The organism is Alistipes shahii WAL 8301, assembly GCF_025145845.1.
GTDB lineage: Bacteria > Bacteroidota > Bacteroidia > Bacteroidales > Rikenellaceae > Alistipes > Alistipes shahii.
This window is the reverse complement of the sequence record NZ_CP102253.1, coordinates 2,184,798-2,300,140: the sequence shown is the minus strand read 5'-3', so window position 1 is coordinate 2,300,140 and position 115,343 is coordinate 2,184,798. Positions and strand designations below refer to the sequence as shown.

Genomic DNA, 115,343 nt, shown 5'->3' with positions numbered 1-115,343 from the left:
CCCGCCGAGAGGGAGAGCTGGCGCGTGTGATACCCCCGCTGGAAATAGAGCGGCAGCGTGGCCGACAGCCCCACGGAGTAATATTTGTCGGGAGCAGGACGGCTTTGGTAGACCGGATTGCCCTGCCCGTCGCGGCCGGCCAGCGAGTAGAAGAGCTGGTTGCCGCCGTAGGAGGCGTCCAGGTCGAAACGCACGCCCAGTCCGAAATAGCGCACGCCCAGATTCACGAGCGAGCCTTCGTGCCGGTTCCAGCCGTAGGAGGCGTAGGCCTCGGCGCTCGAAAGCAGGTTCTGCGAGATCAGCGTAAGGCCCACATTGAGGTCGATCACGTGTTCGTCGACCGCCGCAAAGGGGTTGAACGCCACGGGCATCCAGCTGTGGGCGTTCACCAGATTGGGCACCTTGCGATACCGCTTCGCGCGGAACTCGCCGGACTGTCCGACCGAATCGGCGCGCGTATAGCGCACCGTGTCGAGGTTCACCACGTCCCAGCGTTTGCGGGGCGGGTTCACCAGGTTGACGGGCAGCCGCGAAGGCGTGACGGGAATCAGCAGGCTGTCATCGGCGGCGACCCGCTGCTCCGCGACGCGGTAGCCGAGGCGGTCGTAGGTCGTCAGCAGCACCCCTCCGTCCGCCGGGGCGGGCGCGAAGGAGCCGTAGGCCGAGGTGGTGATGCGGTATTCGCGGCGGGCCATCAGGTCGTAACAGTGGGCCTCGTCGCGGCCCGAGGCGATCGAGCCGTAATAGAGCTTGCCGCCCCCGGCCCGCAGGTTCGAAAGGGTGATGTAAGCCCCCTCGGTAATCGGGTGCAGGCCGTCGGAGTCGATGCGGCCGATCCACATGCCGCTGTCGTCCGTGACGAGGACGTACCACGCCACCGTACGATCGTCCCACGCCAATCCGTGAATCTCCGACCGGACGGGCGTTTCGAACCGCCGTTCGGGACCCTCGCCGTGCCGCACCACGACCGTATAACGGCCGTCGGGATTGTACTCGACCCATCCGAACTCCTCGCCCGAAGCCGTGGGATAGAGCGTATTTCGCTGCCGTTCCGCCGTGCGGGGCACACCGTCGGCGAGGTCCATGTAACACAGTTGCGAGTTGACGCGCTGTTCGAAAAGCGTGGAACGGCGGTACTCGGTCCACCAGACGCGGCCGTCGGCCATCGACGGACGGGTCGAGACCAGCCCCGTATGACAGACCGTCCGTTCCCCGCCCGTACGGCGGTCGATCACGACGAAACGCGAAACGCGGTCGAGGTCGGTTTTCAGCGCCACGACGGCCGTGTCGCCCAGCGGCAGGGGCCACTGGTAGGTCGTGTGGTTCTTTTCGGGCAGCGCGGTGAGCGGCACGGCGCTGTCCCCGGTTTCCGGCAGCGAATCCCAGTAGCGTTCCAGCTCGTCGAAGGTTTCGCGGAAGAGCTTCATGACGTTGGTCTTGTAGAATTTGCCCAGCGCCACGCGCGTGGTGGCCAGCACGTAGGGGTTGCGCGACCCGTACCACGCGACCTTGTCCCAGATGTTCTCGCCGTAGCGTTCCCAGGCGTAGGAGCAGATCTGATAGCCCAGCTCGTAGTGGTCGGGAATGTAGTCGCGGTAGGAGCCGCAGAACCAGCGGTCGATGTTGCGGCGGTCGCGGCCGACGCTGCCCATGGCGCGGTAGGCCATCGAAAACGAAGGCTGGAGACCGCGGCCGAACGACGAGTGCATCGTTTCGGACATCACGGCGTCGCCCTCCATGGCCCAGATCGGCATGCACAGCAGACCGATGGTCGACCCCTGCTGTCCGAGCACGTAACTCAAGGCGCGGATGACGCCCCGGTCGAGGTTGTTGTACTGCACGGCGTGGCGGTACTCGTGGGCCACGAGCTGCTTGTACCACGGCATCGAATAGCTGTCGACGGCGGGCGAGGTGAGGAATTCCACGCGCTTGGGAAGGTACATCACCAGTCCGTTCGACTGGAAATTCTCGGGATGCATGACGAAGGGAATGCGCATCGGGCCGTGGCGGAACCCGTAACCGATGTCGGGCCGGACCGAGCGGATGTAGAACAGCGTGCGCCGGGCGATGCCGGCGACCGTATCGGGATAGATCATCCGCACGTCGGGCGTGCGGATCGCCGACCACTTCTGCGGAGGGTCCGAACCCCAGGTGTAATACTGGGCCGCGGCGCGTTCGGCACCGCACAGCGCGCACAGCAACGCCAAGAGGAGAAGCTGCCGGCGCACGCTACGAACCGGCTTTTTTGCAGCGGTAGCCGCTGCGGATGAGCAGTTCGGCCACACGGTCGCGGTGGTCGCCCTGGATGATGATTTCGCCCGCCTTCGCCGAACCGCCGACGCCGCACCTGGATTTCAGCATGCGCGCCAGCTCCTGAAGGTCGGCATCTCGGCCCACGAAACCTTTGACGAGGGTCACGACCTTGCCCGCCCGCTGTTTGCGGTCGAGCCACACGCGCAGGTCCTGCTGCCCCGCAGGCAGCGTCTCGGCTTCGGGTTCGTCGTCCGTTTCGTAGTTGAAACCCGGGTCGGTCGAATAGACCATCCCGAGCCGTGATTTCCAGTCGTTGTCGGCCATAGTTGTTCGAATGGTTGAAATTAAACGCCGAAAGCGGCGTCATTTATTGCGCAAAATTAGCAAAATATTTATCTTTGTTAACGCATGGCAAAGAAGTTCCGCGAAAAACTGCGCAAGTTCAACCCCTTCACGCGTCCGATGACGCTCGACGAACTGCCCAAACCGCTGCCGGCCAACCCCGACCAGCGGCTGGTGAAGGTCTATGTCGAAGGCTACGAAGACGTGGCCTTCTGGCGCGGCATCTTCGACCATTTCCAGAATCCCTACCTGCGTTTCGAAATCTCGGTCCCCGACCGCGGCGACCTGCCCAAGGGCAAGAAGGTCCTCATGGGCATGATCCCCCGTTCGTCGGAGGAACTGCTCCTCTGCGTCGACTCCGACTTCGACTACCTCTTCGCCGGGCGAACGCCCCAGTCGAAGGAGGTCACCGAGGCCAAATTCATGTTCCACACCTACGCCTACGCCACCGAGAACTACCTCTGCTACGCCCCCTCGCTGCACAACGTCTGCGTCAAGGCCACCAAGAACGACACGCGCATCTTCGACTTCGTGAAGTTCATGCACGAATATTCGTGCACGATCTACCCGCTGTTCCTCTGGTACGCCTACTCGGCGCAGCTGGCCACGGAAAACGTCTTTCCGCTGATCGACTTCAAGCAGTCGGTGCGCATCGGCTACCTCGACATCGAGGACAACGGCTCGAAGACGATCGAGTGGCTGCGGCGCAACGTCTCGAAGCGCGAGAACCTGCTCCGCCAGCGCAACCCGCGGATGATCGAACCCATGAAGGAGTTCGAGGTGCAGCTCCGCGGACGCGGCCTGACGCCCGAAAACGCCTACCTGTTCATGCACGGCCACACGCTGATGGACAACGTGGTGCTGATCATGCTCAACACCGTGTGCGAGAAGCTGCGGGCCATGTCGATCGCCAAGATCACCGCCTCGAAGAAGCAGGGCGTGGCGCTCAAGAACGAGATGTCGAACTACACCAACTCGCTGCGCTCGATCCGCGACGTGCTGCTCGACAACGAAAACTACACCAAAAGCCCGCTTTACAAACGGTTGGAACGCGACATCGAGCGGTATATCGCCCGCACGATCTGGAACATGAAGCGCAACGGCGAAATCCGCGACACGTCGATGATCGGCATTATCCACAAACTCCGCACCGGACAGCAATAACGGAAAAAAGAGGGGCGGGAACGCGGACACGCTCGAAACGCATCCGGCGACTCCCGCCCATGAATCCGGCCCTTGGGACCGGTTATTCCCGTTTGCGGACCACGCGCACGGTGGACTGCGTGGCCTGCCGCACGAAGACCTGCGGACCGCGGGCGTAACGCCGCCACAGCTCGTCGGTATAGCCGCGCACCGTGAGCAGCTCCATGTTCTCGGCTTTCATCACGTCGAAACCCGCCTCGCGCAGCGCCTCGATGGCCTCGTCGATATGCCACGAGTTGTCGACGCACAGGCTCAGGTTCACGGCCGAATTGTGGATCAGGTTGGCCTTGATGCGGAAACGCTCCAGCAACGAGAAGATCGTGGCGAACTTCTCTTCCAGCACGAAGGAGAAATCCCGCGACCGGATGGTCAGCAGCACCTGGTCCTTCTTGAGGATCAGGATCGGAACGTCGACCGGGGCCGACATGCCTCGGATCACCGTGCCGGGTTTGCGCTTGTCGCCGAAGGGCCGCACGTAAAGCGGAATATTCTTGTTCTGAAGCGGCTTGATCGTCTTCGGATGGATGATCTGCGCGCCGCTGTAAGCCAGTTCGATGGTGTCGAGGTAGTTCAGTTCGGCGATCTGCACGGCATCGGGGAATGCTTTCGGATCGGCGTTCATCACGCCGTCCACATCCTTCCACACCGACATCGACTCGGCGTCGAGAATGTTGGCCACCACGGCCGCCGAGTAGTCCGAGCCTTCGCGCCCCAGGGTCGTGGTCGTGCCGTCGGGCGCGCCGCCGATGAAGCCCTGTCCGATGAAGATGTTCTCGACGCATTTGCCCAGCGCGTTTTTCAGCAGCGAAGCCGAAGCCTCGATGTTCACCCCGGCGTCCTTGTGGCGCTGCTCGGTGAGAAAACAGCGGCGCATGTCGATCCAGCGGTTCGACACCCCGGCGTAGTTCAGGTACTCGGAGATAATCGTCGTCGAGACCAGCTCGCCGTAGGCCACGATCGTGTCGTACCACAGTTCGGCGTCGCCGGGTTTGTAGACGGTCTCCGTCGCGACCTTTTCCAGTTCGCCGAACAGCGCGTCGACCGCCGGCAGCCGCTTCGGCTCGTGCCACAGCTCGTCGATGATCTCCGCATGGTACTTCCGCAACGATTCGACATGCTCCAGCGAGAGCTGTTTATCGCCTTTCTGAAGCCCCTCGAACACCTTTTCCAAGGCATTGGTCGTTTTGCCCATCGCCGAAACGATGATGAACAGGTTCTGCTCGTCGTCGATGATCTTGCGCAGATTCCTCACTCCGTCGGCATTCCGCACCGACGCACCTCCGAATTTATAGACTTTCATGTTATTTCGCTTATTAACCTAACGTACCTTCCTTTACCTTTTGCACAGTTGACCGCTGTACTCTCGCGGCCGATGGCCGCGTTTACAAATCTACCCCACCCCAAACCCCTCCCGTGGGAGGGGCTTGTCGCGACGCAACCGGGATTTCGACCGGGATTTCGACCGGATTTACAACCGGATATCCCGAAATGAAAAACCAATTTTTAATTCTCAATTTCCCGATACGGAACGCCGATGTTCTGGAACAGGAACGCGTACATGTCGGCCGCCTCGTCGATACGCTTCGAAGTGGGTTTGCCGGCGCCGTGGCCCGCTTTCGACTCGATGCGGATCAGAATCGGGGCGTCGCCCGCCTGGGCATGCTGCATCGCAGCGGCGAACTTGAACGAGTGGGCCGGGACGACGCGGTCGTCGTGGTCCGCGGTAGTCACCAGCGTCGCGGGGTATTTCACGTCCTCCTTTATATTGTGCAGCGGAGAGTACTTGTAAATATAGGAAAACTGCTCCTCGTTCTCCGACGAACCGTACTCCACGGCCCAGCCCCAGCCGATGGTGAACTTGTGGTAGCGGAGCATGTCCATCACGCCCACGGCCGGAAGGCACACGGCATAGAGGTCCGGGCGCTGCACCTCGCAGGCGCCGACCAGCAGTCCGCCGTTTGATCCGCCGTGGATGGCCAGCTTGTCCGTCGACGTGTATTTTCCGGCGATCAGGTACTCGGCGGCGGCGATGAAGTCGTCGAAGACGTTCTGCTTGTTCTCGAGCATGCCGGCCTTGTGCCACTCCTCGCCGTACTCCGAGCCGCCGCGCAGGTTGGCGACGCAGTAGATGCCGCCCTGCTCGACGAACATCAGTTCCGAAGGCTTGAACTTCGGCGTCTGGTTGATCTGAAAACCGCCGTAAGCGTAAAGCAGGCAGGGATTCTTGCCGTCGCGCTTCATGTCCTTGCGGCGGGTGATGAACATCGGAACCTTCGTGCCGTCCTTCGAGGTGTAGAACACCTGCTCGGTCGTGAACAGTTCGGGATCGAAATTCACCTCCGGAGCCTTGTAGAGCGTCGATTCGCCCGAAGCGATGTCGTATTTGTAGATCGTGGCCGGAGCCGTGTAGTTGACCAGCGTATAGTAAAGTTCCGAGTCCTCCTCCCGGCCGTCGAATCCGTCGACCGAGCCGATGGCCGGAAGCACCACTTCGCGCACCTGCTTGCCGGCGTAGTCGTACTGGTAAATCCGGCTCTGCGCATCCTGCAGGTAGTAGGCGAACAGGCTGCCGCCCGCCGTGCCCACGCCTTCGAGCAGGTTCCTTTCACTCTCGGGAATCACCGTTTCGATCCTCCCGGGACGGTTCAGATCGACCTTCATCAGCGCGTAGTTCGACGCATCCCTGTTGGTCACGTAATAAAGCCGGTCGTCCTTGCAGTCGACGGGCGAATAATCGGCATCGAAGCCCGGCAGCAGGACGCGGAATTTCGGGTCCGACACCCTTTTATAGAGGACCTCCGTTCCCGACGTGCCCTCCGAAGCTATGACGAAGAGCCATTTGCCGTCCTCCGAAGGCCATGCCGAGAAGTAACGCAGCGGATGTTCCCGGTCCTCGTAAATGAGCCTGTCGGCCGACTGGGGCGTACCCAGCGCATGGTAATAAACCTTCTGAAACTCGTTCTTGGAAGAGTAGGCGTTTTGCTTCGGGGCGTCGTAGGCGCTGTAATAGAACCCCTTGGAATCGGGCGCCCACCGTGCGCCCGAGAATTTCACCCACTCGATCTTGTCGGCAGCGAGCGACTTGTCGGCGGTGTCCATCACGCGGATCTCCACCCAGTCCGAACCCGACGCGGCGGCCGAATAGGCAAACCAGCGGCCGTCCTTCGAGAAGGACATGTCGGTCAGGGCCACCGTCCCGTCGTCGGAGAGCTTATTGGGGTCGAGGAACACCTCGCCGGCCTCGCCCGGCTCCTTCGTGCGGTAGATCACCGACTGGTTCTGCAAACCGTCGTTATAAGTGTAGTACCACCAGTCGCCGTGCTTGCGCGGGGCGCTCTCCTTGGCGTAGTTCCACACTTCGGTCAGCCGCTCGCGGATGGCCCCGCGGAACGGAATTTGCGAGAGGTAGTCCTGCGTCACGGCGTTCTCGGCGGCGACCCACGCGGCCGTGGCCTCCGAGTTGTCGTCCTCGAGCCAGCGGTAGGGATCGGGAACCTCCGTGCCGAAATAGTTGTCCACCACGTCGCCGCGCACGGTCTCGGGGTAAGGCTGGTGTTTTATCTGTTTCATATTGCCGCAACCTGCCGCCGCCGCTGCGCCGAGCAGAAGGGCGGCCTTGATGGATAAATGCTTCATAATTGAACCGTTTGGGTAATGATCGGGACAAAGTTATGAAAAATTCAATATTTTCAGTAATTTTGCCTATTGAAAACAACAGACTATGCACAACGAACTCAAAACGATAATCGAGCAGGCGTGGGAAAACCGCGCGCTGCTTCAGGCCCCCGCCGTGCAGCAAGCCGTACGACAGGTCGTCGAACTGGTGGACAAGGGCGAACTCCGCACGGCAGAACCCGTCGACCCGGCCAAAAGCGAATGGAAGGTCAACGAGTGGGTCAAGAAGGCCGTGATCCTCTACTTCCCGATCCAGCCCATGCGCAAGATGGAGGCCGGCGAACTGGAGTGGTACGACAAGATGGAGCTCAAGCACGGCTACGGGGAGCTGGGCGTGCGGGTCGTGCCCCAGGCCGTGGCTCGCTACGGCGCCTACATCGCCCCCGGAGCCATTCTGATGCCTTCGTACGTGAACATCGGCGCCTACGTCGACACCGGCACGATGGTCGACACGTGGGCCACGGTGGGTTCCTGCGCCCAGATCGGCAAACACGTCCACCTCTCGGGCGGCGTGGGCATCGGCGGCGTGCTCGAACCCGTGCAGGCCGCGCCCGTGATCATCGAGGACAGCTGTTTCATCGGCTCGCGCTGCATCGTGGTCGAGGGTGCGCACGTCTGCCGCGAAGCGGTGCTCGGCTCGAACACCGTGATCACCGGCTCGACGCACATCATCGACGTCACGGGGCCTGAACCCGTCACCTACAAGGGCTACGTGCCGCCCCGCTCGGTGGTCGTCCCGGGCAGCTACCGCAAACAGTTCCCGGCGGGAGAATACAGCGTCACGTGCGCGCTGATCATCGGCCGGCGCAAGGAATCCACCGACAAGAAAACCTCGCTGAACGACGCCCTGCGCGACTTCGGCGTATCGGTATAGGCATGATTCACCGCATCGAAGAGACCACCTCGACCAACGACGACGCCCGCGACGCGAAATACCGCCACGGCGACATCGTCTGGGCCGAACGCCAGACCGCCGGCCGCGGCCAGCGGGGCCATAAATGGTCGAGCGCCGAGGGTCTGAACCTCACCTTCTCGCTGGTGCTCGAACCCCGGTTCCTGCCCGCCGGCGAACAGTTCCTGCTCAACGAGGCCGTAGCCCTCGCTCTCACCGACACCTTTGCGCAGTTCGGCATCGCGGCGCGCATCAAGTGGACCAACGACATCTATGCCGGGGACAAAAAGCTGGTCGGCATCCTGATCGAACACAGCTACTCCGGGCAGACGCTCGCCCGCACGATCGTCGGAATCGGCATCAACGTCAACCAGACGGAGTTCGACCCCGCGCTTCCGAACCCCGTGTCGATGGCCATGGTCGCGGGACGCACGTTCGACCGCGGCGAGGTGCTCGAAGCCTTCCGCCGCCACATCGGCATCCGCTACGCCCAGCTCGAGCTGGACGAACGGGAAACCCTCCAGCGCGACTACCGCGAACGGATGTACCGACTGGGCGAACGGCATACGTTCCGCTACCCCGACGGCACGCCGACCGAGGCCTCGATCGAGGGCGTGCGCCCCACGGGCGAATTGCTGCTGCGGCACGCCGACGGCACGCTCCGGGAATATCTGTTCAAGGAGATCGAATTCGTGATTGCCGGGAAATAGCCCGTCAGGGGTCCGGCAGCAGGTAGACGACGTGCACGAAAGGCCGCGTCCCGCCCGCTTTCAATTCAACGGAGACTTCGGTCAGCAACCGAACATACCGGCGGCGCATATCCGATCCCAGAAGAGGGTCCTCCTTTCCCCCGACGAGACTCCGGACCACAGGCAGCCGGTAGGCGGAATCGCCTGCGGCATACGATTCCCAGGGATACCTCTGATTTTCAATCACGACTCCCTGCAACTCCGCAAAATCCGGATCGTCCGGAAAATCGTTGTCGGCCGCGCCCATTCGTCCGCCCGTCATCCTGCGCGTCCGGGAAACGACGCGCGCCACGTTCCTGCCGTAAAACCGGCAGACAGGGTCCCCGAGCGCCGTATCCGCGACTCCGGCAACGGAGATGAACGTTATCAGCGTATCGCCGGCGACAAACACGACCCGGGGATCGCGGCAGGAGGAGGCTCCCCCGCCCCGGGGTATCGCCGCGTCAAGCCCATCCATTCCGAAGCATACGCCGCCGCCCAGCCGGCACGGCAGCGTGTCCGGCCGGAAGAGCTCCGGCATCTCTCCGTACGGAGTCTGCGCCGCAACAACCTTCCAGATGCACAATGCAACCAGCAGAGCAACCCGTTTTTTCATCGCAAACACACCTTTGGACAACACAAGATAACGGATATTCTCCGCCGCACCAAATCCGGGGCGCAAAATCAGACGAAAAGTACAGAAATAATAACCGAAACCTCTTGCTGTTACAGAAATAACAGTTATATTTGCATCGTAAAACAGCCTAATTCAAATCAAATTTTAAGGATATTATGAACGTACCTGCAAATCTGAAATACTCCAGCGACCACGAGTGGTGCCGCATCGAGGGTGACACGGCCGTTATCGGCATCACCGACTTTGCCCAGAGCCAGTTGGGCGACATCGTTTTCGTCGATGTTCCGACCGTGGGCGAGACGCTCGCCGCAGGCGAGGTTTTCGGCTCGATCGAGGCCGTGAAGACCGTGAGCGACGCGTTCCTTCCGGTGGGCGGCGAGATCGTGGAATTCAACGAGGCCGTGGACGCCGATCCCGCCGTCGTCAACCGCGACGCCTACGGCGAAGGCTGGCTCGTGAAGGTCAAAATGTCGAACCCGGCCGAATACGACGCCCTGCTCGGCGCCGCCGACTACGAGAAACTGATCGGATAGTCCGAAGGAGAATTAAAAATGAAAAATTAAGAATTAAAAATTAGTTTTTCATTTCGGTTTATCCGTCCGTTTTCCGGTCGAAAATCCGGCCGCAGGCGAAAATAACCAAGGAAGCCTTCGGATAAAGTCACCGCCAAGGCGGGGATTTAGGGGTGGGTACAATTTGCAAACGCGGCGGAACGCCGCGAATGGAACCATCCAAGAGAAGCAAAACGAACAATTAACACAAAATACTTACTGTTATGTCAAAAGTTACTGTCGTAGGTGCAGGCGCCGTAGGTGCAACCTGTGCAAACGTGATGGCTTGCCGCGAGGTGGCGAGCGAAGTGGTCCTCATCGACATCAAGGAGGGTCTCTCGGAAGGCAAGATGCTGGACATGTACCAGTGCTCGACGCTGATGGATTTCGACACGAAGGTCGTAGGCGCAACCAACGACTACAAGACGACGGCCAATTCGGACGTGGTGGTCATCACCTCGGGCATTCCCCGCAAGCCGGGCATGACCCGCGAGGAGCTGATCGGCACGAACGCCGGCATTATGAAGGGCGTGATCGAGAACGTCATCAAGTACTCGCCCCGCGCCATCATCATCGTGGTTGCCAACCCGATGGACACGCTGACCTATCTGGCCCTGAAGGCTTCGGGACTTCCGAAGAACCGCATCATCGGCATGGGCGGCGCATTGGACTCGGCCCGCTTCAAGTGCTACCTGGCCAAGGCCACGGGCGCTAACATCAACAACGTCGACGGCATGGTCATCGGCGGCCACGGCGACACGACGATGATTCCGCTCGTATCGAAAGCCACGGTCAACGGCGTTCCCGTTTCGCAGTTCGCTTCGAAGAAGAAACTCGAAGAGGCTGTCGCCAACACGATGGTCGGCGGAGCCACGCTGACCAAACTCATCGGCACTTCGGCATGGTACGCTCCCGGCGCAGGCGCAGCGATGATGGTCGAGGCTATCCTCAACGACCAGAAGAAGATGGTTCCCTGCTGCTGCTACCTCGACGGCGAGTACGGCCAGAAGGACATCTGCATCGGCGTTCCCGCGATCATCGGCCGCAAGGGCATCGAGAAGATCGTGAAGATCGACCTCACGAAGGAAGAGGCCGAGAAGTTCGCCGCTTCGGCCGAGGCCGTCCGCAAGACGAACAACATCCTGCACGAGATCAAGGCGCTCTAAACCGGGGGTGGGTGGCGGACCGGAATACGGAAAGCCTGTCCCGCAAAACCCAGGGAACTCCTTTACAAAAGCCGCTCCGGGACAACGGAGCGGCTTTTTCGTATCCGGAAAGGAGCGTCTATCAGAAGCTGACCTTCGCGCCGATGAACCAGCTGCGGGGCAACGAAGGTCCGTAAATGTAGCCCGAATCGCGGTCCACGCCCTTGTCGAAATCCTTCTGGTAAGCGTTGAACAGATTCTGCACGCCGCCGTAAAGCTGGAGGGTGATCTCCTTGTAGACCCGCAGGTCGTAGGCCAGACGCAGGTTCACGTCGCAGAACGCAGGCGTCGTGACGGCCACATCCCGCTCCACGCCCGATCCGGCCATGTGCTGCACGAGCATCTCGCCCGTGCAGGTTCCCGTCACGTCGGCCGTGAAATTGCGCAAGAGCTTCAGCGACGCCGTGAAATAACCGTACAGATCGGGCGTGCGAAACATCCGGCGCACGGGAGGCACCGTTTTGTCCTCGCTCCAGTATTCAGGCTCGACATAGCGGCTCCGCTGCCACGTCACGCCCGCCTGCAACTCGAACCAGCGGGTGAAAACCGCCCGGCCTTCGGCGTTCAGGCCCCTCACCGTGGCGCCCGAACCGTTGTAACGCTCCTTGATTTTGCCGCCGTCGGCCGTGTCCTCGATGTCGCGCAGGGCGAACACGTCGTCGAGACGGGTGTAGAATCCCTCGACGAGCAGGTTGGTCTGCACCCGGCCGAAAGTGTGGTAGAGGTCGGCCGAGAGGCTCACGCTGTGCGAGCGTTCCTCCTTCAGATCGTCGGCAAGCCGGATGCGGACCCGCTTGCCGCCCACGATGGCGATGTGCATGTCCTCGTCGAAGGCCTGCGGGGCGCGGTAGCCCCCGGCATAGCTCACACGCAGGTTCACCGACTCCGAAGGATTGAAGCGGACATTGGCCCGGGGGCTGAAGATCGCATGGTCCACGAGGCTGTGCTTGTCGAGGCGGCCGCCGATGAGCAGCGACCATTTCCGGGTCTTCCATTCGTTCTGGAGATAGGCCCCGACGATGTGCACCGTCTGGTCAGTGCGGATGTCATAGCCGATCGAACGGTCCGAAAGGTCGTCGTAGCTGTACTCCGTGCCGAGCGTCAGCTCCGAGGGCATGAAGAGCAGTTTGCGGAAGGCATGGACATACTGCATGCCCGCGGCGAGGGTCAGATCGTGCGTCGTGCCGTAGGCGTCGAGGTCCTGCTTGCTGCCGTAATAACTCTTGCGGGCCGTGTTCTGGAACGAGGCGTAGGCATTGAAGTGGTTGCTGCGGTCGGCCGACGAGATGTCGAACGAAAGGCTTCCGCCGTCGATGGCATGGTCGGTCTGCTCGGCGACGAAGGCTTCGTGGGGCGGCTGCTTCAGCAGGTCGCCGCCCCGGCGGTACTCGTCGATGTGGTGGTACTGCGCCGTGATGCGCGAATAGGCCCCCGTGCGGAAGAACGAGCGCATGCCCACGGACTGGCTGCTGATGACGGGCAGTTCGGTGAATCCGTCGCCGTCGTGGTCGTAGCCCGAACGGTGGCGGCTCTGGCCGAAGACGCTGATGCCCGCACGGCCGCTTTCGGAGACGATCGAAGCGTTGAGCATCGTGTTGTTGTCGTAGGAGTTGCTGCCTCCGAGCGAGGTCAGCGTATGCGACAGCTGAGCCGAACTGCGCGTCGGCTCACGGGTGATGATGTTGATCGTGCCGCCGATGGCCGACGAGCCGTAGAGCGCCGACCCGCCGCCGCGCAGCACCTCGACCCGCTCGATCATATTGGCCGGAATCTGCTCCAGCCCGTAGACACCCGTCAGGGAGGAGAAAACCGGATGCGAGTCGACCAGAATCTGCGAATAGTGGCCGTCGAGACCGTTGATGCGGACCTGCGTGAAGCCGCAGTTCTGGCAGTCGTCCTCGACGCGCACCCCGGGCTGGAACGAAAGGCCCTGGGCCAGGCACGAGGCGTTGGCCCGTTCGAACAGGCCGGCGTTCAGCACGCTCACCAGCGCCGGAGCTTCGCGCCGCAGCGTCTCCGAACGGCTGGCCGAGACGACCACTTCGTCCATCGAAATGCCGCTCTGCGCCACCTCGAAGTTGAGTTCCCGGGTCTCGCCCCGTTCGAGAGCGACGGTCATCCGACCGGAGGCATAGCCCAGCGCACGGACTTCGAGCGTCAGTTCGCCGACAGGAAGGTTTTTCAGGAAATAGTGGCCCGAAGCGTCGGTCGTCGTACCGAAAGCCGTGCCGACGACGGCCACCGAGGCGTAGGCGATGTGTTCATGGGTATCCCGGTCCACGACGTGGCCGAAAAGATTCGCGTCCGTGCTTTTGCGCGGCGCTTCGGCCGCGAGCACGACAAGGCTCTGGCACACGGACAGCGCCAACAAAATATATCGTTTCATACGAAAGTATTGAATAATGGTGAAAGTAAGTCCGCTCCGGCATGCGGACGATTGCGGCTTTCGGCCGCGTTTACAAATCCGGTCCACCCCTGAATCCCCTCCTCGGAAGGGACTTACGGCGTAAAAACACACGCCGCTTCCGCTTTGACGGCTCGGCAAACGATAAATCGTCGGCCCTCGCCTGTCGCCGCAGTTGTCGCGATGCAGCCAGACATGCCGATATTACGAAACGCAATTACGCCGCCGGAGGCGCCCGCAGGGAGAAACGCCGGACCTCGACCGCACATTTGCAGCGCGTGGCTTCGGGTTGCAGCACGGCCAGCACCTCGGCGTAGAATTCATACGGAGGCTGGGTCTCGGCCAGGTAGGGGAAGAAATAGAAATCGTCGACGACACAGAATTCGACGACCTGTTCGGCAGCGCCGTTGTCGGGAACCAGATCGCCGCTGAAAGCCGCGAAATGGGCATGGTCCTCCAAATAGATATGCACCTTCTGACCCGCATGGGCTGCGAGCAGAACGGCCAGCATAAAGGCCGCGAGGCATTGTTTGAGGCGGAGGTGCATTGTCTTCACGGTGGCGAAGATACGAAAAAAAGGGACCGCGACAAGCGGCCCCTGCAAAAATACCTACAAATGAGGGTGTATGTCCTGTCCGGCACTCCCCGGGGGAAGCGGACACCCCCGGAAAAAGCCGGGCGGTTCAAATGCTGATGTCGAGGATCTCGAAATGGATCGTGCCGGCCGGAACCTCCACGTCCACACGGTCGCCCTTCTTGCGGCCCAGCAGCGCCTTCGCGATAGGCGTGCCGATCGCCAGTTTGCCTTCGCGCAGATTCGCCTCGTGCTCGGCGACGATCGTGTAGGTCATCTGCTTCTGATTGTTGTGGTTCAGAAGCGTCACCTTGCTCAAAATCTGCACTTTGCTCTTGTCGATCTTCGACTCGTCGATCACGCGGGCGTTGGCCATCGTATCCTCCAGTTTGGCGATACGCATCTCCAGCAGCCCCTGTGCCTCACGGGCGGCATCGTACTCCGCATTCTCCGAAAGGTCGCCCTTGTCGCGCGCTTCGGCGATCGCCGCCGAAATCGCCGGACGCTCGACGGAACGCATGTGCTCGAGTTCGTCCTTGATTTTCTTGTAGCCCTCCGCTGTCAGATAAATAATCTCTTGTGCCATAATCCAATAACTCTCCGGAATCTCCCGCCGGAAGCCGGAAATTCCAAAAACCGAATAAAACGTAAAAAATAAGAATCCTGACCCGAAAAGGCCAGAACCCCATTGCTATTGCATAGACAAAGATAGGAAGTAAAATCCATATTTCCAAATCTTTTTTCGCGCCCCGTGGCACGGATCGTGCCCGCCGTGCGGGGTATGTACATCGCCCTTACGCTTCATCTGCTGTGGACGCTCGGCGCGGCCGCCGTCATCACGCGCCGCCAACGGATACCGGCCTCGGCGGCCGCCTGGCTGGCGCTGGTCTTCCTGCTTCCCGTCGCCGGCACGCTGCTTTACGTGCTGGCCGGATACCGCCGCGCGGTCCCGGCGGCAGAGTCCTGCGACTGCCGGGGCGACGCCGTGGAGCAGATCGTCGCCCGCGGCTGCGGAACCCGCCCCGCGCCCCGCAACAGCGTCAGCCTGCTGCACAACGGCAGCAACGCCTTCACGGCGCTGATCGCCGCCCTGCAACACGCCGTCCGCTCGATCCACATGGAGTACTACATCATCCGCGACGACCGCATCGGGCGCACCATCGCCGAAATCCTGATCCGCAAAGCCCGCGCCGGACTCGAAGTGCGCGTCATCTACGACGCCGTAGGCTCGTGGCGGCTGAGCCGCACGACATTGCGCCGCATGCACGACGCCGGGGTACGCACGGCCGCCTTCGAGCCGGTGCGCTTCCCGTGGTTCACCACGCGCGTCTCGCGCCGCAACCACCGCAAAATAGTCGTCACGGACGGCCGTGTCGCCTTTCTGGGTGGCATAAATATTGCGAAATACTACCTCGACGGAGATTACATGGGCAAGTGGCGCGACGAGCACCTCCGCATCGAGGGCGACGCCGTGAAGGACTTGCAGCGGCTCTTCATCGCCGACTGGGCGCGGGTCACGGACGAATGTCTCGACCTGCGCCGTTACGTCGCCCCGCACGGCATCCGGCAGCGCCTGCCGATCCAGCTGGCCTGGTCCGAAGAGGGCCCCTCGCGGCTGACCATCGCCGAGGCTTTCGCAGCGGCCGTCGTCCGGGCCAGACAGCGGGTGCGCATCTGCTCACCCTACTTCCTGCCCCCGACGCTGATCCTCGACGCGCTGCGCCTTGCGGCGCGGGGCGGCATCCGGGTCGAAGTGATGATCCCGACGTGCAGCGACTCGCCGTTCTCGGACCTCGTGTCCGACTCCTACGTCGCGGACCTGCTCGACGCCGGAGTCGAACTCTACCGCTACGACAACGGATTCCTGCACGCCAAACTGGTGATCGTCGACGACACGCTGGCGTCGGTCGGAACCGCGAACATGGACTACCGCAGTCTGACGGACAACCTCGAAGTCACGGCCTTCATCCGCGACCGCGAGACGGTCCGGCAGCTGGCGGCGACCTTCGACGACGACCTCGCCTCGTGCCGCCGCATCACGCGCGCCGAATGGAGGCCGCCGCTGTGGCGCCGGACGCTGGGCGACGTGCTCCGGCTCGTGTCACCCCTGATGTGATCCCGTCCTAAACATCAACGTCTTATGAAACACCTGGTCTTCACCCTCCTCGCCGCGCTCGTCTTCTCCGGCGCGGCCTCCGCCCAACGCCTGATGGTCGGCGTACGCGGCGGCGTCAACTTCGCCGACTACTCGTTCGTCCCGACCCGCATCGGCGACACCCGCTTCACGCCCGGCGCCGTCCGGGCCGGTTACGACGTGGGCTTCGTCCTGCGGCTCAACCTTTCGAAACACCTCCACCTGCAATCGGAACTGAACTACGCCTTCGTCAATTACAACGTGCTGGCCGAGAACTCCGGGAGCCGCCGCATCGCGCTGCGCACCGAGCGGTTCGAAATCCCCGTCCAGCTGGGCTTCCAGTTCGGCGTGCTGCGCCTGTTCGGCGGCGCGCTGTTCCGCGTCACGGAATCCGAGCGGAGCAGCGTCCCGCAGCTGCTCAAGGTCCGCTTCAACAACGGCGACGTGGGCGTCATGGGCGGACTGGGCTTCAACATCCGCAAATTCTTCATCGACTTCCGCATCTCGGGCTACCCGCGTTCGCGCGTCTGGCACGATTTCACCTCCGAAGGAATCGCCCGGCGCGTCAAAGTGCCCCACGACATCGTCTACGGCGGGTCCCTGGGATTTTTCTTCTGACACCGTCGCCGAAAACGTCCCGGCACGGCGCGCCCCACCGCAACAAGCTGCAAATCGGGCATTTATCCACACCCCGAAACATCGTTCCGGCACCTTCGCCCCGCCCTCAAGCCCCCGCCCCGGCAGGGGCTTTTTCACGCGCCGCCGGAAAAAACGCCCCGCACGGCATCTTCGCAGCCTCCGCGAGCAATATTTTTTTTTGCAAATCGTTAATTTATGCGTAACTTTGCGCGATAAAGCGCCGTAAAAGATTCATAAATGAAGCAGACTTTTTTATACGCCCTTTGCGGAGTGGCGGCAGCGATCATCCTCGGAGGATGCTCCGGGATGAACGCCCTTCTGAAAAGCGGGCAGCCCGAACTGATTTACAGCAAGGCGCTGGAGTACTACCAGAAGGAGAAATGGCAGCGCGCCTCGACCCTTTTCGAAGGCGTGCAGCACTACTACACGGGCTCGTCGCGCGAAGACAGCATCTCGTTCTTCAACGCCCGCTGCAAGTACAAGAACCGCGATTTCGACACGGCTTCGACCCTGCTGGACGACTTCCGCCGCAAATTCGGCCGCAGCGCCTTCATCGAAGACGCCGAGGGCATGTACGCGCTCTGCTTCTACTACCTCTCGCCGGGTCCCTCGCGCGACCAGACGATGACCGGGCACGCGCTGATCGCCATCAACGAATTCATGTCGCGCTATCCGCAGAGCGACCGCGTCGAGAACTTCCGCAAGATCAACACCGAGCTGACCGAACGGCTCCACGAGAAAGCTTACCTGAACGCCTACACCTATTATAAGACGGGCAAATACAAATCGGCGATCGTGGCGTTCAAGAACGCGCTGAAACAATACCCCGAGAGCAAGCGCCGCGAAGAGATCATGTACCTGATCGTCGATTCGGGCTACCGCCTGGCCAGCAACTCGATCTCCGAAAAGCAGACCGACCGCTACCTGTCGATGCTCGACTCCTACCTCTCGTTCAAGGAGGAGTTCCCCGAATCGACGCACATCAAGAGCCTCGACCGCATGGCCCAGCAGGCACGCGACTACCTCGACCGCAATAACAAAGACAACAACATATAAGATGGAAATCAAGAAGAACATTCCCAACAACACCATCACGCGCAAGCTGGTGGATCTGGACCGGGAGACGGGCAACGTCTACAAAAGCATCAACATCATCGCCCGCCGCGCCAACCAGATCTCGACCGAACTCAAGACGGAGCTTAACCGCAAGCTCGCCGATTTCTCGTCGCCCACCGACACCATGGAGGAGACCTTCGAGAACCGCGAGCAGATCGAGATTTCGCGTTACTACGAACGCCTGCCCAAACCGGTGATCATCGCCACCGAGGAGTTCCTCGACCACGAGCTGGTCTACAAGGAGGGCAAGGACGGCGTGATGAAGGAGATTTAAAATCCGCACGCAATGGCATCCCCGGGCACGTGTCCCCCGCTGGCGGGACGCCACATACTGCTGGGTATCACGGGTAGCATAGCGGCCTACAAGGCTGCCGTGCTTTGTCGTTTATTGAAGACGGCCGGCGCCGACGTGCGCGTGGTGATGACTCCGCTGGCGAAGCAGTTCATCACGCCCCTGACGATGGCCACGCTCTCGAAGAACCCGATTCTGGTGGAGTTCTTCGACCCCGAAAACGGCGCGTGGAACTCCCACGTGTCGTTGGGCGAATGGGCCGACTGCTACCTGATCGCCCCCGCCACGGCCAACACCCTGGCCAAAATGGCCTCCGGCATCGCCGACAACCTGCTGCTGACCACCTACCTCTCGGCCCGCTGCCCGGTCGCCGTGGCTCCCGCCATGGACCTGGACATGTACGCCCACGAGGCCACGCAGCAGAACCTCCGGACACTCGCCCGGCGCGGCGTGCACATCGTCGAGCCGGGCGAAGGCGAACTGGCCAGCGGTCTTCAGGGCAAGGGCCGCATGGCCGAACCCGATGCGATCGCCGCATTCGTCGGCGGTCTTCTCCGTGAAAAAAAAAAGAGCCTGCAAGGTAAACGGCTGATCGTCACGGCAGGAGCCACGATCGAAGCCATCGACCCCGTGCGGTTCATCTCGAACCACTCCTCGGGCAAGATGGGCTATGCCATTGCCGGGGAGCTGGCCGACAGAGGGGCCTGCGTGACGCTTGTCACGGGCCGCACGGAGCTGCCGACGCCCGCGGGCGTGGAGCGCGTGGACGTGCTCTCGGCCGCCGAGATGTACGACGCCGCGGTCCGGGCTTTCGAAGGGTCCGACGGGGCCGTGATGTGCGCCGCCGTGGCCGACTACACCCCCGACCGGGTTTCGGACACCAAAATCAAGAAATGCGACGGCGACATGTGCATCACCCTGCGCCGCACGCGCGACATCGCCGCCGAGCTTGGAGCGCACAAGGGCGGCCGCCTGCTGGTGGGATTCGCCCTGGAAACCCACGACGAACAGGCGCACGCCGAAGCCAAACTCGAGAAGAAGAATTTCGACTTCATCGTCCTCAACTCGCTGCGCGACGCCGGAGCCGGCTTCCGCGGCGACACGAACAAGGTGACCTTCATCGACCGCACGGGCCGCGAAGAGCTTCCCCTGCTGTCGAAGCGCGAAGTCGCCGAACGCATCGCCGAACGTATCGAAGAGTTTTTCGCCGAATAGCGCGCAATCGCACCCGGTTTTCGTTTTTTCATTTTTAATTCTTAATTTTGAATTCTTAATTCCGAATTGGTATGCTACGCCGTCTGTCGGTCGAAAACTACGCGCTCATCGACAAGCTCGAAATGGAGCTGGACCCCCACCTGAACATCATCACGGGTGAGACCGGGGCCGGAAAATCCATTCTGCTCGGCGCGCTGGGCCTGCTGCTCGGAGCCAAGAACGACGGGCAGGCGATGAAGGACGCAACGCGCAACTGCACGGTGGAGGGGACCTTCGACCTCGCGGGAAGCAGCCTGGAAGCGTTTTTCGCCGAGAACGACCTCGACTACGCCCCCGAAACGACCCTGACGCGCATGATCACCCCTGCGGGCAAGAGCCGCGCCTTCGTCAACGACGTACCCGTGCAGCTGGCGCAACTGCGCGAACTGGGCGCACGCCTGCTGGACATCCACTCGCAGCACCAGAACCTGATCCTCTCGTCGGAGGAGTTCAGGACTTCGGCGCTCGACACCGTGGCTGCGAACGGGGAACTGCTGACGCAGTACGCCGCGCAGTATGCCCGGCTTACGGAGCTGCGCCGCCGTCTCGCGGCCCTGCGCGAAGAGGCCGCCAACGGCCGCCGCGACGAAGAGTGGCTCCGGTTCCAGACCGAGGAACTCACCTCGGCCAACCTGCGCCCCGGTGAGCAGGCAGAGCTGGAGGAGGAGCTGGCGGTGCTCGAAAACGCCGACCGCATCGGCGAGGCGCTGACCTCCCTGCGCAACGCCCTCGACGCCGACGAGACCGGGGTGCTGGCGCAGCTCAAGAATTCGGAGAACGAACTCAACCATATCCGCAGCCACTACCCCGCCGCCGGGGAATATGCCGGACGGCTGCGCTCGGTACTGGAGGAACTGAAGGACATCAACGGTTCGGCCGCCGCCGCATGCGAACGGCTCGATGCCGACCCCGAGCGGCTGGCGAAGTGCTCGGCGCGGCTCGACACGCTGATCGCCCTGCAACAGAAACACCGCGCGGCGGACGAAGCGGAGCTGATCGCCCTGCGCGACCGCTGCGCCGCACAACTCGCAGCCATCGTCCACAGCGACGAGGAGATCGCCCAGGCGGAAGCAGCCCTCTCGGAAGCAGCCGAAAAGACCGCGACGCTGGCCGACCGTCTGCACAAGACGCGCGAGAAGGCCGCTGCGGGATTCGAGAAACACATCCTCTCGACCCTCGCCCGGCTGGGCATGCCCGAGACGGTTTTCCGCATCGCCCTGACACCCCTCGCAGAGCCGGGACGCACGGGCCGCGACAGCGTGCAATTCCTCTTCACGGCCAATCCGCGAATGACGCCGCAGCCCGTCGAGCGCATCGCCTCGGGCGGCGAGCTTTCGCGCGTGATGCTGGCCCTGAAAGCCCTGCTGGCCGAACGGATGCAGCTGCCGACGATCATCTTCGACGAGATCGACACGGGCGTTTCGGGCCGCATCGCCGACGCCATGGGCGAAATCATCGCCTCGCTCTCGGCCTCGATGCAGGTGGTGGACATCACCCACCTGCCGCAGGTCGCTTCGAAGGGCACGGCGCACTTCGTGGTCTACAAGCGCGGCGGACGCACCGACATCACGCGCCTGGGCGACGAGGAGCGCGTGACCGAGATCGCCAAGATGCTCTCCGGCTCGGAAATCACCGACGCCGCCGTGGCCCAGGCCCGCATCCTGCTCGGCAAATAGCCGTACAAAACCGATTTCACACGTGACGGAGCGGCCGGACCGCTCCGCCCGCCATTATAACCCCTAAAAAACACGACATGAACGACATCCTCGAAATTGCGGCCGCCAACCAGCAGCGCGCCCGCGAGGTCATCCGCGACACCGATCTGGAGGCCATCTGGCGCTCGGTGGGCGCCGAAGCGAACCTCGTAGGCTCGCTCCGCACGGGTCTGCTGATGAAGCACCGCGACATCGACTTTCACATCTACTCCTCACCGCTCCGCGTGGCCGACAGCTTCGCCGCCATGGCCCGGCTGGCCGAAAATCCCCGCATCCGTCGCATCGAGTACGGAAACCTGCTCGACGCGCAGGACCAGTGTCTCGAATGGCATGCGTGGTATGCCGACGCCGACGAACGGCTCTGGCAGATCGACATGATCCACATGCCCCGCGGCTCGGCCTGGGACGGCTATTTCGAACGCGTGGCCGACCGAATCAGCGCCGTACTGACCGACGAGACGCGCCGCGCCGTCCTGCAAATCAAGTACGACACGCCCGACGAGGTGAAGATCATGGGCATCGAATACTACCAGGCGGTCCTTCGCGACGGCGTGCGCACCTATGCCGAGTTCGAAGCATGGCGTGCGGCGAACCCCGTCGAGGGCATTCTGGAATGGATGCCGTAAGCCCGCCGGAAACACCGCTCCCCTGCACGGCCCTGCCGGCCGGCATATGGAAAGCATTGAACCGCAAATGCGGCAAGGAGAAATAACCGCCGCAGCCTCAAAGAAAACGGACCGTTCCTTTCGGGGGACGGTCCGTTTTGCGTCAATGCCGGCGCAGCCGCCACCGTTGCACGATCGTCTCGCCCCGGAAGTAGATGACCAGCGAACTGACGATGACCGCCATGCCCGCCACGGTGCTGAAATCGGGGTATTCGCCGGGCAGCATGATCCAGCTCAGCACGGCCCCCAGGACAGGATTGATCAAACGGCACATATTGATGTCGCTGACCTTCGTGCCCTCGGTGCGCAGGGCCATGAACCAGAAACTGAAGGCGAAGACCGAGATGAAGACCAGCACGCCGAGACTCGCATAAAACCCGACGGGCTTGGCCCAGAAGGGGTGGAAACCCTCCGCCGCGATGCCCACGCCGTAAATCAGCAGGCCGCCGAAAAACATCTGCACGGCATTCAGGAAAATCGGGTCGACCTTGCCCTTGTCCTCCGAAACCGAAATCGCGGAATAGCCCTGGAACAGGATGCAGGCCAGCAGCAGGACGATACCCCCGATGCCGCGCCAGTCGAGCGGCGAACCGTCGCTGCCCGTGCCGACGATCAGCAGCAGTCCCGCGAGGCTCACCGCAAGACTCACGACCTTGTAACGGTTCAGGCGGTCGTTGCTGGCCACGAGGTGCGCCAGCAGCACGTTGATCAGCGGCGTGAGGCCCATGACGATCGAGCTGATGGCCCCGCTGACGAAATCGACACCGAAATAAAAGGCCGTATAGCCCATGAACATATTGATCAGGATCAGGTTGCCGAAAAGCCGCCGGTGCTGCATGATCTCGCGCCACATGCCGCGATGCCAGGTGTAGGCGAAGAGAATGATTCCGACAACGGTGAAGCGCAGGCCCGCGAAATTCATCGGCGAGAAATCGTAGCTCAACCCCTGCTTGATGAACGGATTGACAATCGCCCACAATACCGAGGCCAGCACGGCGTAGAGTATTCCTTTTTTCATAACGTGCATCTTTCCGCCGCAAAGGTACGAAAAACGGCCGGCAAAACGAAACCGGTCCGGGCAAATGGACGGGCCGGTCCGGGAGCAGGCCGTGCATTCGCCGGAACGGCGCAGATGCCGGATACCGCGTCCCGGTCCGGGCGGATTCTGATTTTAAGCCGGATCCGTCCGGCCATCGTGAAGAACGGGACGAACGGATAGTACTTGAGGTACATTCCATTCGCCCCGTTCGAGAGATGTGCGGAAATATCCGCTTATAAATGGGAATCCGTTACATCATGCCGCCCATACCGCCTGCGGGCATCGCCGGCATGGCGGGAGCGTCGGACTTCTTCTCGGCCAGCACGCACTCCGTGGTGAGGAACATCGAGGCGATCGACGCGGCGTTCTCCAGCGCTACGCGCGACACCTTCGTCGGGTCGATGATACCGGCTTTCAGCAGGTCCTCGTACTTGTCGTCGCGGGCGTTGTAACCGAAGGCGTCCTTGCCCTCCTTCACCTTGTTGACGACCACCGAGCCTTCACCGCCGGCGTTCTCGACGATCTGACGGAGCGGCTCCTCGATGGCGCGTTTCACGATCTGGATACCCGTCGTCTGGTCCTCGTTCTGGCCCTTCAGGCCTTCGAGAGCCGCCGTGGCACGGATGTAAGCCACGCCGCCGCCCGGAACGATACCTTCCTCGACGGCTGCGCGCGTTGCGGCCAGCGCGTCGTCGACACGGTCCTTCTTCTCCTTCATCTCGACCTCCGTGGCGGCTCCGACGTAGAGCACGGCGACACCGCCGGCCAGCTTGGCCAGACGCTCCTGCAACTTCTCCTTGTCATAGTCCGACGTAGCCTTGTCGATCGACGAGCGGATCTGGGCCACACGGGCTGCGATCTCCTCCTTCTTGCCGGCGCCGTCGACGATGGTGGTGTTCTCCTTGTTGAGCGTCACCTTGTCGGCCGAACCCAGCATCTCCAGCGTCGTATCCTCGATCTTCATGCCCTTGTCGGCCGAGATCACGGTCGCACCCGTCAGGACGGCGATGTCTTCGAGCATCTCCTTGCGGCGGTCACCGAAGCCCGGAGCCTTGCAGGCGGCGATCTTCAGCGTGCCGCGGAGTTTGTTGACAACCAGCGCCGAAAGGGCCTCGCCGTCGACATCCTCGGCGATGATCAGCAGCGCACGGCCGTTCTGGGCCACCGGCTCCAGCACGCCCATCAGCTCCTTCATCGTCGAAACCTTCTTGTCCGTGATCAGGATATAGGGCTTTTCGAGCTGCGCCTCCATCTTTTCCGTGTCGGTGATGAAGTAAGCCGAAATGTAACCGCGGTCGAACTGCATGCCCTCGACCACCTCGACATGGGTCTCGGTTCCCTTGGCCTCCTCGACGGTGATGACACCCTCGTTGTTGACCTTGGCCATCGCCTCGGCGATCAGCTTACCGATCGTCTCGTCGTTGTTGGCCGAAATGGTGGCCACCTGCTCGATCTTGGCGAAATCCGAGCCGACCTCCTGGCTCTGCTTCCGCAGCGACTCCACGACCGTCGCAACGGCCTTGTCGATACCGCGTTTCAGGTCCATCGGGTTGGCTCCGGCCGTCACGTTCTTCAGGCCGACGCCGATGATCGACTGCGCCAGCACGGTTGCGGTGGTCGTACCGTCGCCCGCATCGTCGTTGGTCTTCGAAGCGACCTCGCGGACCATCTGGGCGCCCATGTTGGCGAAAGCGTCCTCCAGTTCCACCTCCTTGGCCACCGTCACACCGTCCTTGGTGATCTGCGGAGCGCCGAATTTCTTGTCGATGATCACGTTGCGGCCTTTGGGACCGAGCGTTACCTTAACGGCGTTCGACAGCGCGTCGACACCCTCCTTGAGCAGTTCGCGCGCCTCTACGTTATATTTAATATCCTTTGCCATGACTGTTTATCGAATTTAGATGATTGCCAAAATATCGTTCTGTTTCATAATGAGGTAGTCCACGCCGTCGACCTGGATTTCCTGACCGGCATACTTGCCGTAGAGCACCTGGTCGCCCTCCTTGACCTCCATCTTGACCTCCGAGGTTCCGGGGCCTACTGCAACGACTTTGCCTGCCAGCGGTTTCTCCTTGGCCGTGTCGGGGATGATCAATCCGCCGGCCGTCTTCTCCTCCGCGGGATTCGGGAGAATCAGCACGCGGTCCGATAATGGTTTTACGTTCATAGCTTTGTGTTTTAAATTTGTTTGATATAATATGTTTCATTCGCTTTCGCAACCTCTATCCCATCAATAGATGTGCCAACCGTTTTTTGGCAGATTTTGCGTGACAAACGAGCAGAGGCGACTGCCATTTTGTCATTTCCGCCATTTCCGGACGATTTTTCAGCCGTTTTTTTTGCACGGACCGAAAAATCGTATTACATTTGCATCCCGATACGACGAACACGTATCACACGGTGGATGTAGCTCAGTCGGTTAGAGCGTCGGATTGTGGTTCCGAAGGTCGAGGGTTCGAGCCCCTTCTTCCACCCGAAAAGGTCTTCTTGCGAAGACCTTTTTTCGTTGGCATGTGCAGACAGTTCAATTGGCCGACACGGAACATGCGATACGAATCCGTCGGGCGACATCGCCTCCGCGCTCCGGTTCCCGGGGCTGCATCATAAAAAAACCGGACGCCTCGCGGCATCCGGTTCTCTTTATATTCCGGCAGCAAATTACTTGCGGTAGATCTTCGTGTAGCCGTAGATAGCCTCGTCGCCGAGTTCCTCCTCGATGCGGAGCAGCTGGTTGTACTTGGCCATACGGTCCGAACGCGAAGCCGAACCGGTCTTGATCTGACCCGAGTTCGTAGCCACGGCGATGTCGGCAATGGTCGAATCCTCGGTCTCGCCCGAACGGTGCGACGTCACCGACGTATAGCCGGCGCGGTGAGCCATCTCGATGGCGTCGAGCGTCTCGGTCAGCGTACCGATCTGGTTTACCTTGATCAGGATCGAGTTGGCGCAGCCCATTTCGATACCCTTCTTCAGGAAGTCCACGTTGGTGACGAACAGGTCGTCGCCCACGAGCTGGCACTTGTCGCCGATCTCGGCGGTCAGCATCTGCCAGCCTTCCCAGTCGTTCTCCGACATGCCGTCCTCGATCGAGTCGATGGGGTATTTGGCGACGAGTCCCTTCAGGTACTCCACCTGCTCCTTCGACGTACGCTTGGCGCCCTTCTCGCCCTCGAACTTGGTGTAGTCGTAAACGCCGTCCTTGTAGAACTCCGACGAAGCGCAGTCCATGCCGATCGACACGTCGCCGCCCTCGCACTTGCGGCCGGGCTTGTAGCCGGCCATCTTGATGGCCTCGATGATCGACTCGATGGCATCCTCCGTGCCGTTGAGCGCGGGAGCGAAACCACCCTCGTCGCCTACGGCCGTCGAGAGGTTACGGTTGTGGAGCACCTTCTTCAGGTTGTGGAACACCTCGGCGCCCATGCGGATGCCCTCCTTGAACGAAGGAGCGCCCACGGGACGGATCATAAACTCCTGGAATGCGATCGGAGCGTCCGAGTGCGAACCGCCGTTGATGATGTTCATCATCGGAACGGGCAGCGTCTTGGCGTTCGCGCCGCCGATATAGCGATAGAGCGGCATGCCGAAATAGTCGGCGGCAGCGCGGGCAACGGCCAGCGACACGCCGAGGATGGCGTTTGCGCCGAGCTTCGACTTGGTGGGGGTTCCGTCGAGGGCGATCATGGCCTTGTCGATGCCCACCTGGTCGGCTACGTTCATGCCGATGACGGCCGGAGCGATCACTTCGTTAACGTTCTTCACGGCGTTCAGGACGCCTTTGCCCAGGTAACGGCTCTTGTCGCCGTCACGAAGCTCAAGGGCCTCGTTCTCGCCCGTCGACGCTCCGCTCGGAACGGCAGCGCGGCCGAATGCGCCCGATACGGTACGAACTTCGACCTCGATGGTCGGATTGCCTCGCGAGTCGAGGATTTCCCTTGCGTGAATCTCTACAATCTGCATAGTTGTAATAATTTGAATTTTATGGTGTTTGAATGCTAATTCCCTGAATCGGCACGGCAAAGGTACAAAATAATTGTGAATTGCAGTTTCATTATTGTTATTTTTTTCACGACAACAGCATTCGTTTCCGCGGATTTTTCTGTAAATATCGTATCTTTGTGCCGCGGCACAGACGCATAACCTGTAAACGACTTTCAATCAATGCGAAAAGTTCTTTCGTTCTCGCTCTTTCTGATGCTGGGCCTCGTCGCCTCGCAGCTGCTTCCCGGCGCACTCGGCACGGCCTATCCGGGTTTCAAGGCGACTGCCGACACCCTGCTCTACATCTGCCTGGGATTCATTATGATCAACGTCGGACGGGAGTTCGAAATCGACAAGTCGCGCTGGCGCTCCTACACCGCCGATTACTTCATCGCCATGGCCACCGCAGCGCTGCCGTGGCTGCTGATCGTCCTCTACTATATTTTCGTACTGCTGCCCTCCGACCTCTGGACCGACTCCGCGGCGTGGAAGGAGAATCTGCTGCTGAGCCGTTTCGCGGCCCCGACCTCGGCCGGTATCCTCTTCACGATGCTCGCCGCGTTAAGCCTGAAAAACAGTTGGATATACCGTAAGATCCAGGTGCTGGCTATCTTCGACGACCTGGACACCATCCTGCTGATGATCCCGCTGCAAATCCTGATGATCGGCCTCAAATGGCAGATGTTCGCCATCGTGGGCGTGGTCGTCGTACTGCTTATCGCAGGCTGGCGGTGGCAGGCGCGGTGGAACGTCCGGCAGGACTGGAAACGCATCCTGGGGCTTTCGGCGGTGGTCTGCGCCCTGACGCAGGCGCTCTACATCGTCACCGCGCGGTGGTACGGACCTGAAAACAGCATACACATCGAGGTGCTGCTTCCGGCCTTCGTGATCGGCATGCTGATGAAGCACAGGGAGATCGACACCCCGACCGAACGCCGCGCCGCAACGGGCATCTCGTTCCTGTTCATGCTGCTTGTCGGCATGAGCATGCCGCTCGTGACGGGCGCTTCGGCGGCAGACGCGGCCGCGGCCGCCACCTCCATCACGGCGTCGCAGCCGATGATGCCGTGGGGCGTGCTGATCCTGCACGTCGTGGCCGTTTCGGCGCTCTCGAACATCGGGAAGCTGGTCCCGGTCTTCTTCTACCGCGACCGGAAACTGAGCGAGCGGCTCGCACTCTCGATCGGCATGTTCACCCGCGGCGAGGTGGGCGCAGGCGTCATCTTCATCGCCCTGGGATACAGCCTCGGCGGCCCGGCGCTGATCATCTCGGTGCTGACGCTGGTGCTGAACCTGATCCTCACGGGCGGCTTCGTCGTCTGGGTCAAGAAACTGGCCCTGAAAAGCTGCACACCCGAAGCATAATTTCATCGACCTCCATGAAAAGATACGCATTCATCCTGCTCGTCCTGCTGTCGGCGGGAGCCGTCCGGGCGCAGCGGTATGAGAAGAACATCCTGGGCGTCCGCGCCGGCGTCAACGTGTCGACCTGCGCCATCTCGATCGAAGACGTGCGGATAAACACCGGTTCGCGCGCGGGATTCCACTTCGCCGTGACGGACCAGATCCTGCTCCACCGCAGCCTGCCCCTCTACCTCGAAACGGGCATCGGCTTTTCGAGCCGCGGCGGCAGGGCCGCCGCTGAAATCTACGGCGACATCTACAACATGACCATGCGTCCGTTCTACATGCAGGCCCCCCTGCTCGTCAACTACCATTTCCACATCCGGGATCTCCTCACGATCCAGCCCTTCGCGGGCATATACGGCGGCGTGGGCATCCGGGGCGCGATGAAGACCGAATACGGCAACGAGGATATGTTCAGCGCCCCGGGCTTCCTCTCCCGCATGGATTTCGGCGTGCGCGCGGGCGCCGGGTTCGTCATCAGACGCATCTACCTGGGCATAAGCTACGACATCGGCTGCCGCGACCTGTTCCGGGGCGGCGAATTCTTCGGCTACGCACTCCAGCCCGAAAGCGCCGAAATACGCAACAACTGCCTGACCGTAAACATCGGGTACAATTTCTGACATCCGACAGCTATCCGGCTAAAACAAAAGCATTTACGGATATTCTTTTTCATTGTCTGTAAAAAAATTCGGGGGGGGGATTTTTCGAAAAAATTATCCTATATTTGCCACGTATACAAACCCAAACCCATTCATTATGAAAAAAGTATTGCTTATCGTGGCCGCCATCCTGCTGGCAAATGCCGTTTCGGCGCAAAACTACGAAAAGAACATCCTGGGCGTCCGCGCCGGACTGAACCTGTCGAGCTACTCGATTTCGGCCGGAGGTGCGTCCATCAGCACCGACTCGCGGGCCTCGTTCCACGTCGCCGTGACCGATCAGATCCTGCTTTGCAACAAACTGCCCTTCTACCTCGAAACCGGGCTTGCCTTCTCGAGCCGCGGCGGCAAGGTCGACGGCGTGAGCTTCCGCCCCTCCTACCTGCAAATCCCCGTGCTGGTGAACTACCACTTCAACATCAAGGACATCGTTACGATCCAACCCTTCGCAGGTCTTTACTACGGGCTCGGCATCGGCGGCAAAGTGAAGGTCGGCGACGAGAAGGGCGACATCTTCGGAGACGAAGGCGGGTTGAAACGTTCCGATCTGGGCGTGCGTCTGGGCGCCGGCGTCGTCTGGAAACGCATTTACTTCGGACTGGGCTACGACATCGGCTGCCTGAATCTGGTCAAGGAGAGCGACGGCGAGGGCACGATGCGCAACAACTGCTTCACGATCAGCGTCGGATACAATTTCTAATCCGCCCCTGCGCCAATAAAAAAGGGACGTCCTCGTCGGGCGTCCCTTTTCCGTTCCGCATAAACGGTCATTCCCGCAGCAGCACCGACGAATCGCCGTAGCTCAAAAAGCGGAAGCCGTGGCCGAGGGCGTAGTCGTAAATCCGCCGCCACCCGTCGCCCACAAAGGCCGAAACCAGCAGCAGCAGCGTCGATTTGGGCTGGTGGAAATTGGTGACGATATTGTGCACGATGCGGAACTCGTAGTCCAGCGGCGTGATCATAATCTGCGTCGAGGCTTTCAGCCGGTCCAGCCCCTCGCGCTCCATATACCCCGACAACTCCTGCAACGCCTCGCGGCCCGAAAACTCCGCGGGAATGTCGTACAGCTCCCACTGCCCCACGACCCGCCCGGCATCGGGCGTCCCGGCCGTGCGGATGCGCCACGCAAGGGCCGCAAGCGATTCCAGAGTACGCACCGAGGTGGTTCCCACGGCGGTGATATGCCCCCACTTCTCCAGCAGGCGGACCACCGTCGCACGGCGCACCTCGAAATGCTCGGTGTGCATCGGATGCCGCGCGGCGTCCTCGTCCTTGACGGGCAGGAACGTGCCCGCCCCGACATGGAGCGTCACCTCCTCGAAGGCGAATCCGCGCGCCTTCATCTCCCCGATCAGCTCGGGCGTGAAATGCAGCCCGGCGGTCGGTGCGGCCACCGAACCTTCGAACTTCGAATAGACCGTCTGGTAGCGCGTGTTGTCGATCTCCTCGCTCTCGCGGTTCAGGTAGGGCGGAATCGGAATCCGCCCGAGGTATTCGAGCAGCTGCCCGAAGGTCATCGGGGCCGTCCACTCGAAACGCACGACGCACTCGCGGCCGTGGTCCTCGACGATCCATGCACGAAGGTGCTCGGCGCAGCCCCCGCGTTCGAAATTGATCTCCACGTACCCCTCTTTCCACTTCTTGCGGTTGCCCACGATGCACGACCATGTGCAGCCGCCCGTGACGGCGAACGCCCGCTCGTAGTCGGCCGGGTCGTGCGGCTCGAGACAGAAGACCTCGATGCGCGCCCCGGAGGGCTTGTGCATGACGATCCGCGCCCGGATCACCTTCGTGTTGTTGAAAACCAGCAGCTCCCCGGCCGGCAGCACGTCGCCGATGTCGGCGAAACGCTTTTCCGCGATTTCTCCGCCGCGCCAGACGAGCAGCTTCGAGGCGCTGCGCTCGGCGAGCGGGAATTTGGCGATCCGCTCGTCCGGAAGGTCGTAATCGAAGCGGCTGATGTCGATATGTCGTTCCATATTTTGCCCGAAATTATGTGGCAAAGTTACTATTTTTTGTAACTTTGCGGCGCTGCAAGGCAATAGAAAAAGGAAAAACCCATGAAAACCGACTTTCTGGTTATCGGTTCCGGCGCCGCGGGCCTTTCGTTCGCGCTGAAAGCCGCAGCCCACGGACACGTTACGATCGTCACCAAGGGCGCGATCGAAGAGTGCAACACCAATTATGCACAAGGCGGCATCTGCTCGGTAACGTACGCTCCCGACACATTCGAGAAACACATCCGCGACACGCTGGTCTGCGGCGCAGGCAAATGCGACGAGAAGGCCGTGGAACTGGTCGTGCGGCGGGCCCCGGAACTGATCGCCGACCTCATAGCCTGGGGCACGCGTTTCGACAAGACCCCCGACGGGCGTTTCGAGCTCAACCGCGAAGGCGGACACTCGGAGCACCGCATCCTCCACCACGAGGACCTCACGGGAGCCGAGATCGAACGGGCGCTCGTGCAGTCGGTGAGGGAGCATCCGAACATCACGGTTCTCGAACGCCACTTCGCCATCGACCTGCTGACGCAGCACCATCTGGGCGAATTCGTCACGCGCCACACGCGCGGACTGGCCTCGTTCGGGGCCTACGTCCTGAATCTCGACACCAACGAGATCGAGACCATGCTTTCGAAATTCACCGTCGTGGCCACGGGCGGCTGCGGCAACGTCTACTCCACGACCTCGAACCCCGTGGTCGCCACGGGCGACGGCATCGCCATGTGCCACCGCGCCAAGGCGATGACCGAGAACATGGAGTTCATCCAGTTCCACCCCACGACGCTCTACAACCCCGGCGAGAAGCCCAACTTCCTGATCACCGAAGCCATGCGCGGCTTCGGGGCCATCCTGCGGCTGCCCGACGGCAAGGAGTTCATGGACAAATACCACCCGATGAAATCCCTCGCGCCGCGCGACGTGGTGGCCCGCGCCATCTACCGCGAGATGACCAAACGGGGTTCCGACTTCGTCTACCTCGACGTGACGCACAAGGACCCCGAGGCCGTGAAGAGCCATTTCCCGAACATCTATGAAAAATGCCGCTCGATCGGCATCGACATCACCAAAGACTGGATTCCCGTGACCCCTGCGGCGCACTACTGCTGCGGCGGCGTGAAGGTCGACACCAACGGCGAAACCTCCGTGAAACGGCTCTACGCGCTGGGCGAGACCTCGTGCACGGGGCTGCACGGCGCCAACCGTCTGGCCTCGAACTCGCTGATCGAAGCGGTGGTCTACGCCGACCAGGCCGCGCGCCACACGGCGTCGCTGCTGGAGAAAGTCGATTTTCAGGAGGGCATTCCCGACTGGGATTTCGAAGGCACGCAGCACACCGAGGAGATGCTGATGATCATCCAGTCGAAGCGCGAGATGCAGACGATCATGTCCAACTACGTGGGCATCGTGCGGTCGAACCTCTCGCTCAAGCGCGCCATGCACCGGCTGGAAATTCTCTGGCAGGAGACCGAGGAACTTTACAACAAGACCAAGCCCAACCGCGAACTGTGCGAGCTGCGGAACATGATCGCCATCGCCTACCTGGTCATCAAGCAGGGCCGCGAGATCAAGGAGTCGGTGGGCTGCCATTACAATGCGGATTATCCAAAGGAGGGATAATCCGCATAATTAAGAATTAAGAATTAAAAATGAAAAATTTAAAAATGGGATTCGCAGGCAAACCGTCCAAAGCACAGGTTTTTCGATAACGCATGTCAAAAAACCGTCTCTTTCACAATCGCCAAGGAGGCTATTTTTCATTTTTAATTCTTAATTTTTAATTGCGCAAGTCATGACACAACAGGAAGAGATAACCCGGCGGCGGACCTTCGCCGTCATCGCCCACCCCGACGCGGGCAAAACCACCCTTACGGAAAAACTGCTGCTGTTCGGCGGCGCCATCCATGTGGCCGGAGCCGTCAAGAGCAACAAGATCAAGAAGGGCGCCACGTCCGACTTCATGGAGATCGAACGCCAGCGAGGCATCTCGGTGGCCACGGCCGTGATGGGATTCGAATACCGGGGCTGCAAGATCAACATCCTCGACACCCCGGGCCACGAGGATTTCGCCGAGGACACCTACCGCACGCTGACGGCCGTCGACTCGGTGATCATCGTCATCGACGGCGCCAAGGGCGTCGAGGCCCAGACCCGCAAGCTGATGGAGGTCTGCCGCATGCGCCAAACCCCCGTGATCGTCTTCATCAACAAGCTCGACCGCCCGTCGAAAGAGCCGTTCGACCTGCTGGACGAGGTGGAGAAGGAACTGCATATCCGCGTGCGGCCGCTGGCCTTCCCGATCTCGAACGGACCCACGTTCAAGGGCGTCTACAACCTTTACGAGAAGAACCTCTCGCTCTTCACGTCGGACGAAAAGCTCACGGCCGACGCCTCGACGGCCGAAATCTCGGACCTCGCCTCGCAGGAACTCGAAGGCTACATCGGCGAGAAGTTCGCCGCCCAGCTGCGTTCCGACGTGGAACTGGTCGAGGGCGTCTACGACCAGTTCGACCGCGACGCCTACCTGCGGGGCGAACTGGCCCCGGTGTTCTTCGGCTCGGCGGTGAACAATTTCGGCGTGCGCGAACTGCTCGAATGCTTCGTGCGCATCGCCCCCTCGCCGCGCCCGGCGCCGACCGAAACCCGGCAGGTGGAGCCTGCGGAGCCGAAAATGACCGGCTTCGTCTTCAAGATCCACGCCAACATGGACCCCAACCACCGCGACCGCATCGCGTTCCTGAAGATCTGTTCCGGCACGTTCGAACGGAATAGGAACTACCTCCACGTACGCAGCGGCAAGCAGCTGAAATTCTCCTCCCCGACGGCCTTCATGGCCGAGAAAAAGTCGGTGATCGACTTCGCCTATCCGGGCGACATCGTGGGTCTGCACGACACGGGGAACTTCAAGATCGGCGACACCTTCACCGAAGGCGAGAAGCTCCGCTTCACCGGAATTCCGTCGTTCGCCCCCGAGCAGTTCCGCTACATCGAGAACGCCGACCCGCTGAAATTCAAGCAACTGGCCAAAGGCATCGACCAGCTGATGGACGAGGGCGTGGCGCAGCTGTTCACAAGCTCGCTCAACGGCCGCAAGATCATCGGCACGGTGGGCGCGCTCCAGTTCGAGGTCATCCAGTACCGTCTGGAGCACGAGTACAACGCCGCGTGCCGCTGGGAGCCGATCTCGATCTACAAGGCCTGCTGGATCGACAGCGACAACGCCGCGCAACTGGCCGACTTCAAGCGCCGCAAGCACACCAACATGGCCGTGGACAAGCACGGCCGCGACGTTTTCCTCGCCGACACCAGCTACGGGCTGGCTCTCGCGCAGGAGAACTTCAAGGATATCCGCTTCCACTTCACCTCGGAGTTTTAGGACGCCGCCTGACACTAAAAAACCGCCGGAGTATCGACTCCGGCGGTTTTTCACATCAGGCTGCCGCACATCAGATCATCGGGACCTCGATGACCAGCAGCCGTGCGTTTTCGGAAGCGCGGATCAGGAAATCGTCGGCGTCCGATATGCCCATGCCGTCACGGGGACCGAGCGGTTCGCCCGCGACCTCGGCCGTGCCTTCGATCACGAAAACATAGGCCCCGTTGCCGTGAAGGTTCATGCGATACCGGGCTTCCCGACCGGCGTCGAGGTCGAGCGTATGGAACCATGCCGTCTGATGAATCCATCCCACGTGTTCCCCGCCGCGGCCTTCGGGAGCCACGATCAGCCGGAACTCGTTGCGCTTCGCGGGCGCGAGTTCGATCTGGTTGTAACGGGGCGTATGGCCCTCGGCGTCGGTGATGACCCAGATCTGCAGGAACTTCACCGGCTCCTCGCGGCTGGCGTTCATCTCGCTGTGCGTGATGCCCGTACCGGCGGTCATCACCTGCAATTCGCCCGGCTTGAGGAGCTGCATGTTGCCCATGCTGTCGCCGTGCCTCAAGGCGCCCGAGAGAACGAGCGAAACGATCTCCATATTCTCGTGGGGATGCGTTCCGAACCCCTCGCCCGGGGCCACGGTATCGTCGTTGAGCACGCGCAGGGCGCCGAAATGAATCCGCCCGGGATCGTAGTATCCGGCGAAGCTGAAAGTATGGTGGGTCCGGAGCCAGCCGTGATCGGCATACCCGCGGGTCGCGGCTCTGTGAATCGTCTTTTTCATAATTTGCATTCATTCAATAATCATTGAATACAAACGCAAATCATATGCCGGTTATTGCGTCACTCCAACTCCAGGTTGCTCACCCGGTCGGTCGTCGCGAACCCGAAATCGGGATAGACGTAAAGCCCGAAACGCGGCTCGGTCTCGCCGTGCGTATAGGCCCAGATCGAAGCGTAGTCCTCGGGGTCCTCGCCCATCTTGCCCAGCTGGCGCAGGTAGGCGGCCAGCGACTTGTTCTCGACGATGAAGATTTCGCCCATACTGTCGATGATCGGGCTGTGGCGGCGCGTCCGGTCGTGGTCGAAACGCAGCAGACGCTTGCCCTCGGCCGTGATGCCCACCAGCCGGAACGACATGCTCTTGCCGATGGCCGGGAGGTTCAGCACGCTGCGGTCCGTGGCCAGAAACGGCAGGTGGTGACGACGCATGAAGCGGCGGATTTTCGCAGCCGTATCCGTCCCGTCGGCCAGCAAATCGTCGAGTTCGGCCGCCTGCTCCGGAGTGAGCCGCCCGTAAACCTTCTCCTCGACCTGCTCCTGCATCGAGCGGCTGTTGGGGGTGAAAACGGCGTAATTCTCCTGAAACCCCTTGACCGAGAAGGTATAGTAGCAGACCACGCCGAGCGAATTGAGCACCTGGCGCAGGCGTGTGGTGTGCCCGCGGCGCGAAGCGGCCACGGTGTAGACCAGCTGGTTGGTGATGAGCCACCCCGCCGAAAGGATCTTCCGGATGGCCTCCTCGGCTTCGGGCGTCACTTCGAGCGGCGTCTGGAAATGGGTCTGGATGACGAACTGCTTCACGCCGACGGCCGAGGCCTTCTCGTGGAATTCGCGGAGGATTTCGACCAGTTCGTCGTTGACGCGCATCGGCAGATAGGCCGGCAGGCGCGACCCGAGGCGCACGCGCTGCAATTCGGCGTACTTCTCCCCGTCGGGGCGTCGGGCATTGGCCCGGCGCTTGCGGCCGGCCATGCGGCAGACCGCTTCGAGAATGTTACGCAGCGTTTTGTTCTGGCTCATCAGGGCGTCGCCGCCCGTGATGAGGATGTCGCGCAGCTGGGTGTCCTCCTCGAAATAGTTCATCAGGCGGCGCAGCTTGTGGTCCCAGCTCTCCTTGGGGCGCAGGGTCTCGAATTCGAAATTGAGGCGTTCGCTCTGGAAGTCGTACATGCGCTGGCACGAGGCGCACAGCCCGCCGCAGGCGCGGCCCATCGTGTCGGGAATCAGGATCGCCACCTCCGGGTAACGGCGGTGGATGTTGTGTCCGTCGGGCAGCAGCCACCCGGCGGCATTGGGTCGTCCGGCCTCGACGACGTCCTCGCGCTCCCAGGCGCGGATCTGCCCGTAGGTTTCGACCAGCTGCGGCGAATAAAGAATGTAACTGCGGATGGCGGCATCGTCGTAGCCGCCGCCCGTGACGTCGAGCAGCGAAAGGTAATAGGGCGTGGCGAAGAAAGGCATCCCCTTCTTGCGGGCTTTCGAAAGCAGATACATCGTCTCCGACGAGAGCGAGCCAGCCAGAAAGCGGTTCAGTTCCGAGGGGCTTTTCACGGCCATCGCCAGCTGGAAGCGGAAATCGCCCCACCAGGCGGCCACCTGCCGGTACTTCTCCTCGTAGGTCATGCCGTCGGCGAACTGGAAGCGCGACGGAACCTTCGACTTGCGGTTCTCGATCTTCTGGATCAGCAGGTGGAGCATCCGTTCGCGGTTGTCGGCGCGGATGGCCCGCACCCCGTCGTCCTGTCCCGAGAGCCAGCGTTCGGTGCGGCTGCGCACGCGCTGGGACGAAGGCAGCGGAATCTCCGGAGCATCCAGCAGGCGGAAGAGATGGTACAGATCGACGAACAGGTCGGAAGGCATTTCGGGGTTTTCGAGCCTTCCGGTAAGAAACTGCCACAGCAGCGTGAGGGTCCTGACTTCCAGCTGCCGATCGGTGGATAATTCGCGGACGCTGCGTCCGTCGTAGTCGATCAACAGTCGAATCTGCTCCGCCGCTTCGCCTTCCGCCGCCCGGTGTGCGTCCACGAACTCCCGGAGGCCCATGCGAAACCGTTCGCCGTCGCCGCTGGCGTCGGCAAGGGCCGCAAGGCCGGGAAACTCCTGACGATAAAGCAGTACGAGTTGGGAAAGGGTCAGTGCAAGCATTTTCTTTTGTTTCATAAGCATTGTCTTTTTAGAAATGGAACCATTCAAAACAGGCCGGCAGGAGCGGGGATATTCCGGCCTTCGGGTTATATGCGGGGCAACAATATAGTAAAAATTTTTAAGATCACAAGGAACCTCCCCGCAAATTCCTGCACTTTCAGCCGAAAATCCGTCAAATTTTCAAAAACCGGCCCTTGAAGGCCTCTTCACCGGGTAAAAACGAAAGGTTTCGTTATATAACTTGCGAAAGTTTCGTTTTTTTATTATTTTTGTTCCGACACAACATTTGCCACCCCCAAACCACCGAAAAATGAAAAGACTGCTGTTGCTCGCACTCTTCGCCGCCACGGCGGCCTCGGCGAAAGCCCCCGCCGAACGCTGGCTCGATCCCGAATGCTTCGAAGTCGGCCGCGCGCCGATGCGCACGAGTTTCATCGCCTTCCCCACGGCCGCCGAGGCCATTCCCGAGAACGACTACACCCGCTCGCCCTTCTACCGCACGCTCAACGGCGAATGGTCCTTCCTGCGCGTGGACCGACCGGGAGCCGAACCCGAAGGGTTCTTCCGCTCCGGACACGACGACTCGTCGTGGGGCACAATGCCCGTGCCGGGAATCTGGGAGCTGAACGGCTGCGGCGACCCGGTCTACACGAACAAACCCTACCCGTGGCACAAGTTCTTCGAGGTGAAACCTCCGCTGATTCCCCATGAACAGAATTACACGGGCCTCTACCGCCGCACGGTGACCGTTCCCGCCGACTGGAAGGGCCGCGACATATTCATCCACATCGGCTCGGCCACCTCGAACGTGACGCTCTGGGTCAACGGCCGCGAAGCGGGTTACAGCGAAGACAGCAAACTCGAAGCCGAATTCGACATCACCCGTTACCTGACGCCGGGCAGCGACAACCTGATCGTGATGCGCGTCAACCGCTGGTGCGACGGTTCGTTCCTCGAAGACCAGGACTTCTGGCGGCTTTCGGGCATCGGCCGCGACTGCTACCTCTATGCCCGAGACAAACGCCGGCTGGCCGACGTACGGCTGACGCCCGATCTGGTCGACGATTACCGCAACGGCACGCTCCGCGCCGAAATCGCCACGACGCCGGGCATCGGCAGCGTACGGCTGACGCTCCGCGACGCGGCGGGCCGCACGCTCGACGCACGCACGCTCCGCCCCCGCCGCAACGCAGCCGAAACGACGTTCGAAGTCGCCGCCCCGAAGCAGTGGAGCGCCGAAGCCCCGAACCTCTACACGCTCACGGCCGAGGCCCTCGCCGCCGACGGTTCGGTGACCGAAGCCGCGGCGTTCCGCGTGGGATTCCGCAAGGTCGAGATCCGCGGCGGGCAGCTGTTAGTCAACGGCAAACCGATCCTCATCAAAGGTGTCAACCGGCACGAAATGGAGCCGAACACGGGTTATTATGTCACGCGCGAAGAGATGGTGCGCGACATCCGCGAGATGAAACGCCTCAACATGAACGCCGTGCGCACGTGCCACTACCCCGACACGCCGCTGTGGTACGACCTCTGCGACGAATACGGTCTCTACGTCGTGGACGAAGCCAACGTCGAATCGCACGGCTACCACTACCGCGACAAGTCGAAGAACCTCGCCGGCAACCCCGCCTTCGCCGCCGCGCACCTCGACCGCAACCGCCGCATGGTGCTGCGCGACTACAACCACCCCTCGATCATCGTCTGGAGCACGGGAAACGAGGCCGGAAACGGCCCCAATTTCGAACGCTGCTACGACTGGATCAAAGCCTTCGACCCGTCGCGCCCCGTGCAGTACGAGCAGGCCTCCTACCACGGAGACTATAACACCGACATCGTCTGCCCGATGTACTGGAGCTACGGGCAGTGTGAGAAATACCTCGCCGAGAATCCCCAGAAACCGCTGATCCAGTGCGAATACGCCCACGCCATGGGCAACTCGATGGGCGGATTCAAGGAGTACTGGGACATGATCCGCCGCGAACCCAAATACCAGGGCGGATTCATCTGGGACTTCGCCGACCAGGCCCTTGCCTGGCGCAGTCCCGAAGGCCGGCTGACCTACCGTTACGGCGGCGACTACAACGACACGGACGCTTCGGACAGCACCTTCTGCTGCAACGGCGTGCTGGCCTCCGACCGCTCGTGGCATCCCCACGCCTACGAGGTGAAGCACCAGCACCGGCCGATCCACACCACGCCCCGCGACCTGAAAAACGGCGTCGTGAACGTCTATAACGAAAATTTCTTCACAGACCTTTCGCCCTACCGCCTGCTCTGGGAGATCGCCTCCGACGGACAGCCCGTGTTGAGCGGCGCGGTCGAGCGTCTCGACGTGGCTCCGCAGGCCACCGCCGCCGTGACGCTGGGCTACAAACCCGAACAGGTCTATGCCTTGGGCGGCGAACTGCTGCTCACGGTGCGTTACCAGCTCCGCGAACGGCAGGGACTGCTCGACGCACTTTATGAAGTCGCCGCCGACCAGCTGACGCTGCGCGGGGACGACGCCGCGGCACGCTTTGCCGCGACCGCTCCCGCCGGGACGCTCCGCGTGGCGGACAAAACCGTTTCGGGCGAAGGATTCTCGGTCTCGTTCGATCCGAAGAGCGGCTTCATCCGTTCCTACCGCCTGCGCAACGTCGAGCTGCTGGCCGGTCCCGTGCGGCCCAACTTCTACCGCGCAGCCACGGACAACGACCTCGGCGTGCGCCAGACCGGGAAATACCCCGACAGCCGGATGTGGGCCAAGGCCGAACCGCAGCTCACGGGCTTCGCCCTTACGCCCGGCGACAGCGAAGTGAAAGCCGTCGCAGACTACGCGATCCCCGCCGTCGGCGCACGGCTCCGTCTCACCTACACCGTTGCGGCCGACGGCTCGGTGCGCATCAGCGAAACGATGACCGCCGACCCCGCGCGCAAGGACGTCGCCGACCTGATGCGCTTCGGCATGGCCTTCGAAACCCCGGGCATGTTCGACGCCGTGGAATATTACGGCCGCGGCCCGATGGAGAACTACGCCGACCGCTCCGGCGCCGCCTTCGTGGGACGCTACGCCCAGCGCGTCGCCGACCAGTTCCATATGAAATACGTCAGCCCGCAGGAGTCGGGAACGCGCAGCGGACTGCGCTGGTGGCGGCTGACCGACGACTCGGGCCTGGGCGTGGAGATCTGCTCCGACCGCCACTTCTCGGCATCGGCCATCCCGTTTGCCATCCCGCAGCTCGACAACGGCTCGCCGGAATATGTCCGCCACCCGGGCGACCTCGTGCCCGACGGCCGCACGCACGTCAATATCGAGAGCGTCCAGTCCGGACTGGGCTGCGTCAACAGCTGGGGACGGCTCCCCCGTCCCGAATACCTGCTGCCCTACGGCGACTACTCGTTCAACTTCCTGCTGCGGCCCGTCGCCGGAGGACGATAGCCGACGGACAACCAACGCAAAAGCCGCAACCTAAAAAGGTTGCGGCTTTTGCGTTTACATATAACGAATAAGTCCCAAAGCATAAACTCCGGGACCTGCCAATACACCGCCGTTACTATTTTTACCTTTTCGTTTTAAGATATGCTTCGTGAAGACAGTAATATTTCATCGCAATTATATAGTATTTTGACCTAAACACACAGTGTAGATAAATCTAAATAAGTCAAAGATTTTCACCATCTTGCACTATATTAAATAGTGAAAAAATATGCAAAATCACGGTTTAATCTACTTCATGCACCGCTTCCCCGATGATCTTACATGCTTAAAACATTTGGAGAAACGACGTTGGCCCGATGGAAACACAGTTTGCCCACATTGCGGACATCAAAAAAAAAGATTTACCGCTCTAAGGATGGTAAAACGTTCAAATGCAGTTCTTGCAGTAAACGATTCAATGCCAAAACTGGGACCTTGTGAAAATAGCAACATTCCATTGCAAAAATGGTATATTAACAACTATTCCTCCAAAAAAAAAGGAATTAGCTCCGTAGAACTTAATAAATCGGCATATTCCAAAATATGTCACTCGTCATAGCAAATGCTGCATCACAGCGTCGATTTAGCTGTTCTCAAACGCACCTAAATATATCTGGGTGGTCTTTAGACTGTGATGCCCCAACGCTTCCGATATGATACCGATATTCACACCCGATTTCTTCAGCACGGTTGCGAAACTATGCCTTGCACAATAAGTCGTCACCTCTCCCGAAATATTCAATCTGCGGGCTAATTGGCGCAATTCGGTATTGACTTGATGGCAGACTTTATGCACCCGATTCCGTTTCTGCATCGGCATCGTATGCCTGCGCGAATCAAGTATCGGAAACAGATAGCCCGACTGTTCGCAGGCTTCGGCATAGCGGTTTACAATCCGCATCGCCCTTTCCGACAGCGGAACATGGATTGCCCCGTGCGTTTTCTGATGATTGTACGACAATCGCCCGTCCACGATATTATCGGATGTCAGATTCGCCACATCGACGAACGAAATTCCCCCGCACAAATAAGAGAATGTAAAAACGCTTTGCGCCAATCGGCAAGAATCGCTCTCCGCCGAGCAATCCGCATCGACGATTTTCATTACATCCGTCTTGCTCAACGCCCGTTTCGGGGTGCGGGTGTTGAATCGGCTAATCTTATAGTCGGTGAACGGGTTCTTCTCGCGGGCAACGGCTTTCAACTTAATCGCCCGATTGAACACGGCTCGCAAAGTACGCATCTGAAAACTCATCGACGTATCTTTGTTTCCCCGCACCCGCATCCACTCCTCGAATTTTTCCAGATAATCGGCGTCGATACGACTGAACGTGAAATGAAGCGGTTTGTCCCGATTAAAGGATTTCAGTACGTTGTAGGAGTTCAGATAGGCATAGGCATTGCCGGCACTCCCCCGTTCTTTCAACTCGGCGATAATCGCTTTGTAGACCTCCTCAACGGTCTGCGCCTTGATGCGCTCCTTTTGTTCGGCTACAATCGTCTGCGGGGTAAATTCTTCCTCGTTGATTTCTTTCGTCAGAATCTTGCCGTTGTATTCGGTTTCGTATTTCAATACGATTTGACGAATCAACTGCCGATTCGGACAGTTGGGTTTGGGTTGATTGGTGTCGAAATTCCAGAATTTAGGATCGACCGACACGCCCAGACTTTTCATCGTACGGCGGCCCTCTTTGGAAATGCGGAGCATCAGCGGGGATTCTCCGTTTGCAAGTACCTTGTACCTGTAACAAACGACGGAAACGGATGTTTTCATCGGATTCGGTTGACTTCTTGGTTGACTTTTTCGCGTCAACCGTGGCGTCAACCGCCCATTTTCGGCAGGTGCGGATAAAAAAGAAAAGCACCGATAATTGTTGAATTATCAATGCTTTCCATCAGTCGGGGTGACTGGATTCGAACCAGCGACCACACGCCCCCCAGAATTAAATTTTACTTTTTCCAATAAATTTAACAAACTACATTCCAGCGGATTTTACACTCTTTCAAAGAGTTGCAGTTTGCCATTATCGGGAGTTGTTGCGATTTCGCGTGTTCCACCTGTGTTCCACGCATCGTTCACTACCCGATCAAAATTGAAAAGTGAATCCCCGACATCCGAAAATGCCGGGGATTATTCATTCGGACAACCGACCCAAAATTTCTATTTCAGATCACGGGCCTTGATGCGCACGACCTTTCCGTCGCGCACGACAACCAGTTCGCCGTCCTCCTTCTTCGTCTTTTCAATCAGACGCTTACGGGCGAGCAAAATACCTGCGTTGATTTTTTCTTGCATTTGTTTGATTTCAATCTCGCTCATAATTCGTAATCAGTTTATAGGATAACGCGTCTTCAACATGAATTGTTATGTTTTTCTCACCCGACGCAACTATTTTAATCTCTTCGTCTGCCGAGCTGTTGTCGTAGATTGTCCAGAAATCACAAATCGGGGTATAGAGGGTCGTTAAATTCTTGATGCCGTTCGCATAACGCCGCCGAATCACATCCGACGGAATATTGTGCCCGCCCTCGCTTACTCGTGTTGCAACACGCTCGATAGCCTGTTCGGGTGTCGGCAACCAAAAGTATAGCAATGTCACAAAATAGCCTTTCGCCTGCGCCCGCTCCACGAATTTCACATAGGAACGGGTCGCCAACGTCGTTTCAAACGCAAAATCCTCGCCTTCGGACAAAAGATCATCCATTCGTTGCAGCATCAACCGTCCTGCCTCGATCGCCACGCTTTCGGGATTGAACGGCGACAGCCCTTTTGCTATTTCGTCGGCATTGACGAACTCTCGGCATCCCAGCATTTCAGGCAACACAGTATAGGATGCAGTCGTTTTCCCTGCACCGTTGCAACCCGCTATGATATAGAGTTTCGGCATACTTCGTAACAAAGGTACGCACAAGCCGCACATAAAAGCAAATTTTATTTGCGTTTTGTCGGGGCGGAGTACCTTCGACAAAGTCAAAGGTAACTATTTCAGCCGATTTACGGCCAAATACCAGTCTATAAAAATCACATTATACCGAGCAGCGACATTAAAAATCCGGATTTTTCCCATATAATTTATTTATCCACATGGCAAATAATCGGTCGGTTACAGAAAAAACCTTGTTAATTTCGGTGATAAGATCCTTTTCGAGTAGTTTCTTTGCGGCCGACTGTACCGAACTGGCCGAAGTAAGACTGTGCCGTTTGATGAAATCGGCAGATGTAATACGCTCGGCTTCGCCCTCCTTGGCGATGGCATAAAGCAACTCCTTCTGCTTTTCAGGAACGTTCGACAAAATCTCCCGGAAAATCGTATCGTTCGAAGCAATCATATTATCGATGGCAGCCCGGATCGTCTCCAACGTACATTCGTCGCCTTCGGGCGTATCGGCAAACGATTCGTTGAAGGTCTTTTGGATATAGTAGGTGTGCCCCTGAAAAAGTGCATAAACCTTTTCCACATCGACGGCGGCTATCGAACGGTTGCGCCGCTCGAAATGCCCGACGATAAACGGGATGTAAATCTCCGCAGGAATGGCTTTCAGCTCCAACATGTCGGCACTATGGTAGAACGGCCGGGCGGCCGATGCAAACATCTCCTGCATCATGTGGCGTTCGCTCCCGGCAAAGATAAAATGGCTGTTCTCCGACCTTTGGATGTGAGTCCGCAACAAAGCCTCTATGTTCTTCTCCGGATATTTGGCAATTTGCTGGAACTCATCGATCGCTACGATGCAAGGCTTGTCCGCATGAGACAAATATTGAAAAATCTCATCGAGCGTATATTCGGGTCGCTCGATATCTCCCAACTCGACATTGAAAGTGGGAAGATTGGAGATGGGGTCGAACCCGAATTTCCCGCTGATGGACTTAATCGTCTGAATGAAAAGAGTCGCCATTTTACGACTGCGAGGCAGGAGTGTTTCGTAAATCTCCCGACCGAGCAGATAGGTAAATTCGCGGAGGCTCGACGTATGCAGAATATCGATGAAAAAAGTATAGTACTCCTTACCGATTTCCGGCTTGTCGTAACAGAACTGAATCAGCCCTGTTTTACCCATACGGCGCGGTGAAATGACAACCAAATTATTGCCGTTGGTAACCGACTTGACAAGCCGGGCTGATTCGCTCACCCGATCGCAAAAATACTCCGGAGCGATCTTTCCGGTCACAATGAATGGATTTATAATCTTCGCCATAGGAATATCATTTTTGCAAAAATAATTATTTTATTCAAATTATGCAAATCAAATAATTATTTAGGTAAACTAATTGTACCATTCCGCAAACACAAGACCGATGCCGAGTAAATTGAGCAGTGAATAAAATATCAAAATATCGAGATTTTTGCAAAATCTCGATATTTTTATCTATACAAATGCGAATCCACTGTTTGTAACAACACAATGTACAGATTTATTATTAGGTCTACAATTAAAACCAAAAAATATTTGCAATCGCTTCATCGACATATTATTTTTGCCTCGTCTACGACAGATAGGCAATTTAGTAATCGCATCATACTCTGCAATTCTCGGGTAGGCGGTTAGTGCTTCGGCCGGATCTATCGAATCCAGCTTTGACAGTATCTTCATTCGCTTGTCGTATGACATTTCGATAACTATCAGCGAATCAAGAAGAAAAACTGTGCAAAGCTATGGCTTATTCCATCCGGTTTCCCCGTCGTCACGACAAGGCCGACCGCAACGGCCGTTACGCCGTCAGGTTGTGTATCACCAAAAACAAGCGGCGCAAATATATCGCGCTCGACCTCTACGCCGATCCCGCATATTGGGACGAGGCCGGTGAGCAATTCATCATCCTGCGCAACCTGAAAGGAGCCGAACAGAAAGCCGAGAATAAACAATGCGAAGCCGGCAATGCGCTGCTGGCGAAGTACAAGGTTCGCGCCCGCGAGATCGTCGAACGCTTCGAGATCGAAGGTATCGACTGGACGCTGAACCAGTTCGAGGACGCCTTTCTGAACACCTCCAAACAGGGCAAGTTCAACGCCTATTTCACCGACCGTATCGCGGAACTGCACGCAACGGGACATATCGGCAATTCCCAAACCTATAAGCAGACGCAGGACATATTGAAAAGCTATGACCGGAAGCTGGATCAACGTCTCTTTTCCGACATCGACCTGCGTTATGTCCGGGGATTCGATATGTTTCTTCAAAAGCGGGGCTGTTGCGGCAACACGCGCAAATTCTATTTCAAGGCGTTGCGGGCCATTCTGAACCGGGCCAATGCGGAGGGCGTCGGTTCGGTAGCGACCTACCCGTTCGGACGGGGCGGGTTCGAGGTCTCCAAACTCGAAGAGGCGACTGCCAAACGTTACCTGCCTGCCGCCGAGCTGTCGAAACTCAAAAGCACCACGGCCAGCAATCCGCAATGCGAATACGCTCGCAAGCTGTTTCTCTTTTCCTACTATTGTTACGGCATTTCGTTCATCGACATGGCGATGCTCACGGCCGCCCAGATCAAACAGATGGAGGACGGCGACTATATCGTCTACAAGCGGCAGAAGATCAAGCGGCAGAAAGGTGTCAAACCTATTTCGATCAAGATCACGCCCGCAATCCGGCAACTGATCGGGAGCCTGCAAGCGGCCTCGCCGACCGTGGACGATTTCCTGCTGCCGATCGTCACCCGCTCCGGCTATACGGGCGAGCGGCTCTACATGCACATTCGGGCCCGTTACAGCAAGTATCAAAAATACCTGCGCCTGCTCGCCGAGGAGCTCGGAATAGATTTTCACCTGACGAGCTACGTCTCCCGCCATACGGCGGCCATGACCTTGCAGCGCAACAACATTCCGCGCGAGGTGATTTCACAGATGCTCGGCCATGCCGATCTGGAAACCACGAACATCTATCTCGACAGCTTCGACAACGAAGTGATCAACGAGGCGGCGAAAGTGCTCTAACGGCCATCACGGTTTAATTCTGCTCGCCTTTTTACGCTATTAGCACAAATATACGATTTAAAATCAACCGAATATGTATTTTTTCCAATCATCGCCTGTCAGTTATAAAAGGTTCATCAAACGGTTCCCCACCGAAAATAGTCTTATAAAACTGTACGCCAAGACTTGTGTTGATTTTGATATTGAATCAAAGCCCAAAAAACGACGATGCCCGCATTGCGGCAGCTGTCAAAACGGCCCTTTCAGAAAGAATAATGAAAAATTACGCTTATGTAAAAGATGCGGAAGGACTTTCTCTATATTCAGAAATAGCATCTTCGACAAATCCAAGGCCGATTTCCGAATTTGGATGTATATAGGCTATTGTATGTTCTACTACCACCACGTCTATTTTAATGTGGACAAAATTTCTCGAACACAAATAATCCGAGAAACTCATGCACCCTCAAACGCTACGATCTATCATATATACGATGTCCTGTACAAATTATTCAAGAGCCAAAACAAGGTCGATATGCTACTAATATTCAACATACTCCTGCCATTTATGAAGATTTTCCACAACATGAACCCATATAGGAAAAAAGAATATTAGATAATCCGCTGTTTAACAGCGGATTATCTCCATTAAAAGTCATTAAACAGTCCGGCTGGTAAATTAGATTGTAAACTTTCAAATTATTTACAAGAATATGAAAAATATTACCGACGACACCCCGATCGCAATGCTGACGGTAGGACAGTTGAAAGAGATCTTATCAATCGACAAAATTATGGGGCATCTAACTCCGAGCCGCGCTCCGGACAAAGAGTTGCTGACAGTTGCCGACGTTGCCCGGCTTACAGGGTACAGTATCTCTACGGTCTATAAGCTCACAAGTGAACGAAAGATACCGTTCCACAAACCAGAGCATAAAGGCCGCAAACTTTACTTTAACCGTGAGGAGATTCTCGACTGGTTGCAGAGCGAATCACACCCGACGATCGAACAGGAAAACATCCAGAGAATAAACCAATTAAAAAAGCATTAACCATGAAAACTGAAACAACAACGACCAAGCCCGCATTCGACCCGGAGGTTCCGCCCCGTGAAGGGTTCATCTTCTACCGTACCTTTTATGAAGCGTTGGCCTCGATGAAGAACAGGGCAAGATTACACCTCTATGATGTGATTATGAGATATGCTCTCTACGGCGAGGAACCGACGGATCTCAACGGGGAGCAGATGCGAACCTTCATACTGATCCGTCCCCAGCTGGATGCCAACGAACGGAAACGGCAAGCAAAGTACAAAAAGAAGGCAATCAAAAAGAATAACGACGAAGAACTCAACAAATTTTTCACAAAAACCGAAGACGAAGAAAATGACAATCTACGAATACTCAACGATATACAATATGAATAGGTCGCTCCTAAAAGATAATTCTAACATGAAAGAAAACGAATATGACAAGACTTATTAGTCAAAACGGGTGCTGAAACGCCTCAAAAACAGGAAAACGCCACGCTATAGGTCAAAACGGGTGCCGATAGCGTGGCATTCTATTTGATTTTCAGTATATTTTGGCATTTGAAAATATAGAAATTGCATTATGAACAAAAAAATGCCCGACATGCAATTCCCCCATTGTAAAGAAGGACGGAAAACGCAAAAGCGTCCAACGATACAAGTGCATGGTTTGTGGACGCCGCTTCAGCGGCGGGCGTGATTTTACAAAAGAAGACATCTGGGAGATGTACCTGCACGGCAAGCAGACAATAGCCCAGATCAGTGAAACTACAGGTCTCAGTGCTTCGACCGTGACACGTCGGCTTGCCTCCATTTCGTTCAGCTGGGAACAGCCTAGGATCAAAGGAAGCGGTGTGATACATCTCGACGCCACGTATTTTGGGCGCAATACAGGAGTGCTGCTGGCTCTGGAAAGCGGAAGCGGCAGACTTCTTTACATGAAGCATATCGCCCACGAGCACATCAGTGATTACGAGGACGCTGTGAAACATATAGTAGGATGCGGGTATGCCATTCAGGGGATTGTCATTGATGGTTTTCAAAAGCTGTTTACCGTCCTTTCGGAATACAGAATACAGATGTGCCAGTTCCACATGGTGGCGATAATAAGAAGAAAACTGACCAAGAATCCGCAACTTGAGGCAGGAAAGGAGTTATTGGATCTTGCATACCGTCTAAAAGACATGAATGAAAGTGCATTCGTCAGTGCATTTGAGAAATGGAAGAGGAAATGGCATGACTTCCTGAAAGAAAAGACGGTCAACGAGATTACCGGACGCACGATATATACCCATCAACGGCTCAGATCTGCCATGGTCAGCATATCGACCTACCTTCCTTTTTTGTTTACATACGAGAAAGTCAGAGGTATGCCCAACACAAACAATATGATCGAAGGCACATTCACCGACATGAAGAAAGCCTTGCGGAATCATCCGGGAATGATTGAGGAAAACCGCAAGCGGATGATGAACGGGTTTTTCTTGGCATATGCCAAATTGCATAATGAAAAAGGAGACAACCGCTAAGGCCATCTCCTGAATCGCATTATGCATATTGGACGGCTTTATTCCTGGCGGAGGTGCTCCCCAGCAGAGCTCCGTTACGCTTTAAGCCGCAATGCAAAATAACAAAATACAGATGAATCCACCAAAAACGGGTGCCATTTTCAGCACCCGTTTTGACCTATAGAGCGAAAGCGCTCGCATCAAATATGTGTTCAAAAGTTTTGAATGGTCATATCATACTGACAGACACCAGTATTACAACGATTTTAGCACCCGAAATGACCTATACGCCTATGACAATGGGTACATAGAAAGGCAAACAGTCAGTTCGAATCCCCCGGAACTCCCTCAGATCAGGGTCTCCGTGTTCGAGAACTACTTCGCACAGAAACCACTCGGCGATGTTGACCTGATAAAGTGGTGTAAGACTGCCAAATTCAAGGAGCAGGTTATCGCGTTCCGCACGACCTCCAACGAGAAGGTTCGCCAACGAATTAAACGCAACCTGCCGTGCATCACTCCCAGCGGGATATTCAAGACTCGGAGCCGTGACGGGCTGGTTCAGCACACCGGGTTCATATGCATCGACATCGACCACAAGGACAACGGCGTATTCGGACTGGAGTGGTTCGATAAGAAGAGACTCGTCGCCAAGACCTTCGACAGCTTGTTGTGTGCAAGTATGTCGATCAGCGGGAATGGCTTGTACCTGATTTTCCGCATCGCTCACCCGGACATGCACCTGGCACAATTCGACGCTCTGGTTCGGGAGATCTACGAGAAAACGGGGCTCGTCGCCGACCAAGGGTGTTGCGATGTCTGCCGCTTGCGGGGAGCCAGTTACGATGCCTACCCATACATCAATCCGCACGCGAAGCCTTATCGGGGCGTGCTGAAAGAAAGAACCGCAAGGGCCAAAGTCCGGACGGCCCGGGAAAAGGAGCTGCTCGATGCAAAGGTCTATAAATTAATCAAGAAAATCCGTGAAAAGAAGAAGGATATCACCGACGACTATCACGACTGGTATTGCATCGGATGCGCCTTGGCACACGAATACGGCAAGGAGGAGGGGCTGCGGCTATTTCATCTGGTCAGCATGCACTCCAAGAAGTATTACCCGACCGACTGCGACGAGCAGTTCGCCAAATGTCTGCGGAGCCGAAAAATCGGGATCGAGACCTTTCTATGGATTTGCAAGAAACACGGGGTGACGTTCAAGTAGCCCGCCGTCCTGCACGCCGAGCCGGAACCTTTTCGAGGGGTTTCGGCTTTTTTTATGATGGCCTCGGAACGTAGAGAATCCCGAAGCCGATTCCACCGAAATTTATACAGCAATACCCCATCGAGTGTTGTTCGAGCGAAAATAATTTCTAACTTTGTCTCTGCCTACGTCCGCAAGGACTGCGGCGGACATATTGAAAGTGTTTTCGCACTGTCCTTGACGGAAAATGTAGCAGTTTTCAACATGTAAGAGGACGACGAACAGCACTCATTCTTGTTTAGATCATGGCAGGGCGCATTCGGTGCGCCCATATTCCATATCTATTCGAGCGTGGGGTATTGCCTCGTTTATTCTTACATGGGTTCTGCTACAACCTTCCGTTAGATAGACGAAATCGACTCCACGCTTTCTTTTTGCTACTAACCCAGCCATACAGGAGCCGGATGGCAACATAAAAACTTGTTGCTATGACCTATTACAAGGACACCTTACAGGCATTCTTGGATAATCACATCCACGAAATCCTCGGAAAGCTCGGCCGCGAGTTCGATTCCAACGATTTTATTACAGCATTCAGGCTGTTATTCCCCAATGAATATGCAACCGTGCTACGAAGAAGCAGCTCTTATCGAGCTATCCATACTTGGGTTGCCCGATGGTATCTTTCCGGCCGAACCGATCTACTTCAAAAAGGCGATATTCGGCAGAGGCAGAGCGACAACCGCAATCCAACAAAAAATCGCACGTGGATCAAACTTTAACATTTCAACAATATGGGCAGAAAATTCATAATAGAGGAGGTCGAGGAAGAATCTAAGTTCGGCTGCGGTAGTATCGTAGCGACGATAATTATTGCTCTTGTCATCGGACTGTGCGGCGGATTCAAATCATGTAAGGAAGACAAAAAACCGAAAGCCGTCGAGAGCCGGACGGAACAACCGCAACGTTTGGACGAAGTAAAAGTCCAATCACCGCCCTATGTCCCGAAAAGTTCGCATCCGAGTGTTTCCGCACCGACTTCAACCACCGCATCCAAGCCGCAGAAAGAAGCCTCAGTCGAACCCATAACGGAAACATCCTTCGATGATGATATTGAGGTGGAAGAGCCGCTTGTTTCCACGCCCCCGACCCAACAAGATAATAGCATCGTCACGGAGACCTATTCCGAAACGCCCGCTTTGACGGAAAAGGAACGCCGCAAAGCCGAACGTCAGGCCAAACGAGAGGCCCGACGTAGAGAGAAAGCGCAGAAAAACAATTAAAATTATCCTCAAGATTGATAAATAAACGGTTATTACCATGACAAGAATTACTGCTTATGTGATCCTCAAAGAATTAGGTAACGATGCGCTGCACAAGTACATTTACGAGAACATTGCCGAACCTACCTTTGACTCGCACCGGATCACCAATCCTTTTCCGCAGGATTTCAGAGACTATTACGAACGTATGCTGATCGCACATGCGGACGAAGGCGACATCCGGAATCGTAATGTAATCATCGCAAACCGTATAGGCATCTATCTCGGTCACAACAGCAGGGATTTGCAGATTGAAAAGATCGGAGAAGTTACGTCTACAAACATGAACGGAGAAGAAACCCCGACTTCGCTTTGGAGAAAAACAACCATGTAACACTACCTTTACTATCTAATAATAAAATTATGGAAGAATTTTACTCACCTGTATGGCAGGAATACCTCGGTGGAGTGAGCGGCATTGTATTTACAATCATCATCATTCTTTTATTCGTTTTCACGTTTCGATACTTGCGTAAAAAGCCTATTTCGCCCACTGCTCCGTCCCAAGTTCCGCAGGCACCGGATGAATTGCCGACAGTCGAAACCTCACAACCAGAACCGCTATTGATTCATTGCCCGGCCTGCGGGACGGAAATATCCCGTTACGCCCCGTCGTGCCTAAAATGCGGGCATCCAATCTGCCCGACCACGAATCCGAGAACCACATCACCGACAGATCATAACCAGACGATCATCATTCAGCAGCCCGTTCGTCAATCTAACGGGACAGGAACCGCCGGATTCGTTTTATCTCTTATCGCCCTGATTCTATCATGGTTCCCGGGAGTAGGCTGGGTGGTTTGGTTTCTGGGATTCATACTGTCTTTCATCGGCATATTCAAAAGCCCGCGAGGCTTAGCGATTACGGGCTTTATCATTTCAATAATCGACCTGATTATTTTAGTTGCACTGGTCGGAACCCTTGCCGGTATAGCCTCAATTTTATTGTAATATATAAAAAAATTAACTATATGCAAAGAATCACAAACAATATTTCAGCAAATTTAACATCAACCCAAGCGACAGAAAAAGCAATGTATAACATGGGTAAATTAGGATTTATACTATCTCTTTTTTCAATTCTTGGAAGTGGTGTCATATCGCCAGCATCCCTTATTATTTCCTGCATTGGAGCAACTTATCGTCAAACGAAACTAACAACGGCAGGAATAATTATTTCATCAGTCATGTTGTTACTATTCTTAATCGGCTCTTGTTTTGTCTATTATTACCTCTCTCATGAAGAATATTAATAGCACCTTTAGTGTATGCCGCAGCGTTCTTACGTTCAACTTATAATCTTTTCCCATGAATACAACTATTAGCTCAGACAATAATGAACAGACTCAAATACAAAATAATCGCATTGGAACAGCCGGACTTGTATTAGTCCTTATGTCGTTCATATTATTTTCTTTCGAAGGGTACATCATAAATTCATTAAACGATAAGAGTCTGTTTTTCACACTTATTTTACCAGTCTTAATAGGGAATTTATGGTTATTGGGACTAATATTTTCTATTATAGGCCTCCGCATTAACCCCAAGGGCAGAGCAATAGCAGGATTAATCATCTCTCTATTGCCGATTCTATTTGCTGCAATAAGTACTATGAGTCCCCAAATATCAACACCTATCCATTTTGAAAACGAATTAAAAGAACGCAAAGCACAGGTCATCGAACGCATCAAGGATGTCCGCACCGCTCAGCGTGCGTTCAGAGCCGAATATCAGCGTTATGCCGAAGATTTCGACGAATTGGAGAGATTTCTTCATGCAAATCCAACCGAATTAAGATGCGACATCGAGCAACTCCGTTACATTCCCAATTCCGACAACGAGTTTATCTTGGAAACCGGATTTACCAAGACATCCTCTAATCGTACCGGCCCTTTCATAGAAGTTCGTGCCCCCTACAAACTCTTCCTCGATACGATTAAATACCAGCAGGAAATAATCAATCTAATTGATGAAGAAGTAAATGTTTCCGACCGTTATCCCGGCATCAAATTCGGCTCGACAGATGAAGCCGATAATGATATTGGCAATTGGGAATAAAATTAATTTCTCGTATATAATTCCGGTCGAGGATAAAGCACATAGTTATAAGTTGTTATCCACATCCTTTCCGAGTCTTTATCCCGACCATTCTTAGTTGTCCCGACCTGCCGCAACCCGGCAGGTCGCTTTGTTAAATCCCGACAGAAGATACTGCGATGCGATTACGGCTCATGTAGTCGGGGACTCGATAAAATTCATTAACCACCTGTTTCGAGCCAATGTATAGGGCTTAAATAAGCAAGCCGCAATGATGGTCTCCAGTACATATCGGCTGAATCGACCTGCGTATTCACAGCCAGAATGTATTACCCAAAAACAAAATCACATGAAAACCAAAGAAGAAATCAGACACTATCTCGACACCCAATTCAGCGCATCGGAAGACGACATGGTGCAAATCGTCCGGAACGATTTCGACCGCATTTTGAATAGCGAGGCATCTTGTGCCCTAATTACGGTCGAGGGTGCAATGCCCGTCTTGGCGGAGCGACTCCGCACCGAATTGGAAGCCCTACACACAGGAGCTGACCTCGACGTGATTGTAAAAGTAAGCTATCATCCCGCATCGGAAATTAGTTTCGACGACCTATGCAGCCTCTTAACCGTCATCCACGAATTTGCCCCGCAGGTAAATATCGTCTGGGGTTGCGGTACGGATGCAAAACTGGCGGAAACCGACTATTCGATACTGTTGCTGATCGGGACATCGGCAAAGTAACAATATTGTAAAGATCAATAAATATCATTGATGATGTACAAATTCCAATTTTTGTTATTATATTTGCCTTCTATTTGAGAAATTCTTAAAGAAGATGTATATTTTTGCAAAAGCCCAAGAGAATCTAAAGGCTGCAGAATTACTAATTGCGAATGCTATGTATGCATCATCAATCCACTGTTCCTATTATGCAAGTTTACAACTTTCTAAACGAAAATTAATGGAATCTGGCGGGCTTTCTTATGACCAGCAAGACCAAGAAGTTAAAAAACAGCAAACCGACACTCATAATTTTGTTATTTTCTCAACAGAAAATTGCGTTACAGATACTATTAAATACAGACATTTAATGTGTAGTTTAAAGCGATTGCGAAAAAAAGCAGATTATCAAAATCACCCTATTTCGCAAATAGAAGCGACTGAGGCACAAAAAATGACAAAAGAAATTCTTAACACATTAGTTTAACAACATGATTGAGGTTATCAAAACATATATAAGTAAAAAGCTCATTGATATAAGAGATTTAGTAAAAGATATTAATCTAACTTATGTCTACGAAAAAGCAATAGATTATCATACTATAATCGTAGAACCTACCTACACATATGAAAACAATCCACTATTCCATTCTTTAGAAAAGGATTTAATAGAGGAAATAGGTAAGAAATTTGGTATTTACGACATTTTATTCACACAAGCAGTACCATATATATCTATTAACGAAAAAGAGGTCGTTCTCCGTCTGACTTCTATAAATACAACAGAAGATTCTGAAATGAGGTTTAATTACGATATCTTAGATATTCCTCAATTTAATGAAATCTCAAAGAATGATTATACAGAACTAATATCATCCTATGCATTAGCAGCCTAATTATGGATAACACATCAATTGCTAAATTTCGTTTTAACGGATTTACAATCCGCAAATCAACGATTGATATAAAAGGGGAATCTATTATTTCTCCAGAAATGTCATTAAAAATAGACCTAAATGGAGAGCATTTTGTCAAAGAATGCGCGTTCACATTGTATATGAAAGTCTCAATAACAAATAAAGATAAATCTATAAAAGTTACAACGGAGGCTGTTGCTCGTTATGAATTTGATAAAGAATGTAATAATACAGAATTAGATAACTATTTCTATGTTAATGCACCTGCTATATTATTCCCTTATATTAGAGCATATATAGCTACCTTATCTACATTATCGGGCTTGACTAATCCTATTATGTTGCCAACATTAAATCTCAGCAAATTGGCAGGGCAACTAAAAAACAATACTTTGTCTAAATAAAAAAATGCGAGGCCTTTTTTAAGGCCTCGCATTTTTTTCAACAATAGCTAAATAGATTAACTATCCCTTTTACTCATATACGCGACTTAAAATACTGTGATTCATAGAAATCAAAGTTTGATGGTGGATAGTGAAATTTTTCGAATAGCGACCATTTATGTACCACTTGTGTACCACCGCCATTTTTCCGGCCATACATCACAAAAGAAAAATCCTTGATATTCGATTGAATATCAAGGATTTTCCATCAGTCGGGGTGACTGGATTCGAACCAGCGACCACACGCCCCCCAGACGTTCCTCAAAATAAATAAATTGCTATTATACAGTAATTTACAAACACGAATGCTCTGCGGTTTACACGTTGGTTTACACAGTTACAGAAACCATGATTGATTAATAAATAGGTGAATTAGCTGTATATCTTATAGATACATAGATAAAAGCCATCATTAGATACTAAAAAATCGGCGAAAAATTTTCCCCTCTCGCCGTTCGTCTGTTTTCAGCAATTTTCAGTAGCTTTGATTGCTATAAAGAAAAATCCCCGACCGTATGGCCGAGGATATATCTTTTATATAAACTGCTCTAAATACTTTTCTTTGAATCCAGTCAGCGGGAATTTGAAAGAACTCGGTTTCCCCTCCGTCGATGTGTAACTAAATACGACTGTATCGCTCTTGATATGGGTTTCAAACAAATTGAGGGTGTGATTGGACTTGGGAAATGTTATAAGGTTGGATCATGGAAGCACGAGAATCCCTGCTTTTCAATCTTGCGGGTCTAACCGAAAGGAGAATCCTGCTATGTCCTGCCCTCGTTTGCGGAATCAAATTGACATATCCTTTTCAGGGGCGATGTCGAGTTCTAAATAATAAGTGAATTTCAATGGTGTAGGTTCTGCTGTTTTGCGTCCTACAAATAGGCAGACATTACAATCCCGTGCGTAAGTTACGGATTTGGCAACATAGGAGTACTGAATATCATCGACAGTTTCCGTCTTTGCCTCTCAATCAATTTTTGGTGTTTTATACATTTTAGCTAAAATTTATAGTGTTATTAAATCTTTGATTATGATGTAAATATACGAAAAATTTATGAAATATGCAAGTGATATAGAAAGGACAAACTTGGGCAGAGGGTCTATATATTAACCCTTTTGCACAAGTCTGTCCTAAAAATAGCAATCAATGGTTTTGAACTATATTATCAAGAATTGCAATTATCTTTTGCTCTAAAACTTTATCATCATTGTCATACGAAACCATGCCTGTTTTAGAATCATATACTCCCAATTCTGTTAATTCTTCAATGATTTCTCTAATTTTTTGAGTTGAAATACGGTTGGCCTCAAAGACCATCTTAAATGACTGAATCATATCAAATTGAATAATACACCTTTGTAATACCGAAGTATCGCAGACTAATGTTTAACATTTATTCATCTAATCCTGTAATGCTTGCAAAGTTCTTCCAACCACTTGCGGCTTTGTATGCGTTAATACACCCTGACGGTACTTTAAGTACAGAATTAGAGTTTATATGATAGAATGTATTGTTATCGCATGTAGGAGGTATTGAGGTCCCAATTCTAAATATTTGAAGTTCAGAATTATTAGAAAATGCTCCTTCTCCGATTTCTTCTACTTGGGTACATTCGGACATATCTAAGGTCGTAAGATTCTTTAAGCTGCAGAAAGCTCCATAATAAGTAACAGGAGAAGCACTAGCATCACGACCCCCACCAATGATTTTTAACTGTGAATCTTTCTCGAATGTTATAGTTGTCAGAGAGGAGCAACCCTTAAATGCAGCCGCTTCAATTGTTTCTACACTTGCAGGAATTTCAATAAAAGTCAATGAAGTGCAATTAGTAAATGCACCTTTTGTTATATTTGAAGGAATTATTTCTCCAATAGTTTTGAGTTGAGAGCCTTTTTCAAAGGTAACCGATGCCAGTTTGCGACAATTGGAGAATGCACCAGCTTGAATAGTTTTTACACTTGCAGGAATATCTATGGAAATCAATGAAATACAACCATAGAACGCTTGCAACTTAATAGATTCTACATTTGCAGGAATATGAATTTTTTTCAGAGAAGCGCAACCTCGAAAAGCAGCTACATTAATTGAAATAATATTATCGGGTAATTTTATTGATAACAACTCGTTACAATTCAAAAATGCGTCGTTAGGAATTGAGGTTAAGCCAGTAAAATATTGTAATTCATTAAATGCATATATCCCTTTTTCGCTGAACTCTGTACCAATTGTTGTTACAGCAGCGGCTTCCTCGTATGACAGGGCTCCATCTTCATTTTTATCCCAATTAGTAATACAGATAGCCTTTACTAATGCATCTTCAAATTGAATGATATTCGGGTCTGCCGATTGTCCCGTTTTGGAAATCGTGATTACCGTACCATCTGCCAATTCAAAGTAAACATTGTTCTCATCCTGCGTGATTTTAATGCTGTCTGCATCCTTGCCGTCCTCTCCCGTGGCTTTGCCTAATTGTGTCCAATTCGTTCCGTTATCATAGGAAATCCACCAATATCCCTCTCGAATTTCGAGTTTAGGCGTAACACCGTCTGAACCATCCGCACCATTATTACCGTCTGTCCCTTGTGCTTTTATCTTCTGCCCGTCCACAACGATAAACTCTCCGTCCAGCGTCCAATAATAGATGCCGTCCGTGTCTTTCTTCACACCGATAACGGGAGTGTTTCCATCTGCACCGTCTTTACCGTTGTAAATCACAATCGGGTTACTCTTGGCAAACTTAATCGTGTAGCCTACCACCTTGCCGTTCTCGGTCAGCGGGTCTACACTTGTGATATAATCATTGTTTTGGAGTGCTGTTACAATCGTCTGTAAGGCTGAAAGATTGGTATTCGTTTCGTTACAAAGACGCTGTAAGGCTTCAAATGCCGACCATGTGGGTAGTTTGATTTGCGTACCGTTCGATAAAGTGAAAATTACATAGTCCGTGCTGGTTTCATAATCCACGCCTGAAAACATCGAATCACCACCTACACCATCTTGTCCATCCTTGCCATCTTCCCCTGTGGCTTTGCCCAACTGTGTCCAAGTATCGCCGTCGTCGTAGGAGATAAACCAATAATCATTTTCGATCTTGAATTGCGGGGTCGTGCCGTTGGTTCCGTTTGTGCCGTCTTTGCCCTCGGCTTTAATTTTCCCACCATCAACCACAATAAATTCACCGTTCAACGTCCAATAATAGACACCATCAGTATCTTTTTTTACGCCGATGGTGGGTGTTGTCCCGTCTTCACCGTCTTCACCGTTTTGTCCGTCCTTGCCGTGATAAATGGTAATAGGATTACCTTTGCTGAAAGTAATTGTATAACCGATTTCTTTACCGTCTTGCATAAAAGGTGTAGTCCCCGTAACATAGACGTTGTTCTGTAATGCTGTTACGATGGTCTGCAACGATGCAATATTGGTGTTCATCTGTTTGCAGAGTTCCTCTAATTTTGCGACACGGTTTTCCAATCCGTGAACGCTGTTCCAAAGGTCATCATCATCGTATTTACACGATGTGAGCGCAACCACCGCAAATAATGCGGCAAAAGCCAATAGTTTTTTCATAATGAGATTATTTAAGTAAAACAAGTGACGCACGTTTTACCGTACAACTCCTATGCGGTGGATAAATACAAAAAAGAAAGTGTGGAGTTGTTCGTTATCTGTACCGAGGTTCTGACAAAACCCAAAGACGAATAAGAAACAATACCCCACACCGAATAGAATATATCAGATGATATATGCCTATACACGGTGATGAGCGTTGTCGTTATCCTCGTCTTTGTAGAAACTGTCAGATTTCGGTACAAGGATTAGCGAAACACTTTCACTAAACTAATATGTTACCGCCCATTCGGGACAGCACCACAAAGTTAGAAAATGTTTCTCAATACGCAACACTCGTGGGGTATTGTAGTTACAAAGAACGCGCTAAACTTTCAGAAAATCAAGATTGATGTTCTAAAAAGTTCTTCATTGGTTGGGATATTCCGTTATAAAGAATAAGCCGACATATTCCCTCTAATCGGGAGTTGCAAATCATTCCAACCCTCAATTATCGAGAATATGCCGACTTAAAATCTGTTTTGACGGTTTGGTAATAGCCGTAAGGATTACAAGTAGCCGATAATCAGCCAACCGACCGACAGCGTATATAGAGTGTTCCGCACGTTATCCTGCGGCTATCTCTTGTATAACGCTGTCCATACAGATTGCCTGCCCACTCGCTAACCTGCCCCACCAACAGCAACCGTATTCCTCGATGATAACTTCTCCCTCGCGTTTCAGACGTTCTGCCAGCCAACTGTCAATAAGCCACCATTCCATAACATCGCCCAGGAACGGATAGATATATTCTTCTGGTAGCAGGTGCTTGTTCAGCATTTCGTCCACGACTGCGGTTTGATTCGTCAGTACGCAGTTCTCTACCAATCGTTGTGCTGTCATAGGATTCCTTGTTGAGCGGCTATGTTACGGAGCCATTGATTAGCGAATGTGGTGTGTTCTGCCTGCAAGCGAGGATTCAACGCTATTCCATCTTCCGACCATTTCACGCTGTTCTGCTCGATGCCGCAGTAGTCATTGCGGTAATAGTACGGAATGAATTGCTGTGTTTCTTTGTGCAGGGCAAAGAGCATTTCGGGGTCTCGCATGGCATCTCCGTTTTGCTGTCCGTAATGAGCCAGCGAGAAAAAGTTGTAGTTGTCGATACGGCCGATCAGTTCAAGGTAGACGGGCATATAAGTACCGTCCGAGTTGTCGATTTTGGTTGTTTGCAGAGCCAACAATGCGCGGAAAATCTCCGCCGCCTTTCTGTCAAGTGTTTTCATATTATAAAACGGTTTTACATTTGACAATAGGGAGGGGGCTTTGATTCATGTATCTGTTTGTGGGCAGGATAAAAAAGGGATGCCAAAACGATGGCATCCCCAATATTACGCTGTTTTTTTATCTTCTTTTGCGCGTGTTAATGGTTGAAGTAAAGAATTTAAGTAACTCATCGCTGTTAAATATTCATTATCATCTGGTAGACTATCTAGCCCCTCCATTATGCGTTGTATTTGCGTTGTAAGCAACTTGCAATCTACCTGTTTTAATGAATTGAATGACTGTATTATGCCTAATACGACATTTACATTCTCATTTTTATTTAGCATATCAGAGAACATCCCTGCTAAATAACTTTTCTGTTGCATATTACCATTTTGAGCCAGATAAGTTAAGAAGTCTGGATATTTCTTATAATTTTCAATGTTTGTTTTATTGATACTATTTACAGCCAGATTCATCAAGTCCTTTGGTAAAGTTTGTATATCTGCAATCGTTTTTTCCGATATAATAGGAATTAACATAGCTTTAATCCTCTCACTTTTAAGAGAAATTGCATTCAACCAATCAAACATTTGGGAACTATTATGTTGAATGGCAAATTTTAACATCTCATCTAATTTCGTTTGTATTATTTCTTCCGAAAGAATATACCTATTGTTAGGTTTAGCTGTAAAATGATCTGCAAATAATTCCATTAATTTATCGTTGTTATACGACTTGAATTTAAGAATATAATTCGCCAAAGGATACAAGTTAAATCCCCATCTATTTTTTAACCATAATAATTGATCTAAAATTATATTTGAGGATTGAGCGAAGAATGGATCTATTATATTGTCAATTGCAATTCGACCACTTGACACCTTATATGTAATGCAACCAAATTTAACAACGGTTTCAATGGCTGTATCATCATTAGTACACTCATCTATAAACCTAATGTTTTGATCGTAATTCCGATGTGATGGATATGAGGGATGAGGCATTGGCCTCGTTCCAGCGATTAGAGTAACAATATTTTGAATAGAGGGCAGATTATTGGTTAATGATAAATTTTCTGTCACAATATTTATGGCTTTCAATTTTTCTAGAATAATACTTTGAGAAACGCCCCTCAAGTCTCCTAAAATATGGTGTATTTTCTCATAAATCTTTATAACAACATTTTCTGAAATCTGGCGCTTCTGTGATATGTATACAACATCCTTGATGTAAATATTATCATTGTCTAAATCTGGCCATTGCTCTATTGCATATGAAAGTAAATCGTCATTAACCAAATAATCTATTTGCGCTTGATTTAGTTCGGTCAAAGAGAAATGGTCTTGTTTATACACCTTGGTGAATAGTACACCTAAAGGTTTTATTACAGAGGCATCATTATATTGTCGGATACATTCATGAAAATAACTATCCCAAATCCCAGCAGAACGCTCGTTCTTTAGAAGGTATGATGAGATACCGTCTGTTATGTATCGTAATCCTTGCCTATATAAATTACAAGAATAGGCTACAATCTGTTCTGGGTTATTTGCAACAACGATAATTTCATCTAATGACAATCTGAATTTTTCTTCAAATCTTAAATTGTCATTATATGTAAATTGTACTGATGGATTGACTGCTGCAATAAACTCAAAATATGCTTTGAATTCAGTATCCCATAGTTTATGTCTTATCGTTCTATCTATATTATGTAGGCAATAAGTAGTTAATTTGTCTAAATGCGAAACATTTTCAGCAAGCCATATTGGAAGCTCCTTCAATGCATCTGTAACATTATGCGAATCTATTATATCCTTTATTTTTTGTGGTATATCGGCAAATAGGCTATCCGAATTTGTTAGTATTTTAGAAATGACAAAACTATCGCAATTAGATGTATAACTTCTGGTATCATCCAATAAGCGTTTGAGTTCCGAATTTTTCTCTAAACTCTTTGGAACAATACCTTTCTCGAATAGAGAATAGTCTTGTAATACCTCTTGATAATAAGCATAATACTCCTCTCGTATTATTAATAATTTACAAATTAAAGTTTCATATTTTACTGCAAAATCTGCAGGGAAATTATTTAATTCTGCCGATAGATTATTGAATAATTGGATAATACGACGAGGATTTCTTGCATACTCTTTAGATGCAATATTGATAGTTGCGTTAGAAAACTCTAGATTATATTTATCGTTTAGTTTTTTTGCAAATTCATACATTTCAGTTGGTTGATGCGGTTTTATTCTTATCGCAACATTAAAAAATTTACGTAAAAACTCCTCTTTTTCCTTTGCGCAATCGTCCGTTACGTTTTTTACTGAACCTAATATGTGTTTCCTCAATGCCTCATCATCCACAGGAATAATAAAGATAATATTATATGGTTCATTACTTAAGAATGTTTTGATGTCTGTTAATAGATTATACGCCTGTTCATTATTACATCTATCCACATTGTCAATTACTATTATTATTTGTTTCTGACGGTCCGTGTTCGGTAAAATAAACTCTAAAACGCGTTTCAATATATCTGGCTTTAGCGTTGCCTCTATCATTTCTTTAAAACATTGCTCGAATTGTTCTGGCGCAAAAATATGAGGTCTTTGGACAGATACTTTAAGTTGGTTGAAAGCACCTGTTAATATTCCGCCCAACACTCCTACAAGAGCTATAATAGAATATATAGAAACTTTAGTATCAATTTCCTGAACGGAAAATTGCACCAAGATAATCGTAATTATTAATGCGGCGATTAGTGAAAATATTTTCAGGGGTGAAATTTTATTCTTGACATCACTACTGTCCCGTAAAAGCGGGCAAGTCGGTCTTTGAAATAGTTGAAACATAGTCTATTAGAAGTAATTTTTCATGTGCGACGATTTGAATTTGTAATTTTGCAGCCCATAAAGGGACTGCTCTATGAACAAAGACAAATATGTATTCGCTCAATTGGTTGCATTTCTCGACAACAACAAGTTCCGTCACCTGGTTGACAAGTATGATGGGAACAGGTATGTCAAGAACTTCACCTGCTGGAATCAGCTCATGGCACTCATGTTCGGACAACTCTGTAACCGTGAGAGCCTGCGTGATGTTGTCGTTGCATTGGAGACTCACCAATCCAAATGTTATCACCTTGGAATGGGGCGTAATCCAATAGCGAAAACGACATTTGCCACAGCGAATCAGAATCGTGACTACAGGATCTTTGAAGACTTTGCCTTCTTCATGATGGAACAGGCTCGCAAGAAACGAGCAACCGACATCTTCAAGCTGAAGGGGAATGTTTATGCATTTGATTCAACAACGATTCCGCTCTGCTTGTCAGTATTCTGGTGGGCAAAGTTCCGCAAGAAGAAAGGAGGCGTTAAGGCGCATGTCCTTTATGATCTGGAGTCCCAAGTTTCTGCTTTCTTCCATATTACGACTGCATCGGTACACGATTCAAAGGCAATGAAGGAGATTCCCTATGAATCAGGTTCTTACTACGTATTTGACCGTGGTTACAATGCATTCAAGGAACTCTACAAGATTTGTCTTAATGAATCATACTTCGTGGTTCGGGCGAAGAAGAACTTACAGTACAAGTGTACGAAATGGAAACGTAGATTGCCTAAGAATGTGCTTTCTGATTCCGTTATTGAACTCACGGATGTGAACACACAGAAGAAGTTTCCTGAGAGGCTGCGACTTGTGAGATTTCACGATGACGAGCAAGACAGAGACTTCGCATTTTTGACGAATGCATTCCATCTTACCGCTCTCGAAATTGCTAATCTCTACAAGAACCGATGGCAGATTGAGTTGTTCTTCAAGTGGCTCAAGCAGCACCTCAAGATTAAGAAATTCTGGGGCACTACAGAGAACGCTGTCAGAATACAAATTTGCTCTGCAATCATAACTTATTGCCTTGTCGCCATCGTCCAACACGACATGCGACTAAAGCGGTCAACTTATGAGGTCCTGCAGATTTTGAGCATCTCACTAACGGATAAGACTCCACTGAGAGATCTCTTCGAAAAGACTAATTTCAACGATGTCAAAGAACTCGATTATCCCCTCTTGGAGGGACTATTTGATTAATATTAACTTCGTCCCAATTTTAACGGGACACTAATGTCTTGACATCTATATCTTGACTACTATTTTGATAGAACTTATCCATTAGGGACGTTCTTTGATGTCCAAGCCCTCTTTGAACTTCAAACAAAAACATTCTTCTGAAAGAATCATTAACGTATTTCCACGCATCATAAGATATGAATTTGACTTTTGACTTTCTATTCTTTGTCAAATTCTCTCTTACGGTTTCAATAATTGATGATTTTCCTGACCCCCAACTTCCAAAAAGACCGATGGTAAATACACGCCCTTGAGGGGCATTCTGGATTATTTTAGTTATATTTTTGGCATATCCCGCTGTATTTAACAAATCGGTTTGCTCATTTAGGACAATCTCTTTGTCAAGTATAAATTGTCGTCTCATGGTTAGATAAGTTTGAGTAAAATTCTTTATTGCAAATATAGTGAATATTTTAGAACACAGATACTTTTGATTTTATATAAATATTTGATTAATAGCTGATGACACAATTAATAAGGTCTATATAAATCAAATATCCGCAAACTATGTCATATTCTTATTCTTATTAAATGGGAAAAGCACTGCATGCGTAAGCATGAGGGCTGGATATGGATGATTTATTTGCTGACTATCTAAAACTCAAAACCTTTGAACTCTTCCTTAAACTGTTTTGCTTGTTCTGCTCGTTCCGTAACGGCTTTATATTGTTCCTGCATATCGAGCACCTTTATAAAATAGGCCAACGATACCTTTTCGGGTAGAGTCTTGCATCGTTTATCGAGTTGGTAGGTTATGCTTATTGGCTCTGTTCTCGATAAGCCTATTGCATTATACTTGATAAGCAGTACGGACATCGCTCGTTTATCCCACTTGGGAACGGCAACACCTTTCACCTTGCAGAAATCGCATATCTCCTTATAAATCCCTGCATTGGTCTTTTTAACAGAGGAATTGATAAAACAGCCTGCCGTCAGTTCATAGCCTTTAGAAATAGGCTTTATAAGCCTTAATTGCAGGCACTCTTTAATGAGGACTGTGGTTGTGTTCCTCGATAAACCGATACTCTTTGCAATTTGGGAATTGCTTCATTGGATGGTATCCGTATTATTAAGGCATATTGCCTTTAATAAGAGCAGGAAGCCTGCAATCTTGGCGGGATAGTTCCGCTTAAAGAAACTGTTGTCGAGGAAGAAATAGTTTTTGTTTGCTGGCTTTATATAGTAGGAATTTCGCTTTATAAATCCTCTGTCTGCATCTTCTTTAATGGTAGTCTGTACGGTCAGGTAACCTGCATCCTTTAAGCGTTTGATAACACGTCGGATTGTTCGTTCATCCAATCCCGTCAGTAAGGATAGCTTTTCTTCTGTTACATGGGAAATGTTCGTCTCGTGATTGGAACAACATTTAATGGTTGCTCACACGTAAATATCGACGGGTTTACTGTTTCCCGTCTGAAAGTTCACGATTGATTTGGGGATTACGGTATAATTCATCGTTGGCAATGGAATTTTGATTGTTCGTAAATATGATTTCTTTTAGATGCAACAATTTTCGAAAACAGGCAATGCCGTAATGGTCTTTGGCCTGCTTGCGGTTGTCGAATCATTTATGGTCTTTGATATGGTAGTACATGGTCTGCAAGACTTATTAGGTTATGTATAAGTAGGTAGTGTATATATAGGACACTTTTGAGCAGTTTGCACAGGACAGTTTTGAGCAATACCTACTATCTCGTTATCCGTATCTTCCATAATTTTTGATTCTGGATTGATAGTATTAAAGGAAATCTTCATTTCACACTCAAAAAATGTGGAAATAGGAAGCAAAGACAAGGACAGCAAATAATGCCGTCCTTATCCGTCCTATAAACTTATTTTCTATGGAAGCAGTAGAATTTCCCTATTCTCGGATTTGCTATTACAAATATAATAAAAATCTTTAATAAATACAAGTTTAAGGGCTGGTTGTTCAGCGGAATTTCAGGCGAATTTTCCTATCTTTGTTTAACCGAATGTTACTGCTATGGACCCGCTTTACGATTATGTTTCCGAGATTGCTAACCGAATGTATCCTACATGGGAGTTCGACGACAGTTGTGGAGAGTATTTTCAAACCGATTCTTTCCGCGGATGGGATTTCGTGCATCAGTTGGAGGACGGGCGGTTGAAAAGCCCCTTTACGAAAGAGCAGTATTTGGAGAACGCTCCGATTATCCGTTCCCTGCGGGCCATGGGTATCGACACCGAGAAATTTTGGATGGCGATACTCTTTGTCTATGATGTGGTACAGGAACGGACGGAAAATGTGCAGCAGGTTCCGACCTCGGTATTCGAGGAGTTTCGGACTTTCGCCAAGTACCTGCAAGAAAATCCCGATGCCAAAATCCGTGCATGGCGAGGGCGCGAGCACGGTGCGACCCTTGAATCCGACCTTGCAAAACGGATGTTGGGCAAGTTGCTTGCTGACAACGTGGCAGAACTCTATGCCAAGTTGTCAAACACCCGTTCTTTCGGATTGGACGGATTTTCGGTGAATCTCAAAAGTTGTTACAAGATAACGCTTGCCATCAAGTGTTTTTTGCCGCTTTTGGAAAAGTTCAAAGAGGAAGATAACCGCAGTACGAATCCCAATAAGGTTTCCTATAACAGAATGCTGTTGATTTCGCGCATCGTCTATTTCTTCGGCTATACGGACAATCCGAAATTCCTTGACAATGACGAGAGTATATCGGGAATCTGGACATCTTACAAGGATAAGGAGTGGACGACGGTAGGCGCGAATTTCAGATAAATCCAATTACATATCGGATGATAAGGGACGGCATGAGCCGTCCTTTTTTTATTCTGCCGATAAGGGGAAGTAATAATCATGCACTTTTCTGCTATCCGCCAACTATTTCTGCCATAATGAGTTATGTATGATTTTCGTAGTATTCAACATTGAAAACGCAAACGCAGGTTCTTTGACATATACTCCGCTTCTCGGTAGGGAGAGAGAATCCGAACCGAAAGGCCGCAGGTCGAATCGCACGGCAGGACGATGACGGGAGTTTGCCCAAGCCATCACCCGACTGCCGCCAGAGCTGGCAAGAGCTCACCAGTCAGACCTAACGCCGAGAAAATGAGATATATAACTTAATCTTAATTATATGATAGAAACATCAAAATTAACTTTTGGAACTCTGCAAGGTACAGGGTTTAAGAGCGTCAACGGGAACGAAATCCCGCAATTCATTGACAAACTGGTAGATTCGGAGCACCCTAATGATGAATGTATAAACTGGGAATCCAAAATTTGGGCGACATTCAATCTTGCCAGAAGCTACCTTAAATATAGAGGGCTGACAACAGAATCGACGAGTGCCGAGGATAAGAAAGAAGCACTCGGTCAGGCAATCAATGATATTTGGGAGAATGCAACAATGTTCGATACCTGCTTCCAACTCTTTTCGGAGGTGTTGCGGACGCATACTCCCGATTTTGACAGCTATTGTGCCGTAATAGGAGTTAATCCCGAAGCAGTTGCACAGCACATCTTATATGAAGGTATCGGAAAAGTAAATGAGGTGCTTCGTTATGGTCTGGAACAAACGTATGGCCCTCTTGTCATTCTAAAACTTGCATTCATTCGATTTAATTTAGAGGAGAATGTTCAGTGGTAGTAAGTGTTTATAAAACAAATATTTTTGTAAAATATGGGAAAAACAAAGAAAAATCGTAATGCCAAGCAAGGCATTGACACTATGGGCGTTTCAACATCTGAAATCGCAAAAGAAATTAGCAAACCTCAAACTGCAATGCCTATTTACGAATCGAATGATGATGATACGGACTGGCAAACAATGCTTTGGGAAGTTACAAAAAATGCCAGAAAACTGTATGACGGTATCTCGACACTCTGTTTGTCCTATACCGAAAAACAAGATGCCATCGCAGAGGTTGCAGAAATAACATATGATGATCCAGCCATGATGATAGAGCATATCAAAATGATGGCAAAGCGTCTTTGTCAGGTTCCAGGATTTCGGGCTTATTGCAGTAAATTAGGCGTTGGACCAGACTGCGTCGCTCAGCATATTATTTTTGACGGGTATGCGAAAGTCAAGGCAGTAATAGAGCGTGGATTGGAGCCTGTATATGGAGAAACAATCGTCTTGTTCTCAATGCCGATAGTTGGTTATGAGTTAGAATAATTCAATAATCTGTTTTTATATCTTTTAGAGGGGACTATCCAGCAATGGATAGCCCCCTCAATCTTTTTCATAATAGATTCTGCATCGCCGCGTCTATCTGCGAGTTCTCGAACGAATCGAGGTAGATTTGGGTGGTTTTCAAACTATGGTGGCCTAATGCCTCCGATATGATACCGATATTCACACCCGATTTCTTCAATACGGTGGCGAATGAATGCCTTGCGACATAGGTTGTAACGGTCGCTTTAATCTTCAACCGTTTAGCAATGTTCCGCAAAGCGACATTTACCCTGCTACACATTTTATGCACTCGGTTCTTCTTTTGCAGAGGCGTGATATGCACCCGTTCATCCAATATCGGAAACAGATAACCTGCCTGCTCACAATGGCTGTCATACTTGCCAATAATCGCCTTTGCCTTTTCCGACAGCGGAACATTGATTGCTCCGTGCGTTTTCTGACGGTGATAGATCAGCCGCCCATCCGCAATGTTGGCAGGGGTCAGATTGGCAATATCCACGAACGATATGCCACCGCACAAGTACGAAAACACAAAAATATCGTGTGCAAACTGCTCTATCTCCTTTCCCTGTGAACAATCAGCGTCGATAATCTTCATCATGTCTGCCTTGCTCAACGCTCGTTTCGGTGTACGGGTGTTGAATTTGCTAATCTTGTACTCGTTGAATGGGTTTTTCTCCCTGCTGACAATCTTTGCCTTAATTGCTCGGTTGAACATAGCCCGTAAAGTCCGCATTTGAAAACTCAATGTCGTTTCCTTGTTGCCTTTCGACCGCATCCATCCCTCGAAAGCACTCAAAAACGCTTCGTCTATCTGACCGAACGTATAGGACAGCGGTTTGTCAGCATTAAAGGATTTGAGCACATTGTAGGAGTTCAGATAGGCATAGGCATTGCCTACCGCCCCCTCCCGCTTGAGTTGTTCCACCGTCCGCAAATAGAAACTCTCGACCGTCTCGGACTGAATTTGCTCACGGGTCTGTTCCTTTACGAGCGTTTCAGCCGTGTAGTCTTCATCGCGGGCGGCTTTCTCCAATAACTTGGTTTGATACTCGGATTTGACTTTCAGAATGATTTGCTGAATGTACTTGCGGTCGGGACACTTGGGTTTAGGCTCGTTGCGGTCGAAATCCCAGTTAGACGGATGCACCGACACGCCTAAACTCTTCATCGTCCGTTTGCGGTCTTTCGTAATGCGCAACATGAGCGGATGCTCCCCGTTGGCGAGGGTCTTGCTTTTGAAACAAATAACTGAAATAGTGGCGTCCATAGCCTTTTGGCGGTTTACACCACGGTTTACACAGACCGTGTAAACCAACGTAAAAACGGGGTCAGAAGCCACGAATCAATCAACCGCCAACAAAAGAAAAAGGCTCGATAATCATCAGATTACCAAGCCTTTTCATCAGTCGGGGTGACTGGATTCGAACCAGCGACCACACGCCCCCCAGACGTGTACTCTAACCGGACTGAGCTACGCCCCGATTCCTTCGGCAAAAGAGCAAAACCCTTCGCTTTGGGACTGCAAATATAGTATATTTTTCAAAAACAAACACATTTCCGCAGGATTTTTTTCTATTTTTGCGGAAATGAAACGATTTTCACGTCTTCTGCTAACCTTTTCCGCGGCCCTCGCATCGGCCTGCGGAGGCTCTTCGGGGCCAGTTTTGAGCGATTTCACAACCGAAATTTACACCCCGGCCTACGCGTCGGGCTTCGACATCCGCGGGAACGGGAATAATGCCTCGACGCTCGTCTCGATCCGCAATCCGTGGCAGGGCGGCACGAACGGCGAACAGCACCTGCTGATCCTGCGCGACGACGCCAAAGCCCCCGCCGACTTCGCCGGACAGGTCGTAAAAGCTCCCGTGCGCCACGTGGTGTGCATGTCGTCGAGCCACGTGGCGATGTTCGACGCCATCGGACAGGCCAAGCGTATTTCGGGCGTCTCGGGCATCGACTACATCTCGAATCCCTATGTCCGGGAACACCGTCTCTGCGGCGAGGTCCGCGACGTGGGCTACGACACGAACCTCAATTTCGAACTGCTCGCCGCCATGCGCCCCGACCTCATGCTGCTCTACGGCGTGACGGGCGAAAACACCATCGTCACGGGCAAACTCCGCGAACTGGGCATCCCCTATATATATATCGGCGACTACATGGAAGAATCCCCGCTGGGCAAGGCCGAATGGCTGGTCCTCGCGGCCGAGCTTTGCGACCTGCGCGCGGCCGGGGCCGACACGCTGCAACGGATCGCCCGGGACTACCAGGCCCTGAAAGCACACCCCGCCCCGGATGCACCGCGCCCGAAGGTGATGCTCAACACCCCCTACCGCGACACCTGGTTCCTGCCCTCATCGCAGAGCTACATGATCCGCCTGATCGAGGATGCCGGCGGGGAGTACGTCTACACGAAGAACGATTCGGACACGTCGGTGGCCGTCGACATGGAGGAGGCCTACCTGCTGGCCAACGCCGCCGATTTCTGGCTCAACGTCGGTCCCTGCAACACGCTGGCGGAACTGACGGCCCAGAACCCGAAATTTTCCGGCATTCCGGTCGTGCGCAGCCGGAACGTCTACAACAACAACCGCCGCCAAACCCCGGCCGGAGGTTCCGACTTCTGGGAATCGGGCGTCGTACGCCCCGACCTCGTGCTGCGCGACCTGCGGACGATCTTCTTGGGCGACAGTGTCCCGACCTGTTATTACAAACGCCTCGAATAAGATGAAAAACGCCGCCATTCTCCACCTTTCGCCCCTCTGCCTTCAGCCCGCCGCGCAGGCGCAGGGGTCCGGCACGCGATTCCGCCACTACGCCGACGGACGGGCCGACGTCAGGCGCGATTCGCGCTACGGCTTCGCCGACGTCCGTTACGAAATCTCGTTCAAATTCCAGTACCGCTAAATGACCGCACGCAGAACCACGTTCCTTTTCACGGCGCTCGGGCTGCTCACCGCAGCGCTTTTCATCGCCGACCTCGCCGTCGGATCGGTCGCCGTGCCGTTGGGCGATGTCTGGGCGGCGCTCACAGGCGGCTCCTGCGACCCTGCCACCAGCGACATCATCCTCAAGATCAGGCTCCTGAAAGCCGTCACAGCCCTGTTCGCCGGCGCGGCCCTCGCTGCCGGCGGACTCGAAATGCAAACCCTTTTCCGCAACCCGCTGGCCGGTCCCTACGTGCTGGGCGTCAGCTCGGGCGCAGGACTCGGCGTCGCGCTGTTCCTGCTGGGCGCCCCCCTGCTGGGCGTCGCGGGACACTCGTTCGTCCGGTCGCTGGGCGTGGCCGGGGCTGCGTGGCTCGGCTCGGCGCTCGTGCTGGCCATCGTGATGGCGGTCAGCCGCCGCATCAAGGACATCATGGTCATCCTCATCCTCGGCATGATGCTCGGTTCGGGCATCAGTTCGGTGGTCGAAATCCTCCAATACCTGTCGAGCGAGGCGGCGCTCAAATCGTTCGTCATCTGGACCATGGGGTCGCTGGGCGACGTCACGGGCAGCCAGCTCGCGCTGCTGCTTCCCGTCGTCACCGCGGGACTGGCGCTCGCCGTCGCCGTCATCAAGCCGCTCAACCTGCTGCTGCTGGGCGAGAACTATGCCCGCACGATGGGACTCAACGTGCAGCGCACGCGCACGCTGATCTTCCTCTCCACGGTCCTGCTCGCGGGCACCGTCACCGCCTTCTGCGGCCCGGTGGGTTTCATCGGGCTGGCCGTGCCGCACCTCGCACGCATGCTTTTCGCCTCGGCCGACCACCGCATCCTGATGCCGGGGTCGATGCTCGCGGGCGCGGCCCTGCTTCTGGTCTGCGACCTCGTCGCCAAGAGCCTCGCCCTGCCGATCAACACCATCACGGCCCTGATGGGCATTCCGGTCGTCATCTTCGTCGTCGTCCGCAACCGCAATATCTTCTGACATGAGTATCGCCCTCAACCATATCACGCTCTCCTACGGCAGCCGCACGCTGCTCGAAGATGTCACCGCCGCCTTCGCCCAAGGGTCGCTGACCGCGCTGATCGGCCGCAACGGCACGGGCAAAAGCACCCTGCTGCGGGCCATTGCAGGTCTCGGAACGACCGTCTCCGGCGATGTGGCGCTCTGCGGCCGCCCGCTGGCGTCGCTCACGCCCCACGAGCTGTCCACGACCGTGGGGTTCGTCACCACCGACAAGGTCCGTATCGCCAACCTCGCCTGCGAGGACGTCGTGGCGCTGGGACGCGCCCCCTACACCAACTGGATCGGGCGCATGCAGGAGGCCGACCGCGCCGTCGTCGAACGTTCGCTCCGCCTGGTAGGGATGTCGGCCTTCGCCCGCAAGACCATGGACCGTATGTCCGACGGCGAGTGCCAGCGGGTGATGATCGCCCGCGCGCTGGCCCAGGACACCCCGGTCATCCTGCTCGACGAACCCACGGCGTTCCTCGACCTCCCGAACCGCTACGAGCTGGCGACGCTGCTCCGGCGGCTGACCCGCGACGAGGGCAAGTGCATCCTCTTCTCGACGCACGACCTCGACGTGGCGCTTTCGCTCTGCGACTCGGTGGCGCTGATCGACACCCCTTCGCTCCACCACCTCCCTGCGGGGGAGATGGTCGGCAGCGGACTGATCGAGCGTCTCTTCTCGGGCGAAAACGCCCGCTTCGACCCCGAGACGCGGACCGTACGGCTGCGCTGACAGTTCAAGAAACGACCGTCCGAGGGACTTCCGGCAAAAAATCCGTAATTTTTTCGCATATTTTTTGTACAAGTCACTTTTTTGCTTACCTTTGCACCGCTAAAGCAACCCCGTTCGGGGCATGCGATAGTGGTAAAGGCCCATTCGTCTATCGGTTAGGACGCAAGATTTTCATTCTTGAAAGAGGAGTTCGACTCTCCTATGGGCTACGAACGAAGGGGCCGGAAGAGGGGCGCGAAAAAGGAAGACGGGAGACCGGAATCGAAAAATGCACCGCCGAACACGCCCCCTACGGGTGAAAAAACTTTTCGAGGAGCGGACCCCCGGGTCTATCCGAAAGCGGCCAAGGCCGTTTCAAGCCAAACGACTGAAAAAAAGTAAAAAATAAAAATTAACGGATTATGGCAAACCATAAGTCATCGAAGAAGAGAATTCGCCAGACCCTGACGAAGCGTGCTCACAACCGTCTGTTCCACAAGACGGCCCGCAACGCCGTGAAGGCCCTGCGCACGACCACCGAGAAGAGCGCCGCCGAGGCCCTGCTTCCGAAGGTAACCGCTATGCTCGACAAACTGGCAAAGCACAACATCGTGCACAAGAACAAGGCTGCGAACCTGAAGAGTTCGATCCAGCTTCACGTGAACGCACTCTAAATCTTCGTCCGAGGGAGGAGCGCTCCCGCACCGAGACAGAAAAGCCGCACCGGAAACGGGCGGCTTTTTCCGTATCCCGCCCGGCGCGACGACAAGCGACGTCCGGCGGATTTGGATTTCACACAAATCGTCCCTGCCGGAGACAACTCCGGCAGGGACGATTTTCATTTCGGGAGCGCTTCCCGGCCCCTCCGGGCCTGCCCCGCTATTTCAGGCCTTCGATCACCGCGGCGATGCGGGAGAAAACCTCCTCCATCGTCCCCGTACCGTTGACCGAGGCGTATTTACCCTGTGCGGCGTAGTAGTCCGCCACGACGGCCGTCTGCTCGCGGTAAACGTCCAGACGCCCGCGAATCACCTCTTCCGAAGCGTCGTCGGCGCGTCCCGAATCCTTGCCGCGCAGCAGGATGCGGCGCACCAGCTCCTCCTCGGGGACGTGGATGTCGATCATCACATCGACCTTCAGGCCGTGTCCGGCAAGGATTTTGTCGAACTCCTCGGCCTGAACCGTGGTGCGGGGAAAGCCGTCGAAAATACAGCCGGCGGCGTTCATGTGCCCGGTGACATAGTGGTCGATCATGCCGATTACGATCTCATCGGGAGCCAGCTGCCCGGCCTTGATGTAGGCTTCCATGCTCTGTCCCAGTTCCGTACCCCGGCGAATCTCGTCACGGATCACCTCGCCCGTGGAAACGTGATCGATTCCGTAGTGTTCCTTCAGGCGCTGTGCCTGCGTGCCTTTGCCGCAACCCGGAGCGCCGAATAAGACGATATTTACCATAACTAACCCTTTTAGTAATTTGGACCGGGCAAAATTACGTTATTTTTTGGGGAAACAAGAGTATTTCCTTAATTTTGTAAAAAATTTTAGATTCATGGACCAGAAAAAGCGCACCGAGATCGCTTCGCTCGGACAATTCGGACTCATCGACCTGCTGACCAGCGGATTCACCCCGAAGAACGCCTCGACGCTCAAGGGCGCGGGGGACGACGCCGCGGTGATCGCCCCGGGACGCGGCGAAGCGGTGCTCTGCACGACCGACTCCTTCTACGAAGGCGTCGACTTCGACCTCACCTATTTTCCGCTCAAACACCTGGGTTACAAGGTCGTGACGGCCGGCGTGAGCGACATCCTGGCCATGAACGCCCTCCCGGCGCAGATCACCGTGTCGCTCGGCGTCTCGTCGAAACTGCCCGTCGAAGCCCTTCAGGACCTCTACGAAGGCATCGCCTTCGCCTGCAAAGAGCAGGAGATCGACCTCGTGGGCGGCGACACGCGCGCCTCGATGACGGGGCTGGTCATCACCGTCACCTCGCTTGGCTACGCCAAAAAGGAGAAGGTCGTCTACCGCAGCGGTGCGCAGCAGAACGACCTCGTCTGCATCACGGGCAACCTCGGGGCCGCCTACATGGGCCTGCAACTGCTCGAACGCGAAAAGCGGGTGCTCGCCGACGTGGAGAACCCCGAGCCGCAGTTCAAGGGCTACGAATACCTGCTTGAAAAATACCTCAAGCCGCGCCCCCGCACCGACATCGTCCGTGCGCTGGCCGAAGAAAAGATCCGCCCCACGTCGATGATCGACCTCTCGGACGGCCTGGCGAGCGACCTGATGCAGATCTGCAAATCGTCGGCCTGCGGCGCGCGCATCTACCTCGAACGCATCCCGATCGCCCGGCAGACCTCGGCGCTGGCCGAGGAGATGCACTCGGACCCGGTCGTTGCGGCTCTGAACGGCGGCGAGGACTACGAACTGCTCTTCACCGTGCCGCTTTCGATGCAGGAACAGATCATGCGGCTGGGCCTTGTGGACGTCATCGGCCACATCACCCCCGCCTCCACGGGCTGTTACCTCGTGACGCCCGACGGGCAGGACATAAAGCTGAAGGCACAAGGGTTCCCGGAAGAATAAGCGTCTTACCGCCGCCCGCCGCCGATGGCTATTCCGAACGTGAGCGACAGATGGCGGTTGGCCCGCTCCGTACAGGTGTAACCCAGCGTGACGCGCAGCCGGTTCCAGCATTCGCAGCCAACGCGCGGCATCACGCAAAATGCCGCACAGTCGCTGGACGGAGTATCGGAGACAGCCCCTTCGGCCGTTCGGAGGACATACGCCCCACCGATCCCTGCTCCCGCGAACAACGCCACTTTCGGCGTCAGATGCAGGTTGTAATCCGCAACGGCCATCAGGCTGAACATCATAAAAGGGTCCTTCGAGCAGACGCCCGCAGCCAGCCGCGAGTAACACGACCCGCCGAGCCGCAGACCCGCGTCGAAGGGTATCCGCCGGAAATTGTAGCGGCCTTCGGCGGCCAGACAAAAACCCGCCGCATCGTTGTCAAAGCTTCCGAGCGAGGCATAGCCAAAGGTCGCCCCGACAGCCACCTCACCCTCGAAACACCCGGTCCCCGGATAACGGGGGCTTATGGCCGTATCCTGCGCCTGCAAGCCGCAAAACGGAAGCACGGCAAAAATCAAGAAAAAGCAATGTCTTATCATCGGGTTAGCATTAGGATTGAATTCGCTGATAAGATACGCAAAATCCCATAATCCGGCACCATTTTCAGGAAACAAATTGCGGAAGTCCGCCCGAAGCGCAGTCGAGAGCAGGCCCCCCGCAGTTCTACCCTGCGGGGAGCCTGCGTAAGCGGCAAGAAGTCTGCCTATTCCTCGCCAAAGAGAATTTCCTACGTTCGCTTATCGGGAATAAACTTACACTTTCCGTGTTTGTCAGTATGTTCCACAAAGATAGGAAAAAGCAGAGATAATCCAAATACTGACAAATTTTTAATTCTTAATTTTTCATTTTTAATTTAAATGTGTATCTTTGCGGTCCCTTTGGGGATTTAATTAACTAATTAAAAGCATTATGAACAATTACGAAACCGTTTTCATTGTCACGCCGGTTCTGTCCGATGCACAGGTGCAGGAAGTCGCTGACAAATTCCAGGGTGTCATCACCGAAAACGGCGGTCAGATCGTGAACAAGGAGTCGTGGGGCCTTCGCAAGCTCGCCTACCCTATTCAGAAGAAGACCACCGGTTTCTACTTCCTGGTAGAGTTCACGGGCGAAGGCTCGCTCGTCAACACGCTCGAAACGCAGTACCGCCGCGACGAGCGCGTGATCCGTTTCTTAACTTTCAAGCAGGACAAATACGCCGTGGAATATTCGGAGAAGCGTCGTGCAAAACTTTCTAACAAGCAGGAGGAGTAAACCATGGCACAGGACAACAAAGCACAGTCGGAAATCCGTTACCTGAATCCCGTATCGGTAGACGTCAAGAAGAAAAAGTACTGCCGTTTCAAGAAGCTCGGCATCAAGTACGTAGATTATAAGGACGGCGAGTTCCTCAAGAAGTTCCTCAACGAGCAGGGCAAGATTCTTCCGCGCCGCCTGACGGGTACTTCGCAGAAGTTCCAGAAGAAGGTCGCCCAGGCCGTGAAGCGTGCGCGCCACCTGGCCATCCTGCCCTTCGTAACCGATTGCATGAAATAATTAAAAGGAGGACAAGACCATGGAAGTAATTCTGATCAAAGATATCGAAAACCTGGGCTACGCCAACGACATCGTGAACGTGAAGCCCGGCTACGCCAACAACTACCTGATCCCCCAGGGCTACGCCAAGTCGGCTACCACCGCCGCCAAGAAGGTCCTCGCCGAGAACCTCAAGCAGCGCGCCCACAAGGACGCCAAGATCCTGGCCGACGCACAGGCTCTGGCCGAGACCATCGCCAACCTGCCGCTGTCGCTGTCGGTGAAGGCCGAGGAGGGCAAACTCTTCGGTACGGTCACGGCAACGGACCTCGCCGAGGCGCTCGCCGCCAAGGGCATCACCGTAGACCGCAAGCAGATCAGCGTCGAGGCCGTCAAGACCGTCGGCGAGTTCGAGGCTACGGTCCGCCTGCACAAGGAGGTCAAGGCTACGATCAAGTTCTCGGTTTCCGCTGCCGAGTAACGCGAAAAGACATTTGTACGAAAAGAGCCTCCCGATGCGGGAGGCTCTTTTCGGTTGACGACGTTCGTCAATGCGGCCCCGCAGCAGGCGGATCGGCCTGCCGCGGCTTCACCGTGTAGGACCGGAGCACCAGCCCCACCCCCACGAAAATCACCAGTGCGAAAATCACCGTATCGGCATGCAGCTTGTCCAGCCCCATCCCTACCGAAATGGCGATCGCCAGCACGGGCTGCAAATAGGTGTAGATGCTCGACACGGTGGGCTGTACCGTTTTGAGGGCATAGTTGAGCATCAGGTTGGGGACATAGGTCGGAACCGTCAGCACGAAAAGCGTCGGAAACAGGGCGTGACGGGCAATGGCCGCGAAATCGGTGTGAACGATCGGACCGATACCGAACGGCAGGGCCATGACCGCCGCCGCGCAGTAGAGCCAGCGCAGCACGGTCGTAATGCGGTACTTGGCGATCAGCCGCTTGAACCACACCATATACACCGACGTGACGCAGGCGCATAGAAAGATCATCACGTTTCCCCAGAGATGCGAATGCGCGTGCGACGACGAGGCCCCGGCCAGCACCACCGCCACAGCTCCCGCCATGCCGAGCACGAGTCCCGTGATCTTGAGCCGGGTGAAACGGTCCATTCCCAGCAGCACGGAGAGCGCCAGCACCAGCAACGGCACGATGGTGTCGATGATCGAACCGTCGATCGGCGAGGTCATCGACAAACCGTACATGATGAAGACCTTGCGCAATACGCCGATCAGCAGCGCGGCGCCGATCAGTTTGCGAATATCCGCCCGCTCGACCTTCTCGGCCTTCTGCCACAGCAGCGGCACGAGCGAAAAGAGCGCCGTGGCGACGAGCGACGCCGAGACCATCGCCATCGGATGCACGTAATGCGGCAGGACTATGTTGTAAAAAGGGTAATCCATCGCCCAGAGGACGTTGCACACCAACAGGGCCAGATGGGGTTTCAGTCTGTTCATTCGTTTCGTCGTTTACCCCGCAAAGACAAAAACAGTGCCCGAATCCCCGCGCGGCACGGCGCAAAAAAAGGGCTTCCTGCAAAGAAAGCCCCATATATAACGCAAATCACCCGTTACCGCCGGTCCGGAATACGGAACGTCGCCGGGGAAGCACCCGGAATCACCTCGCCGCAGTAGTAAACCTTCCACGCGTCCCTGGCGTAACCCCACCCAAGCTCTTCAAACGACGACGACGATGCGCCCGGCACTTCGCGTCCCTGATAGACCACCTTCCAGGGATCCTTGCCGTAACCGCCGCCCAGATATTCGAACGACGAAGCCGAAACGCCTTCCACCTTTCGCCCCCGATAATATACCGACCAGCTGTCTTTCGCATAACCGCCGCCGAGCATCCCGTCCGGCGACTGCCCGGGCCGGAGCTGCTCCCCGCGGAAATAGGTATTCCAGTTGTCCTTGCCGTAACCCCGTCCCTTATACTCGAACGACATGGCCGAGGCACCTTCCAGCTTCCGGCCTTCGTAAAACACCGTCCAATTATCCTTGCCGTACCCGCCTCCCAGATCGGCGAACGAGGATGCCGAAGCCCCCTCGACCTTCCAGCCGCGGTAATACACCGTCCAATTGTCCTTGCCGTACCCGCCGCCCAGATCGGCGAACGAGGATACCGAAGCCCCCTCGACCTTCCGGCCGCGGTAATATACCGACCAGCTGTCTTTGGTATATCTCCCGCGCCGATCTTCGTAACGCTCCCCATGACAATTCGCGTGAGGGTTCGCGCAGTGATCCCTGCGAGGAGACTGCACGGCGAAGGTTTCGGCGGCGCGGACATCCCCGCTCCGCAGCATGCCGCCCGGAAGGAGCGCCAGCGCGGACAACAGGCCTAAAATCAACTTTTTCATCATCTATCGGTTTGCTTCTTCAGTTCTGACTTGTAAATATACCGGGTTATTGCGCACGGTGCAAGAAATCCGCCGTAAATATTTCGGCGAACGCAAAAAAGGCCATTCGCCCCGCCCCGGAAACATCCGGCCTGCAAACCGGCCGCCGACCGATCCGACCACTGACCACTGACCGACCGGACTTCCGCCCCCGATTCCCCGATTCCCCGATTCCCTGTTTCCCTGTCCGGTTCCCCGGTTCCGGCCCTGACCTCGTCCTTGAAAAGATTCCGGAGCCGCAAACTGTCCGCCCCATAGACAATCCCGCAGACAGTCCCGCAGACAGACCATCCCATAAACAAACCGCCCCGCAGACAGCTCCCGCCGCGCGCCGCCGTCCCGGCACAAAAAAAAGACGCCCGCACAGTTTCCTGTGCGGGCATCCGGTTATCGGATACGGAGGGGCATCTTCCCCCCGTCCTCTTTTCAGCGGAGATTACTCTTCGTCCTCTTTCTTGGCGGCAGCCTTCTTGGCCGACTTGGCCTCGGCAGCCTCCATGGCGCTCTTCAGAGCGGCCAGTCCGGCGATGTCGCCGAGCGTCGTCTTCTCGACCGAAGCGTTGATCTTCTTCACGGTCGACTTCGTAGCGTCGGCAGCAGCGCGCTTCTCGGCCTTCTCGGCAGCGATTTCGGCACGCTTCGCCTCCTCGTACGTACGCAGGTGCGAAAGGGTGATGCGCTTGGTGGCCTTCGAGAACTCCAGGATCTTGAAGTTGAGCTTGTCGCCCGTCTTCGGGGTCGTGCCGTCCTCTTTGACGAGCTGACGCGCGGGGCAGAAGCCCTCGATGTTCTCGCCCAGGGCAACCACTGCGCCCTTGTCGGTCATCTCGGTGATCGTACCCTCGTGGATGCTATCCACCGAGTACTGGTTCTCGAACTCATTCCAGGGATTCTCCTCCAGCTGCTTGTGTCCCAGCGACAGACGGCGGTTTTCCTTGTCGATCTCCAGCACCACGACCTCGATGTCGGCGCCTACCGACGTGAATTCGCCGGGATGCTTCACCTTCTTGGTCCAGCTCAGGTCCGAAATGTGGATCAGACCGTCGATGCCCTCCTCGATCTCGACGAATACGCCGAAGTTCGTGAAGTTACGCACCTTGGCCGTGGTCTTCGTGCCGACGGGATACTTGACTTCGATATTCTCCCAGGGATCGGGCGTGAGCTGCTTGATGCCGAGCGACATCTTGCGCTCCTCGCGGTCGAGGGTCAGGATAACGGCCTCGACTTCGTCGCCGACCTTCATAAACTCCTGTGCCGAACGCAGGTGCTGGCTCCACGACATTTCCGAAACATGGATCAGACCCTCCACACCGGGAGCGATCTCGACGAACGCGCCGTAGTCGGCCATAACGACCACGCGGCCCTTCACCTTGTCGCCGACCTTGAGCGTCTGATCGAGCGCCTCCCACGGATGCGGGGTGAGCTGCTTCAGACCCAGGGCGATGCGCTTCTTGGCCTCGTCGAAGTCGAGGATCACGACGTTGATCTTCTGATCGAGCGCCACGATCTCCTCGGGGTGGTTTACGCGGCCCCACGAGAGGTCGGTGATGTGGATCAGGCCGTCCACGCCGCCCAGGTCGACGAATACGCCGTAGGAGGTGATGTTCTTGACGGTTCCCTCGAGGATCTGGCCCTTCTCCAGCTTGGACATGATGACCTGCTTCTGGGCTTCGAGTTCGGCCTCGATGAGCGCCTTGTGCGACACGACCACGTTGCGGAACTCCTGATTGATCTTCACTACCTTGAACTCCATGGTCTTGTCCACGTATACGTCGTAGTCGCGAATGGGTTTCACGTCGATCTGCGATCCGGGCAGGAACGCCTCGATGCCGAACACGTCGACGATCATACCGCCCTTCGTGCGGCACTTGATGTAACCCTTGATGATTTCGTCCTTCTCCAGCGCTTCGTTGACACGGTCCCACGACTTGAGCTGCCGGGCTTTCTTGTGCGAAAGGGCCAGCTGGCCGTTCTTGTCCTCGGCCGACTCCACGTAGACTTCGATCTTGTCGCCTACCTTCAGGTCGGGGTTGTAGCGGAACTCCGATACGGGGATGATACCCTCGCTCTTATAGCCGACATTGACGATAACCTCGCGCTTGTTGACGCCCGTTACGGTTCCCTCGACCACTTCGCCGACGTTGACGTTCGAAAGCGTCTTGTCGTAAGCCTCGGTGATCCGGGCTTTGTCCTGGTCGTACACACCCAGGTCGTTTTCAAAGGCGTTCCAGTCGAAATTTTCGTTTGCAACTACATTCTTTACTTCTTCCATTGTGGAAATTTTTGCGATACAATCGCTCGTTAATTGGTTAATATTAAAAGTTATAGCCCTCGCTTACGGCATCATTGCGCGCGCGAGGGCTACAAAGGTAATTCTTATAATTCAGAATTCAAAATCCGGAATTCAGAATTATTCAGTTTACAGACAAAACCCGGCTCTGCAAAATCCCAAATTGTGAATTCCGAATTATGAATTATGAATTATGAATTCCGAATTATTTTCTGCCGCGGCCTGTTGTCCGGAGTCAGCGGACCGTCATCCTGCAACTCTTCGAGCAGCACGCCCGCGACCGCCGTTCCCGTAAGTTTCCCGTCGGTGTAGTTCAGGTCCTTGTAATTCCTGTAAACATAGTCGCTGACCGCAACTTCGTACACCTTGCCTTCGCGCAACTTCGGGAAACGCACGTCGAGGGCGTTGTCCGCGGCGTCGGTCACGATGACGTAGGGCGTCGTCGAGATCAGGTCGATCCGGTGCGCCTCCTTGCGGTTCTCCTCGTCGTTGTACTTCGAGAGGATCATCCGGCGCATGTCGGCCGGAGTCATCCGCATCGTGGCGATCTCGGTTCCGAACGGCTCCAGGTCGTACACCTTCGCCGCACCGACCCCGCCCGCCGGAATCGAGTCGAGGCGCACGCCGCCGATGTGGTAAAACCCGACGTCGGCATCGGCTTCGTCGGCCACCGACGCGGCCATCCAGTTGGCGAGGCCCCACTTGTCGGCCGGTCCGGCGAACGCTCCGACGGGCTTGTTCAGCTCGGGATCGGCATAGTAGCGGTCCACCTCGGCCTGATACGACGCATCGGGCGCATAACCGTCCAGCGGCACGAGGCGCGATTCGATGCCTTCGATCTTCCTGCCGCGGAACCGGACCGCCGTAACGCCCACGTTCTTAAGATATTTCCCGGTCTGTGTCAGGAGCGTGCCGTTCACCAGCGAATCGACCTTCACATGGGTATGTCCGCCGATCACCACGTCGAACCGGGTCTCCTTTCCGAGCAGCTCCACGTCGCGGTCGTCGCCCATGTGCGACACGAGCACCAGCAGATCGACCTTCGGACGCAATTCGGCAGCATACTTCATCGCCATCGCCTGCGGATCGGGAAACTCCAGTCCCTCGAAGCTCGACGCATTGCCCGCAGGATGCCCCGGGCCTTCGTAGTTGGTCACCACGCCGACGAAACCGATGCGGATGCCGTCCTTGTCCAGAACGACATAGGGCGGCAGCTGCGGAAAGGTGCAGGTGTCGCTCGTCACGTTGGCGCACACCACCTCGAACGCCATGCTGTCGATCATGCGGCCCAGAAACGCCTGCCCGTGGTCGAACTCATGGTTGCCCAGCGTCGCCACGTCGTAGCCGAGCCGGTTCATCAGCGCGATCATCGGCATGCCGGGCGTCGCGGCCATGTCCACATAGGCGTTTCCGGTCCAGCGGTCTCCGGCATCGACCAGCACCACCAGCTGCGCGGTGTCACGACAGTTCTCCACGGCCGCAACCAATCGCGGAAAATTCTGAATCTTGGCGTGCATGTCGTTCGTCGAGAGCAGCACGAGCGTCCGTTCACGGGGTGCGCAGGCCGCAGCCGCAGCCGCAAGGAGAATCAGGCCCGTCCGGAACATTCCTTTCATATTCGTCGGCATTGTTTTTCTTTATGGATGAAGATTTGCCAAAAGTACAAATAATTCCTATCTTTACGAATCGAACATTGTAAAAACTTTTCCATGAACGATACGATCAAAGTCATCTGCGAAAACGGCTTCGGCGAACTGGAGGTCCCGATGGGAACCCCGCTGCTGGAGGTCGCCGAACGCCTCACGCCCGGCCTTCACCCCTTCCTCGCAGCCTTCGTCAACAACCGCATCAAGGAGTTGAGTTACAAAATATATGCCCCGGTGACGATCCGTTTCGTCGACATCACCTCCTTCGCCGGCATCCGCGTCTACCAGCGCACCGCGTGGTTCCTGCTGCAAAAGGCCGTCAAGGACCTCTACCCGGGGCAGACGCTCCACATCCGCCACTCGATGGGCCAGAGCGGGTTCTACTGCGAGATCGACGGCATCGACGAGTTCACCCCCGACGAGGCGGCGCAGCTCCGCGACCGCATGCGGGAACTCTCCGTGCGCAACCTGCCCATCACGCGCCAGCGCATGCTCACCACCGAGGTCCGCGCCCGCTACGCCGAGGAGGGTTTCACGGACAAGATCGCGCTTCTGGACACCCGTCCGCGGCTTTACAGCCAGCTCTACACGCTCGACGACACGGCGGGTTACTTCTACGGCTCGCTGGCCCCCTCGACGGGCTATGTCACGCTGTTCGACATCGAACCCTACTACAACGGCTTCTACCTGGCCCTTCCGCTGCGCACGTCGCCCGACACGCTTCACCGCAACGTGCACCAGGAGAAGATGTTCGGCATCTTCCAGGAGTACCAGTCGTGGGTCCGGATCATGGGCGTTCCCACCGTCGGCGACGTCAATTCGAAGGTGCTCGCGGGCGACGGCGGCGGCCTGATCAAACTCGCCGAAGCGTTCCACGAGCGCAAGTTCGCCTGGGTGGCCGACACCATCTACGACGCCCACCTTTCGCGCGGCGCCCGCATGGTGCTGATCTCCGGCCCCTCCAGCAGCGGCAAGACCACCTCGGCCAAACGGCTGGGCATCCAGCTGGGCGTGCTGGGACTGAACCCCGTGCTGATCTCGCTCGACGACTACTTCGTCGACCGCGAGAAGACCCCGCGCGACGCCGACGGCAACTACGACTACGAGGCGCTCGAAGCCATCGACCTGGAGCTTTTCAACGACCATCTGGCGCGCCTGATCCGGGGCGAGAGCGTCGACATCCCGCGCTACGACTTCATCACGGGACGCCGCACGTGGCACAACGCGCCGCTGACGCTCGACGAACGCTCGATCCTCATCATCGAGGGCATCCACGGGCTGAACCCGCGCCTCACGCCCTCGATCCCCGACGCGCAGAAGTTCCGCATCTACATCTCGTGCTTCACGTCGGTGGCGATGGACAACCTCTCGCGCATCGCCACCACCGACAACCGCCTGCTGCGGCGCCTGACGCGCGACTACCGCCAGCGCGGCGCCGACGCGCTCTCGACGCTTTCGCGCTGGGCCTCGGTGCGCCGGGGCGAGGAGAAACACATCTTCCCCTATCAGGAGAACGCCGACATCATGCTCAACTCGTCGCTGTTCTACGAGATTTCGGTGCTGCGGCCCTTCGCCGAGAAGATCCTCCGCGAGGTCCCCGACACGGTTCCGGAGTACGACGAGGCGCGGCGCATGCTCAAGTTCCTCGACAACTTCATCCCCATCGCGCCCGACGAGATCCCACCCACGTCGATCCTGCGCGAATTCATCGGCGGCAGCAGTTTTCAATATTAGGCGCGGAAAATTTTGTGCGTCCGTTTCTTTTATTTTACCTTTGTGTGTTCGTGCAACGGCACAACTGTACGAACCGTGCGGAGCGTACGCCATCTCCCTCCCCGAGGGAGGGCCGGGATGGGATCAGAATTGCAAACGCCGCCACAGGCGGCGAGAACGGCTTGCCGGGATGAAAGACAAATGTGAAAAGTACATACAGACAACATAAAATATCGTTCAATGTTCGATAAGTTTTCCGAACGCCATATCGGCGTCAGCAACGAAAAAGACCTGAAGGCCATGCTCGATGTGATCGGCGTGAAATCCGTCGATGAACTCATCTCGCAGGTGATCCCCCAATCCATCCGGCTCCGCAAACCGCTCGCGCTGCCCGCCGAGGGGATGAGCGAATACGAATTCGCGGCGCACATCCGCGAGCTTGCCGACCGCAACCAGCCCTACCGCTCGTTCATCGGCATGGGCTACTACCCCTCGGCCGTCCCGGCCGTCGTGACGCGCAACGTCTTCGAGAACCCCGCCTGGTACACCTCCTACACGCCCTATCAGGCCGAGATTTCGCAGGGACGCCTCGAAGCGCTGCTGAACTTCCAGACGGCCGTGATTTCGCTCACGGGCATGGAGATCGGCAACTGCTCGCTGCTCGACGAGGGCACGGCCGCCGCGGAGGCGATGGCGATGATGTTTTCATTACGTTCGCGGGATGCCGTCCGGGAAGGTCGGAATCAACTCTTCGTCGACCGCAACATCTTCCCGCAGACGCTCGACGTGCTGCTCACGCGCAGCGAGCCGTTCGGCATCGAACTGATCGTCGACGAATACGACGAATACGAATTCACGGGCCGGGAGTTCGGCGCCATCGTGCAGTACCCGGCCGCCGACGGCCGGGTGCGCGACTACTCGGACTTCACGGCTGCGGCGCACGCCAAGGGCGCGCTCGTAACGGTCGCCGCCGACCTGCTGTCGCTGGCGCTCCTGAAAGCCCCGGGCGAGTGGGGCGCCGACATCGCCGTGGGTTCGGCGCAGCGCCTCGGCACGCCGATGGGCTTCGGCGGTCCCGCCGCGGGTTACATGACCACGCGCGAGGCGTTCAAGCGCAACATGCCGGGCCGCATCATCGGCGTCTCGGTCGACCGGCTGGGCAACAAGGCGCTGCGCATGGCCTTGCAGATGCGCGAACAGCACATCAAGCGCGAGCGCGCCACCTCGAACATCTGCACCGCCTCGGCCCTGATGGCCTCGATGACGGGCTTCTACTGCGTCTACAACGGTCCCGAAGGGCTGCGCCGCGCGGCGGAAACCGCCCACCTGGCCGCCGCAACCGTCGCCCGCGCGCTGGAGGCGATGGACTACCGCCTCGCGTCGAAGGAGTTCTTCGACACGCTCGAAGTCGAGGCCGAGGCAGCCGTCGTGCAGTCGCTGGCGCTCGAACAGGGCATCAACTTCTACTATCCCTCCGAAGGGCGCGTGCGCATGTCGTTCGACGAGGTGACCACCGCGGCGGAGATCGAGACCGTCGTGAGCATCTTCGCCGCAGCCAAAGGCAAGAAAGCCAAGGCGGTAAAGGCCGTCACCGAAAGCTGCGTCCCAACTGCCCTGCGCCGCCAATCGCCCTATTTGCAGGAACCCGTATTCAACGCCTACCGCTCGGAGAGCGCCCTGATGCGCTACATCAAGAAGCTGGAATTGAGGGATATTTCGCTGGCCAATTCAATGATCTCTTTAGGTTCGTGCACCATGAAGCTCAACGCCGCAGCGCTCATGCAGCCGCTCTCGCTGGCCGGCTTCCAGAACATGCACCCCTTCGCCCCGGCCGACCAGGCCAAGGGCTATATGGACCTGATCGCCGGGCTGGAACAGGACCTGGCGACGATCACCGGCTTCGCGGCCTGCTCGTTGCAGCCCAATTCGGGCGCGGCGGGCGAATACACGGGGCTGATGGTCATCCGCGCCTACCACCAGAGCCGCGGACAGGGCTACCGCAACGTGGTGCTGATCCCCGCGTCGGCCCACGGCACGAACCCCGCCTCGGCGGCCATGGCCGGCATGAAGATCGTGACGGTGGCGTGCGACGAGCGCGGCAACATCGACGTGGCGGACCTCGAAGCCAAGGCCAAAGAGCACTCGTCGGAACTGTGCGGCCTGATGGTCACCTACCCCTCGACGCACGGCGTCTTCGAGAGCCGCATCCGCGAGATCGTCGACGCCGTCCACGACGCCGGCGGGCAGGTCTACATGGACGGCGCGAACATGAACGCGCAGGTGGGACTGACGAACCCCGGCTACATCGGGGCCGACGTCTGCCACCTCAACCTCCACAAGACCTTCGCCATGCCCCACGGCGGCGGCGGCCCGGGCGTAGGCCCGATCTGCGTCGCCGAGCACCTGCGGGCGTTCCTGCCGTCGCACCCGGTCGTCGCCACGGGCGGCGACGAGGGCATCACGGCCGTCGCGTCGGCTCCGTGGGGTTCGGCGCTGCTCTTCCCGATCACCTACGGCTATATCAAAATGCTGGGGGCCGAGGGACTTCGCAGAGCCACCGAGATGGCCATCGTCAACGCCAACTACATGTCGGCGGCGCTGGCCGCGGAGTACCGCACCTACTACTCGGGCGAGACGGGCCGCGTGGGCCACGAGATGATCCTCGACCTCACCTCCTTTAAGAAGGACTACAACATTGACTGCGGCGACATCGCCCACCGCCTGATGGACTACGGATTCCACGCCCCGACGCTCTCGTTCCCCGTGCACGAGACGCTGATGGTCGAGCCGACCGAATCGGAACCCAAGGAGGAGATGGACCGCTTCATCGAGGCGCTGATAAGCATCAAGCGCGAATGCGAGGCGGCCGCCGGCCAGGCGGACAACGTGGTGGCGAACGCACCCCACACGGCCCGGGAACTGGCCGGAGCGTGGGAACACCCCTACTCGCGCAACGAGGCGGCGTTCCCGCTGGCGTGGATCGGCGAGGCGAAGTTCTTCCCCTACGTCTCGAAGATCGACAACGGCTACGGCGACAGAAACCTCTGCTGCCGCAACTGCGAGTAACGGCAATATCCGGCATGAAAAAACGGCGGCGACATCGACAGCGCCGCCGTTTTCATCTGTTATGGCACAATTATTTCCTGCTATTATTTGGCAACTTGCCCCGAAGTGCGTACCTTTGATGGCTTAAGAAGCCATTTTTCTAAAAATGGTGGCGGAAAATCGCTTTTGAGCCGTGAATGCCGGGCAACGTCCCTGAAAAACGACGATAAAAACAACTAAACTTTATAACAATCGTATGAAAGTAGAACAAAACAAAATGGTCGGCGTAGACTACAAGCTCACCGTCGACGGACAGATCGCGGATCAGTCGCGTCCGGGCCAGCCGCTCGAATTCATCTTCGGAACGGGCATGCTGCTCCCCAAATTCGAGGAGGCGATCCTGGGCAAGGAGATCGGCGAATCGGTTTCGTTCACGCTCGAGGCCAAGGACGGCTACGGCGAAGTGATCGCCGACGCCATCGTCGACCTGCCGAAAGACATATTCATGGTCGACGGCAAGCTCGCCGAGGACATCCTCTTCGAGGGCAGCCAGGTTCCGATGAGCGACGCCCAGGGCAACCGCATGATGGGCATCGTCAAGGAGGTCGGCGAATCGACCGTGAAGATGGACTTCAACCACCCGATGGCGGGCAAGACGCTCAACTTCGACGTGGAGGTGGTTTCGGTGCGCGACGTGACGCCCGAGGACCTGCAAGGCGGATGTTCGTGCGGCGAGTGCGGCGGTGACTGCGGTGAAGGCTGCGGAGACCACGACGGCCATTGCAATTGCCATTAGCGGACGCAGGCGTAAGAGGCCTGTTTTCGGGGCGGCCGCAAGCCGGAACGCTTTCGGAGAGAGGCTGCGCCTTCGGGCGAACAGATACCATCCAACGAAAAAGCCGGGCCTTCGGGTCCGGTTTTTTAGCGGATTTTCGTAACTTGCGCCGTCTCCGACAAGTCGGACGACGCTAAAAATCCGATTCCCGCCACGTGTTTACCCTCCGTCAATACCTGCTGGCTCTTCTCGACTCCCGCGGCCTGACGCGCACGCTGGGTGAAATCGACGTGTGCCGCGACGAACAGGGCCGCCCCTGCTTCAGCGCCGGCAACTCCGCCGCCGTATTCCGCATCCGCCTCGGCGGACGCATCCGCTCGCTGCGCTGTTACCTGCGCCCGATGCGCCACCTGAAGGAGATTTACGGCCAGCGGCTTCTCGAAAAGGAGCTTTACCTGCACACCTCGCCCGAAACCGGCGTCTGGGTCGATACGGTCCTCGGCGACTGGATCGAAGGCTCCACCCTGCACGAAACCGTGGCGCAGGCCGCCGCCCTCCGGGACCGCGAGAGTCTGCAAATCCTCGTCCGGCTGTTCGACCGGCTGGCCCTCGCGCTGGTCACGGACGACCGCGCCCACGGCGACCTGAAACCCGAGAATATCATCGTCGGCGACGACGGCACGCTCTGCCCGATCGACTTCGACGCCTCGTACCTGCCCGCCTTCGCCGGGGAGATCAGCCCCGAACTGGGCACGGCGGCCTACCAGCACCCGGCCCGCACGGCGGCCGACTTCGACGAACGGATCGACGACTACCCCGCGGCGCTGATCTCGACGGCGCTGCACGCGCTGGCCGAGGACCCTACGCTCTGGGACCGTTACGGAAGCTCCGACGGATTGCTGTACACGCCCCAGCGGATCGCCTCCGACCCGGCCTACCGGGAGACGCTCGCGCTGTTCGAAAAACGCGGCATGGCCGTTCAGTACCGCATCGCGCAACTGCTCACGGCACCCACCCTGCGGCTCTTCGGACTTGCGGAGCTGCTCGCCGAGGCGGTCCGGGAGAAACCCGCCGTCCGGAGCGGGACGGAGGCCGAAACGCCCGAACTCTTCGTCGAAAACGGGCGCTGGGGCTACCGCACGGCGGAGCGGGTCGTCGTCGCGCCGCTCTACGACAACGGGTTCGACTTCACCGAGGGACTGGCCGCCGTTCAGCTCGGCGGCACGTGGCACTACATCGACACGGCGGGCCGCACGCGCCTGAGCTGCCCGGGCTGTGCGGCGGTGAAGCCGTTCCGCGGCGGAAAGGCGCAGGTCGTGCGCAACGGCGAACGGCAGGAGATCGCACATCCGCTGAAAACGCCCCGATACCAGTGAGGCAGGGCAGCGGAAAGAGCGGGATCAAAAATCGCTTTCGGGCAAAATCCGCCCCCGCAGGCACGCCGCTGCGGCCCGCGCAAACCCGCCCCGGAACGGTCCCGGCCGGAAGAAAAGACGAGTTCCCCAAAAGGGTTCATGCAATTTAAATGCAATTTGTTATATTTGCATCTAAATAACTCCACAATCAATGACTCCATTCAGAAAATTAACCTCCGCGGAGACCGCCGCACTCGAAGCACTCGGCAATTCGGCCGAAGATTGGTCGAAGGTGCTGGTCTCGGAGGATTTCAAACCCTTTCAGCTGTTGCAGAGCCACCTGGAAGGAGATGTAGAAATAGCCGCGGAGGCCCGCATCGTCCGCTCGCGCGTGGCGAACTACCGCATCGGAACCGGCTCGCTCGTAGAAGGCGTCACGGCCCTCGAATGCCGCCGCCGCTCGGCCTTCGGCAACGGCGTCGGCGTGGCCACGATGAACGAATGCGGCGGCCGCACGGTGAAGATATTCGACCGCCTGTCGGCACAGGTCGCCTACGTCATGGCCGTTTACCGCCACCGCCCGCAGACCATCGCCGCACTCGAAAAAATGGTCGACGCCTACGCCGAGGAACGCTCGTCGGAGATCGGCGAGGTGGGAAGCGACTGCCGCATCGTCGGGGCGCGCTTCATCCGCGAGGTCCGCATCGGCAACGGAGTCGAAATCGACGGCGCCTCGATCCTCGAAAACGCGACGCTCTGCGACGGCGCGCGCGTCGGCGTGGACGTCAAGGCCTACGACCTGATCGCCGCCGAAGGGTCGGTCATCGACAACGGCTCGATCGTCGAACGCTGCTTCGTCGGCGAAAGCTGCCGGCTGGACAAGGGTTTCACAGCCGCAGAGTCGCTGTTCTTCGCCAACTCGCACTGCGAAAACGGCGAGGCCGCCTCGATCTTCGCAGGTCCCTACACCGTCTCGCACCACAAATCGTCGCTGCTGATCGCCGGCATGTTCTCGTTCTTCAACGCCGGCAGCGGCTCGAACCAGAGCAACCACCTCTTCAAGAGCGGCGCCGTGCACCAGTCGGTGCACCTGCGCGGCTGCAAGTTCGCCAGCAGCGCCTACATCATGTCGCCCGCGCTCGAGGGCGCCTTCACGATGGTCATGGGACACCACTCCTACCACCACGACACCTCGGCCTTCCCCTACTCCTATCTGATCGAGAAGGAAGGGCGCACGCACCTCATGCCGGGCGCCAACCTCACCAGTTTCGGCGCCGTGCGCGACATCGAGAAGTGGCCCGCCCGCGACCGCCGCTCGGTCAAACGCGACGTGATCAGTTTCGACGAATACAATCCCTACATCACGGGCGCCATGCTCCAGGCCGTGGACATCCTCCATTCGCTCCAGGAGCAGGACCCCGACGCCCCGGTGTTCACCCACAACAAGACCCTGATCCGCTCGGCAGCCCTGCAACGGGGGCTCAAGCTCTACAACAAGGCCATCGTGGCGGCGTTGGGCGCAATGCTCTCCAGAGGAGGGTCGGACCCGCGCTACGACGGCGACGGGCAGTGGCTCGACCTGGGCGGGCAGTACATCACGCGCCGCGAGACCGAGGCGATCCTCGCAGCCGTGGACCGCGGCGAACTGACCACGACCGAGGCCGTGGACAACCGCTTCCGGGTCTTCGCCGTCCACTACGACGACTACGCCCACAGCTGGGCCAAACAGGTTTACGCCGCCCTGCTCGGGCACACGCCGACCGTCGACGAGATCGACGAGGCCATCTCCGCGGGGCACAACGCCCACGCCTCGATGCGCCGCACGACCGACGCCGACCGCGACCGCGACTGTTCGCTCGACATGGCCGTCAGCTACGGTCTCGACTGCACGAGCGAGGAGGAGCGCCGCGAAGACTACTACTCGGTCCGCGGCCTGAAATAGAAGAACATACGACGCAACATGTATACACAGAGCATCACACGCACCCATCGCACCGCCATCATCCTCGCGATCGACGGCTCGGGTTCGATGGCCGAAAAAATCCGGTTCCGCAACCGGCAGATGACCAAGGCAGAAGCCGTGGCGACCATCACGAACGGCATGCTGTTCGAACTGATCGAACGCGCCCGCCGCAGCGACGGCGTGAGGGACTACTACGACATCGCCGTGATCGGATACTCGGGCGACGACGAGGTCTACTCCCTGCTGCCGGGCGGCAGGGAACTGATCTCCGTGGCGGAGCTGGCGGCCGGGGAGCCTCCGATAAAGACCGAAGTCATCGAATACCGGCTGCCCGACGGCAGCATCTCCCTGCGCGAAATTCCCTACCCGGCATGGGTGGAGCCAGAAGCCGCCGGGCAGACTCCGATGTGCGAGGCCCTGCGCCGCGTGCGCGACATCGCCGCGGCATGGTGCGCCGACCCGGCCCATGCCGAAAGTTTCCCGCCGATGGTCTTCAACATCACCGACGGCGAGGCCACCGACTGCGACGACGCCGAACTGCGCGCCGTGGCCGGACAGATCAAATCGCTCCGCACGGCCGACGGCAACGTGCTGCTGGTCAACATCCACATCGCCGCGGGCGACACCCCGCACACGGTGTTCTTCCCCTCGGCCGAAGAGGCCTCGTACCCCAACCGCTATGCGGAGGTGCTCTACGACTGCTCCAGCCCCATGCCCGAGGTCTTCAACGAGGCGATCCGCGAAGCCAAAGGCCCCGGCGCCCTGCCGCCGTTCCGCGGCATGAGTTTCAACGCCTCGGCCGAAGAGCTGATCACCATGCTCAACATCGGTTCCATCAGCGTAAAAACCGAATAGCCATGACACCGACGCTGCAACTCTTCACCCGGGCGCTGCTGACGCCCGACCTCTCGTTCAAAACGCTCGCCGACGCCCGTGCGGCGACCGGGGCGGACGGACTGCCGCGGCTGATGCGCACGACGCGCTTCGCCGAGGCCGAGATCACGTGGCGCGGCCGGCAATGGCTGCTCTCGATGCCGCTCTCGCCCGCTGCGCTGGCCTCCGTGGAACGCACGGCGTCGCAGCTCGGACGCCTCAACACCGACCATCTCGCGGAATACCGCATCCTGCGGGACGAACTGCGGTGGACGGACCCGGCAGGCCGCGAACGCCGTTTCGACCTGGCGCTCCAACACCTTCCCGCGGGCAAACCGTTCGCCGAAGCGCTCCACACGGAACCCGCGGAGCGGCTGCTCGCGGCGCTCGACACCCTCGAAACGGCCCTGCGGGAGCTGAACTTCTCGCACAACAACCTCCGGGCCGGAAACCTGCGCTGGTCGGGCGGGCGGTTCGTGCCGCTGCGCTACCACGACGCGCATTTCGGCCCTTCGGGAGACGGCGCGGCCTTCGAAAGCCTGCGCGAACAGGTCCGCCGGACGGCCGATCCGATGTGCGTCGGCGACACGGAGGCCGTCTACACCCCGCACCGCCGCCTGACGGGCCACCGCTGGACGAGCCACGTCTTCGAAGGACTGGTCTGCGTCGAGGACGACGAGGGATTCGGGTTCGTGGACACGGAGAACAACCCCGTAATCCGGCCGCAGTACACCTGGGCCGGGGATTTCCGCGAAGGACGCGCCGAGGTCGAGACCCCATCGGGGATGGGGCTGATCGACCGCCAGGGACGCTACGTCATCCCGCCCGAATACGAGATCGTCGACTACGCGCCGGCCGAAAGCGTCGTCCGGGTGCGGAAAGACGGCCGCTGGGCGGAATTCGACTACCTGGGACGACGCCTGACGGAATTTGGAACGAATAATGATTGAAACATGCAAACAACAACCGATACCATGGAAGAACAAGTAAGAGTCCTGATCATCGGCAGCGGCCCCGCAGGGTACACCGCCGCCATCTACGCCTCGCGCGCCAACCTCAAGCCGGTGCTTTACGAAGGCATCGAACCGGGCGGACAGCTGACGACGACCACCGACGTCGAGAATTTCCCGGGACATCCCGACAGCGTGAGCGGTCCCGACCTGATGGGGCTGATGCGCAGGCAGGCCGAGCGGTTCGGCGCCGACATCCGCACGGGCAACGTCACGCGCGCCGACCTCTCGTCGCGTCCGTTCCACGTCGTGATCGACGGCGAGAAGGAGATCAAGGCCGAAACGCTGATCATCGCCACGGGAGCCACGGCCAAATACCTCGGTCTCCCGTCCGAGACCAAATTCCGCGGGCAGGGCGTCAGCGCCTGCGCCACGTGCGACGGATTTTTCTACCGCAAAAAGGACGTGGCCGTGGTGGGCGGCGGCGACACGGCCTGCGAGGAGGCCACCTACCTCGCATCGCTCTGCCGCAAGGTCTACCTGATCGTGCGCAAGCCCCACCTGCGCGCCTCGAAGGCGATGCAGCAGCGGGTGTTCAACACGCCGAACATCGAAGTGCTGTTCGAGCACAACACCGCCGAGGTGCTGGGCGACGACTCGGGCGTAACGGGCGCGCTGCTGCGCAGGAACGACGGCTCGGAGCGGAAGATCGACATCGCGGGATTCTTCCTGGCGATCGGCCATCACCCCAACACGGAACTTTTCGCCGAACAGCTGGCGCTCGACGCCGAAGGCTACATCAAGGTCGAGCCGGGAACGTCGAAGACCTCGGTCGAAGGCGTCTTCGCCGCCGGCGACGTGAAGGACCCCCACTACCGCCAGGCCATCACGGCGGCTGCGTCGGGATGTGTCGCCGCCCTGGACTGCGAACGGTTTCTGCTGCAATAAGGCAAAAGACGGACCATGAAGAAGCTCCTTTTACTGCTGGCGGCGGCATGCTGCATCGCCTCGTGCGCCGAAATCCGCACCACTTATATCGGCAAAGCCTATCCGACAACCGGAACCGCGCCGGAACTTTATTTCGACTGGAAGGACGTTCCCTCGGACTACGAAACGATGGGCAGCATCAAGGCGACACCCTTCGGCAAGACGCTGGAGGAGGCGCAGGCCCTCATCGAACAGATTGGCCGGGAGAAAGGAGCCGACGCCATCGTCTTCGAAGGCGTCGTGAGCGAAACCTCCGCCCCGACCTACACGACGACCGAAAAGATCGAGAAAAACGACGACGGCAGCAAAACCCGAACCGCCACCACATCCCAGAGCGTTTTCACGACCAACCGGCTTCTGGCGACATTCATAAAGTATAAAACACAGACGAATTGAGTTTCTCGGTCACCATACTGGGCTCGTCCTCCGCGAAGCCGACCGTCGCCCGCCACCCTTCGGCGCAGGCGGTCAACGTCCACGAACAGTATTACCTCGTGGATGCGGGCGAAGGCGTGCAGCAACAGCTGGTCCGCTACGGCGTCAATCCGCTGAAAATCCGGGCCGTATTCATCTCGCACCTCCACGGAGACCATGTTTTCGGGCTGTTCCCGCTCATCTCGACGCTGGCGTTGTACGGACGCAAAACCCCGCTCCGGGTCTTCGCCCCGGCGCCCTTCGGCGAGATCCTGGCCTGCCACCTCCGGTACTTCGACACGGAGCTGCCCTACACCGTCGCGTGGACCGAGGTCGACACGACCAAGCACGCCCTGCTGCTGGAAAACCGTACCCTCGAGGTGTGGAGCGTCCCGCTGCGCCACCGCGTGCCGTGCGCCGGGTTTCTGTTCCGCGAGAAGGAGCCGCCGCTGAACGTCGAGAAATTCAAGATCGCCAAATACGGGCTTTCGATCGCGCAGATCACCGCCGCCAAGCGCGGCGAGGAGATACGGCTGGCCACGGGCGAGGTGATTCCCAATGCCGAGTTGACCTACCGCCCCTATGCGCCGCGCTCGTACGCCTACCTCTCGGACACGAACTACTCGGCCAAGGCCGCGGGACTGTGCCGGGGAGTCGATCTGATGTACCACGAAGCGACCTATGCCGCCGCCGAACAGCGGAGCGCCCGCGACCGCGGGCACTCGACCACGACGGACGCAGCGAAAGCCGCCCTGAAAGCGGGCGCCCGGCGGCTCGTGATCGGCCACTATTCGTCGCGCTACAAGGACGAAACGCCGCTGGTCGAGGAGGCGCGGACGCTCTTTGCCGAGAGTTACCCGGCGACCGAAGGAACCACCTACACCATCGAAAAACAACGATGACAAAAGCCGACATACAACTCGTCCGCGCGCTGGCCGACAAACGCGGCCGCACGGAGCACGGACTTTTCGTCGCCGAGGGGGAGAAACTCATCGGCGAACTGCGCGCATCGCACCTCTCCGTACGCAGGATATTCTCGCTGGAAGGGGTTTTCAACGGGCCCGAGGTCGAGACCGTCGCCCCGCGCGACATGGAGCGGCTCTCGCAGCTCAAAACCCCGAGCAACTCGCTGGCGCTGGTCGAAATCCCCCGCTGCGACCTGAAGCCGGAGCGGCTGCGGGGACGGCTGACGCTGGCGCTCGACGACGTGCAGAACCCCGGAAACCTGGGCACGATCATCCGGCTGGCCGACTGGTTCGGCATCACGGACATCGTCTGCTCCGAAGCCTCGGCCGACTGTTTCAACCCCAAGGTCGTACAAGCCACGATGGGGGCGATCCTCCGCGTAAGGGTCCACTACACCGACCTCGCGGCGCTGCTTTCGAAGGCCGCCGCGCTGGGACTTCCGGTCTGCGGAACCTTTCTGGAAGGAGCGAACATCTACGAAACCGAACTGAAGCCGGCGGGCATCGTCGTGATGGGCAACGAAGGGCGCGGAATCACCGACGCCGTGGCCCGCACCGTCACGCAGAAACTCTTCATCCCGCCCTGGCCGGCCGACCGCCGGGGTTCGGAATCGCTCAACGTCGCCATGGCCACGGGCATCGTCTGTGGTGAATTTCGCCGCCAGGCGAGCGCAAAAGCCGGAAAATAAAGTCCGAAGGACTAAAACGCATCAGGCCCCGCCGGAAATTCATTTCCCAGGCGGGGTCCGTTGCGTTTTAAACCGGCTCCGGTTTTTCCGGCTTTTGCCGAGCCGCCCAAGAAATCACGGAGCGCGGTTATCCCGAGCGAAGGCGAGGGATGCGACGTAATTTCGGCGGCAGGAGGAGCCGCCCAAGAAATCACGGAGTGCGGTTATCCCGAGCGAAGGCGAGGGTGCATGACAGAATCCCTGCGACCTGCGGTCGCAGGGGCCGGGCGGAGCCGGCATCCCGCAGCTATTCCGAATCGTGCGAAAGAGCCGCCGCAAGCCCGGCGGCGCAGGCCGCAGGCAGCGCATTCCGGATGCGTCCGACCAGTTCCTGCGCCTCGGCACACTCCACGGGCGAAAACAGCCGCGCTTCGGCGATCTGCCGGACGGCCCGGTCGAGCGCTGCGACGGTCTTTCCCAATTCGTATATCTGCGCCCCGGAGGCCGAGGCGAAGTCGATTTTACCCAACAGCACCGACGCATGGCGCGCATGACGTTCGAAATTGACCAGCACCGGGAAATCCCGCCGCAGGTCGTAAGGGGCCACCCAGAACGTTTCGAACATCAGACGGAATACGATATCTACAAGTTCAGCATTGCATTTCAACATTTTCCGCTCACATCTTCTCATTTCTCCAAACTTGCTTGGTCCGGAAAAAAGCGCGGGCAGACTTGCTGCTCCACCGTCGAGGTATTGGACGACCCGTAACGTAGAATGCGGCAAATGCCCACGCTGGAAAACAGCGAGAGCATCAACCCTTATTCCTTATGTTACACAAAAGTGTCCAATTTTCGGCGGTAAGAAAAAAAGCCGATGCGCTTTTTATCCCAAAAATGTCAGCAATCCTCACAGACTGCTGTAACAAAGATAGTGAAAAATTGCACTTCCGGCGCAAAGCGGGGTAAAAATTCATTTTAATCGAATCCGAGGCATTGTGTATTCTGAATATTTTATAACTTTGTAAGTTGAAATAAAATTGATTATGCCGGAAAACAAATTCAAAATAGGCATCACGCAGGGCGACACGAACGGCATCGGCTGGGAAATCATCCTCAAGGCGCTCGCCGACCCGCGGATGACGGAGCTTTTCACACCCGTCGTCTACGGCTCGCCCAAAGCCGCGGCCTATTACCGAAATACCGTCGCGGAGATCGAAGCCTTCTCCTTCAACCCCGTGGCGTCGGCCGCCGAGGCGCGCCGCGGAAAGGCGAACCTCGTGGCATGCGGGGAGACGGCCGACATCGCGCCGGGCAAGCCGACCCCCGAAGCCGGACGCGCGGCCGTAGAGGCGCTGTGCGCGGCCATGCGCGACCTGAAGGCGGGACACCTCGACGCGCTCGTGACCGCACCCTTCGACAAGGAGACCGTGCAGGCGGACGACTTCCGCTACACGGGACACACCGAATACCTGGCCGCCGAACTCGAAGGCGAAGCCATGATGATCCTGTGCAGCGACGTGCTGCGCGTGGGGCTGGTCACCAAGCACATCCCCGTCTCGGAGATCGCCCGCAACATCACCAAAGAGCGGATCGTTCGCGACCTCGACACGCTGCGCCGTGCGCTCATCGAGGACTTCGGCATCGTCGAGCCGCGCATCGCCGTCATGGCGCTCAACCCCCACGCCGGCGACGGCGGACTGCTGGGACGCGAGGAGCAGGAGATCATCCGCCCGGCCATTGTCGAGGCGTTTTCGAAAGGCGTGCTGGCCTTCGGGCCTTTTGCCGCCGACGGGCTTTTCGCCGGGGGCGGATACGCCAAGTACGACGGCATCCTGGCCATGTACCACGACCAGGGGCTGGCGCCGTTCAAGAGCCTGTCGCCCGACGGGGTGAACTTCACGGCGGGGCTTTCGGCCGTGCGCACCTCGCCCGACCACGGCACGGCCTTCGACATCGCCGGGAAGGACAAGGCCGACCCGCAGTCGATGCGCAATGCGATCTATGCGGCCATCGACATCGCGGAGCACCGCCGCGCATGGGCCGAATGGACGCGCAATCCGCTGCAACGCGCCGAACGCGACCGCGGCGGCCGCGACGTCTCGGTCAAGGACCTGCCGCAGACCGAAAAGGAGGTTTGACAAAGACCCGAACAAAAACACCGGGCAACCCGGAGGCGTATTCCGTCTCGTAATTGTGGAAGCGCCGAAGGCCCCGAAAACTTAATTTATACAACAAAATGATCAAAATCACTTTTCCCGACGGCTCCGTACGTGAATATGCCAAAGGGACTACTGCGTATCAGATCGCAGAGAGCATCAGCCCTCGTTTAGCTGCTGACTCGCTCGCGGCCGCGGTAAACGGCGCGACGGTGGACATGACGCGCCCGATCGAAGAGGACGCTTCGGTCAAATTCTACAAATGGGACGACGAAGAGGGCAAGCACGCCTTCTGGCACACCTCGTCGCACCTGCTGGCCGAGGCTCTCGAAGCGCTCTACCCGGGCATCAAGTTCGGCATCGGCCCGGCCATCGAAAACGGCTTCTACTACGACGTCGATTCCCCGACGCCCATCACCGAGGCCGACCTGCCGACGATCGAAAACAAGATGGTGGAGCTGTCCCGCAACAAGGAAGCGCTCCTCCGCCGCGAAGTCCCCAAGGCCGAAGCGCTGAAGACCTTCACCGAGAAGGGCGACCAGTACAAGGTCGAACTGATCACGGACCTCGAAGACGGCACCATCTCCTTCTATACCAACGGTGCGTTCACGGACCTCTGCCGCGGCCCGCACATTCCCAACACGGGATATATCAAGGCCCTGAAACTTACGTCCGTGGCCGGAGCCTACTGGCGCGGCAACGAGAAGAACAAGATGCTGACGCGTATCTACGGCATCTCGTTCCCCAAGAAATCAATGCTCGACGAGTACCTCGCGATGATGGAGGAGGCCAAGAAACGCGACCACCGCAAGTTGGGCAAGGACCTCGAACTGTTCACTTTTTCGCAGCGCGTGGGCCAGGGCCTGCCGCTGTGGCTGCCCAAGGGAGCTGCGCTGCGCGACCGGCTGGAGCAGTTCCTGCGGGGCGTGCAGAAGGAGTACGGCTACCAGCAGGTGATCACGCCGCACATCGGCAACAAGGAGCTTTATGTCACCTCGGGCCACTACGCCAAATACGGCAAGGACTCGTTCCAGCCGATCCACACCCCGATCGAGGGCGAGGAGTACCTGCTCAAACCGATGAACTGCCCGCACCACTGCGAGATCTACCGCTCGAAACCCCGTTCGTACAAGGAGCTGCCCGTGCGTCTGGCGGAGTTCGGAACGGTCTACCGCTACGAACAGTCGGGCGAGCTGCACGGACTGACGCGCGTGCGCGGATTCACGCAGGACGACGCCCACCTGTTCGTTCGTCCGGATCAGCTTCTGGAAGAGTTCGAACGCGTGATCGACATCGTGCTCTATATCTTCAAGACGCTGAAGTTCGACAACTACACCGCCCAGATTTCGCTGCGCGACCCGAACAACAAGGAGAAATACATCGGTTCGGACGAGAACTGGGAGAAGGCCGAGTCGGCCATCATGCAGGCCGCCAAGGAGAAAGGCCTTACGACGGTCGTGGAGCTGGGCGAAGCGGCCTTCTACGGCCCGAAGCTCGACTTCATGGTCAAGGACGCCATCGGCCGCAAGTGGCAGCTGGGAACGATCCAGGTGGACTACAACCTCCCGGAGCGTTTCGACCTCACGTACAAGGGCGCTGACGACCGTCTCCACCGCCCGATTATGATTCACCGCGCGCCGTTCGGCTCGATGGAGCGTTTCGTGGCAGTATTGTTGGAGCATACGGGCGGCAAGTTCCCGCTGTGGCTCTCGCCCCAGCAGGTCGTGGTGCTCCCCATTTCGGAGAAGTTCAACGACTATGCCCAGAAAGTGTCGGAGTTCCTCAACCGCAGCGACGTGCGCACCGAGGTCGACGACCGCAACGAGAAAATCGGCCGCAAGATCCGCGACAACGAACTTAAACGCATCCCTTATCTGCTGATCGTCGGCGAGAAGGAAGAGGCCGAAGGGCTGGTTTCCGTCCGTGCGCAGGGCGAAGGCGACAAGGGACAGATGTCCCTGGAGGCGTTCCGCGACTTCATCGCCGGACTGGTCAAAGAGGAGATCGAGGCCAACAAGCTCGAAAAGAAATAAGCAAGGAATAACCGGGGCTTTCCGACAAAGTCCCCTCCGAGGGAGAGGATTCAGGAGAGGGTAAAATTTACAAACGCGGCGCAGCCGCGAGGATTACCACTCTCGGAAGCCCGAAAGCAAAGAACAAAATTTAATTAACCATTTTAATACTTAACGATTATCGCAGCACCGAAACCATTCCCGCCGAGGCCGTTTACCCCCGGGAATAACAGACCAAGACCGGCAACAGGCAACAATCCCCGCTTCGGACGCAGGCCGCCCGAAAAGGAGAATCCCCACCGCATCAACGAACAGATCACGGTTCCCGAGGTGCGTCTGGTGGGGGACAACATTCCCCAGCCGCAGGTGATGTCGATCCGCGACGCACTGCGTCTGGCGGACGAGATGGAACTCGACCTGATCGAGATCTCGCCCAAGGCCGAGCCGCCCGTATGCCGCATCGCCGATTATCAGAAGTTCCTCTACCAGCAGAAAAAGAAGGCCAAGGAACTGAAGGCGAACCAGACGAAAGTCGTCGTGAAGGAGATCCGCTTCGGCCCGCAGACCGACGACCACGACTACAACTTCAAGCTCAAGCACGCGCAGAACTTCCTCAAGGAGGGGGCCAAGGTCAAGGCCTACGTCTTCTTCCGCGGACGTTCGATCGTCTTCAAGGAGCAGGGCGAAATCCTGCTGCTGCGCTTTGCCACGGACCTCGAAGAGTTCGCCAAGGTGGAGATGATGCCGAAGCTCGACGGCAAGAAGATGAACATGATGCTCGCGCCCAAAGTCAAGAAATAGCGACAAGGCGAGGGCAAAGCGAATGCCGAAGGCATAAATGCGAAAACAACGACTGCGGGGCGGATGTATCCGGACCGCGGGTTGTTGTTTTTGCGTTTACAGCGAAGCGGTGCTTTGCCGAGCCGCGAAAGCTGTTCACGGAGCGCGTCTTGTCTCGCCAAAGCGAGACATACGACGTAAATAACGCCCCGAAACATTGCGGGCCAAAAGTACAAATGCGAAAACAACGACTGCGGGGCGGATGCATCCGGACCGCGGATTGTTGTTTTTGCGTTTACAGGCGACGGAACCGACGCTTCGAGAAGAGTCTCGTTTCAATTTTTTCATTACCTTTGGGGGCGTTACGCCCCTTTCAGAAGTCGAAACCTTTTGCCGAACCGGACACGATTCGGTTTTGGAATCGTCCGTTTTTTTGGTAACTTTGCATGTAATGATCACCCCCGACGACATATTCCGCATTGCGGACGGAGCGGCCTTCGACGCCGCGGCGCTGGAAATATTCCGCCGCCAGGCCCGCGAATGCGCCCCCTACCGCGAATACCTCGCCCGGATCGGCGTCCGGGCGGAGCATGTCGACACGCCTGAAAAGATTCCGTACCTGCCCATCGAACTGTTCAAGACGCATACGGTCTATTGCGGGGAGACTCCGCCCGAGGCGGTCTTCACTTCGTCGGCCACGACCGGAATGACGCCCTCGCGCCACCCGATGCGCTCGCTGGCGCTCTACGAGCAGGCGTTCCGCACGGCATTCCGCAACTTCTACGGCGACCCCGCCGGATTGAGCCTCTACGCCCTGCTGCCCAATTACCTGCGGCGCAAAGGTTCGTCGCTGGTCTACATGGCCGACCGGCTGATCGCCGACTGCGGATCAGGCGGATTCTATCTGGATGACTGCGAAGGACTGCTGGCGGCGATGGAGCGCGACCCGAAGCCGAAAATCCTGCTGGGCGTAAGCTATGCGCTGTGGGACCTCGCGGAGCGGTACGCTCCGAAGCTCCGCGATACGGTGGTGATGGAGACGGGCGGCATGAAGGGTTACCGCGAGGAGATTCCCAAAGAGGAGTTCCACCGAATCCTCTGCGACGCCTTCGGGGTCGGGGAGATTCATTCGGAATACGGCATGGCCGAACTCACCTCGCAGGCCTATTCGCAGGGAGGCAACGTGTTCCGCTGCCCGGACTGGATGCGCGTCACGGCACGCGACGTCAACGACCCGTTCGACCCGCTCCCGGCAGGCGCACGCGGCGGGCTGAACATCGCGGATCTGGCTTCCTGGTGGTCGTGCGCCTTTATCCAGACACAGGACGTGGGGCGCGTCGGCGCGGACGGCGCGTTCGTCATCGAAGGCCGCATCGACCATTCGGACATCCGGGGCTGCAATCTTCTGGTACAATGAAATGCCGGTTGAAATATCGGCAATGCATCGCAGCGCGGAATGCCGTTCCCACGGTGTTCCGCCGTGTTTGCAAATCCGCCCCACCCCTGACTCCCCGCCCGGGGCGGGAAGTTGAACGCCGCAAGCGGCAGCGTGTCGCGACGAACCCCTTTACAAATTATCAGACTCCATGAAAACCGTAGCATTCGTTCCCATCCGGCTCAACAGCCAGCGCGTCGCAGGCAAGAACCTCCGCCCGCTGGACGGATCGCCGCTGATGTGTCATATCCTGAAAACCCTGACTGAAGTGGAGGGCATCGACGAGGTCTACGTCTTTTGCAGCGACGAAGGCATCCGCGCGTTGCTGCCCGAGGGGGTCCGGCTGCTGCTCCGCGACCCGTCGCTCGACAGCGACACGACGCTCGGACGGGAGATTTACGACAGCTTCACCGCCCGGGTCGGGGCCGACCTCTACATCCTCGCCCACGCCACCTCGCCGTTCATCCGCGCCGCGACCCTTGCCGATGCGCTCGGCAAAGTGCGTTCGGGCGAATACGACTCGGCGTTCAGCGCCGAAAAAATCCAGACTTTCGCCTGGTTCGAAGGCCGTCCGCTCAACTACGCTCTCGACAACATCCCCCGCACGCAGACCATCGAGCCGGTTTACATCGAGACCAGCGCCTTCTTCATCTTTTCGCGGGAGTTGTGGTGCGGCCGCGGCCGCCGCATCGGCGATCGTCCCTACATGGCCGTCGTGGACCGCATCGAGGGTTTGGACATCGACTACCCCGAGGACTTCGCCATGGCCGAAATCATCGCGGCGAGCCGGAACCTGCCGGGATAAATAAAAGCCGATTCTGCGAACTCGCAGGCTCGGAAGATTTTCGATTTGCCGGAGGCGAATCGGCAGGCCGCAGCTCCGCCTTGCGGAAGCCTGCTATTCCGCACGCTCCATAGCAGGCCACCGCGAGCAGCTGCCTGAAAACAGAGCCGAATTGCTGAAAAATGAGTCTTCCGACCCTGCGAATTTTCAGAACCGCCCTTTTTCTATTTTCGCTCCCGCTCGTAGGCGTCGATCATCGACCCCCCGGTCCGGTTTATGATCCGCGCCCCGAGCGATCGGGCGTAATCGCGCAACGCCTCGTGGCCGCGGAACAGTTCGGCGACCTCGGCCAGATAAACGGCCATCGTATAGGGACGGTGCGGAACCTTCTGGAAGATCGGCTTCGGAACGGCCGGAGCGTCGTCGTAATAGTGCCTGTCGGCCCGGCAGAGACGGTTCTCGTCGTCGACAGACAGTCCGTCGAGCAGCGTATGATCCACCCCATAGAGTTCCAGCGTCTTGTAACCCAGCAGCAGGGCGACGTACTCGCACACCTGCACCACGGTCCCGAAATTGGCGCTTCCCAGACCGTGGCGGTAGAGCCAGAACTCCACGCCCCGGAACCCGCGGTAGACCTGCGTGTGGAACCGCACGATGCGGATATTGGGGTTGGGCAGCGCGGCACGGTAGTCGAACCGCTCGGGGTTGTAGTACTGCACGTAGAGGTTCATCGGCCACGTCACCTTTTCGGCAAGCGTGCGGTAGAGTTCCGCCACACGGTCGCGGCAGACACTGTCGCGGAAGAACATCGGATCGGAAAGCACGTAATAGGCGGGACGGACGGTCCCGAAACGCTCGTCCAGCGCAAAGTAGTTGACCGCCATGACGTCCTTTGCCGTGTGTTCGCCCCGGGCGATCAGCCGCGGCAGGTCTTCGGCCAGCGAAGGGCCGTTGCCGAGGATCAGGACCGACGGCTTCGGCGCGCCGACCGTTCCGGCTCGGCCGACGTAGTTGCGGAAATTCTCCTTCACGGCCATCACCGCAAAGTAAAACGCCGTCTCATAGAGGTTGCGCAGGAATCGGTCGGTTTTTTCGAATACGGTCATGGTACGGTTTTATTTGCAAAAGTAGCAAAAGATCAATATCTTCGCAACAAAACCCGGCAGAACAGATGTCAGAACCCACCATTTCGGTCGTCATACCCCTCTACAACAAGCAGCTGGAAATCGGCACGGCCGTACGCTCGGCCCTGGCGCAGACCCGCCCCCCGCAGGAGATCATCGTCGTGGACGACGGTTCGACCGACGGCGGCGCGGAGGTCGTGCGTGCGATCGGCTCACCGCTCGTAAGGCTCGTCCGGCAGTCCAACGCCGGGGTCTGCGCCGCACGCAACCGCGGCATCGCAGAGTCGACAGGCGAATACATCGCCCTGCTGGACGCCGACGACGCCTGGGAGCCGGGGTTTCTGGCCGAAATCGCCGCCATGATCCGCGAGTTCCCCGGCTGCGGACTCTACTGCACGGCATTTTCAATAATAAGCCACGACGGGACCTATCCGGCCCCGACACCCTCCGAGCGGGGCGTCGTGGCGAATTTCTTCCGCGAATCGGCCCACCGCTACATCGCCATCCCGTCGGCCAGCTGCATCCCGCGGCGCGTGTTCGACACCGTGGGGCTGTTTCCCGAGGGCATGAAGATCGCCGAAGACCTCTACATGTGGATCAGGATCGCCCGCCGCTACGAAGTCTGCTTCTCGCCCGAACGGCTGGTCCGCTACTCGCGGGTGGCTTCGAACCGCTCGGCGGCAAGCTACACGCCCGAGAAGACCGTCCATTCGTTCGAGGAGCTGTACGACCCGCTGGCCCCCGAGGAGGACCGGGAGTTCGTGGCCCGCGCCGCACTGGGAAAAGCGCTTATCATCAGCGCCAAAGGCGGCACGAAGGAGGCCGCCCGCGCCGCCCGGTTCTTCGCCTGGACGCGGACCTACCGCCGCACGCTGCGCAAGGTCCGCGCCCTGAACGCCCTGCCCGCCGGCTGGCGCGGTCCCGTGATCCGGCTTTACAACGCGCTGGCCTGGCGCCTCGCCCGCAAAGGACTCTAATGCTCAAAATGATGAAATACCTCCTGCACACCCTTTCCTGCCTGCTGCTTTTCGCCGCGGGAACCTGCCTCGCGCAGACGCCCGGCCACACGCTGCGTTCGGGCGGCATCGACCGCACCTACCGCCTCCACCTGCCCGAAGGGCTGCCCGACGGCGCGCCGCTGGTCATTGTCCTCCACGGCTACGGAGGACAGGGCGACCCGGAACGGTTCGACATGAACCGCGTTGCCGACCGCCACGGTTTCGCCGTCTGCTACCCGCAGGGCGAACGCGACGGCCGCGGCAAGACGTGCTGGAACGTGGGTTACCCCTTTCAGGCCGATATGGCCGTCGACGACGTGCGGTTCCTCTCCGAACTGATCCGGCACCTTCAGAAAAAACATGGTTTGAGCCGCCGCAACGTCTTCTGCACGGGTATGTCGAACGGCGGGGACATGTGTTACCTGCTGGCCTCGCGCTGTCCGGAGACCTATGCGGCCCTCGGACCGGTCGCCGGGTTCATGTCCGTCGAAATCCTCCGCTCGGACCGCAATCCGCATCCGATTCCGCTGTTCGAAATCCACGGCACCGAAGACCGGACGACCCGCTGGGAAGGCGACCTCGGCAACGAAGGGGGCTGGGGCGCCTATGTCTCCGTCCCGACCGCGGTCGGCTACTGGGCCGCCAAGAACAAATGCCTCGCAGAGCGGGTCGACACCCTGCCCTCCCGCCCCGGCGGCTTGCAGGTCATCGCCCACCGCTACACGGAGGGCACGGACGGAAACGAGGTCTGGCTCTACGAGACCGTCGGCGGAAAGCACTCCTGGAAAGAGACGGGCGTAGACACGGGCGAAGAGCTGTGGAAGTTTTTCAGCAGATACGTCCGGTAAACGAAAAAGGGTTCCGACGATTCGGAACCCTTTTTCACTCTGCCGGGCGGCGTCAGTTCGAGAACGTCAGCCCGTCCTGCCCGGCGTCAATCGCGATCGGCTTCGAGCGGTCGACCTCGCCGGCAAGAATCCGCTTCGAAAGGTCGTTGACCACATAGCGCTGGATGACCCGCTTCACGGGACGTGCGCCATAGAGCGGATCGTAACCCGCCGAGGCGATCCATTCGCGCGCCTTGTCGCTGTACTCCAGCCGGATGCCGTTCTCCGAAAGCATCCTGCGCACGATGCCCAACTGGATGTCGACGATGCGTTCGATGTCCTTGTGCGTCAGCGGCTCAAACATCACGATCTCGTCGATACGGTTCAGGAACTCCGGTTTGAGTTGCTGTTTCAGCAGGTCGATCACCGCGAGGCGCGTCCGCTCGACAACCTCTTCGGGCAGCTTCCTGCCGTCGAAGGCCTCGGCGAAGTTATCCTGGATCACCTGCGAACCCATGTTCGAGGTCATAATGATGATCGTGTTGCGGAAATCCACCGTACGGCCCTTGTTGTCGGTCAGCCGGCCGTCGTCGAGCACCTGCAACAGGATGTTGAAGACGTCGGGATGCGCCTTCTCGATCTCGTCGAGCAGCACCACGGAATAGGGCTTGCGCCGCACGGCCTCGGTCAATTGGCCGCCCTCGTCGTAACCGACGTATCCCGGAGGCGCCCCGACGAGCCGCGACACGGCGTGCCGCTCCTGGTACTCGCTCATGTCGATACGCGTCATCATCTGGTCGTCGTTGAACAGGAACTCGGCCAGCGCCTTGGCCAGCTCGGTCTTGCCGACGCCCGTCGTACCGAGGAAGATGAACGAACCGATCGGCTTGCGGGGATCGTTCAGCCCGGCGCGCGAACGGCGCACGGCGTCGGAAATGGCCGCGATGGCCTGCTCCTGCCCGATGACGCGCTTGTGGAGTTCGTCCTCCATGTGGAGCAGTTTCTCGCGCTCCGAGGCCAGCATGCGCGTCACGGGAATGCCCGTCCAGCGCGACACCACCTCGGCAACGTCCTGCGCGTCGACCTCCTCCTTGATCATCGAACCGCTGGCCGAAGCGAGGCGGTACTCCTCCTGAAAAGCGGCGATCTCCTTCTCGGCCTCCTGAATCTTGCCGTAGCGGATTTCGGCCACCTTGCCGTAGTCGCCCTGCCGTTCGGCCTGCTGGGCCTCGACTTTCAGCGACTCGATCTTATCCTTGTTGGCCTGAATCTTTTTGAGCAGATCGCGCTGGCCCTGCCACCTGGCACGCATCTCGGCGTCACGGGCCTTCAGTTCCTCGATCTCCTTGGTCAGGTGCTCGACGCGCTCCTTGTCCTTCTCGCGGCGGATGGCCTCGCGTTCGATTTCGAGCTGGCGGACCCGGCGGTCGAGCGTGTCGATCTCCTCGGGCACGGAGTTCATCTCCAGACGCAGCCGCGAGGCGGCCTCGTCCACCAGGTCGATGGCCTTGTCGGGCAGGAACCGCGAGGTGATGTAGCGCGTCGAAAGCTCGACGGCGGCCACGATGGCCTCGTCCTTGATCCGCACCTGGTGGTGGTTTTCGTAACGCTCCTTCAGGCCGCGGAGGATCGAGATGGCGTCCTCCTGCGAAGGCTCGTCGACCATCACCTTCTGGAAACGGCGTTCGAGGGCCTTGTCCTGCTCGAAGTATTTCTGGAACTCGTCGAGCGTCGTGGCTCCGATGGTCCGCAGCTCGCCCCGCGCAAGGGCCGGTTTGAGGATGTTCGCGGCATCCATCGCCCCCGACGACTTGCCGGCGCCGACCAGCGTGTGGATCTCGTCGATGAAGAGCAGTATCTCGCCCTCGCTGGCCGTAACCTCCTGCACGACGGCTTTCAGACGCTCCTCGAACTCGCCCTGATACTTGGCGCCTGCGATCAGCGCACCCATGTCCAGCGAGTAGATGACCTTCGACTTCAGGTTCTCGGGCACGTCGCCGTCGATGATCCTGCGGGCGATGCCCTCGGCGATGGCGGTTTTGCCGACGCCGGCCTCGCCCACGAGAATCGGATTGTTCTTCGTGCGCCGCGAAAGGATTTGCAGCACGCGGCGGATCTCCTCGTCACGCCCGATGACCGGGTCGAGTTTTCCCGAGCGCGCCTGCTCGTTGAGGTTGATGGCATACTTGCCCAGCGCGTCGAACTGCTGCTCGGAGGTCTGCGAATCGACCGTCGCACCCTTGCGGAAGGTGCGGATCGCCTCAATCAGCTCCTTTTCCGTCGCGCCGCTGCGTTTGAGGATGTCGGCGGCCTGCCCGCGCTCGGCCACGAGGGCCAGCAGCAGGTGTTCGACGGAGGCGTATTTGTCGCCGAAATTCTTCGTGAAGTCCACGGCGCGCTGGATCGCCTTCGAGGTGTCCTGCGCAAAGAACTGCTCGCCGCCGCCCTCGACGCGCGGCAGCGACGCCACGGCCCGGCCGACCTCGTCGCGCAGCGAACGTACATTCACTCCCACGCGCCCCAGCAGGAACGTCGAGAGCGAATCGTCCTCGCGGATCAGCGCCGCGAGCAGGTGGAGCGGTTCGACAGCCTGCTGTCCCCGCTCCCGCGCCAGTGAGAGCGCCGCTTGCAGCGCCTCCTGCGCCTTGATAGTAAGAGTGTTGATGTTCATAGTAATGCTAATTTATTGTTTCTGTTCTTCATTTTGTCAATTCCGTTTCCGAACGCCGTTATCGCGGCGTCCCGCCGCGTTTACAAGTCTGACCCACCCCCAAGCCCCCGCCTCGGCGGGGGTTTAGTCGCAACGCGACCGGGATTTCGTCCGGAATGCGGAAACAACTCATTCGCAAGACTATTCCACAAAACCCCTGCCAACTCCGAATCCAGGACATAGTGTCATTATTTGTCACAGAACAACTGCCAACAACCGCCAATTTGTCGTGCCGGAGCACGGCACATAATTTTTAATTCTTAATTTTTAATTCTTAATTCATATTTCGTATCTTTGCAACACTATGAGTGATTTCATCGTCAGCGCACGCAAATACCGCCCCGCGACCTTCCGGTCGGTCGTCGGGCAGAAACATATCACCTCAACGCTCCAGAACGCCATCGAGCGCGGCCAGCTGGCCCACGCCTATCTCTTCTGCGGTCCCCGCGGCGTAGGCAAGACCACCTGCGCCCGCATCTTCGCCAAGGCCATCAACTGCCTCGCACCCGACGGCGCCGAAGCGTGCAACGAGTGCGAATCGTGCCGCTCGTTCAACGAGGGACGTTCGCTCAACATCCACGAGCTGGACGCCGCGTCGAACAACTCCGTGGAGGACATCCGCACGCTGATCGAACAGGTGCGCATCATCCCGCAGGTGGGCCGTTACTCGGTGTTCATCATCGACGAGGTCCACATGCTCTCGACCGCGGCCTTCAACGCCTTCCTCAAGACGCTGGAGGAGCCGCCCGCCCACGCCATCTTCATTCTGGCGACCACCGAGAAGCACAAGATCATCCCCACGATCCTCTCGCGCTGCCAGATCTACGATTTCAACCGCATCCGCGTCGAAGATTCGGTCGAATACCTCAAATACATCGCCTCCCAGGAGGGCATCTCGGCGGACGAAGAGTCGCTGAACCTCATCGCGCAGAAGGCCGACGGCGGCATGCGCGACGCGCTGTCGATGTTCGACAAGGCCGTGTCGTTCTGCGGCACGGCGCTGGACTACCGCAACGTGGCCCAGACGCTGAACGTGCTGGACTACGACACCTATTTCAGCGTGACGGAGATGCTGCTCGCGGGCAACTACGTCGACGTGCTGGTGGCCTTCGACAGCGTGCTGTCGAAAGGCTTCTCGGGCCAGACCTTCATGTCCGGCATGAACCGCCATATGAGGGATCTCCTGATGGCCAGGCAGCCCGACACGCTGCGGCTGATCGAAATGACCGGAACGCTGCTCGAACGATACCGGACGCAGGCGGGCGCCTGCAGTGTCGAGTTCCTGTTCGGAGCCATCTCCGTACTGACGGAACTTGACGGGAAGATCCGGCAATCGTCGAACCAGCGATTGCTTGTCGAGTTGGGCCTGATGAAAATCGCCGGACTCGGTCAAAAAAAAAATGACACCCTGACATCTTCCGGGGAGTATCCGCTTCCCGAACTGACACCCCGAACGGCGGCCGCGGCCGTCGCGGCGACGCCTGCGGCGCAACCGCAGCCCGACCCGGCGACCCGCCCCGGTCCGAATCCCGTTCCGGCGGCTCCGCAGCAACCCGCAGCGGTTCAACCCGGGCAGGCCTCACAACCGGCGTCCGCGCCGATTCCCGCCCCGGCTCCGCAGCCGGCCGCACCCCGGCCGGAAACGCCGGCGCAACCCGCAGCCGCCCCGGGACCCGCTCCCGCTCCGGCCGCACGGCCCGAAGCGTCCAAACCCGCGCCCCAGCCCGTGCGGAGGCCGCTGATCTCGGGAACCTCCCTTTCGGAACTGCTCGCCTCGGCGGGCAGCAATCCGGACGAGGAGCCTTCCGAGCAGGAAACGGCCGAACCGGAGGTCGCGACGATCGACCCCGAGTGCGAACGGAAACTGGAACGCGCCCGGGAAAAGATCCTGAACCTCATCCGGGAACGACGTCCGCGGTTCGTCCCGGCCTTCGAACTGATGAGGGTGCAGGGCAACACGATCTCGCTGAGCGTGCCGACGAGCGAACTGCGCGAAGAGATACTCCGCAGCAAGACAGGGATGCTGATGCGCATCGCCGAACTGGCGGGCATCACGGGAGCGATCGAACTGGAAGTGGTCGTCAACGAGGAAATTCGGGCCGCACGCCCGATCAAACTCGAAGACCGGGTGAAATACATGACGGAAAAGAATCCGCTGATCGCGGAACTCCGCAAAGCATTGGATTTGGAAGTGGAGTAACCCGCTTAAAAAGCGGGATTTATGGGCGATGGAGCGTCAGACGGAAGCAGATTCCGAACTGCGCTTCCACCGAAAAACAAAGTGAAAATTAAATAACGCAATAATGGCAACAAAGAATTTCATCGAAGAACTCGAATGGCGCGGCATGATCCACACGATCATGCCCGGAGCAAAGGAACAACTCGAAAAAGAACAGACGACGGCTTACCTGGGCATCGACCCCACGGCCGACTCGCTGCATATCGGCCACCTGGTGGGCGTGATGATCCTCAAGCACTTCCAGATGTGCGGCCACCGTCCGCTGGCCCTCGTGGGCGGTGCGACGGGCATGATCGGCGACCCCTCGGGCAAATCGCAGGAGCGCAACCTGCTCGACGAAAAGACCCTGCGTCACAATCAGGAGGCGATCAAACGCCAGCTGGCCAAACTGCTCGACTTCGACTCCGACGCCCCGAACGCCGCCGCGCTGGTCAACAACTACGACTGGATGAAGGAATTCACGTTCCTCGATTTCATCCGCGACATCGGCAAGTGCATCACCGTCAACTACATGATGGCCAAAGACTCCGTGAAGAAACGCTTCAACGGCGAGGGCGACGGCATGTCGTTCACCGAGTTCACCTACCAGCTGGTTCAGGGCTACGACTTCCTGCACCTCTACGAGACGATGAACTGCAAAATCCAGCTGGGCGGCGCCGACCAGTGGGGCAACATCACCACCGGCACGGAGCTGATCCGCCGCAAGCTGGGCGCCGAGGCCGAGGCCTTCGGCATCACCTGCCCGCTGATCACCAAGGCCGACGGCACGAAATTCGGCAAGACCGAGAGCGGCAACGTATGGCTCGACCCGCGCTACACATCGCCCTACAAGTTCTACCAGTTCTGGCTCAACGTCAGCGACGAGGACGCCAAACGCTACATCAAGATCTTCACGCTGCTCGACCGTGAGACCATCGACGCGCTCATCGCCGAGCACGACGCGGCTCCCCACCTGCGCGTATTGCAGAAACGGCTGGCCGAGGAGATCACCTGCATGATCCACTCGCGCGAAGAGTACGAAAAGGCCGTCGAGGCCTCGGCCATCCTCTTCGGCGGCGCCACGTCGGAGGCTCTGCGCCGTCTCGACGAGCAGACCCTGCTGCAAGTGTTCGAAGGCGTGCCCCAGTACCGCGTGGCCCGCACGGAACTCGCGGCCGGCATCCCGTTCGTGGACCTCTGCGCCGAGAAAAGCGACATCTTCGCCTCGAAAGGCGAGTGCCGCAAGCTGGTGCAGGGCGGCGGCGTGTCGCTCAACAAGGAGAAGCTGGCCGACGCGATGCGCCCGGTGACCGACGCGGACCTGATCGCGGGCAAATACCTGCTCGTGCAGCGCGGCAAGAAGAACTACTACCTCGTGATCGCCGAATAGGATGGAATACCGGATCGTTCTCCAGCGCATGGAGTTCCGGGCGCTGCACGGCTGCTACGAACTCGAACGGAAGGTCGGCAACCGCTTCACGGTCGACCTGGAGATCACGGCCTGCCTGGGCGACGCGGCCGCCGAGGACAGCGTCGAACAGACGGTCAACTACCTCACGGTCTACGAAGTCGTCTCGCTCCAGATGCGCATTACCCAGCGCACGATCGAGCGCGTGGCGATGAACATCATCGAGGCGGTCTACGCCTCGTTCCGGCAGGTTCGGCACGTAAAATGCACCGTCTCGAAACTGGCGCCCCCGCTCGGCGGCAAACTGGAGAAGGTGAGCGTCGTACTGGAGAAATAGAAAACTGCGCGCACGCGGCTGCGTGCGCGCAGTTTTTCAAATAGAACCGATATATGCATCATTCACACGGCCGCGCAACGCTGGGCGGCAAATTGAGCGCCGTGCTCGTCGCGGCCGGAAGTTCCGTGGGGCTGGGAAATATCTGGCGGTTCCCCTATGTCGCCGGAGACAACGGCGGCGGAGCTTTTCTGGTGATTTACATTCTCTGCGTCCTGCTGCTGGGACTGCCCATCATGGTGGCCGAATTCTCGGTCGGACGCGCCTCGCACCGCAATGCCGTGGGAGCCTACCGGGCGCTCGCCCCCAAGTGGAGTTTCCTGGGCTACAACGGCGTCGTGGCGGCGTTCCTGATC

General features: G+C 56.7%; 104 protein-coding genes, 3 tRNA genes and 1 pseudogene (2 of these 108 cut by a window edge). 71 read left to right on the top strand and 37 right to left on the bottom strand.

Annotated features, from left to right (window positions below):
• On the bottom strand, positions 1-2,228 hold the 5' portion of the coding sequence (locus tag NQ492_RS09780; RefSeq protein WP_044054468.1) for a hypothetical protein. 712 nt of this gene lie to the left of the window's left edge; 2,228 of the gene's 2,940 nt are visible here — the first part of the coding sequence; the start codon lies at positions 2,226-2,228; the stop codon falls past the left edge of the window.
• A 1-nt stretch (position 2,229) separates the two neighbouring features.
• Positions 2,230-2,577, bottom strand: a complete 348-nt coding sequence (locus NQ492_RS09775; protein ID WP_015547394.1) for a translation initiation factor — start codon at positions 2,575-2,577, stop codon at positions 2,230-2,232.
• Between the two features lie 84 nt (positions 2,578-2,661).
• Here NQ492_RS09775 and NQ492_RS09770 point away from each other — a divergent pair, with 84 nt between their 5' ends.
• On the top strand, positions 2,662-3,759 hold the full coding sequence (locus tag NQ492_RS09770; RefSeq protein WP_015547393.1) for a DUF4435 domain-containing protein: 1,098 nt from the start codon (positions 2,662-2,664) through the stop codon (positions 3,757-3,759).
• An 82-nt stretch (positions 3,760-3,841) separates the two neighbouring features.
• Here NQ492_RS09770 and NQ492_RS09765 read toward each other — a convergent pair whose 3' ends face one another.
• Entirely contained in the window at positions 3,842-5,098 is a 1,257-nt protein-coding gene (locus tag NQ492_RS09765) for an aspartate kinase (RefSeq protein ID WP_015547392.1), read from the bottom strand.
• A 203-nt stretch (positions 5,099-5,301) separates the two neighbouring features.
• Positions 5,302-7,434: a prolyl oligopeptidase family serine peptidase gene (locus NQ492_RS09760; protein ID WP_015547391.1), complete on the bottom strand. Its 2,133-nt coding sequence runs from the start codon at positions 7,432-7,434 to the stop codon at positions 5,302-5,304.
• 85 nt (positions 7,435-7,519) lie between these two features.
• Here NQ492_RS09760 and NQ492_RS09755 point away from each other — a divergent pair, with 85 nt between their 5' ends.
• The gene (locus NQ492_RS09755; RefSeq protein WP_015547390.1) at positions 7,520-8,347 is read left to right on the top strand and encodes a 2,3,4,5-tetrahydropyridine-2,6-dicarboxylate N-succinyltransferase; all 828 of its coding nucleotides are present in this window, start codon (positions 7,520-7,522) and stop codon (positions 8,345-8,347) included.
• 2 nt (positions 8,348-8,349) lie between these two features.
• Entirely contained in the window at positions 8,350-9,075 is a 726-nt protein-coding gene (locus NQ492_RS09750) for a biotin--[acetyl-CoA-carboxylase] ligase (protein WP_015547389.1), read from the top strand.
• Between the two features lie 4 nt (positions 9,076-9,079).
• On the opposite strand, the gene NQ492_RS09745 is transcribed toward NQ492_RS09750, so the two are convergent.
• Positions 9,080-9,709, bottom strand: a complete 630-nt coding sequence (locus NQ492_RS09745; protein ID WP_157359484.1) for a hypothetical protein — start codon at positions 9,707-9,709, stop codon at positions 9,080-9,082.
• Positions 9,710-9,885: 176 nt separating this feature from the next.
• Here NQ492_RS09745 and gcvH point away from each other — a divergent pair, with 176 nt between their 5' ends.
• Both gcvH and mdh read left to right on the top strand, forming a co-directional pair.
• Positions 9,886-10,263 carry a glycine cleavage system protein GcvH gene (gene gcvH, locus NQ492_RS09740; protein WP_015547388.1) on the top strand — a complete coding sequence of 126 codons (378 nt, stop codon included), beginning with the start codon at positions 9,886-9,888 and terminating at the stop codon, positions 10,261-10,263.
• A gap of 242 nt (positions 10,264-10,505) precedes the next feature.
• Positions 10,506-11,447, top strand: coding sequence for a malate dehydrogenase (gene mdh, locus NQ492_RS09735; RefSeq protein ID WP_022062254.1), 942 nt, complete (start codon positions 10,506-10,508; stop codon positions 11,445-11,447).
• A 121-nt stretch (positions 11,448-11,568) separates the two neighbouring features.
• Here mdh and NQ492_RS09730 read toward each other — a convergent pair whose 3' ends face one another.
• From NQ492_RS09730 to greA, 3 genes are all read right to left on the bottom strand, one after another.
• Positions 11,569-13,872: a TonB-dependent receptor gene (locus NQ492_RS09730; RefSeq protein ID WP_044054466.1), complete on the bottom strand. Its 2,304-nt coding sequence runs from the start codon at positions 13,870-13,872 to the stop codon at positions 11,569-11,571.
• A 235-nt stretch (positions 13,873-14,107) separates the two neighbouring features.
• A complete protein-coding gene (locus NQ492_RS09725) occupies positions 14,108-14,437 on the bottom strand; it encodes a hypothetical protein (RefSeq protein ID WP_015547386.1) in 330 nt (109 codons plus the stop codon).
• A 136-nt stretch (positions 14,438-14,573) separates the two neighbouring features.
• Positions 14,574-15,050, bottom strand: coding sequence for a transcription elongation factor GreA (gene greA / locus NQ492_RS09720; RefSeq protein WP_015547385.1), 477 nt, complete (start codon positions 15,048-15,050; stop codon positions 14,574-14,576).
• 165 nt (positions 15,051-15,215) lie between these two features.
• On the opposite strand from greA, the gene cls reads away from it, so the two are divergent.
• From cls to NQ492_RS09685, 7 genes are all read left to right on the top strand, one after another.
• Positions 15,216-16,580, top strand: coding sequence for a cardiolipin synthase (cls, locus tag NQ492_RS09715; RefSeq protein ID WP_254886324.1), 1,365 nt, complete (start codon positions 15,216-15,218; stop codon positions 16,578-16,580).
• A gap of 24 nt (positions 16,581-16,604) precedes the next feature.
• The gene (locus NQ492_RS09710; protein ID WP_015547384.1) at positions 16,605-17,216 is read left to right on the top strand and encodes a porin family protein; all 612 of its coding nucleotides are present in this window, start codon (positions 16,605-16,607) and stop codon (positions 17,214-17,216) included.
• 258 nt (positions 17,217-17,474) lie between these two features.
• The gene (locus NQ492_RS09705) at positions 17,475-18,293 is read left to right on the top strand and encodes an outer membrane protein assembly factor BamD (protein ID WP_044054464.1); all 819 of its coding nucleotides are present in this window, start codon (positions 17,475-17,477) and stop codon (positions 18,291-18,293) included.
• Position 18,294: 1 nt separating this feature from the next.
• On the top strand, positions 18,295-18,627 hold the full coding sequence (locus NQ492_RS09700; protein ID WP_015547382.1) for a DNA-directed RNA polymerase subunit omega: 333 nt from the start codon (positions 18,295-18,297) through the stop codon (positions 18,625-18,627).
• Positions 18,628-18,639: 12 nt separating this feature from the next.
• The gene (gene coaBC / locus NQ492_RS09695; RefSeq protein WP_044054463.1) at positions 18,640-19,860 is read left to right on the top strand and encodes a bifunctional phosphopantothenoylcysteine decarboxylase/phosphopantothenate--cysteine ligase CoaBC; all 1,221 of its coding nucleotides are present in this window, start codon (positions 18,640-18,642) and stop codon (positions 19,858-19,860) included.
• 71 nt (positions 19,861-19,931) lie between these two features.
• Positions 19,932-21,575, top strand: coding sequence for a DNA repair protein RecN (recN, locus tag NQ492_RS09690; protein ID WP_015547381.1), 1,644 nt, complete (start codon positions 19,932-19,934; stop codon positions 21,573-21,575).
• 77 nt (positions 21,576-21,652) lie between these two features.
• A complete protein-coding gene (locus tag NQ492_RS09685) occupies positions 21,653-22,240 on the top strand; it encodes a histidine phosphatase family protein (RefSeq protein WP_015547380.1) in 588 nt (195 codons plus the stop codon).
• Between the two features lie 142 nt (positions 22,241-22,382).
• Here NQ492_RS09685 and NQ492_RS09680 read toward each other — a convergent pair whose 3' ends face one another.
• From NQ492_RS09680 to NQ492_RS09670, 3 genes are all read right to left on the bottom strand, one after another.
• Positions 22,383-23,297 carry a DMT family transporter gene (locus NQ492_RS09680; RefSeq protein WP_015547379.1) on the bottom strand — a complete coding sequence of 305 codons (915 nt, stop codon included), beginning with the start codon at positions 23,295-23,297 and terminating at the stop codon, positions 22,383-22,385.
• Positions 23,298-23,568: 271 nt separating this feature from the next.
• Positions 23,569-25,200, bottom strand: coding sequence for a chaperonin GroEL (groL, locus tag NQ492_RS09675; protein ID WP_015547378.1), 1,632 nt, complete (start codon positions 25,198-25,200; stop codon positions 23,569-23,571).
• A 15-nt stretch (positions 25,201-25,215) separates the two neighbouring features.
• Complete coding sequence (locus tag NQ492_RS09670; protein WP_022062262.1) at positions 25,216-25,485, bottom strand: co-chaperone GroES; 270 nt, start codon at positions 25,483-25,485, stop codon at positions 25,216-25,218.
• A gap of 232 nt (positions 25,486-25,717) precedes the next feature.
• On the opposite strand from NQ492_RS09670, the gene NQ492_RS09665 reads away from it, so the two are divergent.
• A tRNA-His gene (locus tag NQ492_RS09665) sits at positions 25,718-25,793 on the top strand.
• A 183-nt stretch (positions 25,794-25,976) separates the two neighbouring features.
• Here NQ492_RS09665 and eno read toward each other — a convergent pair.
• Positions 25,977-27,278 (bottom strand): phosphopyruvate hydratase, encoded by a 1,302-nt coding sequence (gene eno / locus NQ492_RS09660; protein WP_015547377.1) that lies wholly within the window; start codon positions 27,276-27,278, stop codon positions 25,977-25,979.
• 201 nt (positions 27,279-27,479) lie between these two features.
• Between eno and NQ492_RS09655 the strand changes: the two genes are divergently transcribed.
• The 3 genes from NQ492_RS09655 to NQ492_RS09645 all read left to right on the top strand — a co-directional run bounded on the left by NQ492_RS09655 (position 27,480) and on the right by NQ492_RS09645 (position 30,068).
• Complete coding sequence (locus NQ492_RS09655; protein ID WP_015547376.1) at positions 27,480-28,664, top strand: hypothetical protein; 1,185 nt, start codon at positions 27,480-27,482, stop codon at positions 28,662-28,664.
• 14 nt (positions 28,665-28,678) lie between these two features.
• Positions 28,679-29,329 (top strand): porin family protein, encoded by a 651-nt coding sequence (locus NQ492_RS09650; RefSeq protein WP_015547375.1) that lies wholly within the window; start codon positions 28,679-28,681, stop codon positions 29,327-29,329.
• 136 nt (positions 29,330-29,465) lie between these two features.
• Positions 29,466-30,068 carry an outer membrane beta-barrel protein gene (locus tag NQ492_RS09645; protein WP_015547374.1) on the top strand — a complete coding sequence of 201 codons (603 nt, stop codon included), beginning with the start codon at positions 29,466-29,468 and terminating at the stop codon, positions 30,066-30,068.
• 67 nt (positions 30,069-30,135) lie between these two features.
• Here the strand turns inward: NQ492_RS09645 and NQ492_RS09640 are convergent, their stop codons facing one another.
• Positions 30,136-31,347 (bottom strand): S-adenosylmethionine:tRNA ribosyltransferase-isomerase, encoded by a 1,212-nt coding sequence (locus NQ492_RS09640; protein WP_015547373.1) that lies wholly within the window; start codon positions 31,345-31,347, stop codon positions 30,136-30,138.
• A gap of 81 nt (positions 31,348-31,428) precedes the next feature.
• Between NQ492_RS09640 and nadB the strand changes: the two genes are divergently transcribed.
• The gene (gene nadB / locus NQ492_RS09635) at positions 31,429-32,988 is read left to right on the top strand and encodes an L-aspartate oxidase (RefSeq protein WP_015547372.1); all 1,560 of its coding nucleotides are present in this window, start codon (positions 31,429-31,431) and stop codon (positions 32,986-32,988) included.
• A 172-nt stretch (positions 32,989-33,160) separates the two neighbouring features.
• Positions 33,161-34,744 carry a peptide chain release factor 3 gene (locus tag NQ492_RS09630; protein WP_015547371.1) on the top strand — a complete coding sequence of 528 codons (1,584 nt, stop codon included), beginning with the start codon at positions 33,161-33,163 and terminating at the stop codon, positions 34,742-34,744.
• 70 nt (positions 34,745-34,814) lie between these two features.
• On the opposite strand, the gene NQ492_RS09625 is transcribed toward NQ492_RS09630, so the two are convergent.
• Positions 34,815-35,528, bottom strand: coding sequence for a pirin family protein (locus NQ492_RS09625; RefSeq protein ID WP_015547370.1), 714 nt, complete (start codon positions 35,526-35,528; stop codon positions 34,815-34,817).
• A 59-nt stretch (positions 35,529-35,587) separates the two neighbouring features.
• Complete coding sequence (locus tag NQ492_RS09620) at positions 35,588-37,687, bottom strand: KamA family radical SAM protein (RefSeq protein ID WP_015547369.1); 2,100 nt, start codon at positions 37,685-37,687, stop codon at positions 35,588-35,590.
• Positions 37,688-37,982: 295 nt separating this feature from the next.
• Here NQ492_RS09620 and NQ492_RS09615 point away from each other — a divergent pair, with 295 nt between their 5' ends.
• Both NQ492_RS09615 and NQ492_RS16265 read left to right on the top strand, forming a co-directional pair.
• Positions 37,983-41,090 (top strand): glycoside hydrolase family 2 TIM barrel-domain containing protein, encoded by a 3,108-nt coding sequence (locus tag NQ492_RS09615; protein ID WP_015547368.1) that lies wholly within the window; start codon positions 37,983-37,985, stop codon positions 41,088-41,090.
• 268 nt (positions 41,091-41,358) lie between these two features.
• Entirely contained in the window at positions 41,359-41,688 is a 330-nt protein-coding gene (locus tag NQ492_RS16265; protein WP_407651237.1) for a transposase, read from the top strand.
• A gap of 24 nt (positions 41,689-41,712) precedes the next feature.
• Here the strand turns inward: NQ492_RS16265 and NQ492_RS09610 are convergent, their stop codons facing one another.
• The 4 genes from NQ492_RS09610 to NQ492_RS09595 form a co-directional block, all read right to left on the bottom strand.
• Entirely contained in the window at positions 41,713-42,903 is a 1,191-nt protein-coding gene (locus tag NQ492_RS09610) for a site-specific integrase (RefSeq protein WP_044054462.1), read from the bottom strand.
• 387 nt (positions 42,904-43,290) lie between these two features.
• Positions 43,291-43,425: a hypothetical protein gene (locus NQ492_RS09605; RefSeq protein ID WP_259872899.1), complete on the bottom strand. Its 135-nt coding sequence runs from the start codon at positions 43,423-43,425 to the stop codon at positions 43,291-43,293.
• 10 nt (positions 43,426-43,435) lie between these two features.
• Positions 43,436-44,017, bottom strand: coding sequence for a zeta toxin family protein (locus NQ492_RS09600; protein WP_015547365.1), 582 nt, complete (start codon positions 44,015-44,017; stop codon positions 43,436-43,438).
• Positions 44,018-44,174: 157 nt separating this feature from the next.
• Entirely contained in the window at positions 44,175-45,326 is a 1,152-nt protein-coding gene (locus tag NQ492_RS09595) for an AAA family ATPase (RefSeq protein WP_015547364.1), read from the bottom strand.
• A gap of 458 nt (positions 45,327-45,784) precedes the next feature.
• On the opposite strand from NQ492_RS09595, the gene NQ492_RS09590 reads away from it, so the two are divergent.
• The 15 genes and pseudogenes from NQ492_RS09590 to NQ492_RS09520 all read left to right on the top strand — a co-directional run bounded on the left by NQ492_RS09590 (position 45,785) and on the right by NQ492_RS09520 (position 56,178).
• Positions 45,785-47,059 carry a site-specific integrase gene (locus NQ492_RS09590; RefSeq protein ID WP_015547363.1) on the top strand — a complete coding sequence of 425 codons (1,275 nt, stop codon included), beginning with the start codon at positions 45,785-45,787 and terminating at the stop codon, positions 47,057-47,059.
• 692 nt (positions 47,060-47,751) lie between these two features.
• On the top strand, positions 47,752-48,090 hold the full coding sequence (locus tag NQ492_RS09585; RefSeq protein ID WP_015547361.1) for a helix-turn-helix domain-containing protein: 339 nt from the start codon (positions 47,752-47,754) through the stop codon (positions 48,088-48,090).
• 2 nt (positions 48,091-48,092) lie between these two features.
• Complete coding sequence (locus tag NQ492_RS09580) at positions 48,093-48,464, top strand: DUF6291 domain-containing protein (RefSeq protein ID WP_015547360.1); 372 nt, start codon at positions 48,093-48,095, stop codon at positions 48,462-48,464.
• 194 nt (positions 48,465-48,658) lie between these two features.
• Positions 48,659-49,597: pseudogene (locus NQ492_RS09575) on the top strand (IS256 family transposase, variant Zn-binding type); the annotation flags it as partial.
• A gap of 343 nt (positions 49,598-49,940) precedes the next feature.
• Positions 49,941-50,798, top strand: coding sequence for a PriCT-2 domain-containing protein (locus NQ492_RS09570; protein WP_259872898.1), 858 nt, complete (start codon positions 49,941-49,943; stop codon positions 50,796-50,798).
• 467 nt (positions 50,799-51,265) lie between these two features.
• A complete protein-coding gene (locus NQ492_RS09565; protein WP_015547359.1) occupies positions 51,266-51,559 on the top strand; it encodes a hypothetical protein in 294 nt (97 codons plus the stop codon).
• Between the two features lie 12 nt (positions 51,560-51,571).
• A complete protein-coding gene (locus NQ492_RS09560) occupies positions 51,572-52,060 on the top strand; it encodes a hypothetical protein (protein WP_014774753.1) in 489 nt (162 codons plus the stop codon).
• 37 nt (positions 52,061-52,097) lie between these two features.
• Positions 52,098-52,433 carry a hypothetical protein gene (locus NQ492_RS09555; protein WP_014774754.1) on the top strand — a complete coding sequence of 112 codons (336 nt, stop codon included), beginning with the start codon at positions 52,098-52,100 and terminating at the stop codon, positions 52,431-52,433.
• A gap of 29 nt (positions 52,434-52,462) precedes the next feature.
• The gene (locus NQ492_RS16205; RefSeq protein WP_309295492.1) at positions 52,463-53,050 is read left to right on the top strand and encodes a hypothetical protein; all 588 of its coding nucleotides are present in this window, start codon (positions 52,463-52,465) and stop codon (positions 53,048-53,050) included.
• A gap of 20 nt (positions 53,051-53,070) precedes the next feature.
• Positions 53,071-53,352: a hypothetical protein gene (locus tag NQ492_RS09545; protein WP_147619860.1), complete on the top strand. Its 282-nt coding sequence runs from the start codon at positions 53,071-53,073 to the stop codon at positions 53,350-53,352.
• Between the two features lie 55 nt (positions 53,353-53,407).
• The gene (locus NQ492_RS09540) at positions 53,408-54,157 is read left to right on the top strand and encodes a hypothetical protein (protein ID WP_015547358.1); all 750 of its coding nucleotides are present in this window, start codon (positions 53,408-53,410) and stop codon (positions 54,155-54,157) included.
• Positions 54,158-54,485: 328 nt separating this feature from the next.
• Positions 54,486-54,878 carry a hypothetical protein gene (locus tag NQ492_RS09535; RefSeq protein WP_015547357.1) on the top strand — a complete coding sequence of 131 codons (393 nt, stop codon included), beginning with the start codon at positions 54,486-54,488 and terminating at the stop codon, positions 54,876-54,878.
• Positions 54,879-54,972: 94 nt separating this feature from the next.
• Complete coding sequence (locus tag NQ492_RS09530; protein ID WP_157359482.1) at positions 54,973-55,344, top strand: hypothetical protein; 372 nt, start codon at positions 54,973-54,975, stop codon at positions 55,342-55,344.
• A 4-nt stretch (positions 55,345-55,348) separates the two neighbouring features.
• A complete protein-coding gene (locus tag NQ492_RS09525) occupies positions 55,349-55,753 on the top strand; it encodes a hypothetical protein (protein WP_015547356.1) in 405 nt (134 codons plus the stop codon).
• Between the two features lie 2 nt (positions 55,754-55,755).
• Positions 55,756-56,178: a protein-export chaperone SecB gene (locus NQ492_RS09520; protein ID WP_259872897.1), complete on the top strand. Its 423-nt coding sequence runs from the start codon at positions 55,756-55,758 to the stop codon at positions 56,176-56,178.
• Positions 56,179-57,364: 1,186 nt separating this feature from the next.
• Here NQ492_RS09520 and NQ492_RS09515 read toward each other — a convergent pair.
• From NQ492_RS09515 to NQ492_RS09495, 5 genes are all read right to left on the bottom strand, one after another.
• Positions 57,365-57,556 (bottom strand): hypothetical protein, encoded by a 192-nt coding sequence (locus tag NQ492_RS09515; RefSeq protein WP_015547355.1) that lies wholly within the window; start codon positions 57,554-57,556, stop codon positions 57,365-57,367.
• Between the two features lie 58 nt (positions 57,557-57,614).
• On the bottom strand, positions 57,615-59,789 hold the full coding sequence (locus tag NQ492_RS09510) for a PL29 family lyase N-terminal domain-containing protein (RefSeq protein WP_231839913.1): 2,175 nt from the start codon (positions 59,787-59,789) through the stop codon (positions 57,615-57,617).
• A 606-nt stretch (positions 59,790-60,395) separates the two neighbouring features.
• Positions 60,396-60,671 (bottom strand): hypothetical protein, encoded by a 276-nt coding sequence (locus NQ492_RS09505; RefSeq protein WP_015547354.1) that lies wholly within the window; start codon positions 60,669-60,671, stop codon positions 60,396-60,398.
• The gene (locus NQ492_RS09500; protein WP_015547353.1) at positions 60,668-61,054 is read right to left on the bottom strand and encodes a DUF6908 domain-containing protein; all 387 of its coding nucleotides are present in this window, start codon (positions 61,052-61,054) and stop codon (positions 60,668-60,670) included. The genes NQ492_RS09505 and NQ492_RS09500 overlap by 4 nt, the downstream gene beginning before the upstream one ends.
• Before the next feature lie 105 nt (positions 61,055-61,159).
• On the bottom strand, positions 61,160-63,895 hold the full coding sequence (locus NQ492_RS09495; protein WP_259872896.1) for a KAP family NTPase: 2,736 nt from the start codon (positions 63,893-63,895) through the stop codon (positions 61,160-61,162).
• A 73-nt stretch (positions 63,896-63,968) separates the two neighbouring features.
• Between NQ492_RS09495 and NQ492_RS09490 the strand changes: the two genes are divergently transcribed.
• Positions 63,969-65,132, top strand: a complete 1,164-nt coding sequence (locus NQ492_RS09490) for an IS4 family transposase (protein ID WP_141405246.1) — start codon at positions 63,969-63,971, stop codon at positions 65,130-65,132.
• A 19-nt stretch (positions 65,133-65,151) separates the two neighbouring features.
• On the opposite strand, the gene NQ492_RS09485 is transcribed toward NQ492_RS09490, so the two are convergent.
• The gene (locus NQ492_RS09485; RefSeq protein ID WP_259872895.1) at positions 65,152-65,535 is read right to left on the bottom strand and encodes a KAP family NTPase; all 384 of its coding nucleotides are present in this window, start codon (positions 65,533-65,535) and stop codon (positions 65,152-65,154) included.
• Positions 65,536-66,218: 683 nt separating this feature from the next.
• The gene (locus NQ492_RS16260; protein WP_368072164.1) at positions 66,219-66,542 is read right to left on the bottom strand and encodes a helix-turn-helix domain-containing protein; all 324 of its coding nucleotides are present in this window, start codon (positions 66,540-66,542) and stop codon (positions 66,219-66,221) included.
• Positions 66,543-67,155: 613 nt separating this feature from the next.
• Here NQ492_RS16260 and NQ492_RS09480 point away from each other — a divergent pair.
• The 3 genes from NQ492_RS09480 (at position 67,156) to NQ492_RS09470 (ending at position 69,325) form a co-directional block, all read left to right on the top strand.
• Positions 67,156-67,923, top strand: a complete 768-nt coding sequence (locus tag NQ492_RS09480; protein ID WP_015547351.1) for a hypothetical protein — start codon at positions 67,156-67,158, stop codon at positions 67,921-67,923.
• Positions 67,924-68,281: 358 nt separating this feature from the next.
• Positions 68,282-68,794 (top strand): hypothetical protein, encoded by a 513-nt coding sequence (locus NQ492_RS09475; protein WP_015547350.1) that lies wholly within the window; start codon positions 68,282-68,284, stop codon positions 68,792-68,794.
• Between the two features lie 33 nt (positions 68,795-68,827).
• Entirely contained in the window at positions 68,828-69,325 is a 498-nt protein-coding gene (locus tag NQ492_RS09470) for a hypothetical protein (RefSeq protein ID WP_015547349.1), read from the top strand.
• A 67-nt stretch (positions 69,326-69,392) separates the two neighbouring features.
• On the opposite strand, the gene NQ492_RS09465 is transcribed toward NQ492_RS09470, so the two are convergent.
• Positions 69,393-70,616 carry a site-specific integrase gene (locus NQ492_RS09465; protein WP_015547348.1) on the bottom strand — a complete coding sequence of 408 codons (1,224 nt, stop codon included), beginning with the start codon at positions 70,614-70,616 and terminating at the stop codon, positions 69,393-69,395.
• Positions 70,617-70,755: 139 nt separating this feature from the next.
• A tRNA-Pro gene (locus NQ492_RS09460) sits at positions 70,756-70,830 on the bottom strand.
• 105 nt (positions 70,831-70,935) lie between these two features.
• Between NQ492_RS09460 and NQ492_RS09455 the strand changes: the two genes are divergently transcribed.
• The 6 genes from NQ492_RS09455 (at position 70,936) to rpsT (ending at position 74,677) form a co-directional block, all read left to right on the top strand.
• The gene (locus tag NQ492_RS09455; protein WP_044054459.1) at positions 70,936-72,075 is read left to right on the top strand and encodes an ABC transporter substrate-binding protein; all 1,140 of its coding nucleotides are present in this window, start codon (positions 70,936-70,938) and stop codon (positions 72,073-72,075) included.
• A 1-nt stretch (position 72,076) separates the two neighbouring features.
• Complete coding sequence (locus tag NQ492_RS09450) at positions 72,077-72,256, top strand: hypothetical protein (RefSeq protein WP_015547347.1); 180 nt, start codon at positions 72,077-72,079, stop codon at positions 72,254-72,256.
• Entirely contained in the window at positions 72,257-73,264 is a 1,008-nt protein-coding gene (locus NQ492_RS09445) for an iron ABC transporter permease (protein WP_015547346.1), read from the top strand.
• A 1-nt stretch (position 73,265) separates the two neighbouring features.
• The gene (locus NQ492_RS09440) at positions 73,266-74,024 is read left to right on the top strand and encodes an ABC transporter ATP-binding protein (RefSeq protein ID WP_015547345.1); all 759 of its coding nucleotides are present in this window, start codon (positions 73,266-73,268) and stop codon (positions 74,022-74,024) included.
• A 137-nt stretch (positions 74,025-74,161) separates the two neighbouring features.
• Positions 74,162-74,233, top strand: a tRNA-Glu gene (locus NQ492_RS09435).
• A gap of 192 nt (positions 74,234-74,425) precedes the next feature.
• A complete protein-coding gene (gene rpsT, locus NQ492_RS09430; RefSeq protein ID WP_015547344.1) occupies positions 74,426-74,677 on the top strand; it encodes a 30S ribosomal protein S20 in 252 nt (83 codons plus the stop codon).
• A 205-nt stretch (positions 74,678-74,882) separates the two neighbouring features.
• On the opposite strand, the gene NQ492_RS09425 is transcribed toward rpsT, so the two are convergent.
• Positions 74,883-75,458 carry an adenylate kinase gene (locus NQ492_RS09425; protein ID WP_015547343.1) on the bottom strand — a complete coding sequence of 192 codons (576 nt, stop codon included), beginning with the start codon at positions 75,456-75,458 and terminating at the stop codon, positions 74,883-74,885.
• 94 nt (positions 75,459-75,552) lie between these two features.
• Here NQ492_RS09425 and thiL point away from each other — a divergent pair, with 94 nt between their 5' ends.
• Positions 75,553-76,587: a thiamine-phosphate kinase gene (thiL, locus tag NQ492_RS09420; protein WP_015547342.1), complete on the top strand. Its 1,035-nt coding sequence runs from the start codon at positions 75,553-75,555 to the stop codon at positions 76,585-76,587.
• 5 nt (positions 76,588-76,592) lie between these two features.
• On the opposite strand, the gene NQ492_RS09415 is transcribed toward thiL, so the two are convergent.
• The gene (locus NQ492_RS09415; RefSeq protein WP_015547341.1) at positions 76,593-77,174 is read right to left on the bottom strand and encodes a hypothetical protein; all 582 of its coding nucleotides are present in this window, start codon (positions 77,172-77,174) and stop codon (positions 76,593-76,595) included.
• A 370-nt stretch (positions 77,175-77,544) separates the two neighbouring features.
• On the opposite strand from NQ492_RS09415, the gene rpsF reads away from it, so the two are divergent.
• From rpsF to rplI, 3 genes are read left to right on the top strand one after another with little or no spacing between them, the layout of a single operon-like run.
• Positions 77,545-77,889 (top strand): 30S ribosomal protein S6, encoded by a 345-nt coding sequence (gene rpsF / locus NQ492_RS09410; protein WP_015547340.1) that lies wholly within the window; start codon positions 77,545-77,547, stop codon positions 77,887-77,889.
• Between the two features lie 3 nt (positions 77,890-77,892).
• Positions 77,893-78,171 carry a 30S ribosomal protein S18 gene (gene rpsR, locus NQ492_RS09405; protein WP_010265192.1) on the top strand — a complete coding sequence of 93 codons (279 nt, stop codon included), beginning with the start codon at positions 77,893-77,895 and terminating at the stop codon, positions 78,169-78,171.
• Positions 78,172-78,190: 19 nt separating this feature from the next.
• Positions 78,191-78,631, top strand: coding sequence for a 50S ribosomal protein L9 (gene rplI / locus NQ492_RS09400; RefSeq protein WP_015547339.1), 441 nt, complete (start codon positions 78,191-78,193; stop codon positions 78,629-78,631).
• 67 nt (positions 78,632-78,698) lie between these two features.
• Here rplI and NQ492_RS09395 read toward each other — a convergent pair whose 3' ends face one another.
• The 4 genes from NQ492_RS09395 to NQ492_RS09380 form a co-directional block, all read right to left on the bottom strand.
• Positions 78,699-79,619 (bottom strand): DMT family transporter, encoded by a 921-nt coding sequence (locus tag NQ492_RS09395; protein ID WP_015547338.1) that lies wholly within the window; start codon positions 79,617-79,619, stop codon positions 78,699-78,701.
• Positions 79,620-79,732: 113 nt separating this feature from the next.
• On the bottom strand, positions 79,733-80,518 hold the full coding sequence (locus NQ492_RS09390; protein WP_168950021.1) for a DKNYY domain-containing protein: 786 nt from the start codon (positions 80,516-80,518) through the stop codon (positions 79,733-79,735).
• Positions 80,519-80,993: 475 nt separating this feature from the next.
• Positions 80,994-82,829: a 30S ribosomal protein S1 gene (gene rpsA / locus NQ492_RS09385; protein WP_015547336.1), complete on the bottom strand. Its 1,836-nt coding sequence runs from the start codon at positions 82,827-82,829 to the stop codon at positions 80,994-80,996.
• A 209-nt stretch (positions 82,830-83,038) separates the two neighbouring features.
• Positions 83,039-84,463, bottom strand: coding sequence for a bifunctional metallophosphatase/5'-nucleotidase (locus NQ492_RS09380; RefSeq protein ID WP_044054804.1), 1,425 nt, complete (start codon positions 84,461-84,463; stop codon positions 83,039-83,041).
• A 93-nt stretch (positions 84,464-84,556) separates the two neighbouring features.
• Between NQ492_RS09380 and NQ492_RS09375 the strand changes: the two genes are divergently transcribed.
• The 11 genes from NQ492_RS09375 to NQ492_RS09325 all read left to right on the top strand — a co-directional run bounded on the left by NQ492_RS09375 (position 84,557) and on the right by NQ492_RS09325 (position 98,222).
• Positions 84,557-86,227 carry a nucleoside kinase gene (locus NQ492_RS09375; protein WP_015547334.1) on the top strand — a complete coding sequence of 557 codons (1,671 nt, stop codon included), beginning with the start codon at positions 84,557-84,559 and terminating at the stop codon, positions 86,225-86,227.
• Positions 86,228-86,446: 219 nt separating this feature from the next.
• Positions 86,447-89,272, top strand: coding sequence for an aminomethyl-transferring glycine dehydrogenase (gene gcvP, locus NQ492_RS09370; RefSeq protein WP_259872894.1), 2,826 nt, complete (start codon positions 86,447-86,449; stop codon positions 89,270-89,272).
• 235 nt (positions 89,273-89,507) lie between these two features.
• Positions 89,508-90,047 (top strand): FKBP-type peptidyl-prolyl cis-trans isomerase, encoded by a 540-nt coding sequence (locus NQ492_RS09365; protein ID WP_022061644.1) that lies wholly within the window; start codon positions 89,508-89,510, stop codon positions 90,045-90,047.
• Positions 90,048-90,241: 194 nt separating this feature from the next.
• Positions 90,242-91,402 (top strand): WG repeat-containing protein, encoded by a 1,161-nt coding sequence (locus tag NQ492_RS09360; protein ID WP_044054457.1) that lies wholly within the window; start codon positions 90,242-90,244, stop codon positions 91,400-91,402.
• 190 nt (positions 91,403-91,592) lie between these two features.
• Positions 91,593-93,323 carry a DUF4954 family protein gene (locus tag NQ492_RS09355; RefSeq protein WP_015547332.1) on the top strand — a complete coding sequence of 577 codons (1,731 nt, stop codon included), beginning with the start codon at positions 91,593-91,595 and terminating at the stop codon, positions 93,321-93,323.
• Between the two features lie 18 nt (positions 93,324-93,341).
• Positions 93,342-94,199 carry a vWA domain-containing protein gene (locus tag NQ492_RS09350; RefSeq protein ID WP_015547331.1) on the top strand — a complete coding sequence of 286 codons (858 nt, stop codon included), beginning with the start codon at positions 93,342-93,344 and terminating at the stop codon, positions 94,197-94,199.
• A 2-nt stretch (positions 94,200-94,201) separates the two neighbouring features.
• Positions 94,202-95,167, top strand: coding sequence for a WG repeat-containing protein (locus NQ492_RS09345; RefSeq protein ID WP_015547330.1), 966 nt, complete (start codon positions 94,202-94,204; stop codon positions 95,165-95,167).
• 24 nt (positions 95,168-95,191) lie between these two features.
• Entirely contained in the window at positions 95,192-96,115 is a 924-nt protein-coding gene (gene trxB, locus NQ492_RS09340) for a thioredoxin-disulfide reductase (RefSeq protein ID WP_015547329.1), read from the top strand.
• Between the two features lie 15 nt (positions 96,116-96,130).
• Positions 96,131-96,550, top strand: a complete 420-nt coding sequence (locus NQ492_RS09335; RefSeq protein ID WP_015547328.1) for a hypothetical protein — start codon at positions 96,131-96,133, stop codon at positions 96,548-96,550.
• Positions 96,547-97,470 carry a ribonuclease Z gene (locus tag NQ492_RS09330; RefSeq protein ID WP_022061640.1) on the top strand — a complete coding sequence of 308 codons (924 nt, stop codon included), beginning with the start codon at positions 96,547-96,549 and terminating at the stop codon, positions 97,468-97,470. The genes NQ492_RS09335 and NQ492_RS09330 overlap by 4 nt, the downstream gene beginning before the upstream one ends.
• A complete protein-coding gene (locus NQ492_RS09325; RefSeq protein WP_015547327.1) occupies positions 97,467-98,222 on the top strand; it encodes an RNA methyltransferase in 756 nt (251 codons plus the stop codon). Before NQ492_RS09330 ends, NQ492_RS09325 begins: the two co-directional genes overlap by 4 nt.
• Before the next feature lie 286 nt (positions 98,223-98,508).
• Here the strand turns inward: NQ492_RS09325 and NQ492_RS09320 are convergent, their stop codons facing one another.
• Entirely contained in the window at positions 98,509-98,826 is a 318-nt protein-coding gene (locus NQ492_RS09320; RefSeq protein ID WP_015547326.1) for a hypothetical protein, read from the bottom strand.
• A 418-nt stretch (positions 98,827-99,244) separates the two neighbouring features.
• Between NQ492_RS09320 and pdxA the strand changes: the two genes are divergently transcribed.
• The 5 genes from pdxA to NQ492_RS09295 all read left to right on the top strand — a co-directional run bounded on the left by pdxA (position 99,245) and on the right by NQ492_RS09295 (position 105,389).
• The gene (pdxA, locus tag NQ492_RS09315) at positions 99,245-100,339 is read left to right on the top strand and encodes a 4-hydroxythreonine-4-phosphate dehydrogenase PdxA (protein WP_259872893.1); all 1,095 of its coding nucleotides are present in this window, start codon (positions 99,245-99,247) and stop codon (positions 100,337-100,339) included.
• A gap of 98 nt (positions 100,340-100,437) precedes the next feature.
• Positions 100,438-102,390 (top strand): threonine--tRNA ligase, encoded by a 1,953-nt coding sequence (gene thrS / locus NQ492_RS09310; RefSeq protein WP_022061636.1) that lies wholly within the window; start codon positions 100,438-100,440, stop codon positions 102,388-102,390.
• Between the two features lie 159 nt (positions 102,391-102,549).
• On the top strand, positions 102,550-103,170 hold the full coding sequence (gene infC / locus NQ492_RS09305) for a translation initiation factor IF-3 (RefSeq protein WP_118406821.1): 621 nt from the start codon (positions 102,550-102,552) through the stop codon (positions 103,168-103,170).
• A gap of 430 nt (positions 103,171-103,600) precedes the next feature.
• Entirely contained in the window at positions 103,601-104,566 is a 966-nt protein-coding gene (locus tag NQ492_RS09300) for an acyl-CoA synthetase family protein (protein ID WP_015547324.1), read from the top strand.
• 169 nt (positions 104,567-104,735) lie between these two features.
• Complete coding sequence (locus NQ492_RS09295) at positions 104,736-105,389, top strand: acylneuraminate cytidylyltransferase family protein (protein WP_015547323.1); 654 nt, start codon at positions 104,736-104,738, stop codon at positions 105,387-105,389.
• A gap of 203 nt (positions 105,390-105,592) precedes the next feature.
• On the opposite strand, the gene NQ492_RS09290 is transcribed toward NQ492_RS09295, so the two are convergent.
• Positions 105,593-106,474 carry a hypothetical protein gene (locus NQ492_RS09290; RefSeq protein WP_015547322.1) on the bottom strand — a complete coding sequence of 294 codons (882 nt, stop codon included), beginning with the start codon at positions 106,472-106,474 and terminating at the stop codon, positions 105,593-105,595.
• A 65-nt stretch (positions 106,475-106,539) separates the two neighbouring features.
• Between NQ492_RS09290 and NQ492_RS09285 the strand changes: the two genes are divergently transcribed.
• Positions 106,540-107,469 (top strand): glycosyltransferase family 2 protein, encoded by a 930-nt coding sequence (locus NQ492_RS09285; protein ID WP_015547321.1) that lies wholly within the window; start codon positions 106,540-106,542, stop codon positions 107,467-107,469.
• Between the two features lie 11 nt (positions 107,470-107,480).
• Positions 107,481-108,338 (top strand): CE1 family esterase, encoded by an 858-nt coding sequence (locus tag NQ492_RS09280; protein WP_044054802.1) that lies wholly within the window; start codon positions 107,481-107,483, stop codon positions 108,336-108,338.
• A gap of 52 nt (positions 108,339-108,390) precedes the next feature.
• Here the strand turns inward: NQ492_RS09280 and clpB are convergent, their stop codons facing one another.
• Positions 108,391-110,988 carry an ATP-dependent chaperone ClpB gene (clpB, locus tag NQ492_RS09275; RefSeq protein ID WP_015547319.1) on the bottom strand — a complete coding sequence of 866 codons (2,598 nt, stop codon included), beginning with the start codon at positions 110,986-110,988 and terminating at the stop codon, positions 108,391-108,393.
• A gap of 343 nt (positions 110,989-111,331) precedes the next feature.
• Here clpB and NQ492_RS09270 point away from each other — a divergent pair, with 343 nt between their 5' ends.
• From NQ492_RS09270 to NQ492_RS09255, 4 genes are all read left to right on the top strand, one after another.
• Positions 111,332-113,227 carry a DNA polymerase III subunit gamma/tau gene (locus NQ492_RS09270; RefSeq protein WP_259872892.1) on the top strand — a complete coding sequence of 632 codons (1,896 nt, stop codon included), beginning with the start codon at positions 111,332-111,334 and terminating at the stop codon, positions 113,225-113,227.
• Positions 113,228-113,330: 103 nt separating this feature from the next.
• On the top strand, positions 113,331-114,635 hold the full coding sequence (tyrS, locus tag NQ492_RS09265; RefSeq protein WP_015547318.1) for a tyrosine--tRNA ligase: 1,305 nt from the start codon (positions 113,331-113,333) through the stop codon (positions 114,633-114,635).
• A 1-nt stretch (position 114,636) separates the two neighbouring features.
• Positions 114,637-114,990 (top strand): dihydroneopterin aldolase, encoded by a 354-nt coding sequence (gene folB / locus NQ492_RS09260; protein WP_015547317.1) that lies wholly within the window; start codon positions 114,637-114,639, stop codon positions 114,988-114,990.
• Between the two features lie 53 nt (positions 114,991-115,043).
• Positions 115,044-115,343 carry the beginning of a sodium-dependent transporter gene (locus NQ492_RS09255; protein WP_015547316.1) on the top strand. It continues 1,050 nt past the right edge of the window, so the window shows 300 of its 1,350 coding nt (coding positions 1-300); it begins with the start codon at positions 115,044-115,046; its stop codon lies beyond the right edge, outside the window.

Excerpts from the sequence above, each read along its gene's own strand:
- NQ492_RS09700 (WP_015547382.1), top strand. The coding sequence starts at position 18,295 with ATGGAAATCAAGAAGAACATTCCCAACAACACCATCACGCGCAAGCTG.
- rplI (WP_015547339.1), top strand. The coding sequence starts at position 78,191 with ATGGAAGTAATTCTGATCAAAGATATCGAAAACCTGGGCTACGCCAAC.
- NQ492_RS09375 (WP_015547334.1), top strand. The coding sequence starts at position 84,557 with ATGAACGATACGATCAAAGTCATCTGCGAAAACGGCTTCGGCGAACTG.
- clpB (WP_015547319.1), bottom strand. The coding sequence starts at position 110,988 with ATGAACATCAACACTCTTACTATCAAGGCGCAGGAGGCGCTGCAAGCG.
- NQ492_RS09485 (WP_259872895.1), bottom strand. The coding sequence starts at position 65,535 with ATGAGACGACAATTTATACTTGACAAAGAGATTGTCCTAAATGAGCAA.
- NQ492_RS09285 (WP_015547321.1), top strand. The coding sequence starts at position 106,540 with ATGTCAGAACCCACCATTTCGGTCGTCATACCCCTCTACAACAAGCAG.
- NQ492_RS09290 (WP_015547322.1), bottom strand. The coding sequence starts at position 106,474 with ATGACCGTATTCGAAAAAACCGACCGATTCCTGCGCAACCTCTATGAG.
- NQ492_RS09425 (WP_015547343.1), bottom strand. The coding sequence starts at position 75,458 with ATGGTAAATATCGTCTTATTCGGCGCTCCGGGTTGCGGCAAAGGCACG.
- NQ492_RS09610 (WP_044054462.1), bottom strand. The coding sequence starts at position 42,903 with ATGAAAACATCCGTTTCCGTCGTTTGTTACAGGTACAAGGTACTTGCA.
- NQ492_RS09415 (WP_015547341.1), bottom strand. The coding sequence starts at position 77,174 with ATGATAAGACATTGCTTTTTCTTGATTTTTGCCGTGCTTCCGTTTTGC.
- NQ492_RS09565 (WP_015547359.1), top strand. The coding sequence starts at position 51,266 with ATGACCTATTACAAGGACACCTTACAGGCATTCTTGGATAATCACATC.
- NQ492_RS09770 (WP_015547393.1), top strand. The coding sequence starts at position 2,662 with ATGGCAAAGAAGTTCCGCGAAAAACTGCGCAAGTTCAACCCCTTCACG.
- rpsF (WP_015547340.1), top strand. The coding sequence starts at position 77,545 with ATGAACAATTACGAAACCGTTTTCATTGTCACGCCGGTTCTGTCCGAT.
- NQ492_RS09750 (WP_015547389.1), top strand. The coding sequence starts at position 8,350 with ATGATTCACCGCATCGAAGAGACCACCTCGACCAACGACGACGCCCGC.
- NQ492_RS09560 (WP_014774753.1), top strand. The coding sequence starts at position 51,572 with ATGGGCAGAAAATTCATAATAGAGGAGGTCGAGGAAGAATCTAAGTTC.
- NQ492_RS09520 (WP_259872897.1), top strand. The coding sequence starts at position 55,756 with ATGGATAACACATCAATTGCTAAATTTCGTTTTAACGGATTTACAATC.
- NQ492_RS09615 (WP_015547368.1), top strand. The coding sequence starts at position 37,983 with ATGAAAAGACTGCTGTTGCTCGCACTCTTCGCCGCCACGGCGGCCTCG.
- NQ492_RS09390 (WP_168950021.1), bottom strand. The coding sequence starts at position 80,518 with ATGAAAAAGTTGATTTTAGGCCTGTTGTCCGCGCTGGCGCTCCTTCCG.
- NQ492_RS09510 (WP_231839913.1), bottom strand. The coding sequence starts at position 59,789 with ATGAAAAAACTATTGGCTTTTGCCGCATTATTTGCGGTGGTTGCGCTC.
- coaBC (WP_044054463.1), top strand. The coding sequence starts at position 18,640 with ATGGCATCCCCGGGCACGTGTCCCCCGCTGGCGGGACGCCACATACTG.
- NQ492_RS09745 (WP_157359484.1), bottom strand. The coding sequence starts at position 9,709 with ATGAAAAAACGGGTTGCTCTGCTGGTTGCATTGTGCATCTGGAAGGTT.
- NQ492_RS09655 (WP_015547376.1), top strand. The coding sequence starts at position 27,480 with ATGCGAAAAGTTCTTTCGTTCTCGCTCTTTCTGATGCTGGGCCTCGTC.
- NQ492_RS09640 (WP_015547373.1), bottom strand. The coding sequence starts at position 31,347 with ATGGAACGACATATCGACATCAGCCGCTTCGATTACGACCTTCCGGAC.
- NQ492_RS09540 (WP_015547358.1), top strand. The coding sequence starts at position 53,408 with ATGAATACAACTATTAGCTCAGACAATAATGAACAGACTCAAATACAA.
- rpsT (WP_015547344.1), top strand. The coding sequence starts at position 74,426 with ATGGCAAACCATAAGTCATCGAAGAAGAGAATTCGCCAGACCCTGACG.
- NQ492_RS09395 (WP_015547338.1), bottom strand. The coding sequence starts at position 79,619 with ATGAACAGACTGAAACCCCATCTGGCCCTGTTGGTGTGCAACGTCCTC.
- NQ492_RS09760 (WP_015547391.1), bottom strand. The coding sequence starts at position 7,434 with ATGAAGCATTTATCCATCAAGGCCGCCCTTCTGCTCGGCGCAGCGGCG.
- tyrS (WP_015547318.1), top strand. The coding sequence starts at position 113,331 with ATGGCAACAAAGAATTTCATCGAAGAACTCGAATGGCGCGGCATGATC.
- NQ492_RS16265 (WP_407651237.1), top strand. The coding sequence starts at position 41,359 with ATGCAAAATCACGGTTTAATCTACTTCATGCACCGCTTCCCCGATGAT.
- NQ492_RS09605 (WP_259872899.1), bottom strand. The coding sequence starts at position 43,425 with ATGCAAGAAAAAATCAACGCAGGTATTTTGCTCGCCCGTAAGCGTCTG.
- NQ492_RS09755 (WP_015547390.1), top strand. The coding sequence starts at position 7,520 with ATGCACAACGAACTCAAAACGATAATCGAGCAGGCGTGGGAAAACCGC.
- NQ492_RS09730 (WP_044054466.1), bottom strand. The coding sequence starts at position 13,872 with ATGAAACGATATATTTTGTTGGCGCTGTCCGTGTGCCAGAGCCTTGTC.
- NQ492_RS09535 (WP_015547357.1), top strand. The coding sequence starts at position 54,486 with ATGAAAACCAAAGAAGAAATCAGACACTATCTCGACACCCAATTCAGC.
- NQ492_RS09355 (WP_015547332.1), top strand. The coding sequence starts at position 91,593 with ATGACTCCATTCAGAAAATTAACCTCCGCGGAGACCGCCGCACTCGAA.
- NQ492_RS09475 (WP_015547350.1), top strand. The coding sequence starts at position 68,282 with ATGATAGAAACATCAAAATTAACTTTTGGAACTCTGCAAGGTACAGGG.
- pdxA (WP_259872893.1), top strand. The coding sequence starts at position 99,245 with ATGCCGGAAAACAAATTCAAAATAGGCATCACGCAGGGCGACACGAAC.
- NQ492_RS09600 (WP_015547365.1), bottom strand. The coding sequence starts at position 44,017 with ATGCCGAAACTCTATATCATAGCGGGTTGCAACGGTGCAGGGAAAACG.
- gcvP (WP_259872894.1), top strand. The coding sequence starts at position 86,447 with ATGTTCGATAAGTTTTCCGAACGCCATATCGGCGTCAGCAACGAAAAA.
- folB (WP_015547317.1), top strand. The coding sequence starts at position 114,637 with ATGGAATACCGGATCGTTCTCCAGCGCATGGAGTTCCGGGCGCTGCAC.
- NQ492_RS09380 (WP_044054804.1), bottom strand. The coding sequence starts at position 84,463 with ATGAAAGGAATGTTCCGGACGGGCCTGATTCTCCTTGCGGCTGCGGCT.
- NQ492_RS09585 (WP_015547361.1), top strand. The coding sequence starts at position 47,752 with ATGAAAAATATTACCGACGACACCCCGATCGCAATGCTGACGGTAGGA.
- NQ492_RS16205 (WP_309295492.1), top strand. The coding sequence starts at position 52,463 with ATGGAAGAATTTTACTCACCTGTATGGCAGGAATACCTCGGTGGAGTG.
- NQ492_RS09270 (WP_259872892.1), top strand. The coding sequence starts at position 111,332 with ATGAGTGATTTCATCGTCAGCGCACGCAAATACCGCCCCGCGACCTTC.
- NQ492_RS09705 (WP_044054464.1), top strand. The coding sequence starts at position 17,475 with ATGAAGCAGACTTTTTTATACGCCCTTTGCGGAGTGGCGGCAGCGATC.
- NQ492_RS09555 (WP_014774754.1), top strand. The coding sequence starts at position 52,098 with ATGACAAGAATTACTGCTTATGTGATCCTCAAAGAATTAGGTAACGAT.
- eno (WP_015547377.1), bottom strand. The coding sequence starts at position 27,278 with ATGCAGATTGTAGAGATTCACGCAAGGGAAATCCTCGACTCGCGAGGC.
- NQ492_RS09445 (WP_015547346.1), top strand. The coding sequence starts at position 72,257 with ATGACCGCACGCAGAACCACGTTCCTTTTCACGGCGCTCGGGCTGCTC.
- nadB (WP_015547372.1), top strand. The coding sequence starts at position 31,429 with ATGAAAACCGACTTTCTGGTTATCGGTTCCGGCGCCGCGGGCCTTTCG.
- NQ492_RS09365 (WP_022061644.1), top strand. The coding sequence starts at position 89,508 with ATGAAAGTAGAACAAAACAAAATGGTCGGCGTAGACTACAAGCTCACC.
- NQ492_RS09595 (WP_015547364.1), bottom strand. The coding sequence starts at position 45,326 with ATGGCGAAGATTATAAATCCATTCATTGTGACCGGAAAGATCGCTCCG.
- NQ492_RS09455 (WP_044054459.1), top strand. The coding sequence starts at position 70,936 with ATGAAACGATTTTCACGTCTTCTGCTAACCTTTTCCGCGGCCCTCGCA.
- NQ492_RS09465 (WP_015547348.1), bottom strand. The coding sequence starts at position 70,616 with ATGGACGCCACTATTTCAGTTATTTGTTTCAAAAGCAAGACCCTCGCC.
- NQ492_RS09350 (WP_015547331.1), top strand. The coding sequence starts at position 93,342 with ATGTATACACAGAGCATCACACGCACCCATCGCACCGCCATCATCCTC.
- recN (WP_015547381.1), top strand. The coding sequence starts at position 19,932 with ATGCTACGCCGTCTGTCGGTCGAAAACTACGCGCTCATCGACAAGCTC.
- NQ492_RS09680 (WP_015547379.1), bottom strand. The coding sequence starts at position 23,297 with ATGAAAAAAGGAATACTCTACGCCGTGCTGGCCTCGGTATTGTGGGCG.
- NQ492_RS09630 (WP_015547371.1), top strand. The coding sequence starts at position 33,161 with ATGACACAACAGGAAGAGATAACCCGGCGGCGGACCTTCGCCGTCATC.
- NQ492_RS09685 (WP_015547380.1), top strand. The coding sequence starts at position 21,653 with ATGAACGACATCCTCGAAATTGCGGCCGCCAACCAGCAGCGCGCCCGC.
- NQ492_RS09765 (WP_015547392.1), bottom strand. The coding sequence starts at position 5,098 with ATGAAAGTCTATAAATTCGGAGGTGCGTCGGTGCGGAATGCCGACGGA.
- NQ492_RS09620 (WP_015547369.1), bottom strand. The coding sequence starts at position 37,687 with ATGAAACAAAAGAAAATGCTTGCACTGACCCTTTCCCAACTCGTACTG.
- NQ492_RS09525 (WP_015547356.1), top strand. The coding sequence starts at position 55,349 with ATGATTGAGGTTATCAAAACATATATAAGTAAAAAGCTCATTGATATA.
- NQ492_RS09590 (WP_015547363.1), top strand. The coding sequence starts at position 45,785 with ATGGCTTATTCCATCCGGTTTCCCCGTCGTCACGACAAGGCCGACCGC.
- NQ492_RS09580 (WP_015547360.1), top strand. The coding sequence starts at position 48,093 with ATGAAAACTGAAACAACAACGACCAAGCCCGCATTCGACCCGGAGGTT.
- NQ492_RS09440 (WP_015547345.1), top strand. The coding sequence starts at position 73,266 with ATGAGTATCGCCCTCAACCATATCACGCTCTCCTACGGCAGCCGCACG.
- thrS (WP_022061636.1), top strand. The coding sequence starts at position 100,438 with ATGATCAAAATCACTTTTCCCGACGGCTCCGTACGTGAATATGCCAAA.
- mdh (WP_022062254.1), top strand. The coding sequence starts at position 10,506 with ATGTCAAAAGTTACTGTCGTAGGTGCAGGCGCCGTAGGTGCAACCTGT.
- NQ492_RS09300 (WP_015547324.1), top strand. The coding sequence starts at position 103,601 with ATGATCACCCCCGACGACATATTCCGCATTGCGGACGGAGCGGCCTTC.
- rpsA (WP_015547336.1), bottom strand. The coding sequence starts at position 82,829 with ATGGAAGAAGTAAAGAATGTAGTTGCAAACGAAAATTTCGACTGGAAC.
- NQ492_RS09335 (WP_015547328.1), top strand. The coding sequence starts at position 96,131 with ATGAAGAAGCTCCTTTTACTGCTGGCGGCGGCATGCTGCATCGCCTCG.
- greA (WP_015547385.1), bottom strand. The coding sequence starts at position 15,050 with ATGGCACAAGAGATTATTTATCTGACAGCGGAGGGCTACAAGAAAATC.
- NQ492_RS09515 (WP_015547355.1), bottom strand. The coding sequence starts at position 57,556 with ATGATTCAGTCATTTAAGATGGTCTTTGAGGCCAACCGTATTTCAACT.
- groL (WP_015547378.1), bottom strand. The coding sequence starts at position 25,200 with ATGGCAAAGGATATTAAATATAACGTAGAGGCGCGCGAACTGCTCAAG.
- NQ492_RS09775 (WP_015547394.1), bottom strand. The coding sequence starts at position 2,577 with ATGGCCGACAACGACTGGAAATCACGGCTCGGGATGGTCTATTCGACC.
- NQ492_RS09710 (WP_015547384.1), top strand. The coding sequence starts at position 16,605 with ATGAAACACCTGGTCTTCACCCTCCTCGCCGCGCTCGTCTTCTCCGGC.
- thiL (WP_015547342.1), top strand. The coding sequence starts at position 75,553 with ATGGACCAGAAAAAGCGCACCGAGATCGCTTCGCTCGGACAATTCGGA.
- NQ492_RS09295 (WP_015547323.1), top strand. The coding sequence starts at position 104,736 with ATGAAAACCGTAGCATTCGTTCCCATCCGGCTCAACAGCCAGCGCGTC.
- NQ492_RS09280 (WP_044054802.1), top strand. The coding sequence starts at position 107,481 with ATGAAATACCTCCTGCACACCCTTTCCTGCCTGCTGCTTTTCGCCGCG.
- gcvH (WP_015547388.1), top strand. The coding sequence starts at position 9,886 with ATGAACGTACCTGCAAATCTGAAATACTCCAGCGACCACGAGTGGTGC.
- NQ492_RS09650 (WP_015547375.1), top strand. The coding sequence starts at position 28,679 with ATGAAAAGATACGCATTCATCCTGCTCGTCCTGCTGTCGGCGGGAGCC.
- NQ492_RS09470 (WP_015547349.1), top strand. The coding sequence starts at position 68,828 with ATGGGAAAAACAAAGAAAAATCGTAATGCCAAGCAAGGCATTGACACT.
- NQ492_RS09725 (WP_015547386.1), bottom strand. The coding sequence starts at position 14,437 with ATGCACCTCCGCCTCAAACAATGCCTCGCGGCCTTTATGCTGGCCGTT.
- NQ492_RS09545 (WP_147619860.1), top strand. The coding sequence starts at position 53,071 with ATGCAAAGAATCACAAACAATATTTCAGCAAATTTAACATCAACCCAA.
- NQ492_RS09495 (WP_259872896.1), bottom strand. The coding sequence starts at position 63,895 with ATGTTTCAACTATTTCAAAGACCGACTTGCCCGCTTTTACGGGACAGT.
- NQ492_RS09500 (WP_015547353.1), bottom strand. The coding sequence starts at position 61,054 with ATGAAAACACTTGACAGAAAGGCGGCGGAGATTTTCCGCGCATTGTTG.
- NQ492_RS09320 (WP_015547326.1), bottom strand. The coding sequence starts at position 98,826 with ATGTTCGAAACGTTCTGGGTGGCCCCTTACGACCTGCGGCGGGATTTC.
- NQ492_RS09325 (WP_015547327.1), top strand. The coding sequence starts at position 97,467 with ATGACAAAAGCCGACATACAACTCGTCCGCGCGCTGGCCGACAAACGC.
- NQ492_RS09345 (WP_015547330.1), top strand. The coding sequence starts at position 94,202 with ATGACACCGACGCTGCAACTCTTCACCCGGGCGCTGCTGACGCCCGAC.
- NQ492_RS09505 (WP_015547354.1), bottom strand. The coding sequence starts at position 60,671 with ATGACAGCACAACGATTGGTAGAGAACTGCGTACTGACGAATCAAACC.
- NQ492_RS09625 (WP_015547370.1), bottom strand. The coding sequence starts at position 35,528 with ATGAAAAAGACGATTCACAGAGCCGCGACCCGCGGGTATGCCGATCAC.
- rpsR (WP_010265192.1), top strand. The coding sequence starts at position 77,893 with ATGGCACAGGACAACAAAGCACAGTCGGAAATCCGTTACCTGAATCCC.
- NQ492_RS09490 (WP_141405246.1), top strand. The coding sequence starts at position 63,969 with ATGAACAAAGACAAATATGTATTCGCTCAATTGGTTGCATTTCTCGAC.
- NQ492_RS09670 (WP_022062262.1), bottom strand. The coding sequence starts at position 25,485 with ATGAACGTAAAACCATTATCGGACCGCGTGCTGATTCTCCCGAATCCC.
- NQ492_RS09450 (WP_015547347.1), top strand. The coding sequence starts at position 72,077 with ATGAAAAACGCCGCCATTCTCCACCTTTCGCCCCTCTGCCTTCAGCCC.
- trxB (WP_015547329.1), top strand. The coding sequence starts at position 95,192 with ATGGAAGAACAAGTAAGAGTCCTGATCATCGGCAGCGGCCCCGCAGGG.
- NQ492_RS09645 (WP_015547374.1), top strand. The coding sequence starts at position 29,466 with ATGAAAAAAGTATTGCTTATCGTGGCCGCCATCCTGCTGGCAAATGCC.
- NQ492_RS09480 (WP_015547351.1), top strand. The coding sequence starts at position 67,156 with ATGGACCCGCTTTACGATTATGTTTCCGAGATTGCTAACCGAATGTAT.
- NQ492_RS09530 (WP_157359482.1), top strand. The coding sequence starts at position 54,973 with ATGTATATTTTTGCAAAAGCCCAAGAGAATCTAAAGGCTGCAGAATTA.